Raw genomic sequence first — 115,343 nt, forward strand, 5'->3', positions numbered from 1 at the left:
ACTTCACCAGGGTCGTCCACCTCCCCATGTCCCAGGTGGCGTTCGGACTGTTCGCCGGGGCGATGGTCGGCCTGGTGGCCGGCATCCTCGGCGGCCGTATCGCCGACCGCTGGGGCGCCCGGGAGACCCAGATCGCGGTGATGCTCTCGGGCACGGTCTTCATGGGCTGCTTCCTGCTGGTCGACGCCTTCTGGTCGTTCGTCCTGATCTCGGTCCTCACGGGTGTGGTCTTCGCGGCCGACAAGTCCAGCCGCGCCCCCCTGGTACGAGCCTTCGGCGGGGACGACCCGGCCCGGTTCCGCGCCTACCTGCGGGCCGCCACCAACCTGGGCATCTCGCTCGGCGCGCTGGTCGCCGGCGTGGCCATCCAGCTCGACACGGCACCCGCCTATCTGAGCCTGGTCGGCGGCCGGGCCCTGGCCTTCGCGGGCTGCGCCCTGGCCCTGCTGTGGCTGCCCCGGCCGGTGCCGGTCCCCGTACCACCGCTCAGCGGCCGCTGGGACGCTCTGCGGGACCGGCCCTACCTCGCGGCCACCGTCCTCAACTGCCTGATGTCGCTGCACTTCGCGGTGCCGACGTTTCTCCTGCCGCTGTGGATCGTGGAGCACACCCAGGCGCCCCGCTGGCTCGTCTCCGGGGTACTGGTACTCAACACCGTGCTTGTCATCACCCTCCAGGTCGCGGTCAGCAAGAACGTCTCCGACCCCGACTCGGCAGGCAGCCGGATGCGCTGGGCGGGACTGGCGATCTGCGCCGGGCTGGTGCTGATGATGGCAGCCGGCAGCGTGCCCGCCTGGGCCGCCGCCGGGCTCCTCCTGGCGGCCACGGCCGTATACACGCTCGGCGAGCTGTGGCACGCGGCGTCCGCCATGGAGTACTCCTTCGGGCTCGCCGCACCGCACGCCCAGGGCCAGTACTCCGGGGTCTTCGGCCTCGGCGGCGGCCTCGCCGAGGCGCTTGCACCCGCCGTGCTGGGCACCCTCGCCTTCGGACTCGGGCGCCCCGGCTGGTTCCTGCTGGGCGGGCTATTCCTCCTCGTCGGCTTCGCGAGCCGCCCTCTCGTCTCCTGGGCCGTCCGTACGTCGCCGCAGGTCCGGGCGTACGAAGTCCCTTGCCCGTAACCGCTCTTCTCCCCGTAACCCCATCACGCACACCGTCCGGGCGACCGCCCGGAGAGAACGGAGATCACCATGGCCACGCCCACCCTCAGCACGATCGACACCGAGCTGGTCGAGATCGTCGCCGGGCTCCAGCTCGACCACGACAAGATCGTCGAGGCGTACCACCAGTACATCGAGCGCGTCCCCGCCGCGGCGTCCGGCAAGCCGGAGGACCGCCTGCGCCGCCTCGGCCTGACCCACCGCGCCGGTGCCGAGGACCAGTGGCGCGACGCCGGCAACGGCCAGTTCAACCAGGAGACCGGCGAGAAGAACTTCGAGGAGAACGAGTTCGCGTTCTTCAACGAGGCGCTCAAGGACACCTACTTCTACGAGCTCTACAAGCAACTGCCGTTCCGCCCCGGCCGCATGCGTCTCGTCACCCTGCACCCGGGCGAGATCTACCACATGCACACCGACCACTCCCGTGTCGCGCACGTGGCGATCCAGACCAACGAGGACAGCCGCCTGCTCTTCCGCAGCGGCCACACCTACCACGTGCCCACCGACGGCCGGGTCCACATCCTCAACACCCTCCGCCACCACTCCGCCTACAACGCCGGTGGCACGGACCGCATCCACCTCACCATGACCCTCACCGACTGAGGGGATGGGGGGTGTCCGGCGGATCAGGCTGGGCTCGCGACGCCCTGCGACTCCGTCTCCGGCGTTGTCGTCGGTCGCCGATGCTCCGCATCGACTCCCTCCTCCGCCTTGGATACGAAGCCGCATGGCGCCGCTCCCTGATCCAGCCTGATCCGCCGGACACCCCCTCCCCGCAGCACCGCGTCCCGACCGCCACCGAAGGAGTTCCGATGTCATCGCCGTCCGCCGCCCCCCTCGACCATCCCCGGGCCGAGGACAGGAGCGAGGCGTTCCAGCAGTGGGCCGACGAGGTCCGCGCTGCCACCACCGACCGCCCGCTGGGCGTCGGAGGCGCCCGTCCCGTCCCCGCCGGACGGACCGCAGTGGTGCGCCTGCCTCTCGACCCCGCTCTGCGGGCGGCGGTCGGACGCACGGCCCGCGAGCACGCGGTCACCCCACTGACCGTCGGCCTCGCCGCGCTGGCCGTGACCCTGACGCGGCGTACGGGTACGGACCGTGCGGTGGCGGGGGCGCTGCGGGTACCTGTCGTGCTCGCGGTACGGGACGACCTGACCCGCGCCGAGCTGCTGGCCGGTACGGACCTCGCGCTGGAGCGGTCCCTCTCGCTCTGGACCGACGGTACGGACGCGCAGATCCCGGACCATGCGGTGGAGTTCCGGCACGGTGCGGCCCCCACCACGCTGTCCGGCGCCCGCGAGATCGGCATCGCGCTGTGCGACGGCGACCCCGCCGAGGGCGTCGCCCACCTCGTGGCGCTGTACAACGCCGACCGGTACACCGAGGACAGCGTCTCGGCACTCCTCGGTCAACTGCGCACCGTCCTGCGTACGTTGACGGGCGAAGAGCCCGTGACCGCCGGCGCTCTGCCGCTGCTGGACGAGGCCGAGCAGCAGGCATTGCTGGGCCTCGGGACCGGCGACCCGCTGCCGGAGGACGGCCGCGAGCCGGTGCACGCACAGGTCGCCGCGCTCGCCGCCGCCGACCCCGGCCGCATCGCACTTGTCTGCGGGGACGAGCAGGTCACACGGGGCGAACTCGACGCGTGGGCCGGGCGGATCGCCGCCCGGCTGGCCTCGGCCGGTGTCGGACCCGGCGACCGCGTCGGCATCCTCGCCGACCGCTCCACGGCCATGGTCGCGGCGGTGCTCGGCGCCGTCCGCACCGGAGCCGCCTACGTACCCGTCGACCCGGCCAACCCCGACGAGCGGATCGCCGCGGTGCTCACCGACGCCCGGGTCTCCGCCGTCGTGGTGACCGGCGCGCTCGGGCAGCCGGTCGCCCCGCTCGGTGTGGGCGTCGTGACGGCGGACGAGTCCGCGGTGCGGGGGGAGAGCGAGGCCCTGTCGGCGGCGGGCTCGCGGGACGAGGCCAACATCGACGAGCCTGCGGTACGGCGGGACGGGAAGTTCCTGCCCGGTGCCCTAACCGGCCTGCGGGACGCCGCCGTCGTGCCCGCCGCGGGCGGCCGCGCGGTGGCGCCTGACGCCGGCGAGCCCGGGCAGCGCAGCACCCCGATCGGCCCGGGCGACGCCGCCTACCTCATCTACACCTCCGGCAGCACCGGCACCCCCAAGGGCGTGGTGGTCGAGCACGCCCAGCTGGCCGCCTCCACCCGGGCCCGCCGGGAGGTCTACCCCGGCGAGCCGGTCTTCCTGCTGCTCTCCCCGCTCGCATTCGACTCCTCGGTCGCCGGGCTCTGGGGCACTCTCACCGCCGGTGGCCGCCTGGTCGTCGCCGGGCCGGACGAGTTCCGCGACCCGGACGCCCTGCTGAAACTCGTCGAACGGCACGCGGTCACACACCTGTTGTGCGTCCCGTCCCTGTACGACACGCTGCTCGCCGCGGGCGAGCGGCTCGGCCTGTCCCGGCTCGCCTCCCTGACCACGGTGATCACAGCCGGCGAGGCGCTCCCGGAGGCCCTGCTGCGCCGGCACGCCGAGGCGCTCGGCAGCGCAGCCGTGCTCGTCAACGAGTACGGGCCGACCGAGGCCACCGTCTGGGCCAGCTACCGGCGCTTCGACACGGCCGGACCGGTCGACATCGGCGGCCCCGTACCGGGCACGCGGCTCTACGTCCTGGACGAGGCCGGCCGCCTGGTGCCGCCCGGCATCACCGGCGAGCTCCACATCGGCGGCGCCGGCGTCTCCCGGGGCTACTTCGGCCGCCCCGACGCCACGTCACGGGTGTTCACCGCCGACCCCTTCGCTGGAGAGGACGCTCGGATGTACCGCACCGGCGACCTGGTGCGCTGGTCCGGCGCCGGCACCCTTGAGTTCCTCGGGCGCCGCGACAACCAGGTGAAGATCCGCGGCCATCGCGTCGAACTCGGCGCCGTGGAATCCGCGTTGCGCGCCTGCCCCGGTATCCGCGAGGCCGTGGTCGTACCGGACTCCGCCGGCACCCGGCTCACTGCATTCGTGGTCACCGCCGCACCGGACGAGCTGCCCGCCGTACGGGAGAGGCTGGTGCGGACGCTGCCCGAGGCTGCGGTCCCGTCCACGCTGCATGCACTGGACGCCTTCCCGGTCACGGTCAACGGCAAGGCCGACCGTGCCGCGCTGGCCGCGCTGGTCGAGCAGGAGGCGCAGTCGGTGGCGCCGGCGATGCCCGCGCCGTCGAGCGGTGACCCCCTCGGCCAGGTCTCGGCCGCGTGGGCGGAAGTCCTGCAGGTCTCCTCCGTGCCGGGTGACGTCAACTTCTTCGATCTCGGCGGGCACTCGCTGCTGATCATCCGCCTCCAGGACGCCCTGGGACGCCATACCGGCGTACGGCCGTCCGTCGTCGACCTGTTCCGCTGCTCCACGGTGAACGCGCAGGCCGAGCTCGTCCGGGCCGGCGCCGCAGCGGGCCCCGGCACGGCAGCACCGGCGAACGACCGGGCCGAGCGGGCCCGCCGCGAACGCGTCGCCCGCGCCCGCCAGCGCCGCGTACAGCAGGGAGCGGCCCGATGACCGGCTTCCCACGGCGTACCGATGAGACCGCTGAGACCGCGCACGAGCGGTACTCCCAGGAAACCGCGCACGAGCGATACTCCGACGAAGCGGAGCGCGACCGCTCCCTGGACATCGCCGTCACCGGTATGGCCGGACGCTTCCCCGGAGCCGCCGACATCCCCTCCTGGTGGCAGGCACTGCTCCGCGGCGAGATCCTCACCACCCGCCTCGACCGCCGCACACTCCTGGACGCCGGCGAGTCCGCGAACGTACTGGACGACCCCGACTACGTGCCCGTACGAGGGCTGCTCGACGACGCCGACCGGTTCGACCACGAGCTGTTCGGCATCAGCCGGCGCGAGGCCGAACTCATGGACCCGCAGCACCGGTTGATGCTGGAGGCCGCCTGGACCGCGCTGGAGGACGCGGGCTGCGACCCCACCGCCGAGCCACGGGTCACCGGCGTCTACGCCTCCGCCAGCAGCAGCGCGTACCTGCGCGCCATGCTCACGTCGAACACCCTGGACGCGGCGGGCGTCGAGGAGGCCCTGCGGGCCAACGAGCCCGACTACATGGCGACCCGGATCGCCTACCGGCTCGGCTTGACCGGCCCTGCTCTCAGCGTGCTGACCGCCTGCTCCTCCTCACTGGTCGCGGTGCACCTCGCCGTACAGGCCCTGTTGAACGGGGAGTGCGAACAGGCCGTGGTCGTCGCCGCGGCAGTCGACTTCCCCCAGGCCGGACACGTCCACCTGCCGGGCGGCATCCTCTCCGCGTCCGGCGAGTGCCGGCCCTTCGACGCGGAAGCCGACGGCGCGCTTGCCGGATCCGGGGTCGTGGCCGTGGTCCTGCGCCCCTACGAGGACGCCGCCGCCGACGGCTGCGACCCGTACGGGGTGATCATCGGGACGGCCGTCAACAACGACGGCTCCGCGAAGGCCGGCTACCAGGCGCCCTCCGCCACCGGCCAGGAGGCGGTTATCCGCGCCGCCCTCGCGGCCGCGGACATCGAGGCCGACTCCCTCGGCTACCTGGAAGCGCATGCCACCGGTACCCGCGTCGGCGACCCGATCGAGTGGTCGGCCGCCTCGTCCGTCCTGCGCGAACTCGGCGCCCGCCCGGGCGGGATCGCCGTCGGCGCCGTCAAGGCCAACATCGGCCACCTCGACGCGGCCTCGGGTCTGGTCTCGCTCATCAAGACCCTGCTGGTGGTCCGGGAGGGCGAAGTGCCACCCGTGGCCGGGTTCCGCAGCCTCAACCCGCTGCTGGAGACGGATGGTTCGCCGCTGTACGTGCCCACCGGGCGCCTGGACTGGGACGGCGGACCGGGACCGCGCCGGGCGGGCGTCAGCTCCTTCGGTATCGGCGGTACGAACGCCCACGTCGTTGTCGAGCAGGCGCGGTTGCGGCCCACGACAGGCGAGCGCAACCCAGCTGACCGTCCCGCGACCGTCGGGCACGAGCAGGTACGGCCCGCGTCCGGTGAGGGAGCCATGACCGACGAGCGGCCACTGGAACGCCCCCCGACCGACCAGGTGTTGATGCTCTCGGCCGCCGACCCCGACGCCCTCGCGCGCGCGGCGCACCGGCTCGCGGACCGTCTCCCTGAGCTCCATTCAGTGGCGCTCGCCGACATCGCCCACACCCTGGCGACCGGCCGTGCCCGGCTGCCCCACCGCACCGCCGTCGCGGGCCGCACCCACCAAGAGCTGGCCGACCGGCTGCGCACTCTCGCCGCGTCGGTGAGGGGGAACGAGGCGGGGACCGCGACCGCGTCCAGGGCCGGATCCGTGTACAAGGCGGCCGCCACCTCCGCGCCCGTCGTCCTCCTGCTGCCCGGTCAGGGCAGCCAGCGTCCCGGCATGGCCCGGCCGTTCCAGCAGGCGCTGCCCGGGTTCGATGCCGCGCTGGAGGAGTGCCTCGGGCACTTCGGGCCCGCCCTGGCGGCACAGTTGCGCACCGCCCTGTTCGACCCGGAGTTCCCGGCCGGTGAGCTGGCCCGTACGGAACTGGCGCAGCCCGCGCTGTTCTGCGTCGAGTTCGCGGTGGCCACGGCGCTCACCGGCCTCGGGCTTCGCCCCGTCGCGCTCGCCGGGCACAGCCTCGGCGAGATCACCGCCGCCGCACTGTCCGGCGTACTCGGGCTCGCGGACGCCGCCGATCTGGTGACCGTACGCGGCGGGGCCATGCAGGCCTGCCCGCCGGGTGCGATGGTCTCCCTCGCCGTGGGCGAGGAGCGGGCCCTGGAGCTGGCGGAGCGGTTCTCGGCGACGAGCGGACACCGGCTGGAGCTGGCCGCGGTCAACACCACCGAGAGCGCTGTGCTGGCCGGGCCCGTGGAAGCCGTGGACGCCTTCCAGGCATGGATCGGCGACCGCGAGACCACACGCCGGCTGCGTACCAGCCACGCCTTCCACACCGGGATGCTCGACCCGGCCGTGGTCCGGCTGCGGGAGGCTGCGGCGGGGATCACCCTCGGCCGCCCCGCACTGCCGTACCTGGCCAACGCCACCGGGACGCTCGTTGCGGCCGGGAGCGCCGTCGAGGCCGGTTCCTTCGCCGAACAGGCCCGCAGCGCGGTGCGGTTCGCGACCGGTCTGGCCGCGATCGCGGAGGCGTTCCCGGGGGCCGTGGCCGTCGAAGCCGGACCCGGCAAGGCCCTGAGCGGGATGGCCGAGGCCGCGGGGCTGACCGCGGTGGCGCTCAGCCCCGGGCGCTCCGAACGCCCTGGCGAGGAGACGCTGCTGGCTCTGGCGGAGCTGTGGGCCATGGGCCTGCCCGTGGACCCGGCCGACCTGACCGGTCCCGGCCGCCCGGCGCACCTGCCCGGGTACGCCTTCGCGGGGCCGCGCCTGCTGGCACCGGCGGCGGCCGTCCGTACGGCCCTGATTGCGGCGCCCGTCGCGGTCCCGGCAGAGCAGGAGCCCGTACCGGCGGCGGAGAAGACTCCGGCCGAATCGGTCGCGGCCCTGTGGACGGACCTGCTGGGCAGCACCGGGCTGTCGCCCGACTCCGACTTCTTCGACCTCGGCGGGGACTCGCTGCTGGTCGTGAGGCTCGCCCGCCGGATCGGCGAGGACCTCGGTGTCCGCGTCCCGGTCCGCGACCTCATGACCGGCTCGACGCTGGCTCAGCAGACGGCGGTCGTGGAAACCCTTCTCGCGGCGGGAGACCTGCGATGACGAACTGGCTGAGATGCGCCACCCCGCGCTCCGAGGCGGCGTACCGGCTCGTGTGCTTTCCGCACGCGGGCGGTTCGGCCCCCTTCTTCCACAGCTGGGCGGAGGGGCTCCCGGAGTACGAGGTCCACGCGGTCTGCTACCCGGGGCGGGCGTCCCGGCTCGACGAGCCGTTGCCGACCAGTCTGCTGCCGCTGGCCGCGGACATCGCGGAGGCGGTACGACCGCTGCTCGACCGGCCCGTGGCCTTCCTCGGCCACAGCATGGGCGCGGTGGTCGCCTTCGAGACGGCCAGGCTGCTCCAGGCCGAGGGCCACCCGGTCGCCCACCTCTTCGCCTCAGGCGCCCGCGCCCCGCACCTGGCGCACCCCGAGGGCCCCGAGGCGGCCGGCATGGACGACGACGCCATCGCGGACGCCCTGGTGTCACTGGGCGGAACCGATGCCGAACTGCTGGCCGACCCGGACTTCCGCGAACTGGTACTCCCGTACGTCTGCGGCGACTTCAGGATGTTCGACGCCTACGTCCACCGGCTCGGCGCGCTGACCTGCGACGTCACCGCCATCGCGGGCGACGCGGACCCGCAGGTGGGAACCCAGCACGCGGCGGCGTGGGCAGAGGTGACCGAGGGACGGTTCACGCACCACACCATGCCGGGAGACCACTTCTACCTCACGTCGAACCCGCCCTTCCGGCTGATCGAAGCGGCCTTCTCGGCGGGGGTGCCGCAGAGTGTTCGCTAGCCTCCTCCCGGCATCGCGGAACGGCCGCGTCGTCGCATGCGGCGCGGCCGTGGACGCCATCGCGGTGGGCATGTTCCTCGCCGCCGCCACGCTCTACTTCGTAGGCATCGTCGGCATCCCGGCGGTCGCGGTCGGCGGCGCGCTCACCGCCGCCAATGTGCTGGGGCTGCTCAGCCCGGCGCCTTTCGGGGCGCTGGCGGGGCGGATCGGCGCGCTGCCCGTCTATGTGGGGCTGACGCTGGTGCGGGCGGCGGGCTTCGTCTCGTACGCGTTCGTCGAGGAGTACGTCGGCTACTTCGCCGTCACCTGCCTGATCACGGCTGCCACGCGGGCGGCGATGCCGCTGCTCCAGGTCATCGTGGGCGAGCTGGAGCAGGAGGACCAGCGGACCAGGACCATGGCTTCGCTGCGAGCGGTGAGCAACGTCGGAATGACCGCGGGCTTTCTGCTCGCGGCCGTCATCCAGGCGGCCGGCTCCAAGGCGGCGTTCGTCGCGCTCTTCGCCTTCAACGGGGCCGCGTTCGTGGCGGTGGCTCTGCTGATCGCGGGGGCCGGCCGGTCGGCGGGCCTGCACCCGTCACCCCGGAAGAACCCCAGCCCGTCACCCGGGAAGGGGACGACGGCGGCGGCCGGGACCGGCGGTCCGTCTCCCTATCGGGACCGCCGCTTCGTGACGGCCGCGCTGGCCAACTCCGTACTCCTGCTCAACGATTCGATCCTGTTCATCCTGGTGCCGCTGTGGATGACCCAGCAGGCCGGACTGCCCGGGGGCGCGAGTTCCGTCGTCCTCGCCGTCAACACCGTGCTGACGGTGGTCCTCCAGGTGTACGTCGCCCGCTTCGCGCAGGGCGTCGCCAAGGCGCTGCGGCTGCTGCGGCTGGCCTGTCTGCCGCTGGTCCTGTCCTGCGTGCTCTTCGCGGCGGCGGACGGACAGGGCGTCGTCGTCGCCCTGGTGGCCGTGGTCCTCGCGGTGGTGGCGCTCACCGTCGGCGAGAACCTGCATGCGGTGGCGGCCTGGGAGCTGTCCTACGAGATGGCCCACCCTCGGTCGCGGCCGCAGTACTTGTCCCTGTTCAGCATGGGCATGAGTGCGCAGCTGATCGTGGGCCCCTTCCTGATGACGGCCTTCGTCCTGCCCGCGGGCACGGCCGGCTGGCTGGTCGTCGCCCTGCTCTTCGTGGCCGCGACGGCCGCTTTCTCCATAGCCGCCCGCGCTTCTGGCGAGCGGGCAGCGCCGCCGGCACCCGTGGTCCCCACGACCGTCTCCTCACCTTCCTGACTCCCCTTGACTTCCTGACCTTCCTGAAGGGCTCTTGCCATGGCTGACCTCAACCCGGCCTCCACGCCGGACCATTTCCTGCTGTTCGCGATCGGCCCCCGCCTCGACTTCGCCGCACGTCTGCGGGCCCTGGACGAGTCGGCTCGTATCTCGGTGATCTGCCGTCCCGAACACCTGTCCCGGATCACCGAGTCGGGTAACTATCTGCGGGTCCTCGCCGTGCGCCAGGACGCCCCGATGGACGAGGTCGTCGCGCTGGCGCGCACCGTCCATGAGCTTGAGCCGGTCACCCGGATCACCACCTTCTGGGAGCACGACCAGGACCGTGCCGCCGCCGTGGGCGCGGCGCTCGGTGTCGCCACCCACAGCCCCGAAACGGTGCGCCTGGTGCAGGACAAGCACGCGATGCGTGAGCGGCTGCGTGAGGCGGGGGTGGAGGACACGGCCGCGGGCCGCGCGTACGGCGAGGCGGACCTGCTGGCGTTCGGCGAGAGCGCCGGATACCCCTTCATCGTGAAGCCGACAGCCGGCACGGCGAGCTTCGGCGTCACCCTCGTCCACTCCCCGGAGGAGGCCGCGGCGGCCTACCGTACGGCGACCGGCGACTTCCCGGGCATCGCCAGGCTCGGGGTCCTGGCGGAGCAGTACCACAGCGGCCCGCAGTACAGCGTGGAGGCGTTCTCGGAGGCGGCCGAGCATGTGGTGGTCGCCATCACGCGCAAGTACTCGGACCCCAAGAACATGGTGGAGCTGGGCCACGTCCTGCCGGCGCCGCTGGAGCCGGCCACCCAGGAAGCGATCGGCGACCACGTGGGGCGCGTCCTCGACGCCCTGGGCGTGGAGTTCGGGCCGACGCACACCGAGATCGTGCTCACGGCGGACGGCCCGCGCATCATCGAGACCCACCTGCGCGTGGGCGGCGACGAGATCTTCAACCTGACCAAGGACGCGGTCGGCGTCGACATGATCGACTTCCAGACCCGGCAGGCGTTCGGCGACAAGGTCCTCCCGGACATCCGCGCCATCCTGGAGTCCGACCGCGCCCCGCGCTGCGAGGCCATCTGGTACACGGCTCCCGAGGCTTCCGGCACGTTCATGGGCCTGGCGGACGGGGACGAGGCGAGCTCGAACCCCGACGTCACGGTGCTTCTGACTCCTGGCGAGCAGCTCACCGGCCACGGTTCGTTCGCCCGTATCGCCCGCGCCCGCGCGTCGGCCCCGAACGCCGAGGACGCACTCGCCCGTGCACGCTCGACGGTCAACGGCCTGTCGTTCGTCTTCCGCGTCGCATCGGCGGAACCCGGAACGGTCTGACTCCGGTCGCGACGGCTCGAACGCACCCGTGCAGCGACGGTCACCGGTCGCTGGGGCTGTTGGACAGCCGGTCCAGCCATTCGGTCATCAGGCCGGTCTCGGCGGCACTGAGGGGCGAGGTCGATGACCGGCGCAGCAGGGCGTTCAACCGGGCCGCGGTGGACGGCACTTGTGCTGCGTCGGTGTCCTTTCCGGAGCCTCCGGAGCTGCCCCGGCCGGCGGACACGTCCCGGGTGAAGATGGCGGCGTGCACCGCGTCCCGTACGCGCGTCGACGTGCTCATGTCCGTGAAGGCGGAAGGGCGGGCGACGAGCATCAGGGCCACGCCGACGTTGGCCGACATGACCATCTGCGCGGCCAGCTCGGGAGCGAGCCTCAGCTTGCCCTGCGCCGCGGCCCGTTCCAGGTCGCGGGTCAGGATCTGGTGAGACTCCAGCGCCGCGGCCGGCGGTGTGCGCATCGCAGGTGAATTCATCAGGCGGTACAGGTTCGGGTTCTCCAGTGCGAAGTCCACGTGAGTGTCCCAGCCGTTGCGCAGATCCTCGATCGGATCCGCGCCGCGACTGTACTGCCGCTTCGTCGCGAGGTACTTGTCGAAACCGTGGTCGACGACGGCCGACAGCAGACCCTCCTTGTCACCGAAGTGACGGTAGAGCGCCGGTGCGCCGACCTGCGCCGCCTCGCAGACGGCCCGGGTGGAGATGTCCCCGTCCGGAGACCGCGCGACCAGATCGGCCGCCACTTCCAGGATGCGCGCTCGCGTGCTCATGGGAGTGACGCTATCAAGCACGCTGTAGCGACGCTACGCAGGCTCGGGAGCGCGAACACGAGGGGTGTTTGTCATCTTCTGTTCCGGTTACCTCTCCCAGGAGCACTATGTGTGACTACGCAAGGAGAAGGCTGTGGTCCGCTCCCCGTCCCGATCGCAGAACACCTACACAGAACCGTCGCCCTTGCTCGGCATCTACCTCAACGACCACCTGGCGGGATCGGTCGCAGGCCTCGAACTGGCGCGTCGTATGGCGAAGGCCCACGCCGGCTCGGCGGTCGGCTCCGCGCTGCGGCCCATCGCGGCCGAGATCGCTCAGGACCGGGCGGCACTGCTGGAGATCATGAGCGAGTTCGGCATCCCGGCCCGCCGCTACAAGGTCTGCGCGGGCTGGCTGACCGAGAAGGTGACCCGGCTCAAGAGCAATGGCCGTCTCGTACGTCGTTCTCCGCTCAGCACCATGGTGGAGCTGGAGACGCTGCGGCTGGGCGTGGAGGGCAAGGCGGCGGCCTGGAAGGCGCTCCGCCTGCTGACCGACGGCGGGCCGCGGCTCGACCCCGAAGTGCTGGACTTGCTCCTGGAGCGTGCGGAGGGCCAGATTCAGGTTCTTGAGGAGCTGCGCCTCCAGCAGGCAGAAGCAGCCTTCCGGGGCGCATAGACGTGGAGGGCCGCATACCGACGGTGGGGGTGGAGGAGGAGTACTTTCTCGTCCACCCCGGCACGCGAGCCGTGGAAGCGGCAGCCGGCGCAGTGGTCGCGCGTGCGTCTGCGGTACTGGGCGATCTTGTCTCCGGCGAGTTCACCGCGTACCAGGTCGAGGGCAGGACACCGCCGTGCTCGGGATCCGAGGACCTTCGTAAGCGGCTGACCGGTGTGAGGGCGGCGGTCTCGGCGGCGGCCGGGGAGGAAGGCCTGCGCCTGTGCGCATCCGGTACGCCGGTCATCGGGGGCGACGGGCCGCCGGTCGTCGGCGACCACCCGCGCTACCGGGCGGGGGTGAAGCAGTACCGCGCGATGCTCGACGACTTCGCCATCTGCGCGTTCCACGCACACGTAAATCTGCCCGACCGGGAGGCGGCCGTACTGGTCGGCAATCACCTCAGGCCGTGGCTGCCGCTCCTCGTGGCGATGAGCGCCAACTCCCCTTTCCACCGCGGGCAGGACACGGGATACGCGAGCTGGCGCTCGGTGGTCCGAGGGCGCTTTCCGTGTCTGGGGCCGCCGCCGTACGCCGAATCGCTGGCGCACTACGAGCAGCTCGCCACCGCGATGGAGGAATCGGAGGCACTGCTGGAGGCGGGCATTCCGTTCTGGGACGTCCGACCGAACCCGCGTCTGCCGACGCTGGAGATCCGCTCCATGGACGTGCCGGCGAACGTCGATGACACGGTGGCCCTCGCGGTTCTGATCAGGGCGCTCGTCGTGACCGCGGCGGCACAGGTCGAACGGGGCGACCCGGGGCCTCGCGTCTGCGGTGAGCTGCTGCGCGCGGCCTACTGGCGCGCGGCGCGCGACGGCTGGTCCGGCACGGGCGTCGACGCACTGACCGGCCGGATTCTTCCTGCCACTGTGCAGGCGGGGCGGCTCGTCGACCACGTCCGCCCCGCTCTGGACATGCACGGCGAGACGGAGCAGGTCACAGCATTCCTGCGGCGGCTGGCGACACGCGGAACCGGCGCTCAATGCCAGCGCGCCTCGGCCGAATCGCACGGGGGCTTCGCCGGAGTCGTCGACGACCTGATCGACCGCACCCGACCCGGGCGGGGCGTCACGCCGGAGTGAACGTCACCACCAGGACATCGCGGTACGCGGGAGTGGCGGGGTCCACCGGACGGATCGGTGAAACGCCGTGCAGGGTGATCCGGTCGTCACCCAGGAGCAGAGTCCCCGGTTCGCGGAGCGTCGTCGCCAGCAGCTGCCGCCCTTCCAGGTCGAACACCGAGCTTTCGCCACCGGAGGCATTGCGCCGGCCGACCAGAAGCGACGAGACGAGCGTGACGCCGTCGCGGTGCAGTCCCTCCGGTGTCGGCTGCCCGTCGGCATCGGCGGAGGCGACGACACGGAAGGGGTGGACTTTCGCATTCCACATGGCCGCGTCATCAAGAGCCGCGGCCATCCCGCCCAGCACGGCCAGTACGGAGCGCAGCACGGGATCGGCGGCGAAGGCGTCGGTCAGGGGATCAAAGTGGCGATCCACATCGACGTAGAGCGGATTGGTGTTGTCCGGCTGTACGAAGGGGATGTGTGGCAGCAGGGCGGTTTCCCCCGTATCCGCCGCGAAAGAGAACTGCCCGTAGCGACGGAGCCGGCAGGTGCCGCGCGCCGACGCGTATCGGTCCGTCGTCAGCGCATCCCAGTGGGAGGCGAAGCTCGCCCACGCGTCTTCGTCCGTACCGACGCAGGACATCAGAGCCGACGGCGGCATCAGACAGAGCGCCTTCTCCTCCAGGGCATGCTTGGCGGCCACAACGGCGTCGTTGTCGTTGTCCACGGGTCCATGCTGCCGCCGCCCTCTGCCGGGCGCATGCCAAACAAGCCGGAGCCGATTCAGAGCGCGAGACTCAGTGCGAAGACCAGGAAGAATGCCGCACAGAGCACGGCAATGATCACAATGGCGATGAGCGGCCCCCTCGCCCAGCCGCGCGGTGGTTCGACGCGCGGACCGGATCCTGAGGCCGTGCTCGCCTCGCCGGGCGGGGTCTCACCGGGTGGCACCGAGCCTCCGGGTTCCAGTCCGGGAGTCTTACGGGGGTCGGGGTCTGGATTGTCGGCGTTCATGCCGTGAGGGTGCCCGTCACCGGGTTTCTAAACAGCGCGCGACGGCGCTGACCGGCGGAGACTCGGGGGTCGGCCGCGCGGCGTACCAGGACGGACATCCCGCGCATATCCCGCGCCTGAATTGGCGCGCGGCACAGCCGTGTCGCTGTTGGGCCGAACGGGTGAGGGGCGGGAGAATGGCCGGATGCAGACACACCACGTGGGCCGGGTGGTCCGGTGAGCAGGTACGACGTCACCGACGAGCAGTGGGACGGGCTCGCCCAGGTACTGCCACTGCGCAGCAGGAACGAGTGGCCCTCCAGAGTCGATCACCAGACGCTGCCGCAGGAGTACGCCGCCGAGCAGCGACGGATGGTCGTGCTGCGCGTGCAGGTCTTCGCGGACGCGCGTGAGGTCGCCGAGTACCTCGTCGCGCAGATACCCGTGCTTCTGGATCTGACCGCCGCCGACACCGATGTGGCCAAAAGGATCCTGGACTTCAGCAGCGGCGTGGTCTTCGGCCTCGGCAGCGGGATGCACCGCGTCGACCGGAACGTCTTCCTCCTGGCGCCGGTCGGCATGGAGGTCGAGGGGGCCGAGGCCGCCGCCGTCCCTCAATCGTAGAAACGTCTGCCGGGCGGAACGGTTCGCCAGCGCCGCAGCCGCATACCGTCCGGCCATGACCGTCCTTTCCCGGGCCACAGCCCCCGGGTCCTCCGCAGAACACCGTGCCCCCACCGTCACCGAACTGCGGCTCTCCGCCTACAAGTCGCACCGTGGAGCGGTGTTTCCGCTCGGCCCGGTCACGCTCTTCGCCGGGGCCAGCGGCAGCGGCAAATCGAGCGTCCTCCATGTGTACGAGGCGCTGGCCCGTCTCGGTGGTGGTGCCGCGCTGGGGGCGGTGTTCCCGGACCCGGCGGGATGCGTGCCCGAGCGGGCGGGGCCCGACCGCCAGGGGCGGCGGGGATTCCGGATCGGCTGCACCGTCGACGGGCCCGTGGGCCCCGTACGCCTGGATCTCGCCGTACAGGCCGAACCGGAACTGCGCATCGTCGGCGAGCGTTTGACCTGTGACGGGCAGACCCTGCTCACCACCGCGCTGGTCGACCCCGGGCGCAGCACCGTTCAGGCGGCCTGGCATACGGCGGGCACCGTGCCGGTGACGCGGGCGCCGCTGCCCGACGACCGGCTCGGGACCGCGCTGCTGCCCCTGCGCGTGGCCGGCACGACGGCGGGGCAGCTGAGGGTGCTTGCCGCCGCCGAGCAGGTGGTGGTCGCGCTGCGCTCGGTGTTCGCGTGCGATCCGCAGCCCTCGCGGATGCGGGAACCGGTGGCCGTGGGCGACGCCAGGCTGCGGCGCGGCTGTGACAACCTCGCGGAGGTTCTGCGGCGTACGCACACCCAGTGCGCCAAGCGGCATGCGCGGCTGGCGGCCATGGCGCGCTCCGGGTGCGTCGGGCCGGTGGAGGCGCTGACGGTGGAGGAGCTCGCGGACGGGACGGTACGGGCGCTGCTGGGCCGGGGCGGGCCACTGCGGGCCACGCCACTCGGCCGGCTCGGGGACGGCGAGTTGAGGTATCTGGCGCTCGCGCTGGTGCTGCTGACCGGGCCCGGAGTGCTCGCCATGGACGCCGTCGCGGAGGTGCCTTCGGCGATGCAGGCGCTCACCGTCCTCGCGGACGGCTTCGACCGGTCCCTGGACGGGACGCAGGCACGGGAACTGGCGGCACTGGCTTCTGCGATCTGCGCGGACGGGCACATCAGGCTGGTGGGGACGGTCGCGGACGGGGCGTATGCGCGCGGGGCGGACGGGGTGACGGTGGTAGACCTGGGGCCGTGACGAGCGAACAACACGAAGTAAAGGCACTGCAGCGCAGGCTGGCCGAATTCGCGGCGGCTCGGGGCTGGGAGCCGTACCACACGCCGAAGAACCTGGCGGTGGCGCTGAGCGTGGAGGCGTCCGAACTGGTGGAGATCTTCCAGTGGTTGACACCCGAGGAGTCGGCGCGGGTGATGGAGGATCCGACGTCCGCGCACAGGGTGACGGACGAGGTCGCGGACGTTCTGGCGTACTTGCTGCAGTTCAGTGAGGTGCTGGGGATTGATGTGCTGGCGGCCCTGGCCGCCAAGATTGACCGGAACGAGCTGCGGTTTCCGGTGCCGGAAACAAAGGATCGTCACTCTTCGGAGTGAGCAACTTATCCGAAACCCTCTTGGTGTCCACAGATTTCGCCATAGCTCTGGCGTTCTGGTACCCACACACTCACTCTGGGTAGTGGATAGGAGAACGGTACGCGAAAGACGCGGGCCATCGTACGGACGGGGGCGGCGCATGGACGCGGTAAGGCTCATCGGGCAGAGCCGGGCAGCGCTGGCGCAGAGCCGGGCAGCGCTGGACATCCTGGTGGAGGCGTGGCAGGCACAGGCACTGGCTCAGGCGATCGGCGGCCAACTGGCGGTGAGCGGACCGCCGGAGCTGAGAGGCGAGGCGCGCGGGCTCAGTGAGGTGGGAGGCCGGGGCTGCGGGGTGTTCGAAGGACCGGCGCTGCGGGCCGGGGGACTGGGCTTCACCGGGGGTCAGCCCCCGGACATCCGGCCGCGGGCCGCGCAATTATCCGAAGTGTCCGACACACGCGGGGCGTTGACGGGACTCGGCGGGCTGCTGGGCGAGGTGGGAATCGCGCTCGTCGGGGTCGCGTGTGCCACCGACGAGGAAGGGCTCTACTGGCAGTGCATCGAGGGGATCGACGCCGCCGACGAGTCGAGTGACCGGGTGCGCGGGATGTTGCGCCGGCTCACGGTGCGGGAGCAGGACAGAATGCGCAGCGCTGCTCGCGACTCGGCGACGGAGCCGTCATGAAGAGGCCCCCTTCAGGAGGAGCGGCCGCTGACCGGGCTGCCGGAGCCGGAGCCGGTGTTGTCGTGGGTGCTGCCGCCGGTGCTCTCACCGGTGCTGTCGTCTCCGGCGGTCGGCGGGCGGTCGCCGGAGGACTGCAGATCGGCGTCGAGCTGCGAGATGTCGGCGGTCAGTGCCGCCATCAGTTCCTCCATCTGCTGGAGCAGGCCCTTGGGCGCTCCCGGCTGCTGCTGGGGTACGGCCTGTTCTGGCACGGATTCCTGGGACATGGCGGCCTCCTCGGCCCTGGCCCTCCCCACGGGGGAGAGCGGTGTCGCGTGCGACGCGCCGACAGCGGCCGCCGGCGCGAGGGCCGGGCGGTCCGGCTCCGCCCGAGCCAACGATCACCCCGGGCGCCGGTCACTGGCGGGGTCGTGCGCGGGCCGCCGGGGCGACGGAAGTTCACCCGACCGAGCATGAGGGGGACGGGCGAGGAAGGCGGCGTTGACGACAGTTCGAAGGTGCAGGATGGAAGCATGGATCTTCGAATCTTCACGGAGCCCCAGCAAGGGGCGAGCTACGACACCCTGCTCAGCGTCGCCAAGGCCGCCGAGGACCTCGGATTTGATGCCTTCTACCGCTCTGACCACTATCTGCACATGGGTCCCGGCGACGGTCTGCCCGGACCGACCGACGCCTGGATCACACTGGCCGGGCTCGCCCGCGAGACCAGGCGCATCCGGCTGGGAACGCTGATGACGGCAGGTACGTTCCGCCTGCCGGGCGTGCTGGCGATCCAGGTGGCGCAGGTCGACCAGATGTCGGGCGGCCGGGTCGAACTGGGCCTGGGCGCAGGCTGGTTCGAGGAGGAGCACCGGGCGTACGGCATTCCGTTCCCGAAGGAGAAGTTCGGCAGGCTGGAGGAGCAGCTGGCCATCGTCACCGGGCTGTGGGCGACCGAGGTGGGCAGGACGTTCAGCTACGACGGGACGTACTACCAGCTGACCGACTCGCCCGCGCTGCCCAAGCCGGCCCAGTCCAAGGTGCCGGTGCTGATCGGCGGGCACGGTGCGACCCGCACGCCGAGGCTGGCCGCGCAGTACGCCGACGAGTTCAATATCCCCTTCGCCTCGCTGGAGGACAGCGAGCGGCAGTTCGGGCGGGTCAGGGCGGCCGCCGAGAAGGCCGGGCGGAAGCCGGACGACCTGGTGTACTCCAACGCGCTGGTGGTGTGTGTGGGCAAGGACGACATGGAGGTGGCGCGGCGGGCGGCGGCCATTGGGCGTGACGTGGAGGAGCTCAAGGCGAACGGGCTGGCAGGCTCGCCCGCCGAGGTCGTCGACAAGATCGGCCAGTACGGCGAGATCGGTGCGTCCCGTGTCTACCTCCAGATGCTCGACCTGGACGCTCTCGACCACCTTGAGCTGATCTCTTCGCAGGTCCAGTCGCAGCTGAGCTAGGAGCACCCGTGCAGCCCGTCCGTACTCTCGCCGCCGCCCTCGCCGACACCACCGTCGTCCTCGACGGCGGTCTGTCCAACCAGCTGGAGGCGCAGGGCTGCGACCTGTCCGACGAGCTCTGGTCGGCGCGGCTGCTCGCCGACGGTCCGGAGCAGATCGCGGCGGCGCACGCGGCGTATGTGCGGGCCGGCGCGCAGGTGTTGATCACCTCCAGCTATCAGGCGACGTTCGAGGGCTTCGCGCGGCGGGGCGTCGGGCGGAGCGAGGCCGCGGGGCTGCTGGCGCGCAGCGTCGAACTGGCCCGTGGGGCAGGGGAGTCCGGGGACCGGGAGGTGTGGGTGGCGGCCTCGGTCGGTCCCTACGGGGCGATGCTCGCCGACGGCAGCGAGTACCGCGGGCGGTACGGCCTGTCGGTGCTGGGGCTGGAGCGCTTCCACCGGCCGCGGATCGAAGCCCTCGTCGCTGCGGGGCCCGATGTGCTCGCGTTGGAGACGGTGCCCGACACCGATGAGGCGGAGGCGCTGCTGGCGGCCGCCGAGGGGTGCGGGGTGCCCGTCTGGCTCTCGTACAGCATCGCCGGCGAGCGTACCCGGGCCGGCCAGCGGCTGGACGCGGCCTTCGCGGTGGCCGAGGGCAACGACCAGGTGATCGCCGTGGGGGTCAACTGCTGCGAGCCGCGTGACGCGGACCGGGCGGTGGAGCTCGCGGCGTCGGTGACCGGGAAGCCGGTGGTCGTCTATCCGAACAGCGGCGAGCAGTGGGACGCGGAGCGGAGGAGATGGCGTGGCGGGGGGACGTACGACCCGGCGCGGGTAGGCGCGTGGCGGGCGTCCGGGGCCCGGCTGGTCGGTGGCTGCTGCCGGGTCGGGCCGGGGGAGATCGCCGAGCTCACCCGGCTCCTGTGAAATGAAGGAGGGGGGATAAACCCATGGTCAGGGCGGGTGAAGCGGGCAATACTCTGACGCGTGTTCCTGACGATCAGTACTACCGGCAATCAGGAGCGTCCCGCGACCGACCTCGGATTCCTGCTGCACAAGCACCCCGACAAAGCGCAGACGTTCTCCACTTCCCACGGCACGGCGCATGTCTTCTACCCCGAGGCATCCGTCGAGCGGTGCAAGGCCGCGCTGCTGCTGGAGGTGGATCCGGTGGCGCTGGTGCGGCGCGGCAAGGGCAAGGGCCGCGGCGGTTCGCCCGACTCCGCGCTCGCGCAGTACGTCAACGACCGGCCGTACGCCGCGTCGTCGCTGCTGGCCGTCGCGCTGAGCACCGTCTTCAAGACCGCTCTGCACGGCGTGTGCAACGCGCTTCCCGAGCGCGCCGAGGCCCCGCTGCCGCTGCGCATCGAGGTGCCTGCGCTGCCCGCACGGGGCGGCGCCGAGCTGGTGACGAAGCTGTTCGCGCCGCTGGGCTGGACCACGGTGGAGGCGCAGCCTGTCGCGCTGGACGAGCAGTTCCCGGAGTGGGGCGACTCGCGCTACGTACAGCTCGTACTGGAAGGGGAGCTGCGGCTCGCCGATGCCCTGCGGCAGCTCTATGTGCTGCTGCCGGTGCTGGACGACGCCAAGCACTACTGGGTCGCGCCCGACGAGGTCGACAAGCTGCTGCGGGCAGGTGAGGGCTGGCTGGCCGAGCACCCCGAGCAGAAGCTGATAACCAGCCGGTACCTGTCGCGCCGCTGGGGTCTGACCCGGCAGGCGATGGAGCGCCTCGAACTGGTCCGCCTCGCCGAGGCCGACGACCTGGAGGTCGAGGAGATCGACAACGCCGTCGACGAGACGACGGACACGGAGGACAAGCCCGTGCCGCTCGCCGTCCAGCGGCGCGACGCGATCCTTCAGGCGCTCCAAGAGGCCGGGGCGAGCAGGGTGCTCGACCTGGGATGCGGGCAGGGCCAGTTGGTGCAGGCACTGCTAAAGGACGTGAAGTTCAGCGAGATCGTGGGCGTGGATGTGTCCATGCGCGCGCTCACCGTCGCCTCGCGGCGGCTGAAGCTCGACAGGATGGGCGAGCGCCAGGCCGGTCGCGTCAAGCTGATGCAGGGCTCTCTCACGTACACGGACAAGCGGCTCAAGGGATACGACGCGGCCGTGCTCAGCGAGGTCGTCGAGCACCTCGACCTGCCGCGACTGCCCGCTCTGGAGTACGCGGTGTTCGGTTCGGCGCGGCCACGGACCGTGCTCGTGACCACGCCGAACGTCGAGTACAACGTGCGCTGGGACACCCTGCCCGCCGGGCACGCGCGGCACGGCGACCACCGCTTCGAATGGACGCGGGAGGAGTTCCGCGACTGGGCGCGCAAGGTGGCCGAACGGCACGGGTACGGCGTCGAGTTCGTACCCGTCGGACCGGACGACCCCGAAGTCGGGCCGCCCACCCAGATGGCTGTGTTCACAGTGACCGCCCAGGACAAGCAGAACGAGAAGGAGGTGAAGGCCGCATGACCACCACGACCCGCAAGCTCCCCGTCACCGACCTGTCCCTCGTGGTCCTGATCGGTGCCACCGGATCCGGCAAGTCCACTTTTGCGCGCCGGCACTTCAAGCCGACCGAGATCCTGTCCTCGGACTTCTGCCGCGGCCTCGTCGCCGACGACGAGAACGACCAGAGCGCGAGCGGCGACGCCTTCGACGTCCTGCACTACATCGCGGGCAAGCGGCTCGAAGCGGGCCGGCTGACCGTCGTCGACGCCACCAGCGTGCAGTCCGAGAGCCGCAAGCAGCTCGTTCAGCTGGCCAGGAAGTACGACGTACTGCCGATCGCCATCGTCCTCGACCTGCCGGAAGAGGTCTGCGCGGAGCGCAACGCCGCGCGTCCCGACCGGGCCGGGATGCCCCGCCACGTCATCCAGCGCCACCGGCGCGAGCTGCGCCGTTCGCTGCGGAGCCTGGAGCGTGAGGGCTTCCGCAAGGTGCACATCCTGCGCAGCGTGGAGGATGTCGAGGCGGCCGAGATCGTGCTGGAGCGGCGCTTCAACGACCTCACCCACCTCACCGGTCCCTTCGACATCATCGGCGACATCCACGGCTGCCGCTCCGAGCTGGAGACCCTGCTCACCAAGCTCGGTTACGTCGACGGGGCGCACCCCGGAGGCCGCACCGCCGTCTTCGTCGGCGACCTCGTCGACCGCGGCCCCGACAGCCCCGGCGTGCTGCGCCGGGTGATGGGCATGGTCGCCACCGGCAACGCGCTCTGCGTGCCCGGGAACCACGAGAACAAGCTCGGCCGTTACCTCAAGGGCAGAAACGTCCAGCACACGCACGGACTCGCCGAGACCATCGAGCAGTTGGAGAAGGAGGACGACACCTTCAAGGAGCAGGTGCGGGAGTTCATCGACGGCCTCGTCAGCCACTACGTCCTCGACGGCGGCAGCCTTGTCGTGTGCCACGCCGGTCTGCCCGAGAAGTACCACGGCCGCACCTCGGGCCGGGTCCGCTCGCACGCGCTGTACGGCGACACGACCGGCGAGACCGACGAGTTCGGCCTGCCCGTGCGCTACCCGTGGGCCGAGGACTACCGCGGCCGCGCGGCCGTCGTCTACGGCCACACGCCCGTGCCCAACACCTCTTGGATCAACAACACCATCTGCCTGGACACCGGCGCGGTCTTCGGCGGCAAAATGACCGCGCTGCGCTGGCCGGAACGCGAGCTCGTCGACGTACCTGCCGAGCAGGTCTGGTACGAGCCGGTCAAGCCGCTCACCACCGAGGCGCCGGGCGGACACGACGGCCGTCCGCTGGACCTCGCCGATGTGCACGGGCGCCGGATCGTCGAGACCCGGCACATGGGACGGCTCGCCGTACGCGAGGAGAACGCCGCCGCCGCGCTCGAAGTCATGAGCCGCTTCGCGGTCGACCCGCGCCTGCTCGCCTATCTGCCGCCGACGATGTCCCCGACCGGTACGTCGCACGTCGACGGCTACTTGGAGCACCCGGCCGAGGCCTTCGCGACGTACAAGGCGGACGGCGTCGAGCGGGTCGTGTGCGAGGAGAAGCACATGGGCTCGCGCGCGGTGGCTCTGGTCTGCCGGGACGCGGACGCGGCGCGCGAGCGGTTCGGAGCGGACGGCCCGACCGGCGTCATCCACACCCGCACCGGCCGCCCTTTCTTCGACGAAGAGACGGTCACCGAGCAGATCCTCGACCGGCTGCGTACCGCCGTGACCGAGGCAGGGCTCTGGGACGAGCTCCAGACCGACTGGCTGCTGCTCGACGCGGAGTTGATGCCCTGGTCCCTCAAGGCGTCCGGTCTCCTGCGCCACCAGTACGCCGCGGTGGGCGCCGCATCCCGCGCCGTCTTCCCGGGCGCCGTCGCGGCGCTCGAAGCGGCCGCCGCCCGTGGCGTCGAAGTGAAGGGGCTGCTGGCGACGCAGCGCGAACGTGCTGCCGACGCGGCCGCCTTCACCGATGCGTACCGGCGCTACTGCTGGGCGACCGAAGGGCTGGAGGGCGTACGGCTCGCACCGTTCCAGCTGCTCGCCGTCCAGGGGCGGTCGCTGGCCGCCGTACCGCACGACGAACAGCTGGCCTGGCTGGACCGGCTGGTGGAGCACGACCCGACCGCCCTCCTGCAGACCACCCGTCGGCTGATCGTCGACACCGGCGACCCGGAATCGGTGCAGTCCGGCATCGACTGGTGGCTGGAAATGACCAGCCGGGGCGGCGAGGGCATGGTCGTCAAGCCGCTCCAGGCCCTCGTACGGGACGGGAAGAACCGGCTCGTGCAGCCGGGCATCAAGGTGCGCGGCCGTGAGTACCTGCGGATCGTCTACGGCCCCGAGTACACGCGCCCGGAGCAGCTGGCCAAGCTGCGCAACCGGTTCCTCGGCCACAAGCGGTCGCTGGCGCTGCGTGAGTACGCGCTGGGGCTCGAAGCGCTGGACCGGCTGGCCGAAGGGGAGCCGCTGTGGCGGATCCACGAGGCGGTCTTCGCGGTGCTCGCACTGGAATCGGAGCCGGTCGACCCCCGGCTGTGACGCGCGGATGTCCCCGGCTGTGACCGCCGCTGTGACCGCGCCTCTCCCTGTGCGAAGCCTCTCCCTGTGCGAAGTGGAATCGCTTCGCACAGGGAGCGCCCACAGGGACGCACGTGGGGCCCGGCTCGGTCAGGATGGGGGGATGGGATTCCATGTCGATTCCGAGACCGGGCGGCTGCGCCGCGTCATCCTCCACAGACCGGATCTGGAGCTCAAGCGCCTCACCCCCACCAACAAGGACGCGCTGCTCTTCGACGACCTCTTGTGGGTGCGCCGCGCCCGTCAGGAGCATGACGGCTTCGCCGATGTGCTCCGCGACCGAGGGGTGGACGTGCACCTCTTCGGTGATCTGCTGCGCGAGTCGCTGGAGATTCCGGCGGCCAAGAACATGGTCCTCGACCGGGTCTTCGACGAGAAGGAGTACGGCCCGCTGGCCACCGGCGTCCTGCGGGATGCGTTCGACGGCCTTTCCCTGGCCGATCTGACCGAGGCACTGGTCGGCGGCATGACGAAGCGGGAGTACCTGGACCGGCACACCGAGCCGACCTCCGTCCGGTTCCACGTCATGGACCTGGACGACTTCCTGGTCAAGCCGCTGCCCAACCACATCTTCACCCGCGACACATCGGCCTGGATCTACGACGGCGTGTCCATCAACGCGATGCGCTGGCCGGCGCGGCAGCGCGAGACCGTCCACTTCGAGGCGATCTACAAGCACCATCCGCTCTTCAAGAGCCCCGAGGCGGGCGACTTCCACACCTGGTCGGAGGGGCAGCACGACTACCCTTCCACCATCGAGGGCGGAGACGTCCTGGTCATCGGCAACGGCGCGGTGCTGATCGGAATGAGCGAGCGCACCACCCCGCAGGCCGTGGAGATGCTGGCCCGCGGTCTCTTCGCGGCAGGTTCCGCGACGACCATCGTGGCGCTCGACATGCCCAAGCGGCGGGCGTTCATGCACCTCGACACGGTGATGACGATGGTCGACGTCGACACGTTCACCCAGTACGCCGGGCTCGGGATGCTCCGCTCGTACACCATCGAACCGGGCGTCGGCGAGCGCGCGTTGAAGGTGTCCGACCACCCGCCCGAGCACATGCACCGTGCCATCGCCGCCGCCCTGGGACTGCGCGAGATCCGGGTACTGACCGCCACGCAGGATGTTCATGCAGCGGAGCGAGAGCAGTGGGACGACGGCTGCAATGTGCTGGCGGTCGAGCCCGGCGTGGTGGTGGCGTACGAGCGCAACGTCACGACCAACACGCACCTGCGCAAGCAGGGCATCGAGGTCATCGAGATCCGTGGCAGCGAGCTGGGCAGAGGCCGGGGCGGGCCACGGTGCATGAGCTGCCCGGTCGAACGCGAAGCTGTATAGTGATGCGTTCATTCGTATACACTTCCACGGTCCCCGCATTCGCGACCCAGGAGCAGCCACCATGGCGATAGACCTCGCAGGCCGCCACCTCCTCAAGGAGCTGGACTTCACCGCCGAGGAGTTCCGCGGCTTGATCGATCTCGCCGCCGAGCTCAAGGCGGCCAAGAAGGCGGGCGCCGAGGTGCCGCGGCTGCGCGGCAGGAATGTCGCGTTGATCTTCGAGAAGACCTCCACCCGCACTCGCTGCGCGTTCGAGGTCGCCGCAGCCGACCAGGGTGCGTCGACGACGTACCTCGACCCCTCCGGCTCCCAGATCGGGCACAAGGAGTCGGTGAAGGACACCGCGCGCGTGCTGGGCCGGATGTTCGACGGCATCGAGTACCGCGGTGACAGCCAGGCCGCCGTCGAGGAGCTGGCGGCGTACGCCGGGGTCCCCGTCTTCAACGGGCTCACCGACGACTGGCACCCCACCCAGATGCTCGCGGACGTGCTCACCATGACCGAGCACACCGCCAAGCCCCTGGAGCAGATCGCATTCGCCTACCTGGGTGACGCCCGCTTCAACATGGGCAACTCCTACCTCGTCACCGGCGCGCTGCTCGGCATGGACGTACGCATCGTGGCGCCCAAGGCCTACTGGCCGGCCGAGGAGATCGTCGCGCAGGCCCGCAAGGCCGCCGAGTTCAGCGGCGCCCGCATCACGCTCACCGAGGACGTCGCCGACGGTGTCCTCGGCGCCGACTTCGTCGCCACCGATGTGTGGGTGTCGATGGGGGAGCCCAAGGAGGTCTGGGCCGAGCGCATCGAGGCCCTCACTCCGTACGCCGTGACCATGGATGTACTGCGCGCCACCGGGAACGCGGACGTGAAGTTCCTGCACTGTCTGCCCGCGTTCCACGACCTCGGCACCAAGGTCGGCCGCGACATCCACGAGCAGTACGGCCTCACCGAGCTGGAAGTCACCGACGAGGTGTTCGAGTCGCCGCACTCGGTCGTCTTCGACGAGGCCGAGAACCGGCTGCACACCATCAAGGCGGTACTGGTCGCCACCATGGCCGGCGCCGAATAGCCGCCGAACAGCCGTCCAGTAGTCGCCGAAGGGGGCGCCGAACAGCCGTACCGCCCGGTCAGCCGTACCGCCCGGTCAGCCCGGCGGTGCGGCGGGCGGCCCCGCGGCCGGTCCCGCAAGCGTGAACCAGACCGCCTTGCCCTGCTCGGTGACGCGGTGCCCGCAGTCCGTGCTGAGCGTGCGGATCAGCAGCAGCCCCCGCCCGTGCTCCTGCCACGGGTCGGGGCACAGGTCCTCGGGCGTACTGTCCAGCCTGCCCGGCGGGGCCCAGGCGGCGTCGTGCACCTCGACCTGGCACCCCGACGGCAGCAGCTCCACCACCAGCCTGATCGGCTCGTCGCCGGTCGTGTGCTCCACGGCGTTCGCGACCAGCTCGGCGGTGAGCAGCTCCGCCGTTTCGCTGTCCGCGGGACCCTCGGCGGCCGAGATGTCGGCGAGCGCCGCACGGATCAGGGCGCGCGCGATCGGCACCGCGGCCGTGGTGTGCGGCAGCGCGACGCGCCACGAATCCGGGCCTGCTGCCTCCAGCAAGGCGTAATACCCCCTTTCGGGCATCAAGAGGATCAAGAGGGATCAAGAGGTCGATCTTTCAACCATACGAAGTGCAATGCGGTATCACCCAACGGCCTCGTCAGAGGCTCGATATCGCGCACTCGTGACGGCGGTCACAGATCGGTGATAACTTTGAGCGGCAGGCACCAGCCCCGCCGGTCGAAGGAGCCTTGCCCCATGAGCCCCTTTCCCAGCTCAGCTCCTCGTACGCAGCAATGGCGCCATCTGCGCCTGACCACCGACGACGGCGTCGCCACCGTCACCCTCGCCCGGCCCGAGAAGCTCAACGCCCTGACCTTCGGCGCGTACGCCGACCTGCGCGACCTCCTTGCCGAGCTGGCCCGCGAACGCTCCGTGCGCGCCCTCGTGCTCAGTGGGGAAGGCCGCGGCTTCTGCTCGGGCGGAGACGTCGACGAGATCATCGGCGCGACGCTCTCCATGGACACCGCGCAGCTCCTCGACTTCAACCGGATGACCGGCCAGGTCGTACGGGCGCTGCGCGAATGCCCCTTCCCCGTGATCGCCGCCCTGCACGGCGTGGCCGCGGGAGCGGGCGCCGTGCTCGCCCTCGCCGCCGACTTCCGGATCGCCGACCCGTCCGCCCGGTTCGCCTTCCTCTTCACCAAGGTCGGCCTCTCCGGCGGCGACATGGGCGCGGCGTATCTGCTGCCCCGCGTCGTCGGGCTCGGGCACGCCACCCGGCTGCTGATGCTCGGCGACCCCGTACGCGCACCCGAGGCCGAACGGATCGGCCTGATCAGCGAAATGACGGACGAGGGGCAGGCGGACGCCCGAGCCGCCGAGCTCGCCCGACGGCTCGCGGACGGTCCGGCCCTCGCGTACGCGCAGACGAAGGCACTGCTCACCGCCGAGCTCGACATGCCGCTCGCGGCCGCCGTCGAGCTCGACGCTGCCACCCAGGCACTCCTGATGAACGGCGACGACTACGCCGAATTCCACGCCGCCTTCACCGAGAAGCGGCCGCCGAAGTGGCAGGGGCGGTAGGGATGCGCGTCGCGGTCATCGGTGGCGGGCCCGGCGGGCTCTACGCGGCGGCGCTGCTCAAGCGGCTCGACCCCGCGCGTGAGATCACCGTCTGGGAGCGCAACGCGCCCGACGACACCTTCGGTTTCGGCGTCGTCCTGTCCGACGAGACCCTCGGCGGCATCCAGCACGCCGACCCGGTCGTCTACCGGGCCCTCCAGGACGAGTTCGTACGCTGGGACGACATCGACGTCGTCCACCGGGGCCGCACGCTCACCTCCGGCGGCCACGGTTTCGCCGCCCTCGGGCGCCGCAGGCTGCTGGAGATCCTGCACGAACGCTGTCGCTCGCTCGGCGTCGATCTGCGCTTCCGTGAGGAGGCGCCGTACGCCGCCGAACTCTCCACGGCGTACGACCTGGTGATCGCCGCGGACGGCGTGCACAGCCTCACCCGTGAGGCGCACGCGGACGTCTTCGCGCCCCGCGTCACCACCCACCGCTGCCGCTACATCTGGCTCTCCGCCGACTTCGCCTTCGACGCCTTCCGCTTCGAGATCGCCGAGACCGAGCACGGCGTGATGCAGCTCCACGGATACCCCTACGCCCGCCCGTCGCCCGACCTTCCCCAAGCTCTCGGCTCCGCTCGAGCAGGGGAGACCCCATCCCCCTCAACGAGGCCCTCCGGGCCACAGAATCAATCCGGCGCCTCCACCGTCATCGTCGAGATGCGCGAGGAGGTCTGGCGGGCCGCCGGGCTCGACCGGTGCGACGAGGCCGAATCCACCGAGCGGTGCGCGAAGGTCTTCGCCGACGCGCTGGGCGGCCGCCCCCTGCGCGGCAACAGCTCTTCCTGGACCGCCTTCCGTACGGTCGTCAACGACCGCTGGTCGCACGGCAATACGGTCCTGATCGGCGACGCCGCGCACACCGCCCACTTCTCCATCGGCTCAGGAACCAAACTCGCCGTCGAGGACGCGCTCGCCCTGGCCGCGTGCATCGAGGAGCAGCCCGACCTGCCGGCCGCCCTCGCCGCGTACGAGACCGAGCGCCGGCCCGTCGTGGCGTCCACGCAGCGCGCGGCCGCGGCGAGCCTGCGCTGGTTCGAGGACCTCGGCACGTATCTCGACCAGGCACCACGGCAGTTCGCCTTCAACCTCCTCACGCGCAGCCGGCGCGTCACCCACGACAATCTGCGGCTGCGCGACCCCGGGTTCACCCAGGCCGTGGAGGAGGACTTCGGCTGCCCGCCGGACACGCCCCCGATGTTCACCCCCTTCCGGCTGCGCGGTCTGACCCTGCGCAACCGGGTCGTCGTATCGCCCATGGACATGTACTCGGCGGTGGACGGTGTCCCCGGTGACTTCCACCTCGTCCACCTCGGCTCGCGCGCGCTCGGGGGAGCGGGGCTGGTCATGACCGAGATGGTGTGCGTGAGCCCCGAAGGCCGCATCACCCCCGGCTGCACCGGCATGTACACCCCCCAACAGGCCACGGCCTGGCGCCGGATCACCGACTTCGTCCACCGCGAGTCCCCGCCCGGCACGGCCATCGGCGTCCAGCTCGGGCACTCCGGCCGCAAGGGCTCGACGCGGCTGATGTGGGACGGCATGGACCAGCCGCTGGACGACGGAAACTGGCGTGTCTCCGCCGCCTCCCCGCTTCCGTACCGTGCGGGCGTCAACCAGGTCCCGCACGCGCTCGGCCGCGCAGGACTCACCGACATCCGTGAACAGTTCGCCTCGGCCGCCTGGCGCGCGGCGCGCTGCGGCTTCGACCTGCTGGAGCTCCACTGTGCCCACGGCTACTTGCTCTCCGGCTTCCTCTCCCCTCTCACGAATCAACGGACGGACGCGTACGGCGGTTCCCTCGCCCGGCGGCTGCGCTTTCCGCTGGAGGTGTTCGACGCGGTACGCGGCATCTGGCCGGAGGAGCGGCCGATGACGGTCCGTATATCCGCCACGGACTGGGCGGACGGCGGCACGACGGCGGAGGAGGCGGTCGAGATCGCGCGCGCGTTTGTGGCACACGGGGCCGATGCGATCGATGTCTCGACCGGGCAGGTTGTGGCCGACGAGGCGCCTGAGTACGGCCGTTCGTACCAGACGCCGTACGCGGACCGGATTCGCAATGCGGTGGGAGTGCCGGTGATCGCGGTCGGGGCGATTTCGTCCTGGGACGACGTCAATTCGGTGTTGCTGGCGGGGCGGGCGGATCTGTGTGCGCTGGGGCGGCCGCATTTGTACGACCCGCACTGGACGTTGCACGCGGCGGCGGAGCAGGGGTATGCGGGGGGCGCGGCGCCGTGGCCCTTGCCGTACCGGGCGGGGAGTCGTACGCCGCCGACGGGGCGCACCGACGCCCCGAAGCCGCGGCTGAGCTTGACGTAGTTTCCCCCCAGACCCCCGGAGGAGCTGGATTACCAGCCCCCGCAGCCCCCCGCGCTCCAGCCGCTAGCCCGCCACCGTGATCTCCACCCGGTCGGCCACCGGCCTGTAACCGATGCGCTGGTACACGCCGTTCGACGTCGGGTTCGCGAGGTCCGTGAACAGGAGTACCTCCTCCGCGCCCGCCTCCAGTGCCGCCCCGCTCACCGCCGCTGTGACAGCCGCCGCGTACCCCCGCCCGCGCTGCTCAGGCGGCGTATAGACCGGTGCGACCCGCACCGTGCCCGCTGCCGGGCGCGAGACGCCCGCCATCGACACCGGGGTGCCTTCGTGCTCCCAGAGGGTCAGGCCGCCGTACGAAACCCGGTCGTCGACGGCCCGCCCGGCACCCGGCGCCGGCTGGCCGGTGTCCCGGCGGAAGGCGTTGACCCAGTCCACCAGCAGCTCCCGGTCGGCGGCGGTGGCAACCCGCGCACGCCCGGGCGGCGCAGGAACCGGCGGGGTCAATTCCGCCAGCCGGTACAGCCGTTGCTCCACCACCGTCGTCGCCGCAACCCCCGCCCGCCGCCACTCCGCCGCCAGCGCCTCCGCCGTCTCCCGCTCCGCACTGACCGCCGGGCTCCCGAATATCCCGCACGCCTCGGCCAGCGGCGCCACCGCCTCCGCGGGAACGGCCCCCACCATCACCGCATGCGGCGGCGTCCACACCAGCGCCCCGTCCACGCCGCCGTCCGCCCCGCGCCACCAGCCGAACCGCGGCGCACCCTCGCCGTACGCATCGCTGCCGCGCCGCCGGAGCGTCTCCGCGATCGTCAGCAGCAGCGTGTTCTCCGCGGGACGCGCGGCGACGGCGGCTCCAGCGGTGGCCAGGTACTCATCGAGGTCGTCGGTAAAGGTCCAGGTCAAGATCGAGGTCATGCCTCATGATGCCCGTACGAACTCCTCGCCCGCATCGCGCAGGAGCGCATGCAGTTCGGCGAAGACCTCCGCCGAGCGGGCGCCCGGCCAGCCCGCCGGGAGGAGTTCGGCGGGCAGACCCGGGTCCACGTACGGGAGGCGGCGCCAGGAGTCGAGGGCCAGGAGGTAGTCGTGGTAGGCCTGCTGGGGATCCGGCGACCGGCCGCCGGAGGTCCAGGAGCGCAGCACCGGCTCGTGCAGATCCAGGAACTCCGCGTGCTGCTTGGCGATCGCGGGCAGGTCCCACCAGCGCGCCACCGCCTCCTCCGTCAACGCGAAACCGAGGTGTTCGCCTCGGAAGAGGTCGACGTACGGGGCGAGTTGGAGGCGTTCCAGGGTGTGGCGCGTCTCCTCGTACAGCCGCGCGGGCGCGATCCACACCCCCGGGGCCGCCGCTCCGAAGCCGAGGTGGGAGAGGCGGGAGCGCAGCAGGTGACGCTTGTTGCGCTCGGCCTCCGGCACCGAGAAGACCGCGAGGACCCAGCCGTCCGACAGACGCGGCGCCGGGTGCTCGTAGATGCGCCTGTCTCCGTCGTCGAGGAGCTGATGGGCGTCGTCGGACAGTGCGTATCCGGCGGCGCCGTCCGACGTGCGCGCGGCGACGAGCAGTCCGCGCCGTTTGAGACGCGAGACCGACGAGCGTACGGACGGCGCGTCGACGCCGACCGCGGCCAGCAGCCGGATGAGCTCGGCCACGCGCATCGGCTCGGCGTCGCCGCCGTCGGGCGTGCGCCCGTACGCGCCGTAGAGAGAAACGATCAATGAACGGGGAGTGTGCTGCTCGGCCACGTGATCACTCTACGGCCCGCAGCCGGAAGCGCTGGAGCTTGCCAGTCGGTGTACGCGGAAGGGCATCCAGAAAGACGATGTCGCGCGGGCATTTGTACGGCGCCAGCTCGGCCTTCACGAAGTCGCGCAGCAGAGCCGTGGTCCCGTCGCCGCGCGGCACCCCGTCGCGCAGGACGGCGTACGCGACGACGATTTGGCCGCGCCGCTCGTCGGCCTGCCCCACCACCGCCGCCTCCAGCACGTCGGGATGGCGCAGCAGCGCTTCCTCGACCTCCGGGCCCGCGATGTTGTACCCGGCCGAAATGATCATGTCGTCGGCGCGGGCGACATAGCGGAAGTAACCGTCGGCCTCACGGACGTAGGTGTCGCCGGTCAGATTCCAGCCGCCCTGTACGTACTGGTGCTGCCGTTCGTCAGCGAGATAGCGGCAGCCCACGGGCCCACGGACCGCGAGCAGCCCCGGCTCGCCGTCGGCCACCGGCTGCCCGGACCGGTCCACCACACGCGCGTCCCAGCCGGGAACCGGCACCCCGGTCGTGCCTGGCCTGATCGCCTCGTCCGCCGCCGAAATGAAGATGTGCAGCAGCTCGGTCGCGCCGATGCCGTTGATGATGCGCAGCCCGGTGCGCTCGTACCAGGCCTGCCAGGTGGCGGCGGGCAGGTTCTCGCCGGCCGAGACGCAGCGGCGCAGGGCGCCCAGGTCGTACGCACCGAGGTCGTCCAGCATCGCCCGGTAGGCCGTCGGCGCCGTGAACAGGACGGAGACCCGGTGCCGGTCGAGCGCGGGCAGCAGCTGCTTGGGGCCGGCCTGTTCGAGCAGCAGTGCGGAGGCGCCCGCGCGCATCGGGAAAATCACCAGGCCGCCGAGCCCGAACGTGAAGCCGAGCGGCGGGCTGCCTGTGAAGACGTCGTCGGGCCGGGGCTTGAGCACATGGCGCGAGAAGGTGTCGGCGACAGCCAGCACATCGCGGTGGAAGTGCATACAGCCCTTGGGGCGCCCGGTCGTCCCCGAGGTGAAGGCGATCAGCGCGACATCGTCGGCGGACGTCGCCACGGCGGCGTATCGCGCCGGCTTGTCGGCCGCCAGACGCAGCAGGTCGTCGGGCGTGTCACCGCCGTACGCCGTGATGCGCAGCCCCGGCACCTCTGCCTTGGCCAGGTCGTCGACCGCCCGTACGTCGCAGAGGGCGTGGCTGACCCGCGCGATGGCGCACATCGTCGCGAGCTCGGTGGCCCGCTGCTGCGCGAGGACCGTCACCGCCACCGCGCCCGCCTTCATCACCGCGAGCCAGCAGGCGGCGAGCCAGGGGGTCGTGGGGCCGCGCAGCAGGACGCGGTTGCCGGGCAGGACGCCCAGGTCGGAGGTGAGGACGTGCGCGATCCGGTCTACGGTGCGGCGGAGCTCGTCGTAGGTCCAGATCTCACTTTTGGCGGTACGGAAGGCCGGCCGGTCCGCGCCGAAGCGCTCGATGGTGCGGTCCAGGAGCTCCGACCCGCAGTTGAGCAGGTCCGGATAGCGCAGCTCAGGACGGTCGAAGACCAGATCCGGCCACTGGTGGGCGGGCGGCAGCTGGTCGCGGGGAAAGGTATCGAGGTGCGCTGAGGTCTTCAGCTCCATGATGGGATCGCCCCCTTGTCGCACATTGAGCGTATCGTTTAGGTGACGACAGTCAACGGCCCGCGATAAGAGGGGTGCCGCAATATGCCGGGATTCGAGCTGGAAGCGGAACAGCACGAGTGGTGCGCCGAACTGCGCGCGCTGGCCGCGGACCGCCTGCGGCCCCTCGCGGAAAAGGGCGAACCGGGCACGGTGAACCGCGCGTTGGTCGTCTCGCTCGGTGAACTCGGACTGCTGGAGCGCCTGTTCAGTTCTGGAGCCCTGGACCTCTGCCTGATGCGCGAATCGCTCGCCCAGGTCTGTACCGAGGCCGAAACCGCGCTCGCCCTGCAAGGGCTAGGGGCCGGTCCGGTGGCCCGCGCAGGCACTGGGGAGCAGCGCGCCCGCTGGCTCCCGGAAGTGATCGCCGGCCGCGCCGTGGCCGCCTTCGCGCTGAGCGAGCCGGGCGCGGGATCGGACGCGGCAGCTCTCTCGCTCAAGACCGTACCGGAGGGTTCCGGATGGCGCCTGTCCGGCGAGAAGTGCTGGATTTCCAACGCACCGTACGCCGATTTCTACACCGTATTCGCCCGTACGGATGAGGGCGCCGGCGCCCGCGGCGTCACCGCGTTCCTTGTCCCCGCCGACCGTCCCGGCCTGACCGGGACCCCGCTCGACATGCTCTCGCCGCACCCCATCGGCGCCCTGGCCTTCGACGGTGTACCGGTCACCCCCGCCGACGTGATCGGTGAGGTGAACGGAGGCTTCCGAGTCGCCATGGACACCCTCAACCTCTTCCGCCCCAGCGTCGGCGCCTTCGCCGTCGGCATGGCACAGGCCGCCCTGGACGCGACCGTCGAGCACACCGCGCGCCGCACCGCTTTCGGCGGCCCCCTCAAGGACCTCCAGTCGGTCGCCCACCAGGTCGCCGAGATGGCGACCCGTACCGAGGCCGCGCGCCTGCTCGTGTACGCCGCCGCCTCGGCGTACGACGCGGGCGCATCCGGCGTGCCCCGCCGCGCCGCCATGGCCAAACTCTTCGCCACCGAGACCGCCCAGTACGTCGTCGACGCCGCGGTGCAGCTGCACGGTGCGCGCGCCCTCCAGCGCGGGCACCTCCTGGAACACCTCTACCGTGAGGTCAGGGCGCCCCGTATCTACGAAGGCGCCACCGAGGTCCAGCGGACGATCATCGCCAAGGAGCTGTACCGATGACCCTGCACCGCATCAACCCGGCCGAGCTGTCCCCGCCCACCGGCTTCTCCCACGCCGTCACGGCCACAGGCTCCCGCCTGGTCTTCCTGGCGGGCCAGACCTCCCTCGACACGGACGGCAAGGTCGTCGGCGATACGCTCCCGGCCCAGTTCGAGAAGGCCCTCACTAACCTCCTCACGGCCCTGCGCGCAGCAGGCGGCACCCCCGCCGACCTCGCCCGCGTCACCGTCTACGCCACCGATGTCGCCGACTACCGCGCCCAGGCACCCGAACTGGGCCGCATCTGGCGCCGACTGGCGGGCCGCGACTACCCCGCCATGGCGGTGATCGGCGCGGTCCGCCTCTGGGACGATCAGTGCCTGGTCGAGCTGGACGGGATGGCCGTACTGGCCTGACTGGCCTACTGGGACCAATCCTTGTACGGCTTCAGACCCTCCGCCGCCTCATTCACCGCCGGGTCCACGAACAAACCGTGTTCCCTCGTCCCGCCGCTGCCTTGAGCCGCTCTGCCGTTCTCCCGTAACGACGCCGCGGAGGGGGCGCCTTGTCACTGGCCGGGGTGGAGATAGCCTCGCTCTCAGCCGAGATGGAGGATCTGCCATGCCCCGGATTGAGCTCACCGCCGGAACCGTCGCGTACGAGGACACCGGCGGACCAGGACCCGTTGTGGTCCTCCTGCACGGCCTGGTCCACGACGCGACAGTCTGGCGCAAGGTCGTCGCCGCTCTGCGGGCGGACCACCGGGTCGTCGCTCCGACCCTGCCGTACGGATCACACCGCACGCCCATGCGCGCGGACGTACCGCTCACCCCGGACTCCGTCAATGAGCTCATCGCGGAGTTCCTCGACCGGCTCGACCTGCGCGACGTCACACTCGTCGAGAACGACTGCGGGCGGGCCCAGACCGTCGCCGCTCAGCACCCCGAACGGCTCGCCGGGCTCGTCCTCACCTCCTGCGAGGCCTTCGACAACTACCCGCCCGGCGTGCCCGGCAAGTTGATCTCCCTCGCCTGCAAGGTCCCGGGCGGCATCACGTTCCTCGCCCGTACGCTCGCCCTGCGCCCATTGCGGCGCTTGCCCGTGGGGATCGGCGCGCTCACGAAGCGGCCTGTACCGGACGAGATCGTCGACGGCTGGCTGGAGCCGCTCCTCACCGACCCGGCCATCCGCGCCGACTTCCGCCGCTACAACCGGGGTGTGCGCAGGACCGAGCTGCTCGAAGCGGTGGACGGGCTGCGGAAGTTCGACAAGCCCGCGCTGGTGGTGTGGGCGAAGGAGGACCGGATGATGCCGCGGGCGCACGGCCGGAGGCTGGCGGACATTCTGCCGCAGGGGCGCCTTCTTGAGGTCGAGGACAGCTGCACGCTGATCGCCGAGGACCAGCCGGAGGTGCTGTCGGCGGCGCTGCGGGAATTCATCGCCGCATCACGCTGAAACGCTCCCGGCCCACCGCACTTGACCTCTACGGATCCGGTGCGGCGGGCCGGGCAATCGTTCCTTCTTCTTCACTTCTTCCCGGTCGCGAGCTTCCCGAAGGTCAGCCCCGCACCCGCCAGATCGGCCCTGATCCCCTCACGCTCCACGCTGATCTCGCGCAGCCGCAGGTCACCGGGCGTCTTGGGCAGCCGGAAGGACAGCGAGAGCTGCTCGGAGAGTTCCGGCAGCCGCAGGCTCAGCAGGGCGGCGACCAGCTTGGGATCGATTCCGACCTTCTTCAGCAGCCAGGGGTGCTCGATGATCACGTCGACGAGATTGAGCTTCATCAGCTGCTGGACGAAGCGCGGCGAGCCGGTGAGCTTGTTCAGCTCCTCCTCGCTCTGCAGCGCCCGGTCCACCCACTTCCTCGGTACGCCGAGCCGGTCCACCACCGCGGGAACCGCCAGCAGTGCCTTGATGCGCGCGCTCTCGCGGCTGATCCGCTCGGCTGCCTCGGGGTGCAGCCGGAGGCCCGAGTGCGCCCGGTCCTTGCCCGGCCGGTAGGTGACGAGCCCGGGGATGTCGAGCCGCATGTGGTCGACGGTGGTGGACACGGCCTGGTCGCCGTCGCGGCGTACGTGCGCCCGGGCCCGTACGCGGACTTCGTTGCCGGCGACGGGGACGGAGCCCACCACCCGTACGTTGCTTGCGCCGTCTCTCGTGAACTTGGCCTGCGAGGCGCCCAGTTCACGGTTGAGGTCGTCGAAGGACAGCAGGACGTCGCCGTCCACGCTGCCGATGACGGCGCCCTTGATCGAGGAGGGCAGGCTGCCGACGATGCGTACGTCCTTGGCGGTGGCCCGTACTTCGGCGAGGGAGACGCGGTCGGCGGCGACGTCGGGGACGCTGACGTCGACCTCGTCGAGCCGCTGGTCGAGGACCTGGGTGAGGAACGGGAAGCCGTGAATGTCGACCTCGGGTGCGGCCGCGAGTCCCAGTGACTTCTGGAGGTTCTCCTCGGCCTTGTCCTGCGCGTACATCACGGCGTAGCGGTCGGCGATCAGCAGGAAGGAGAGGCAGACCAGGCCGGTGACGGCCAGTTTGAATACCACCGGGACTGCGGCGAGACGGCTTTTGCCACGGTGGTTGGGCGGGGCCCAGTCGTCGTCACCGTCATCGTCGTCGGGCGCGAGACCGAGACCGAGCGGGTCGTCGCGGTCGTAGTCCGGTTCCGGTGTCGCGAGTTGTGCCAGTTCGTCGTAGGGATTATGGGGATGTGAGGCTATGCGTGTGGGGGGTCGCATCGGCTCATCCCACCATGTGAACCGCCCTCGAACGCAAGCTCGACGACGGGAAGCTCCATATTTGGCCACGTTTATTGCGGGGAACGCGGCCGAGGTCTTTGCGTATTCTTTCCCGCCATGAACAGCGCATGGTTCGAACGACCCACCCTGACCGGCCAATACGTACGTCTTGAGCCACTGACCGCCGATCACTCCGAGGGTCTCTTCGAGGCCCTCAAGGACCCCGGCATCTGGACCTGGCTCTCGCACAAGCAGCCCGCGGACGCCGACGGGATGTGGGCGATCGTCGAGCGCCTGCTGGCCAAACAGGAGGAGGGTGACAGTGTCGCGCTCGCGCAGATCGACGTCGCGACCGGTGAAGTGGCCGGATCCACCTCGTACTACGAGATAGAGCCCGCCGACCGGGGCATCGCGATCGGCTCCACCTGGCTCGGCAGCCGCTTCCACAGCACCGGCATCAACACCGAGGCAAAACTTCTCCTGCTGCGCCGGGCCTTCGACGACCTCGGCGCGGTCCGGGTCACCTGGCACACCGACCACCGCAACGAACGGTCGCAGCGCGCCATCGAACGCCTCGGCGCACACCGCGAGGGCGTACTGCGCCGCCACCGGACCAGGCCGGACGGGACAATGCGCGACACCGTCGTCTATTCGATGCTCTCCGACGAGTGGCCGGCCGCGCACGAGGCGCTGACGGCACGCCTCCGGGAAGGCTCCCGGCCGTCTGCCTGACGGAGTGAGCGGCATGTTAGGGCGTGTCCGGCGGATCAGGCCTGGGCCGCGGGGCTTGGCACGCACATCTGCGGCGTTGTCGTCAGTCGGCGACGCTCCGCGTCGCCTCCCTCCTCCGCCTTGCAGCTGCACGCACCAGGCCCCGCTCACCAGCACCGAGAACGAGCCGCACCGCGAAGTCGGCCTGATCCGCCGGACACGCCCTAAAGCGGGCGCGGATTGATCGACTGGTGGCATGCATGCACCGGGCTTACGGTCAAATGGTGGGCAGAACCGCCCACTGCCTCTGTCGTGAGGGCCATGCGCCATGTCGACCTCCCAACCGACACCAGGACAAGCCACAACCGATACGGGCCCGGGCAGCAGGAACGGCCTGGCCCTGCTGGTCATCGCCTCGTGCCAGCTCATGGTGGTTCTCGACATCACCATCGTGAACATCGCCCTGCCGCACATCCAGAGGGCCCTCGACTTCTCCACCACGAGCCTCTCGTGGGTGGTCAACGCCTACACGCTCACCTTCGGCGGGCTGCTGCTCCTCGGCGGGCGTGCCGGTGACATCCTCGGCCGCCGCAGAGTTTTCATCTTCGGCGTTCTGCTGTTCGTCCTCGCCTCCCTGCTCGGTGGCCTCGCGCAGAACTCCGGCCAACTCCTCGCCGCCCGCGCCCTCCAGGGCGTCGGCGGTGCCATCGCGTCGCCGACGGCACTCGCGTTGATCGCCACCACCTTTACCGAAGGCCCGGCCCGCAACCGGGCATTCGGCGTCTTCGCCGCCGTATCCGCAGGTGGTGGTGCCATCGGACTGCTGGCCGGCGGTGTGCTCGTCGAATGGCTCGACTGGCGCTGGGTGCTGTTCGTCAACGTACCGATCGGGCTGCTCATCGCCGTCGCCATACCCCGCGTCATCAAGGAGTCCGAGCGCCATCCCGGCCATTTCGACTTCACCGGTGCCCTGACCTCCACCCTCGGCATGGTGTGCCTGGTCTACGGCTTCATCCGGGCCGCACAGGACGGCTGGAGCGACGCTCTCACTCTGGTCTCGTTCGCCGCCGCGGTGGTACTCCTCTCCCTCTTCATCCTGGTGGAACGGCGATCCAGGCAGCCGATCACTCCGTTGCACATGTTCGCCGACCGTAACCGGGCGGGCACGTACGGAATCATGCTGAGCCTCGCCGCCGCGATCTTCGGCATGTTCTTCTTCCTCACGCTGTTCGTCCAGAACGTCCTGGACTTCAGCCCGCTCGCGACCGGACTGGCCTTCCTGCCGGTCAGCGCGGTCATCGCGGTGGGCGCCGGAATCGCCTCCCAGCTCCTGCCGAAGTACGGCCCGAAGCCCTTCATGGTGACCGGCTCGATCCTGGCAGCGGTAGGCCTGTCCTGGCTGACCCTGACGGACATCGACTCGACCTACCTGGGCAGCATCCTGGGACCGATTCTCATCTTCAGCCTCGGCATGGGCTTCAACTTCGTGTCGCTGACGCTGATGGCCGTCTCCAACGTGCCCACGCACGAGTCGGGCGCGGCGTCGGGCATGCTCAACGTCACCCAGCAGGTGGGCGGCTCGCTCGGCCTGTCCATCCTGGTCACGATGTACGGCACGGCCAGCCGCAACGAGGCCGACACCCAGATCCCGCGGTTCCTGTCCGGGGCGAGCCCCGCGGAACGCGCGAAATTCGAGCAGACGGGCCAGCTCCCACCACCATGGGCCGACGAGGTCCTCACCTCCGGAGTTTCCGCGGCGTTCATCGTCGCCGCGGTGTTCACGGTGGTGGCCGCGATCGTCGCAGTAATCGCCATCCAGGTACGCCCGTCCGACCTGGAACGCCTCCAGGGGGGCGGAATGGGCCCCGGGCCCTGAACCGTCCGGGGCACCTGCCTGCTGTGGCGCCGGAGAGGGGCAGACGTCAAGGGTCACTTCGGGCTGTTCGAAGGCCCGGCCAGAGCGCTCATCACTCACACGGCGACCCATACCGTCCGCCATAGCTGAGGCCGCAGGCTACCGCCTGGCGTCTGAGCTTGGGAATCGCCGGCCATCGAGGCTGCGTAGCTTTCTGACCAGCTACAACGACGGGGCGAATGCTTCGATGTCTGGCCGGTGTACCCCGCTCTTCGCTGTTGTTCCCTGCCCCCTCTGGTGCGTGTCTGGTGCGCTCTACAGCAAGAGGATGTAGAAGCCGAGAGCCCTAGACCAGGCACCGTGTTCACCTCACCTTGGGGTGAGCTGAGCAGCGCATCACCCTGCGCCATGAGCAAGAGATAGCGCCTTTTACGCATGACACAGACCTCTGAGCGCTACTATCAAGGCGTGACGATTCAATACATTGTTGTGGAAAAGCTGTTCGGCGAACTTGATCATCACATCCCGATTCATACAGATGCGGGATTGACCTTGTTGCACGGGCCCAACGGAGTTGGAAAGACGTCAATTCTTCGTGCCGTTGACTCCCTTTTTAACCAGCGTTTCTCTCGGCTGCGCTCGATGCCTCTCCAGGGCCTTGAGGTCGGGTTCGCCGACGGCGATATCATTCAAATTTCCTGGCGTGCCGAGCCGCCCGGCAAGAGTGTCGAGATCAGGCCTCACAGGACGGCTCTTGAGTTCCGGCTCACGCCGCGTGGCGGTCGCCTAAAGAGGTGGACTTACAAGGGTGTGTCGCCTCGCGAGCTAGAGCTCCCTCTGGCCGCTATTGAGGATTTTGTGCCCAGTATCACCCGGATTGGCCGCACAGAGTGGTTCGACTCGCACCTTAATCGCGCCCTGGACTTGGACGACGTTCTTCATGCCTATTCTAAGTTTCTGCCCGGACCTTCTGCCAGAAACGCAGCGCCCGACTGGTTGACCGAGAAGCTCTCCCTGAACCCCGTTTATCTGATTGAAGCTCAACGCCTCGTGGTGGCTGAGGATTCGCCCAGTCGCAGCAGGAAGCCCAAGAGTGATGCGGTGCAGGTCGCCACCGTCTCCTTGTATAAGAATGACCTGGCTGGAAAAATCCGTAATACTTTGGCGGATTATGCAGACTACTCTCAATCCCTGGACAGCACTTTTCCAAATAGGCTGCTTTCGGGGTCGCATGGTTCACCTGCGCCGACCGACGAAGAGGTGCGAAATAGGTACACTGAGCAGGCTAATCGGAGGAGGAAATATGTCGAGATCGGACTGCTAGACGCGGGAGATGTGCTCCTGCTGCCGGAGAACCTCGATGACCGCGCGCTGGGAGTGTTGGGAACTTACCTGGATGATATCGATAAGAAGCTCGATAAGCTTGACGATCTAGCTGACCGGCTAGAGTTGTTTCTCGATATCGTCAACCAGAAGCTCAGGAGGGTATGTATCGAAGTGGACCGCGAGAGCGGCCTGCTGGCTAAAACTCGAAAGGAGGGCTCAGAGATTGGTCTAGAGTCGCTCAGCTCGGGTGAACAGCAGGAGATAGTAATTGCCTACGGCCTCCTGTTTCGCGAGCAGGCCGGCACGCTCGTGCTCGTTGACGAGCCGGAGCTTTCGCTGCACGTTAGTTGGCAGCTGGATTTCATTCCAGATTTGCTCAAGATTGCACAAGTGGCAAAGCTTGATTTCGTTGCTGCTACACACAGCCCACAGATTATCAATGATAGATGGGATTTGACCGTTGGCCTGTCTGATGGGATCTGACCGATGCTAGATCTCCTCACGCCGGACACGATCGCGAACCAAGTTTCCATGCTGCGCCTATCCATGCGCGGGCCAATTGTGCTAGTCGAGGGGAAGACCGACACACGAGTCTATAAACGCTTCTTCCTGCCGACCCCTCATGTGCGGTTGATATATTGCAATGGAAAACCGGTACTCCGGGAGGCTATGGCTAAGCTGCGCGCTCGTCGTGACGATACCGGGGTATTGGGAATTTGCGACGCTGATTACGATCGCATCCTTCAGCGCCGCGCTGGGGAGAATGTATTTTATGCGGACCTGCACGACGCTGAAACCATGATCTGCTATTCGGATGCATTCGGGCGGGTGCATGAAGAGCTGTTCGACCAAGAGTCCTCAAGCGCTGAATTTCAGCGAGTTAGAGATGCTCTGTTTACTATCGCGGCAAAGATTGGCGCTATTCGTCTCTGGAATGAAGAGAATAAGGCGTCTCTAAAATTTACTGGCCTTGATGCTGGGAACTACCTGACGGACCGGCAGCAGTTTGACATAGCGGGTTACGTGGCGGCTCTCCTGGAAAACAGTCTATCTGCAAGAGTCGCGTCTAATCTGCTGCTAGATATTGCCGAAAGGTGTAACTCGTTGGCAGTCGCAGAGGTCGCATCGGGGCACGACTTTTGCGCCCTTTTGGCCGCAGAGGTTTCAATTACTCGCGCGAGTGATAAATTCACGATTCTGCCACAGGCCGTGGAAGCAATGTTGCGGTTGAGCTTTGACGATGCAAGTTTCTCGAAGACCGAGTTGGCGCTCAATCTGTCGCAATGGGAGCAATCAGCTGACCTGGATCTCATGACGGATACGGCGTGTCCGACCGTAGGATGAATGGTGATTCGGGCTAGTACTAGCCGACTGTTCGCGAGCTGAGGTCGGTGGAGTCTCAAGGGCCCCGTCAAACCCACCAGCGATCTTGAAAACCGTCGTGGCGCGAGTCACCGTGGGTTCAAATCCCACACCCAACCGCTAGGCGAAATGGCACCGGGCAGCACAACGGTCAGGGGCCGTTGTGCTGCCCGGTGCCCGCTGGTGTCCGCCGTTGCTCGAGGGTCCCCGCCTGATCGGGCACGGCTGCGGCACGACCGCCCTCTGATCCGCGACATCTGCTTTGTAAGCGCGGACGTGATCCGCAGCGAGAGCGCCCAGGTCACTCCGGTTGTAGCGGCAGCCACGGTCAACGACACATCTCGACTGCGGCGAGCGGTCGTTACTGACCGCACGATGTGGCATCCGGTGCCGCCTAGGACACATTAGGCACCTGCGACGCTTCCGGTAGGTACGCTCAGCACATGACTCCGGAGGGGATTGCCAACGCAGTTGTTTCGGTACTTGCTGCCGCTGGAACACTCGCAGGCGTAACTAGCCGCACGAGGCGGCGACGCAATGAGATCAAAGAGAACTTGAGTTTGGCAGAAGAGCTCCAGAAAAACACAATCTTGCGTGATCACACCCCTGTCGTGGCCTGGCTGCACGGCAAAATTGCCCTGGATGTGGCCAGACTGTCAGGCCAGCCTATTGGAGCCCTAAAGAAACCGATTCCCAAAGGCGCTGTCGTTTTCGCCGGTATTCTCCTTGTGGCGTTCGGGGGCTGGACTTACTGGCTCAACAGGGACGGTTTCGTCTGGTACTCGCTTGTGACCGGCGCTCTAGCCGCTTCTATGCTTATCTCAATTCTGGGTATGACGACCAATAGGGAGATTCCGTCAGGCACGGAAGGCGCCTTGCCGGACGGGGCGATCCCCGTTGACGCTGGCTCTGCTTCGGACCAAGTGGTCGCGTCAGTCGCCATGGCGGCGATGGGCTCGGATGGGAGATATGATGATGACGGGCAGATCGGTGTGGCCTTTCGCTTCTGTCGCCACGTGATCGCAGGAGAAATCGACGAGGCTTTGCGGTTGGCCGACTCGAACTGGGTACTCTGCCGAATTCAGGCTTGGCTATGGAATGCTCGAAGCTTCCTCGGTGATGACGTAGCCCAACTGCGAACGATCGCAGACGCCATGATGAGCTCTCGCAGTGACCACGAACTATGGGAGAATTTCGCGTCTTCCGAAGTCCAGAATTTCCAGGATGCTTGGGGCGAACTTGACCCGGATCAACTAGGTGGGGCAAGCAGGCGTCGGAGGGTTGGCCGCGATTATGACCTAGTAGTCCTAGCGCCGGTTGGTGAAAGTGGCGGGTACTTTGTTAACTCTCCCACCCCAGTACCGGGAGGTTTGACATACCTCATGCACAACGTTGAGGGGAACTGGTTCCTAGCCAATCATCTGGGAGGGGCACCGCCGCAGCCAGGATTTCCTCCAACTTGGTGGGTGGTTGGGGATCCGAGCGTGCAAGAGCTTCCGGATTAAGTCGGTGGAGTCTCAAGGGCTGAGTCAAGCCCGGCGGCCTCTGCGAGTGGTTGAGGGCGCACTGGCCGGCCGCAGGCCTTGAACCTGTGAGCTCATCCTTATCAGGTCGATCAAAACGGCGCGCTCCCGATTCACCTGCCTCACAAGTACGCCCCGAACCGCCGTTGCTCGCCCCTGTTGGTGTCAGCCGCTGATGTCACGGCGTAGCGCAACCTTGCGAAGATGACCCGACCCCGACATCGGGCACGCCGGGGGTACACCCACATACGAGACGGTCCGGCGTTCCCGGTCGACAGGCTCCATGAGGTGATCATGGAAGACAAGACCGAAACGGTGTGCCGGATCTGCGGATACGACGACGGAGACGTGCTGTACGACGAGTACGGCTGCGCCACTTTCGTCATTTGTCCGTGCTGCCACAGTGAGTCCGGTATCGAGGATTGCAAGCTGTCAGGGGTCCGCGAGTCGCGCGGGCTGTGGAGCCAAGTGGGACTCGCCCAAGTACGGGCCGGCCGATTGGGATCTTCTGAAGCAGCTCTTGAATATCCCACCTGCGTGGCAGTGACCCGACAGGTCGTGGAGTCTCAATGGCCGCGTCAAGCCCACCAGCGGTCTTGAAAACCGTCGTGGCAGCGATGTCACCGTGGGTTCAAATCCCACACCCACCGCAGATGAACGGCCCCTGACCAGGTGAATCGGTCGGGGACCGTTCTCATGTGCGCTGTCCGTCAACCACCGTGGTTCTCCGTCAGTCCCCGGTCGACCGGGCACGGCAGGGGCACGGTCACCTTCTGATCTGTAGGCCAAGGTTGCTGGGCTCAACCCGACTCTGCGGCAAAGTGGGCGTTCCACCAAGCGAAGATCCACCCTGACGCAGCGGCCGCCGTCCGGCCCTTACACCCCACCCAAAGCTTCATGGCGATCACCTTGCCCTTCTTGAGCCACTCAGAGAGATCGAATGACGTACAGATGGTGGTGGCGATGATCACGCACATTGCGATGGACACTACGGGCTCGGGAGTCGAGTTCAACCCAGCAACCCTGTGATTATCTCATGCGGCCAACCGACTACCGGCGCGTTCGTCATTCGCCCCTACCCACCACTCACCCGAGCTCCCATCCCGTCCGCCTTTGACCCACACACCGTGGAGCGGGCGTGGTTCAGGGTGTCAAGGTGGAGCGCGCCACTGTACGAACGACCTTGACGCCCTGGGCCGCGACTGCTCGGCTCTGCCTGGAGCGAAGGTGGTCGGGATGGGAGCCCACGACGCTCGCCACGATGCGGCCGGCACTCGCCAACGGCGCCCCGTCCATCCCGGAGTCTGAGCGCCCCCGCCGGAGGCATGTCTTGAAGCCTCGGGCTTGGTTCTCGTCTCATGCCCTCCGGGCCTGTCCAGTGTGGGCGCGCGTCGGCGGCGGCAGCGCCGAACGGGCCGAAGGCAGGAGCGCGGGCGCAGCCAGAGTTGGGAAGCGCGCCCGGCGAAGCGGAGCGCAGCCGGGTGCCTTGAACCCGTAAAGAAAGTTGTTACTCAAACTTCGGCTGGGATGTGCCACAGCGGAGCTTGGTACTGCTCCGGGCGGCTGCTGAGCAGAAGAGACCTGAGGTCCTGGCGTTGAGTGCCGTTTAGGCCAAGAGCCTCAGTGATCCTGCGGAACGTCGTGTGCGTGATGCCTCGGTCGCGGGCCTCGGCCTCGAAGCGGTCGAGTTGGTGGAGTGTGCTCTCCGGGGAGAGCACCTGTTCCGGCTGGGAGCCGAGCCAAGTGGCCTTGTTGCGCTCGTAGTCGATCTCTGAGAATCCGCAGATCTCGCGGCTGTGCTGCTCGGCCTCTTCGAGGCTTTCGGTAGCCAGGATGGCTCGGGCGAGTTGGTTGCGGTTGAGCGCGTCGTCCAGCTCGGCTTCGTGGATCGTGGGGCCCTCGTCGGTGAGTGGGACTGGTAGGCCGGCGTCCCTGACTTCGCACAGGCCGCGGACGCCCCGGGCTGTAGCCGCGAGCATCGCCGTTGCTTCGGAGGGGTGCCATTCCAGCACCTGGCTGACCGGCTCGACGTGCTCGGCCGTGAGCGTGAGGGCGGGCGGTCCCATTCGCTCGCGTAGGTCTTCGGCGGGTAGTTCGCCGTCCAGGCCGGGGCCTGCGATGAGCAGTCGTACGCGGGCGTTGACCTGGCAGCAGGCCGCGAGTGTGAGGGCATCGGCCAGTGGACTGCGAAGAGTTGGCTCGTCGCCTCGGGCGAGGATGTCGCCGCCGACGTCCAGGAGGTCGATGGATTCAGGGGCCAGGTGCTCGGTAAGTTCTTCGAGCTGGCGTGTGATGCCCTCGGCGCCGTGATGCGGGTCGATGAGGGCGAAAGTGTGGGGCAACTCGGCGGCCAGCCTGGGAAGGGTGGCCCCTGCCGGAGCTACCGGCTTCGCGTCGGCCGGCACGGCTTGGACGCTTCTGGTGATCGGGCGGAGCCCAGTGAAGTTGGCCGGTCCCCGTGGACCCGGCAAGGGGTCGATCAAGAGGCGGTCCCACGCGTAAGTGAGGATCATCGCTGGGCTCTGTCCGCCGTACAGGGCGGCGTCGAGCATTGCGGCGGCGACAGCGTCGCCCCCTCCTCCTGCTGCCACGATCAAGCGCGTCACCCGGCTCAGCGTACGGGTTACGGGATGGCCACTCACTCTATAGTGGCCACTGGTCATAGCCACTTAAGGAAGGGGCTCCGATGCCGAAGATTGAAGAGGCCCAGCCCAAGTACCTCCAGATCGCGCACCACATCCGCGATCAGATCTTGCGGGGCGACTTGCGGCCTGGTGATGAGGTTCCTTCCGAGCGGCAACTCGCTGCGGGCTGGGGCGTTTCGCGGCCGACGGCCGCGCGCTCACTGGAGGCGCTGAGCCATCAAGGTCTGGTCGAGAAGCGGCAGGGTTCGGGCACGTATGTGCGTGGTCTTGCGGTGAACCGTCGGGCTCGTGAGCTGTACGGCCGGGCCAAGCAGACGGGCAAGATCTACACCCCCGGCGAGTACGCCGTGATCACGTCGGCCGGATGGCTGGAAGCGCCCGACTACGTTGCCGAGGCCCTGAATCTGGCAGCGGGTGCCCGCGCTGTTCACCGTCGCCGAGTGACCAAGGATCAGTCGGGGCCGATCAACTTGTCGACCTCATGGTTCGGCCCGGACGTGGGTGAACGCGCGCCGAAGCTCCGTGATCCGGACCGGATCCAGGAGGGCACGTTGATGTACGTCGAGACCATGACCGGGCGCCAAGGCAGCTATGCCGAGGATCGGATGTGCTCTCGGTTGGCCACCCAAGACGAGGCTTCCGACCTGGAGTTGGAGCCTGGTTCGGCTGTGCTGATCGTCCATCATGTCGTCTTCGACCTGCAGGACCGTCCGTTGGAGTTCGCGGAGGCGTCGTACCCGCCGAACCGTTGGGCGTTCGAGCAGGGCTACCCGATCAGTTAGAAGTCGCGCCTCTCTTGGCGAATTGCTTGCAGACCTGAAGTGGCCAATGCCACTATCCACTAAGTGGCTAAGGCCACTTAGTGGAAGGGGCGTGAGCGTGAGCCAGCAGCACGCGGAAGGGCGGCACGCCGAGCGGGAAGCGGCGTGCCGTGGGTGTCGAGGTCAGGGCTTCAATCGGGTCGGCTCACGTTCCGGCTTAGCGCTGCCTGCCGTCGACGTTCGCGCTCGTGCAATGTCCAAGCGGCGCTGTCTGGACTGCGACGGCACCGGTAGGGAGTAGGAAGCGCATGAACGATGCCCATGGCAGTCCTGTCGGTCCTCCGGCTGTGCCGGTGTCCATCGGCGGGATGACCCTGTATCCGGTTCCTGAGTCCGTCGCGCGGGCGCGGCGCTGGTTCCGAAAGCTCATTGATCCGGAAGAGCTGACGTGCTCACTGGACGACTGCGTATTGATGATCTCCGAACTGGTCACGAACGCAGTTCTCTACGGGGAAGCGGAGGATCCTTGGCGCGTACGGGTGGAGTGGTGGCGCATCGGCCAGTCGCTGCGCGTGGACGTGCACAACCCAGGCTTCCCGGCCAAGGTGCGGATGCGTCAGCCCCCCGCCAATGACGCACACGGACGAGGACTGTGCCTGGTCAACGCGCTGGCTGACTCGTGGTGCGCCGGTCCCAGTCCCTTCGGCGGTACGCGGGTGTCCTTCTCGATCAACGATGCATGGAAGCCCTGACTCGTCGCGGGGTCCTTCTATTGGCCGGCTCGGGGCGGCCTACTCGCGCAACTGGAGGCGCGGAAGGAGACCCGCGACTCCGCTCGGTAGGCAGAAATCCGTGGATCCTGGCCGATGTCAGATCTAGGCTGACCCGCATGTTCGGTCATGCGAGAACTTCATACGTGTGCCTGCCCTGCCAGGCTTCGTACAAGCAGGCATATCCGACGCCATTCAACGATCAAGAGCGTCGCTGTCCTCGCTGCGCTGATCCACTGATCCATGTGGGCTCTGCCTTTGCCCCGCCTCCGAAGCGGGACAGCGAGGGATGGCGCGTCCTCTCCGTGCTCTTGAACGCCGACATCCGCTTCCACAAGAGCTGCTGCGGTGGCCCCGGCTACCGGCCGCGCACGCTGCGAGAAGTCAAGGAACGATTGGCGTACGCGGAAGCCACCGGCGAGCCGATCGCCACAGCGCTCGTGCGCCGCGAACTGCCCTAGTTCGCCACGAGCGGCGTCGGCCTTCTGATCCCTGCATCAGACAGCATCGCTGTTCAGGAAGTCGGGAAAGCAGACGCCTCAAGCGTCAACTGTGGCGTTCTCCCGAGCTTCCACCGCGATACCCGGTGCTGGAACCCTGTTGGTGTTGCTGCCCTCCTCGGCCACTCGGGCGCATTGCGGGAAGGGCGGGAAGCCGTCCTGTGTGGCTGGGCAGTGCTGCGGCGGCTGGGCTGGTAGTAGATCGGCTCGCTGCCCGAACGCGGGTCGGGCAGCGAGCGGCGGAGTACGCCTTGGCCGCCAGGACCGTGTCCGGCCGGGTGCGCGGACGGGCCTCGTAGCCGAGGCGCGCGCAGGGCGGCCGTCACAGAATCGAGCGCCCCGGGCGCGCTCACCTGTGCGTTGCGTGGCCTCCCGCGGACCCCATGACGGCGCCCGCCGACCGCTGTTGGGTGGCGGCGACTCGGCGCTGCTGCATCGACGTCACCTGCTGCACGACCACGACGGCCAGCACCGCCGACGCCAGAGTCAGGGCGCCTTCGAAGAAGCTCAGCAGGGCGAGCAGGCGGGCCTCGTCGAGGTCCTTGGCCTCGTCCCAGGTCTGCCAGGCCTTGGAGACGTACAGCAGACCGATACTCCCGGCGAACGACAGCCACCATGCGTGCAGCGCGGCGCGTGAGGGCGTTGGCCGCTCGGGCCGGGTGGCGTAGGGCGCGGGGGCGGGCGGCGATGCGCTGGCGGTCCAGACGTCGTTGATGACCTGCTTGGGCACCCACAGGTGAGCCACGGGCACGAACCAGGCGGCCAGCGCCCATCCGCGCCCGAGCCTGTGCGCCTGCGCGTCGAACAGTTCGGCGTTGATCCGTACGCGCCGGAACCAGATGAGCCACAGCACGACGGTCGCGAGCATGATGACGGACCAGATCCCCAGGAACGCCTCCGGCGTGCCCTTCCACGTCAATTGGAGCGCATGGAGCAGGTCGGAAGGGTTCGATCCGGTCAGGTCCGCCGAACTTCGGACGTCGTTCAGTTCACCGACGAGCTTCGCCTCGTAGTTGAGGTCGATGACGGACACGAGCATTCCGGAGCCCAGAAGGATGACCAGCGCATTGGACAGGCCCTTGGGCGATTTCAGCACCGGCCCGCCGGCCGCCGGGCGCGGCAGCGGTGTCGCGGGACCGAACCCCGGCGTCGGCACAGGTCCGTGCATGCCGGGAGCCGGGTGGGACGGGAACGGGAACGCGGGCCCGAACTGGCCTGTCGGGGCGGCCGGTACGTGACCGCCGGGCACCACCATTGGCGGTTGCTCCGTCATGTCGGCATCCAGCAGCCGTGCCGCGTCCCGCCCCAGGTGCGCGGTCAGTCCGGCAGGCAGCCACGCGCCCGCGTCCTGTTCCTGCACGTACGGCTCGGTGAGCTCCCGCAGTTGCGCGACCGTCGGCCGGTCCTCGGCGTTCTTGGCGAGACAGGCGGTGATCAGACGGAGGACGGGGCCCTCGGGAATCGCCGAGAGGTCCGGCTCCTCGTGGGCTATGCGGAAGAGCAGCGCGTGGATGCCGCTCTCGACCCCGCCGAACGGCACTCGCCCGGTCATGGCGTACGCGAGGACCGAGCCGAGGCAGAACACATCGCTCGCCGTGCCGACCCGCTCGCCCCGCACCTGCTCGGGTGACATGAAGCCGGGAGAGCCGATCACCGCACCGGTACGGGTGGCGGGGGCCTCCGCGACCGGTTCCAGGGCGCGGGCGATTCCGAAGTCGATGACGCGCGGACCGTCGAGGGTGATCAGCACATTGGAGGGCTTGAGGTCACGATGGACGAGTCCCGCGCGGTGGATGTCCGCGAGAGCTCCGAGCAGTCCGTTGGCCAGAACGAGCGCGGACCGTTCGGACAGCGGCCCGAAGGTGTCGTCGGACACGACGTCCTGGAGCGACGGCCCGGCGATGTAGCCGGTCGCCACCCATGGCGTGGCGGCGTTCGTGTCGGCGTCGAGCACGGGGGCGGTCCACTGGCCACCCACGCGCCGGGCGGCCTCCACTTCCTGCTGGAACCGCCGCCGGAACTCCGCCTGGCCGGCGAGCTCTCTGTGCACCAGTTTCACCGCGACGGTACGGCCGCCGGCGGACCTGGCCAGATAGACCTGTCCCATGCCTCCGGCACCGAGTCTGCGCAGCAGCCGGTACGCACCGATCGCCCGTGGATCGCCCGGATTCAGGTACTCCATGTGCGGTTGGTCCTCCCCCTGCTGCGATTCGCTCGCGACGCCAGCCAGAAGGATAAGTGCGTTCGCGGACCGGGATGCCCACGGGTGCTTCGCGCGCGGGGCCGTCGACCGAGTCCTCCGCCGGGGCGGTGACACGGCCGACGGCCCCAGGGCGAGGGAAAGGCATCCTGACCTGTGGATACGGTCGGACACGGTCGGAGTGATCATGCATCGCTGGTCTGCTGGGGCCCCGCCGCCGGTGAGTACGTGAAACCGACCACCGAGCCGCTCGTGGGCGTGGACTGGACGGTGTCGCTGCCGGCCACGACCGGGTGACCCGTCACCGCCACGTGCCCGGTGCGCGGAATGCCGAACGTGGCCAGGGCGATCGAGCTGGCCCGGCCCCAGCCCGTGCGGCGGCGGGAGTGTGCGGGGCGCGTACGCGGGCGAGCAGGACGGCGGTGAGCGCGGCAAGTTCGGTGGCATCCGGGGCGCCGCGTTCCACGGTGAACAGCGGTTTGTCCTTCAACTCTCCTCCAGGCGGGCTAGGGCGTGTCCGGCGGAACAGGCCGGCTTCAGGGTGCGGCGTGTTCTCGGTGCAGATGTGCATGCCAAGCCCCGCGGCCCAGGCATGATCCGCCGGACACGCCCTAGACGGGCGGGTTGCCGTGCTTGCGCTCCGGCAGGGGCGCGTGCTTCGCACGCAGCATGGCGAGTGAGCTGATGAGGATCCGGCGGGTGTCGACCGGGTCGATGACGTCGTCCACGAGCCCGCGCTCCGCCGCGTAGTAGGGGTGCATCAGCTCGGAGCGGTACTCCTCGATGAGCCGGGTGCGCGTGGCCTCGGGGTCCGGTGATGCGGCGATCTCGCGGCGGAAGACGACGTTTGCGGCGCCTTCCGCGCCCATCACCGCGATCTCGTTCGATGGCCAGGCGAAGGAGAGATCGGAGCCGATCGAGCGCGAGTCCAGGACGATGTACGCACCGCCATAGGCCTTGCGCAGGATCACCTGGATGCGTGGCACCGTCGCGTTGCAGTACGCGTACAGCAGCTTCGCACCGTGCCGGATGATGCCGCCGTGCTCCTGGTCTCTGCCCGGGAGGAAGCCCGGCACGTCGACCAGCGTGACGATCGGGATGGAGAACGCGTCGCAGGTCTGCACGAAGCGCGCGGCCTTCTCGCTCGCGGAGATGTCGAGCACCCCGGCGTAGGACGACGGCTGGTTGGCCACGATGCCGACGACCTGCCCGTCCAACCGGGCCAGCGCGCACACCACATTGGCGGCCCAGTGTGCGTGCACCTCGGTGTAGTCGCCGTCGTCGGTGATCTCGGTGATCACGTCCTTGACGTCGTAGGACCGGGCGGGGTCGGCCGGTACCAGGTCGAGGAGGGCCTCGGTGCGGCGGTCTGCGGGATCGTCGGTGGGCTCGTGGGGTGGGAGTTCGCGGTTGTTGGAAGGCAGCAGCGACAGCAGGTGGCGTACCTCCTCCAGGCATGACTCCTCGTCATCGTGGACAAATGCTGCCACTCCTGTAGCAGTGGCGTGGATGTCGGCGCCGCCGAGACCGTTGTGGTCGATCTTTTCGCCGGTGACGGCCTGCACCACATCAGGTCCTGTGATGAACATCTGCGAGGTGCCCCGCACCATGAAGACGAAGTCGGTGAGCGCGGGAGAGTAGGCCGCCCCTCCGGCGCAGGGGCCGAGCATCACGCTGATCTGCGGAATCACCCCGGAACAGCGGGCGTTGCGGCGGAAGATACCGCCGTATCCGGCGAGCGCGGTGACGCCTTCCTGGATCCGGGCCCCGGCCCCGTCGCAGAGCGCCACCAAGGGTGCGCCGGCCGACTCGGCCAGATCCATCACCTTGTGGATCTTCTCCGCGTGCGCCTCGCCGAGGGCTCCGCCGAAGATGCGGAAGTCATGGGCATAGACGAAGACCGTACGGCCGTGCACCGTGCCCCAGCCGGTGACGACGCCGTCGGTGTACGGGCGTTTGAACTCCAGGCCGAAGCCGGTGGCCCGGTGCCGCCGCAACGGCTCCACCTCGGTGAATGATCCCGCGTCGAAGAGGAGCGCGATCCGCTCGTGGGCGGTCAGCTTGCCGCGGGCATGCTGGCGCTGGGTGGCTTTCTCGTCCGGGCCGCGCCGTGCCTCCTCGTGGCAGCTGCGTGATTCGGCGGTGCGCGTGGCAAGGTCCGGCCTTTCGGCGAGCTGGGGCAGCGGCGGACCGATGGACGGCTCTGCGGCGAGGGTCATGCCGGGTGCTCCTCGGAAGTGTTAAGGGTGCACATCAGCAACCAGGGAACAGGCCCTCACCTTTACTTCTTCTACAAATGGCGTTCGCGCCGGTCCCTAAGCGGAACGAGCAGAATCGAATGAACCGGTGTCAGGCTACTGCCAACGCAGCACCCTGACACACATTTCCCCTGGTGGGAGGTGTGGGAGCCCGACAAGAATCTCATTCATCGGGAGGCGCCCACCGCAGGGCGCCGACTCAGTGATCGAATTCGGATGAATCTGCAGAAGCTAAATGGGGGTGCTTCTTCATGAAGATCAGGAATATGCACATGAGAATTGCGGCCGTGGCCGCCGCCGCGGTCGTGCTCGGCGGGACGGCCGCCACGACGGTTGCTCAAGCCGCACCGGGGGGCATTGTGGCGACGGTGACGACGAGCGCGGACGATCCGAGCTGGGACAGCCACCTGCTGCTGCCGGAGGACCCCAGCTGGGACTGAATCCACGATTTCGGTAAGCCGGTTTTCACCAGCAAGCCCGCCCTCCTTGAGGGGCGGGCTTGCTGCTGTCTATCCTCACCGCATGCCTCCTACCTCATGTTACCCATGGGTCGTTGGCGGAGACTTAACTCAATGCAGTTGTCTGCGAGGTACCGTTGACGGATTCTTGCACTCGGTCTGCCGGGGGGCGGCCGCGGGACGTACTGGGGGGTAACTCATGCTGGAACTGCTGGGATTGGGGACATACCCGGCAGCGCTCTACCGCACCGTACTGGCCCACCCCGGAGCCTCGGTCGAGGACCTGGTCGAGTACCTGCACTGGCCCATCGAGCGAGTCCGTTCCGCTCTCGACGAATGCGTACGACTGTCGCTGATCAGACCCACCTGGGAGGCTCCGGGAAGTCTGAGACCGGTCCATCCGGATATCGGATTGCAGGCGCTGCTGTTGCGTCAGGAAGCCGAGATTCTGGAGCGGCAGAAACAGTTGGCAGAGGCACGTATCGACGTCGCCCGGCTCGTGGATGAATATTCAGGGAAGCAGCGGGAGTTACGGCACAGCGAGATCGAACGCCTCGACGGCATCGACGAAATCCGGGACCGCATCGAAGAACTCACTCATTCCTGCAAGTCCGCGCTGATGGCGTTTCACCCCGGAGGTGGCCAGTCCGCCTCGAGCCGGGCCGCCGGCCGGCCGCTGAGCGAGGTGCTCGGTGACCGCGGTGTCGTGATGCACACCGTCTATCTGGACAGCATCTACAACGACCCGGAATCCGTGGACTACGCGCGCTGGTTGGTGCGTTCCGGCAACCATGTGCGGACCGCGGCCTCGCTGCCCTGCCGACTGATCATTTTCGACCGGGAGTACGCCATCGTCCCGGTCGACCCGGACGCCTCTGCGTCCGGCGCCCTGGTGTTCCACAGCGCGGGAATCCTCGCCAGCCTCTGTGAACTCTTCGATCACGTGTGGGAGAAGGCCGTCCCGCTCACCGGCGGCAAGCGGGTGCGCCAGCCCGTGGACGAGGAGGAGCTCACCAGCCAGGAGAGTGCCGTTCTGCGGCTGCTCGGTGAGGGGTTCACCGACGAAGTCGTCGCCCGCAAGCTGGGGGTCTCGGTCCGTACGGGACGACGCATCACCGCGGATCTGATGGGGCGACTCGGCGCGAAGAGCCGGTTCCAGGCCGGTATGCGCGCCGTCGAGTCCGGCTGGCTCGGCGAGGAACAGGACGCGGGACAGGACGCGGGACAGGACCGGGAACAGAACGAGGAGCCGGACGGGTCGCCGGAGGGGACAAACGTTCCGGCAGCCACGTAGACGGCCCCGACCTGCTGGAACCGTCCGTATAGAGATGGCATAGCCCCCCGCTTCAACATCGACTCACCGAACGGATGGCCGGAGTCGCACGACTCCGGATCACCACCGATCTCTCAGGGAGTCGACATGACCAAAGTGACCGCAGGCCTGGATGCCGCTCGTAAGCAGGAGATCAAGGAGATCGTCTGCGACATCCTCGAGATCGACGAGGACGAGGTCAGCGAGACCAGCCTGTTCAAGGAGGATCACGACGCGGACTCTCTCCGCGCCATCGAGATCCTCGCTGCCCTGGAGCGCACCCAGCACGTCACGATCGACCAGGCCGAGCTGAGCCGCATGGTCAACCTCACCGGCGTGTACACCGTGGTCGACGAGGCCTCCCGCAACTGACCGGTGCCCCGATGAGTCAGCCAGAGGGTGAGCTTCGATGAACACAGATTTGCCAGCCACGGACGCCGCACCCCGCAGGGTGGTCGTCACCGGTCTCGGCGTCATCACCAGCATCGGCATCGGTATCGAGGCGTTCACCGCCGGACTCCGCGAAGGGCGCGGCGGAGTCAAGCCGATCACCGCGTTCGACACCACCGGATTCGACTACGCCAACGGGTGCGAGGTCACCGACTTCGACCCGGCGCGCTGGATCCACCGGGTGGACCCCGACGAGCTCGGCCGGGCCAGCCAGTTCTCCGTCGCCGCCACACGCATGGCCATCGAGGACGCGGGTCTGACCGTGGACGAGGTGCGGGCCCGCCGTTCCCTGGTGTCCGTGGGCACCACGGACGGCGAGTCCCGCGACCTCGACCAGTTGGTCGAGACCGGCCTGGAGACCGGCCCCGAAGGGTACGACCCGGTGATCGCCGGCCGCGTGCCGGCCGGTCGGCTCTCTTCCGGCATCGTCCGCGAGTTCGCCCTCGAAGACGTCGAGGCCGTGACCATCCCGACCGCCTGCGCGGCGGGCAACTACGCCGTCGGATACGGATACGACGCCCTGCGCAGCGGGGATGTGGACCTCGCCCTGGTCGGCGGCGCGGACGCGCTGTGCCGGAAGACCTTCACCGGCTTCTACCGGCTGGGCACCATTGCCCCGGAGGTCTGCCAGCCCTTCGACAAGGACCGCAAGGGCATCCTCACCGGCGAAGGCGCGGGCATCCTCCTCCTGGAGAGCCTGGACTCCGCGCTCGCCCGCGGCGCCCGGATCTACGCCGAAGTACTGGGCTACGGGCTCGCCTGCGACGCCCTGCACCCGGTCGCCCCCGACCGGGACAGCATCGCCCGTACGATCGAGATCGCCCACCGCAACGCGGGGGTGACTCCCGACCAGATCGACTTCGTCTCCGCGCACGGCACCGGAACCAAGGCCAACGACATCACCGAGGCCGGGGCCATCCGCCAGATTTTCGGCGCCGACACCATGCCGCGGACCGTCTCCATCAAGTCGATGATCGGCCACAGCATGGGGGCCGCCAGCGCGGTCGCCGCCGCGGCCTGCGCCGTTGCCCTCACCGAGGGCCTCATCCCGCCGACCGTCAACCACCACGAGACGGACCCCGAGTGCGGCGTGGACTGCGTCCCGAACGAGGCCCGCACCGCTGAGCTCGACATCGTCCAGAACAACGCCCTGGCCTTCGGCGGCAACAACGCCGTGGTCGTCCTGGGCAGGTACCGTCCGGAGCGCCGCCGGGCCGAGCGGGACCGGAGCGTGGCATGAGCTGGATCGTGACCGGGATGGGTGCGATCGCCAGTATTGGCGCAAGCACCACCGAGATATACGAATCACTGGTCGCCGGCCGCAGCGGTCTGGCCCAGCTCCGCGGCTACGACCGCGCCAAGTTCCGCGCCCAGGTCGCCTACGAGATCGACGACCGGCCGGCGCCGGGCGTCGACGAGCCGCTGCGCGCCACCCGCTGGCTGGAGCAGGCCGTCGCCGCCGCGGCGGCGGACGCCGGGCTCGGCGACGACCTGTCCCGTACTCCGGTACTGGTCGGCACGACCCTGCGCGAACTGCGCTCCGTCGAGCTGTCCTGGCGTGACTCCGTCCCGGTCGAGGTCTCCGATCTGCACTTCGGAACGATGCTGAAGACGCGCTTCGGGGCCGCCGACACGCACACCGTCGCCAATGCCTGTTCGGCCTCGCTCTACACGCTCGCGCTCGCCGCCGACATGCTCGACCTCGGCCACGCGGACACGGTCGTGGTCGCCGGCGTCGACACCATCTCGGAGAGCACGTACGGACTGCTCGACCGCTGCTACCCCGAAGCCCCCGACCGGGTACGGCCCTTCGACCGGGCCCGGCGCGGAATGCTGCAGGGCGAGGGCGCCGTCGCCATCGTGCTGCGCAGGGAGGCGGACGGTCCGGGACCCGGGACCACCGTGCACGCCAGAGTGCGGAGCGTGGCCGTCAACTGCGATGCCCACCACCCCTCCGCGCCCGAGCCGAAGAGCATCACCGCGGTGGTGCGCGAGGCGCACCAGCGGGCCGGGGTCCGCTCCGGCGACATCGACCTGGTGATGCTGCACGGCACCGGCACACCGCTCAACGACGAGGCCGAGTCGGAAGCGCTGGGCGCGGTCTTCGCGGGCGTCGAGCCGTCCCCGTACATGACCGCGATCAAGTCGATGACCGGACACACCGCAGGGGCGTCCGGGCTGCACAGCCTGGTCGCCGCCGTTGATGTGATGCGGCGCGGCAGTGTGCCGCCGGTCGTCGGACTCGACGACCCGGTGGAGTCGGTGGCCGGATTCCGGCTGGTACGCGGTGAGGCCGCGCGACCCGATGAGCCGATGCGGCTCGCGCAGATCGACTCCTTCGGCTTCGGCGGGCTCAACGCCGTCGCGGTCGTCGAGCGGTACGAGACAGCAGGGGAGGGACAGTGAACACCGTACGCATCGTGGTCACCGGACTCGGTGCGGCGGTCCGCGGCCTCGACACCCCCGACGAGCTGCTGAACCCGCCGGCGGCCGGCGGCCCGGGAACGGATCCGGTCGGGCGGCTCACCGGACGCGGGCTGCGCTACCGCGACCGTGCCACCAAGCTGGCCATGGTCGCCGGGCGCGATGCGCTCGCCTCGGCCGGCCTGACCGGCGCGGACGGCGAGCTGACCGTGCCCAGTCAGTCCGTCGGTACCGTGGTCAGCACCAACTTCGGCAACGTCGACACCGTCTGCGAGACGGTCGAGACCATCGCCCGCGACACCTATCTGGGCACCAGCCCCATGCTGCTGCCCGCCACCTCCAGCAATGTGGTCGCCTCCTGGCTCGCCATCACGCACTCACTGCGCGGGGCCAATCTGACGCTGTGCAACGGCCGTACCTCTGGGCTCGATGCGGTCAACTGGGCCCGGCTGCTGGTGGGTTCCGGCCGGGTCGAGCGGGTGCTGGTGGCCGGAGTGGAGCCCGACAACCCCGCGGTGCGCCATCTCGCCCCGGAACAGACCGAGTTCTTCGACGGTGCGGCTGCCCTGGTCGTGGAGTCCGTAGAGTCCGCGGCCTCGCGCGGGGTGCGGCCGCTTGCCGAACTCGGACCCTATGCGCGGCGGGCCGGGCATGCGGGCGCCGTCGCGGACGTACGGGAACAAGATCCCCGCACCATCGGGCTGTGGTGCGTGCCCGAGCACCCCGAAGGCATCGGGGCCCCGGCCCCCACGCTGGGCGCCGGCGCGGCTACGGCCGAGGTGCACGATCTGTCGCAGCTGTTCGGACCCAGCTCGGGCGCGCTCGGCGTGCTGCAGTGCGTGGCCGCCACCGCCTGGCTGGATTCCGCGGACAGCTCCGGGCGGGACGCCGGCTCCGTGGTGCTCGCCACCGCCGGAACCGGCAACGCGGGCCAGGACGACGCCGCGGCCGCACTGATCCTCGCACCGGCGGGGAGCGCGTGATGGACGGTATCCCGGCGGAGCGTGTGACGGACGCCGTTCCGGCGGAGCACGGGACGGGCGGTGTCCCGGTACGGCTGCGCAGGGCCGCGCGCGCCACGGACCGCCGTCCCGTGCGGGTTCTGATGCTCCACGGACTGGCCGGATCCACTGCCGTCTGGCGGCGCTTCACCGAACTGGCCGCCGACGAACTGGAACTGTGGGAGGCCGAACTCCCGTGGGCCGCGGACGGCGACACCCGCTGGAGCCACGAACCGGACCCCGTGGCCCTGGTGGCGCAGGCGCTGGCCGGAGTGCCGGACGGCGTCGATCTGCTGATCGCGCACTCCTTCGCCGCCAACGCCGCCCTTGAGCTGCTCGCCGGCCGTCCGGCCCCGCGGCCGGGCGCCGCGGTGCTGGTGTCTCCGTTCCACCGCAGGTCGCCCGAGCACTTCGACTGGGACACCGCCACTTATTACCTGGGCGGCTTCCAGCGCATTATCGACGAAGGACTGCGGATCGGATCCGACGGCAGGCTTCCCACCGAACTGCGCGCGGCGATGGCCCTGCGGGTACGGGACCGGATCGGCCCGTACGGCTGGATGCGGTTCTTCGACGCTTATCTGCGCAGCCCCTTCCTGGACACCGCCGCCATCGGCCTGCCCGCGCTGGTCGTGACCGGTGAACACGATTTCGCGGCACCGCCCGACGACGCTCGCGCGCTGGCCGGGGCGCTGCCGGACGCCCGGCTGCGGGTGTTCGAGGAGTCCGGGCACTTCCCGATGGCCGAGCAGCCCGAGTTGTTCGCCGAGATCGTGAGCTCTTTCCTTCCCGCCCTCCATTCCTCCTACGTACCGGAGTCGACGTGAGCACGAACAATCCCGCCCTCAGCCTCCAGGAGCCGAGCACCCTGGAGATACGCCCCCGCTACGAGGGCTCCAACATCTGCACCTGGATCGGCTTCAAGCACGTCAACTACCTCGTCGAGGAAGCCGTGCTGAACCATCTGAGACAAGGCGGCCTGCTGCCGGGCACCGTCTATGAGACCTACGGACTGTGCACCGACATCGTCGACATCGACACCCGCATCCTGCACGCCTTCCACATCGACGACGTCGCCGTCGCCGAGGTCCGGCCGCACCGCAGGGCCAAGGACGGCGAGCTGCTGCTCTCCGTGGTGCTGCACGTCCAGCGCGAGACCCTGCTCAAGGCGGTCACCTCCACCGTCCGCGTACAGCTGCGTCTGGACCCGCGCGGTGGTGGCGCCGAGCCGGTGCCCGCGCAGCTGGCACCGTACGCCGTCGCGCAGCTGGCCGCCGTCCCCGGCTGGGAGCCGGAGCTGCCCGCGGTCAACGCGGACTCCGCGGACCTGGTGAAAGAGCTGACGGCGGGGCGCAACGCCTACGCCTGGAGGTTCCGGATCCCGTACTGGTACTGCCACTTCACCGAGCGCATGCAGATGTCCGGCTATCTGCGGCTTATGGAGGAGGCCAAGGACCGGCTCGTCGCCGACCGCGGCGTCTCCATCAAGACACTGCTCGACGAGCAGAACTGGATCCCCGTCGTCCCGCATTCGCGCATCACTGTCCTCGACGAGGCACGGATGGAGGAGGACCTGTACATCGTCTTCACCGTCGAGGACGTTTTCAAGGGCTTCACCTACACCTCGCGGATGGACACCTATGTCGTGCGCGACGGAGCGCTGCTGCAGACCTCGACCGGGCGGATCACCCACGGCTACGCGGTGATCGAGAACCGCCGTGACTGGAGTCTGGTCTCCTTCGACGACCGCATGAACGCGGCACTTGAGGGCCAGTCGGCATGACCAGGGAGGTCGTGGTCACCGGGGTCGGTGCCGTCACCTGCCACGGTGCCGGTGCGGACACGCTGTGGCAGGCCATGAAGGCGGCCGGGGTCCGTCGGCCGGACCGGCCTGCGGACCCACTCGCCCGGATGGAGCTGCCGCTCATCAACCTGGTGCCCGACCCGGATCTGTCGGCGGCGCGCGCCACCCGGTTCGCCGTGGCGGCTGCCAGGGAGGCGCTGACCGACGCGGGCCTCACGGCTTCGCGGGCCGCCGTCGTGATCGGCAGTTGCATGGGCGAGGCGGGACTCAACGAGCGCGGCCGGGGTGGCGAGGAGTGGGTGGCGCCGTTCCGGCTGGCCTCCGAAGTCGCCACGGAACTCGGCCTCGTGGGCGCCGCCCACGATGTCGGCAACGCCTGCTCGGCCGGAGGCTACGCCCTCGGAATGGCGCTGGACATGGTCCGCGCGGGAGAGACCGACGTGGTGCTGGCCGGCGGCTCCGACGCGTACTCCCGGGTTGCGCTCGGCTGTTTCAACCGGCTGGGCGCGGTCGACTCGGCGGGCTGCCGGCCCTTCGAGGCCGACCGGGCCGGCACGGTGTTCGCCGAGGGCGCGGGGATGCTGGTCGTCGAGTCGGCCGAGCACGCACGGGCGCGGGGCGTGGCCCGGCCGCTGACTCTGGCCGGCTCCGGCTGGAGCTGCGACGCGGGCCATGTGACGGCCCCGAATACGGACGGCGAGCAGATTGTACGGGCCATGCGCGAGGCCGTCGGCGGTGATGAGGGTGCCGGACGCATCGGGTGCGTGGTCCCGCACGGGACCGGGACGCGGCTGGGCGACAAGGTGGAGAGCCAGGCCCTGCACAGCGTGTTCGGCGCGCGGACCAGGCGTGTACCGCTCTACAGCCTCAAGGCGCTGCTGGGCCACGCGGGCGGGGCGTCGGCCGCGCTCGGTGCGGTCGCCGCCGCGCTGATCCTGCGGCACGGGCACGTGCCGCGGAACATTCGCCTGGAGCGGCAGGACCCCGGCTGCGCCGTTTGGTTGCCACAGGACGGAGCGGTGCCGCTGCGGGTGGACCGGCGGCGGGTGCTGGTGAACGCGTACGGCTTCGGCGGGAGCAACTCCTCGGTCGTACTGGAAGGAGTGGCGGCATGAACGGGGCGGCGCTTGCCGTGACGGGCGCCGGGGCGGTCCTGCCGCCGCCGGACGCCGGGGACGAGGAGTGGTTCGACCACCGCGAACGGCTCGGGCCGCGTGGCTACAAGTACCTTCCGGCAGCGGCCCAGTACCTGCTGGCCGCCGCGCGCGAGGCGGTCGAGGACGGTGGCCGGCTCGATGGGGTGGCCTGCGACCGCAGGGGCACGGCGCTGGCGCTCAACGGCGGTTTCGCGGAGCTCTTCCACACCATGGACCGGCAGGTCGCGGTGGAGAACGGCGCGGCCGCGCTGTCCCCGGCGACCGCACCGTACTTCGCGGTGAGTCTGCTCGGCTCCCGCCCGGCGGCCGAACTCGGCCTCAAGGGCTTCGCGCTGACCCTGGCGACACCGCGGGTCGCGGCGCTGGAGGCGCTGGAGGCGGGCAGCCGGGCGGTTGCCGCGGGGCGGTGCGATGTGTTGCTGATCGGCGCGGCGGAGCACCGCGTGCCGGGGCCCTTGACGGGGGGCTCCGCCCCCGGCCCCCCGGACGGTCAATCGCCGGACGGGCTTGAAGTGGAACAGGGCTCCGTTGCTTTTGTCCTGGAGCCGCAGGCTGCCGCCGACGCGCGCGGCGCCCGCGTGCACGGGACCGTCCGGGCGCGGTCGCTCTTCGTGCCACCCGGGCGCCCGTTGCCCAGGGACCTCATTGCCGAGGCCCTGGAGCGACTCGGCGCGCCGCCGGCCCTGGACGTCCACTGTGTCCTGGACGACTCCGAGTTCTCCGACCGCATCGCAGATGCGGTGGCAGAAGCGACGGGCACCGGCTCCATCACGACCACGCCCGCCGGGGCCGGAAGCCTCGCGCCCGCCGTCCGGCTGGTGCGGCTGCTCACCGGACCGCCCGGAGCACGGCTGCTCGTCGCCGCCACCCGCGAAGGGCATGCCGCGCTGGCCCTCGTACGCACCGGCTCCGACACGCCCCTTCCGCCCCAGAAACGGGAGATCCACTCATGCTGAAGTCCCTTGAAGGCAGCTGGTGCCTCGTACTCGGCGCCTCCAGCGGAATCGGCCGGGCCATTTGCCTCGGCCTGGCGCGCGAGGGGGTCAATGTCATCGGCGTGCACTTCGACACCGCTGCCCGTACCGATGAGGTCGCGGCGCTCGTCGAAGAGATCCGCGGATACGGCGTCCAGGCGTCGTTCCACAACACGAACGCCGCGGCCCGCCGGTCCCGCGAGCAGATCCTCCCCGAGATCGCCGAACTGACCGGCGCCACCGGCGGGGTACGGATCTTCGTCCACTCCCTTGCCTTCGGCTCCCTCGTACCCTTCCTGCCCCGCGAGGGCTGGGAGAAGCCGATCGCGTCCCGGCAGCTGGAGATGACCCTCGATGTGATGGCGCACAGCCTCGTCTACTGGACCCAGGACCTGACCGAGGCGGGCCTCCTGCGCGGCGGATCCAAGATCTACGCGATGACCAGTGCGGGCGTGGTCCAGTCGCTGCCCAGCTACGGCGCAGTGTCCGCTGCCAAGAGCGCACTGGAGGCACATGTCCGCCAGCTCGCCTGCGAGCTGGCGCCCCGGGGCATCGCCGTCAACGCCATCCGGGCCGGGGTCACGCTGACCCCCGCCCTGCAGGCCATCCCCGAGCACGCCGGCTACGTCGCGCGCATCGCGGAGAACAACCCGCACGGCCGACTGACCCGGCCCGACGACGTGGCCGAGGCGATCGCACTGCTCTCGCGCACCGATTCGTCGTGGATCAGCGGCAACACCATCGGCGTGGACGGCGCCGAACTCCATGCCGCCGCAGGGGCCTGGGGTCCCGACGGCGCCGACCAGAGGGGCGAAAGGCAGTGACCACAGTGACCGGAGACAGTCTCGTCGTGTCGGGGTGGTCCGCCGGATCGCCCTACGGACTCGGCGCCGAGGCCTTCGCCGACGGGGTTCGCGAGAACCGGGACGCGACCAGTGCATCGGGCCAGGGGCCGTACGAACGGGCCGGTACGATCCCGGACTTCGACATCCGGGGGATACTCGGCCGCAAGGGCACCCGCTCCATGGACCGGGCCACCGCCATCGCCGTGGCCACCGCCGGCATGCTGCTTCAGACGGCCGGACCCGGGCTTGCCCAGGACCGTCCGGAGGACATCGGCATGGTGCTGGGCACCGGGCACGGCAGCGTACAGAGCATCATGGACTTCACCCGCGACGCGCTCACCGGGGAGAAGCCCTTCCACGTCGACCCGGCGCTGTTCCCCAACACCGTGATGAACCGGGCGGCCGGGCAGAGCGCCATCTGGCACACCCTGCGCGGTCCCAACACGACCGTCGCGGGCGGCGCGCTCACCGGGCTGCTCGCCCTCAACTACGCTTCCCGGCTGCTGCGGCAGGGCCACTGCGAGGCCGTGCTGTGCGGAGCGGTGGAGGAGTACTCGGCCGAGCGTGCCTGGCTGGAGTACCACGGCAGGCGCGACGAGACACGGCGCTCGGCGGGCCCGCTCGGCGAGGGCTGCGCGCTGTTTCTGCTGGAGCCGCGCCGCCGCGCCGAGTCGTACGGCAGGACACCCGTCGCCACCCTCCTGGGCAGCCGTTTCATCGGCTTCCCGGAGCCGGAGCAGGCCCAGCACGCGGTCGTCAGGGCCGTGACCGAGGCGCTCAAGGAGGCCGACGCCCGGCCGGAGGACGTGGCGCTGATCGTGCCCAGCGACAACGGCGGCAACCTCGGCGGACGCGAAGAGGTCGCGCTGACCGAGGTGTTCGGCCCGTACCGGCCGCCCCGGCTCCGGCTGCGTCGGCTCATCGGCGACGCCTCCGCCGCGGCCGCCGCCTTCCAGGTGGCCGCCGCGCTCTCGGTGGCCGCCCCCGGCGAGCTGGCGCTGGTCACCTCCGTCGCCCCGGACGGGCAGGCGGGCTGCACCCTGCTCCGGCTCGGGCGGACGTGAGCGGCAGTGATCCGCGCCGCCCGCTGCCGTACATACCGCACGCGCCGACTGCTCGTACAGGCCCTGTACGCCAACCACCTCGATCAGGAACGGAAGACCGACATGTCCGAGACCACCGTCACCACCGGCAGCCAGACCCTCGACAAGGAAGAACTGCGCCTCCTCGTGGCCGAGATCCTCGACCTCGACCCCGCCGAGGTCACCGACGAGGCCCACTTCGTCGACGACCTCGATGTGGACTCGCTGATGGCCCTGGAGATAGCCGTGCGCCTGGAGCGCGAGTACGAGGTGAAGCTGGCCGAATCCGAACTCACCTCCGTCACCTCCCTCCAGAGCACCCACGCGCTGCTTCAGGACAAGCTGCAGGAGAAGGCGTGAGCCCGCAGGGTTCCGGCGCAGGCGCGAGTGCGCTGGGGGCCGACGGGCTGAAGCTGCTGCACAGCGATTCCGCCGGCGCCGTCTGCGAGTTCACCGCCGAGTCCGACGACCCAGTGCTCATCGGGCACTATCCGGGCTTCCCGGTGCAGCCCGGCGTCTACGTGATCGAGGCCGCCGACCGAACCGCCCGGCTGTGGGCGGCGGGCGCGGGAATCACCGACGTCCTGGAGCTCGTCTCCATGGACCGTTGCCGCTTCCACCGGCCGGTCTTCCCCGGGGAGACGGTCTCCACCGAGGTGGCGGTCGTGGCGGCCGAGGACGGGGACCGGCTGACCGCCAAGGCCGCGGCCGTCACCTCGGGCGGACGCGTCGCCGACATCAGGCTGCGCTACCGGCGCAGGACTTCGCGAGGAGAGACCCAGTGAACGTGTCCGCAGCCGAGCCGGATCACGGGCTCCACCGGATCAAGAACACCATCCCGCACCGCACCCCGATCCTGCTCGTCGACCAGGTCGTCGAGGCCGTGCCGGGGGAGCGGATGAGCACCCGCAAGGCCGTGTCCGGCAACGAGCCCTGCTACGCGGCGCTCGCCCGGGACGCGCCACCCGCCGCCTACGCCTATCCGATCGCCTTCGTCATCGAGTCCTGGGCGCAGTCCGCGGTGCTCCTGTCCACCTGGGAGAACCCCAACCCGGACGTACTCGCCGGAAAGGTCGAACTGGCCGGCTCCATCAATGATGTGGCCTTCGACGGCCACGCCTACCCGGGCGACGTCCTGGAGCACACCGTGCGCATGGTGAAGCAGGCCGGGGACACCGCGATCCTCGCGGGCGAGACCCATGTCGGCGGCCGCAGGCTGCTGAGCGTCGGCTCCTTCGTCGTCGCGCTCAAGGACGTCACCGAACTGCTGCCCGCGCCCGCGGCGCTGAGCGTGTGAAAGGACGACCCCACCATGACGGATGCCGAAGCAAATGAAACGAAGGTCGCGCTGGTCACCGGAGGTTCGCGCGGCATAGGCCGCGCGATCGTCGACCGCCTCGCGCGGGACGGCTACGACATAGCCTTCTGCTACCGCTCCGACGAGGAGTCCGCCGCCCTGGTGGCCAAGGAGGTCATGGCCACCGGCCGCCGGGTGCTGGCTCGCCGGGTCGATGTCGCCGACAGAGCTCAGGTCAAGGACTTCGTGACCGCGGTGGAGGACGAACTGGGGCCGGTCACGGCCGCGGTGACCTGCGCCGGGATCACCCGGGACAATCCGCTGGTGCTCATGGCGGACGACGACTGGGACGCGGTGATACGGACCAACCTGGACGGCACGTACCACGTCTGCCGCTCGGTGATCTTCCCGATGATCAAGCGGCGCGGTGGCTCGGTCGTGACTCTTTCGTCCATCGCCGGGGTCACCGGCAATTTCGCACAGACCAACTACTCCGCCTCCAAGGCCGGGATCATCGGCTTCACCCGCTCCCTCGCCAAGGAGGGCGGCCGGTTCGGTATCCGCGCCAACACCGTCGCGCCCGGCATGATCGAGACGGACATGACTTCCGTTCTTCCCGAGAAGCTGACCAAGGAGCTGCTCGGACGGATTCCGCTGGCGCGCTTCGGGAAGCCCGAGGACGTCGCGGCGCTGGTGTCCTTTCTGGTCTCCGACCAGGCGTCGTACGTCACCGGGCAGGTGTTCCAGGTGGACGGCGGGATCGCACTGTGAGCGGCGGTCGGGCGAGGAAGCAGGTGACACCGCGTTTCTACTTCTCGCTGCGCAGCCCGTACTCCTGGCTCGCTTACCGTGAACTGCTCGAGAGTCACCAGGAGCTGGCGGAGCGGATCGAATGGATTCCGTTCTGCGAGCCGGACGAGCTGAGCCGGAAGATGCTCGCGGCGGCAGGCGGAGAGTTCCCGTACGTTCCCATGTCCGCGGCCAAGCACCGCTACATCCTCCAGGACGTGCGGCGGCTGGCGGCGCGACGAGGGCTGAGGTTCGGCTGGCCCGTGGACCGGGACCCGGTGTGGGAGGTGCCGCACCTGGCCTATCTCGCCGCCGTACGGCACGGCAAAGGGCCCGAGTTCATCGCCTTGGCGGCGCGCGCCCGCTGGGAGGAGGGCCGGGACATCTGTGATCCGGGGACCATCGGCTCCTTCGGACCGGAACTCGGCATCCCCGGCGAGGAGCTGGCAGGGGCGGCCGACGACCCCGAGCTGCGTGAGGAGGGTCTGCAGGCACTGCTCGCGGTCCACCGCGACGGCGTCTTCGGGGTGCCTTTCTTCACCGTCCACTACGACAAGTTCTGGGGCCTGGACAGGCTGCCGGATTTCGTCGCGGCGGTTGCTGCGCGCGAGACCGATGGCGCCGGGTCCCGGCACAAGGCAGCCCCGGGCCACCCCCCGGACCTGGGGCTCCCGCACGGCCTGTCGGCGGACGACGGCCATGCGGGCGGCTGCGGCTGACGCGGCCCGACCGGCCGCCGCACGGGAACCCCCCTTGTCGTGCGGCGGCCCTACGCCATGGGGCGTGGAGGGGGGAAACCCTCAGCCCTCGATCGCCGGGCGGGCTGACATTCAGCCCGCCCGGCGATCGAGCACCCATCCAGCCAAGGACGGACCGTCATGACCGCGATCAGCACTCGTGCCGTCGCCAATGCCACCGACCTCGAAGTCATCCGCCTGGGCGCGGACAGCGCCGCCGTCGCCTTCTCCGTCGCCGCGGCATCGGCGGACCCGGCCGTCGCCGGCCACTACCCCGGCTTTCCGGTCCTCCCCGGCCTCTTTCTCGTCGAGGCCGTCGACCACGCCGTCCGGCACTGGGCCCCGCCCGGTCAGGTCCCGGAGCTCGTGGGCATGGACCGCTGCCGATTCCACCAGCCCGTCCACCCGGGCGACCGGGTCTTTGCGGAGGCAGCGGTGTCCCGGGACGGCGACGGACTCGTGGTGCGCGGCTCCGTCGCCTCCAACCGCGGTCGCGCCGCCGATCTCCGGCTGCGCTACCGGCTCGTGGACGGGCCGCCCGCAGCGACACATATAGGGGCGGAATAGCCGTGCGAGCGAGGGTCGGGCCATCAGTCGGCGACGGACGAAGGGAGTGTGCCGCGTGATCAGCTTCGACGGGTATGTGAGCGGGTTCCGGCGCCGGGTCGCGGAACATCCGCACCGGGTCGCCGTACGGTTCTGCCCTGCGGGCTCCACGGCCGACGAGGAGGCGCTGAGCTACGCCGAACTGGACCGCGCCGCACGCTCGGTCGCCCAGTGGCTGCGGGCGCGCACTGCCCCCGGCCAGCGGGCCCTGCTGTCGTTCCACCCCGGCACCGGGTTCATCCGGGCCTTTCTCGGGTGCCTGTACGCGGGGGTGATCCCCGTGCCCGTACCGGCGCAGGGCGGACACAGCAGGCAGGAGTCCCGCGCCCACGGCATCGAGGCCGACAGCGGGGCCGGCCTCACCCTCGACGACGCGCTGCTCGAAGAGGCCGCGGCCGCCGATCTGCTGGGCTGGACGCCGCCTGCCGTCGTGCCGAGGATGCCGGCCTTCCTCCAGTACACCTCCGGGTCGACCAGCGACCCCAAGGGTGTGATCGTGTCCCACGCCGCGCTGGTCCACAACATCGGGCTGATGGGCCGCAGCCATGGCTGGCAGGCCGGCCAGACCTGGTGCAGCTGGCTCCCCGCGTACCACGACATGGGCCTCATCGCGATGATGCTCACGCCCCTCTACCTCGGTGGTACGGCGGTGCTTATGCCGCCCACCGACTTCCTCAAACGGCCCCTGTCCTGGCTGCGGCTGATCGACCGGACCGGCGCCGCCATCAGCTGCGCCCCCAACTTCGCGTACGAGCTGTGCGCGCGGCAGGCCACCGACGAGCAGATCGCCGAACTCGACCTGTCGCGCTGGACCCACGCCTGCAACGGAGCCGAGCCCGTCGACGCGGCCACACTGGAGCGGTTCGCGGAGCGCTTCGCCCCGGCGGGATTCCGGCCCGAGGCGCTGCTGCCGGGATACGGGCTCGCCGAGTCGACGCTGTTCGTGACCGGGACCCGGATGGAGACACCTCCGGTGGTCACCGCGGTGGACGCCGCCGCGCTCGCCGCCGGCCGCATCGAACGGGCCGGGCCGGGGGAATCGGGACAGCCGCTGGTGAGCAGCGGCATCGTCCGTGAGCTGGAGGTGCGGATCGTTGACCCGGAGACCACCCGGGTGCTTCCGGACCGCGAGATCGGCGAGATCTGGATCCGCGGCGACAGCCTCGCCGAGGGCTACTGGGGGCGGCCGGAAGAGACTGCCCGCACTTTCGGTGCAACAGCCCAGGGTCACGGCGGGGGCTTTCTGCGCACCGGGGACCTCGGCGCACTGAGCGACGGCGAACTCTATGTCACCGGCCGCATCAAGGAAATGATCATTGTGCACGGGCGAAACCTCTACCCGCATGACATTGAACGCGAACTCACTGCCCTGGAAGAGGAGTTCGGCACTCTGCCGTCCGCCGCTTTCGCCGTGCCGGACGGCCCGCACGAGGAGATCGTGGTCGTGCAGGAACTGCGCGCCCGCCGCCGGGAAGGAAGCGAACTGTCCCGCCTCGCCACCGGCGCCAGGACCCGGCTCGCCCAGCGGCTGGGGGTCAGGGTCGGCGCGGTGCAGTTCGTCCGGGTCGGCGAGGTCCGGCGTACCACCAGCGGAAAGATCCAGCGCACCCTCATGCGCGAGCTGTACCTCAAGGGCGCGCTGGCACAGGCCGGTTCGCCGCGTCCCGGGAAGGCGGACGCCCAGTGACGACCACACCGGCACGGTCCACCTACGGACTCACCGAGGAACTGGAGGGCCGGCTCGGCGATCCCCGTGATGCGGCCCGCAGCCTCTCCTTCGCACGCCTCGCCGAGCTGGACCGGGCCGAGGCATTCCCGGCCGCGGTGTGCCGCGAACTGGACGCCCTGGGGCTGCCGAAGTGGTTCGTGCCGGAGCGGCTCGGCGGTGCGCTGCGCTCCGGCGAGGAACTGTCGCAGATCATCCGTACGCTGGGCCGGCGGGACTTCACCGTCGCCCTGGCCCACACCAAGACCTATCTGGGCGCGGTCTGCACATGGGTGGCGGGCACCCCCGAGCAGGCACGGCACCTCGCCGGCCGTGTACTCGACGGTGCGGTCGTCTCGCTCGCGCTCACCGAACAGGCCCACGGCAGCGATCTGCTGGCCGGTGAGCTGACCGCCGTGCCCACCGCACGGGGCAGCTACCGGCTCGACGGCGAAAAGTGGCTGATCAACAACGCCACCCGGGCCGACCTGGTGACCGTACTCGCCCGCACCGACCCGAAGGGCGGCGCCCGCGCCTTCAGCCTCTTCCTCGTCGACAAGTCCCGGCTGCCGAAGACCGGTTGGCACCCGGTCCCCGCACTCCCCACCCATGGTGTGCGCGGCGCGGACATCAGCGGCATCTCCTTCACCGGGGCGGAGATACCCGCCGACGCCCTCATCGGCGCCGAGGGCGAGGGCCTGGAGATCATCCTCAAGGGCTTCCAGATCACACGCACCCTCTGCTCCGCGATGACCCTCGGCATGGCCGACCAGGCACTGCGCATCGGGGTCGGCTTCGCCGAGGACCACCGGCTGTACGGGCGCCTGCTCGTCGAACTCCCGCAGGCCGGCCGCACCCTCACCGAGGCGTACGCAGATCTGCTCGCCGTCGAGGCCGTCAGCCTGGTCGCCACGCGTGGCATCCAGACCCTCACCGCTGAGCAGAGCGTGGTGTCGGCGATCGTGAAATACCTGGTGCCCACCATCGGGGACGAGGCGATCGCCGCCGTACGGCAGGTGCTCGGGGCGCGGGCGATGCTGGTCGCGGACCACGCCGACGGGACCTTCCAGAAGATCGAACGCGACCACCGCATCGTCGGCATCTTCGACGGCAGCACGGTCGTCAACCTCAACTACCTCATCAACCAGTTTCCGGTACTGGTGCGCGGCTGGCGCGACTCCCACTGCGACAGCGCGGGCGTCGAGGCCGCTGCCCGGCTCGACGCACCGGCGCCGGAGCTCGACCCGGCGCTGCTCACCCTGTATGCCAGAACCGGCTGCAGCATCGTGCAGTCGCTGCCCTCCGTCGTCCCGAAGGTGTGCGAACGGGCGCCGGGCACCGCCGTCGCCGCACAGGCCGAGCAACTCCTCGCACTCGCCGGGGAACTGCACTGCGAACTCGCCGCGTGCCGCCCGTCCGCGCGCAAGGTCCCCGAGCGGGCCTTCGCGCTCGCCCGCGACTACACACTGCTGTACGCGGCTGCCGCCGCACTCCAACTCTGGCTGCACAATCCCGCTGGACGCTTCTGCGACAGCGGCTGGCTGGAGGCCGTACTGACCCGGCTGATACGGCGGTTGACCGGCGAACCGGACCTCGACGACGCGGACGGACCGGCACTCGACCGGCTGCTGCCGACGCTGCGCCGCCAGCACGCCGAAGGGCTGCTGTTCTCGCTGCTGCCCTGCGAACTGGCCGAAGCAGCCGACCGCACGAGAACACAGGAGCCGGCATGACGCACCCGACGGTCCACGCGCCCGCCCCCGGCTCCCCGCCCACCGCACAGCCGGGGCCCCAAGAACGCGCCGCGCAACTGGAACGCCTCCTCGGCCCCGCCGCCGACCCGGACAATCCGCTGGGCACGGCGGCCGTGCTCGCCGCCGACGAGCGCGGTGAGCTGCTGCCCGAAGGCGAGCAGATGCTCGCCGGGTACGGGCTGAACGCCGAGTTCGTTCCCCGGTCGCTCGGCGGCCGGTTCGAGCAGGCCGACGCCTTCGCGCACCTCATGCGCTCCGTGTTCCGGCGCGACTGCTCGCTCGGCATCGGTCACGGCGTCACCAGCTTCATCGCGGGCCTTCCGGTCTGGGCCTCGGGCTCCCCCGAGCAGCAGCGGCGGGCCGCCTCCATCCTGCTCTCCGGCGGCCGGATCGTCGCCGCATACACCGAACTCGCCCACGGCAGCGACTTCTCCCGCACCGGCCTCGCCGCCACCCCCGGCCCGGACGGCTCCGGCTCTCTGCGGCTCCACGGCGGAAAGCAGCTCATCAACAACATCTCGCGAGCCGAGGCCGCCGTCCTCTTCGCCCGCACCGACACCAGGACCGGCAGCCGCAGCCACTCCCACCTCCTGGTCGACCTCACCGGGCTGCCGCCGGACGCCGTGCGGCGGGACTTCCGCTACCCCACCTCGGGCGTACGCGGCTGTCTGCTCGGCGGCATCGAGTTCCGGGACTGCCCCGTTCCCGGCGACGCGGTGCTCGGCGAGCCCGGCGACGCCATGGAGACGGTGCTGCGCGCCTTCCAGGTCACCCGCAGTGTGCTGCCCGGCATGGTCGTCGGCGTCGGTGACACCCAGCTGCGCGCCGTGCTGGGCTTCGCCCTCGAACGGCAGCTGTACGGCGGGCCGGTCACCGAACTCCCCTACCCCCGCGCCACCTTGACCGGAGCTTTCGCGGACCTGCTGGTGTGCGACGCGCTGGCGACGGTCGGCGCGCGGTCGCTGCATCTGCTGCCGGGAGAGACGAGTGTGCAGTCCGCCGCCGTGAAATACCTGGTGCCCAAGCTGCTGCAGGACTCTTCCTACCGGCTGTCGGTGCTGCTCGGAGCCCGCAGCTACCTCAGGACCGGCCCGTACGCCGTCTTCCAGAAGGCCGCCCGCGACCTCCCGGTCGTGGCGCTGGCCCACGCGGGCAGCGCCGTCTGCCTGGCGACGATCGTGCCTCAGTTGCCCCGCCTCGCCGCCAACGGCTGGCTGCGGCAGGCCACCGACACGGCTGGGCCGGCCGGTGAGCTCTTCCGGCCAGGTGGGCCGCTGCCGCCGCTGGACTTCTCGCGGCTGGAGCTCAACTCCCGTGGCCGGGACACGCTCAGTCAGGCGGTGACCGCCACGGCGTACGGCCATCCGCACGTCGCAGCGCTGGCCCGGCTGTTCGCCGAGGAGCTGCACCGGCTGGCGCCGCGCGTCGCCGCACTGCCGCCGCGCGACCGCACGGTCATCGCGTCCCGGCGCGGCTTCCTGCTCGCCGACCGGTACGCGCATGTGCTCGCCGCCGCGGCCTGCCTCGGCGTCTGGCAGCACGGCGACGGCTTCACCGGCGACCCCGCCTGGGTGATCTGCGCCCTGCACCGGCTCGCCGAGCGGCTCCGGCTGCGGCCGGGCCCGCTGCCCGAGGAGGCCGCCGACGCGCTGTTCGCCGAGCTGCTGCGCCGCCACGAAGAGAACCTGACCCTGGATCTCATCCGTACCCCGCTCGTCTGAACGGGCCTTCCGAAGCAAGGAGTTCACCATGTCCACCGCCCGCGCGGTCGTCGACACCACCGTGATACGCGACTGGCTCGTCGAGCGCATTGCCTTCTATCTGGAAACCGGTCCGGAAGACATAGGCACGCAGACGGAGCTGGTCGACCTCGGCCTCGACTCGGTCTATGCGCTCACCCTCTGCGGCGATGTCGAGGACCGCTTCGGTCTCGCCCTGGAGCCGACCATGGCCTGGGACCACCCGACCGTCGACGCGCTCACCGCCCATCTCGCGCAGGAGCTGAGCCGGCAATGACCGGCAGTGGCCTTCCGGTGTCCGCGGGCCAGGAGTCCATGTGGTTCCTCCACCGGCTCGCACCCGAAAGCGCCGCGTACAACGTGGTGCTGGGCGTACGGGTGCACAGCCCACTCGACCCGGACAGACTGAGCTCCGCCACGGCGGCGCTCGCCCGCCGCCACGAACTGCTGCACTCCCTCCACCTGGAGGAGGACGGCGTCCCGCTGCGTCGCCTCGCGTCCTCACTCGCCGTGCCTTTCGAGGTGCGCGAAGTCCCCGGCGTCACCGATGAGGAACTGACCGCGCTCGCCCGCGAGGCCGGCGCTCGGCCCTTCCGGCTGCGCGAGGAGTGGCCGTTCCGAGTGGTGCTGCTCAGTCGCGGGCCCGCCGACGCCGCCCTCGTCGTGGCCGCGCACCACATCGCAAGCGACGCCACCAGCCAGTGGCTGATGCTGCGCGATCTGCTGGACGCGTACGCCGGCAGATACGGCGGTACGGAACTGCCCGCGGCCCCCGTCCTGTACAGCGAGCACGTCGCCGAGGAGCGGCGGCTCGCGGCCACCCCCGCGCGGGGGCGCGCCGAACGCTACTGGGCCGGACTCGGTGAGGGGACCACCGCTGCGACGCTCGTGGCAGACCGGCCCAGAAGCGGGGCGGCGGCGCTGCGCGGAGCGACTTATGAACACCGCGTTGCCCCGGAGCTGGCCGCGCGGCTGCCGGGCGCTGCCGCCCGCGCGAAGGTGACCCCCTTCGGGCTGCTGCTCGGCGCTTTCCAGGCTGCGGTGCACCGCTCCACCGGACTGGACGACTTCATCATCGGCTGTCCGGCCTCCGTCCGGATCGGCAGAGGCAGAGCCGACATGGTCGGCTATCTCGTCCAATCGCTCGCCCTCAGGGCGCGGTTCGCCCCCGACACCACCATCGGCGACACCGTCGGGGCGGCCCACCGCGGACTGCTGCAGGGCATGAGCCATCTGCGGCATCCCGTGCCCGTACCGCCGTTCGCCATGGCCGTGACCCTGCTCGCCGTCGACAGGCTGCCGGTTCCGGGTCTGGTCGGGACCGAGCAGGTCAGCCAGTACGCGGGACTGCGGCTCACCCTTCTCGATCTGCCGCACATGGAGGGCCAGTTCGACTTCAACGTAGAGCTGCGCTCAAGCCCGGACAGTCTCACGGTCGTGCTGCGTTACGCCGACGATCTGTTCGACCTCCAGACCGTACGGCGGTTCGCCGAGGTCCATGTGCGCATGATCGAGGCTGCGCTGGACGAGCCCGGCGCGGCCGTCTCCCGCATCCCCCTGGTCTCCACCGACGAGCTGGCGCAACTGCTGAGCTTCGGTGCCGGCCACGACGACTGGTAGACGACGACTGGTAGTTGTCCCCCCGGCGCACGCCACCGACTTATGCACAGATACAGGCTGATATAGACCGCCTATGAGATGGCGCTGCCAGCGTGTGTCCACCACCCCAACCGACGAGGTCATCACATGAATCAGGTAGCCGGGGCCGGGCGACGGCCGTTGGTCGAACGCATCACACGATGGAGCGTCCATAACCGGAAGCGGGCAGCCTTCGGCTGGCTGGGTCTGGTTGTCCTCATCATCGCGCTGGGTGCGGGCCTCGGCTCCACCAGCCTGGACGAGCACGCGCCGGGCGAGACCGGCCGCGCCCAGAAGATGCTCGACGACGCCGCAGTCTTCTCCCCGCCCCAGGAGAACGTGCTCATCGAGGCGAAGTCCGGTGACCCGGCCTACGCCCAGAACCCACAAATGCAGGCCGCCGCCAAGGATGTCGCCGAGGCGCTGCGCGGACTCGGCAAGGACGAGACGGGCGCCGCCTGGGCGTCCGACATCGTCTCGCCGACCGACAGCGCGGAAGCGGCCAAGAACCTGGTGTCGAAGGACGGGCGTTCGCTGCTCGTCCGTTTCTCCGTGACCGGATACTCGATGGAGCCGATGGAGAAGGCCGTCACCGAACAGGCCACGTCCCACCCCGAGGTGGCCATCGCCCAGACCGGCAAGGTCAGCGTGAGCCAGGCCATCGACAAGATCCAGGACGACGACTTCCTGCGCGCCGAGATTCTGTCGATCCCCCTCACCGTCATCATCCTGGCGGTCGTCTTCGGCTCGCTGATCTCGGCCGGCCTTCCGGTGCTGATCTCGCTGGTGTCCGTCGTCGCGGCGATGGGCTTCCTGACGTTCTTCGGCAAATGGATCGCGATCGGCGACTCCACCCCCTCGGTGGTGCTGCTGATCGGTATGGCTGTCGGTGTCGACTACTCGCTGTTCTATCTGCGCCGGGCCCGTGAGGAGCGCGCCGCAGGACACGACAACGACACCGCACTGATCATCGCGGGCCGTACTTCGGGCAAGGCCGTCGTGGTCTCCGGTCTCACCGTCATGGTCGCGCTGGCCGGGCTCTTCTTCACAGGCATCGAGACCTTCACGGGCATGACCGTCGGCACCATCTCGGTCGTCGGCATCGCCATGATCGGCGCGGTCACGGCACTGCCCGCCACGCTGGCCTGGCTCGGTGAGCGCGTCGACCGCTGGAAGGTGCCGTGGCTGGGCGTCCGCCGCACCGCGGTCAAGGACTCGCGGGTGTGGGGCGCCGTGGTCCGCCAGGTCGTCAAGGCCCCCATTGTCTGGGCCGCGGTCGGTGCGCTGGCGCTCGCCCTGCTCGCCGTTCCGGCCGCCGGGATGAAGCTGTCGGACCCGGACCTCAAGCACCGGATGCCCACCGACGTACCGGCGCTGCAGGCATTGGAGCGGGTGGAGAAGGCGTTCCCGGTGGACACCCAGCCGGCCGAGATCGTGGTACGTGGCTCAGATCTGAACGGCGCCGAGGTCAAGGCCGGTATCGCGGAGCTCAAGCAGCAGGTCGCCGACAGCGGCGGCAAGCTGAAAGAGCCCGTCGAGGCCAGTCTGATCCCCGGCGGCAAACTGATGGTGGTCCGGGTCCCGCTGGCCGGCGACGGCAAGAACGCCGCATCCACAGCCGCACTGAAGGAGCTGCGCGAGACGGCACTGCCCGCATCGCTCGGCAAGGTCGACGGACTGGAGTTCGCCGTCGCCGGTGACACCGCAAAGCAGGAGGACTTCAACTCGGCCCTGGACAACAGCGCCCCGTGGGTTTTCGGCTTCGTGATCATCCTGGCCTTCGTACTGCTGGCGGCGGCGTTCCGGTCGCTGCTCATCCCGGTGGTGTCGATCATCCTCAACCTGCTGTCGATCGGCGCGGCGTACGGCGTACTGACCCTGGTCTTCCAGGACGGACACCTCGCCTCCATCCTCGACTTCCGCCCCTACGGCGCGGTGGTCAGCTGGCTGCCGCTGTTCATGTTCGTCACGCTCTTCGGGCTGAGCATGGACTACCACGTGTTCATCCTCAGCCGGGTGCGCGAGTACCGCGGCCGCGGACTGTCCACCAAGCAGGCCGTGGTGGAGGGCATCACCAAGAGCGCGGGTGTCGTCACCAGCGCCGCCGCCGTGATGATCGCCGTCTTCTCGGTCTTCGGCACGCTCTCCGCCATCGACTTCAAAATGGTCGGTGTCGGGCTCGCGACCGCCGTGCTCATCGACGCCACGATCGTCCGCGGTGTCCTGCTGCCGGCCACGCTGACCATGTTCGGTGACGCCACCTGGAAGATGCCGCGCTGGCTGCAGTGGCTGCCCGGCATCAGCCTGGAGGGTGCCGACGAGCCGGTGGCGGGCCGGGACGAGCAGGACGGGCTGATTCCGGCGCCGCAGTCGGCGGCCGTCGGGCACGGTCATGCGGACCCGGTCGAGGTACGCCGCTGATCCTTCCCCTCCCTCCCCCGGGGGGAAGAAGAGAAAGAAGAAGGCCGTGGGGCGCCGCAACGGGCGCACCACGGCCTTCTGCTGTTCCGGGACGGCCTGCTCCCCAAGGACCGTATAGGGGGGGTATAGCAAGGTCGCGCAGGATTCAAACGTCAGGTCAAGGGTTTCCAAACAGTGCCTGCCATGAAGGGACAACTGTGCCCGATAAACCGTACTCAGGAATTCTGGAGACCATAGGGAACACCCCTCTGGTTCGACTGGAAAACCTGCTGCCCGGCTTCGGGTCCAAGGTCTTCGCCAAGGTGGAGCGATTCAACCCGGGCGGCAGCATCAAGGACCGGTCGGCGCTTCGCATGCTCATCGGCGCCGTGCGCAGCGGAGAGCTGCAGCCGGGCAAGTCAGTCGTTGTCGAGTCCAGTTCGGGCAATCTCGCCGTCGGACTCGCCCAGATCTGCCGCTACTTCGGACTGCGCTTCGTCTGCGTGGTCGACGGCAAGACCACCGGCCAGAACCTCGCCATCCTGCACGCCTTCGGCGCCGAGGTCGAGGTCGTCACCGAACGGGACACGGCCACCGGCGAGTATCTGCCGGCCCGGCTGCGCCGGGTGCGCGAGCTGGTCGCCCGTACCGCCCACGCGTACTGGCCCAACCAGTACGCCAACCCCCTCAATCCGCGCGCCCATGAGATCACCATGCGGGAGATCGCCGAGTCCCTGAACGGCCGGGTCGACTATCTCTTCGCCTCCGTGAGCACCTTCGGCACCCTGAAGGGCTGCTCAGACCACATCCGCGCCGAGGGCCTCGGTACCACCGTCGTCGCCGTGGACGCCCTGGGCAGCGCCATCTTCGGACAGGAGTCCCGTGCGCGGCTCATTCCCGGCCACGGTGCCTCGGTGGTGCCGCCGCTGATGGACCCGGACGCCGCCGACGACGTCGTTCACATCTCCGAACTCGAATGTGTCGCAGCGTGCCGCAGGCTCGTGGACCGCGAGGCGATTCTGGCCGGGGGATCGTCCGGTGCCACGGTCGCCGCACTGCGGAAATATGCGGAGCGTATTCCGGCCGGATCGCGGTGCGTCCTGATCTTCCCGGACGGCGGAGACCGCTATCTCGACACCATCTATTCCGACGAATGGGTGCGCCGCAATTTCGGGGACGTCTCCCATCTCTGGAAGGACTGAAAACCCATGATTGTCATCCGGCATGCCGATGTCGAGGAAATCCTCGAAGGCCGCGAGGCGGACAATATCCGTACCGTGGCCGAGGCCTACCGGCTGCACGCCTGCGGACAGACCACGGTCCCGCACTCCGTCTTCCTCCGTTTCCCCGGACGGGACCGGGACCGCATCATCGGCCTGCCGGCCTACCGCGGCGGCGATCGCCCCGTGGCCGGCATGAAATGGATCTCCTCCTTCCCGGCGAACATCGACTCCGGGCTGCAGCGCGCCAGTGCGGCGATCCTCCTCAACTCCCTGGCCACCGGCCACCCCGAGGCCCTGGTCGAGGGCTCGGTGATCTCGGCCCGGCGCACCGCGGCGAGCGCCGCGCTCGCCGCCGAGCTGCTGACCCGCGAGGCCCGCCCGGACGGTGTCGCGCTGATCGGCTGCGGGGTCATCAACGCCGAGATCCTGCGCCATCTGCGGGCCGCACTGCCCCGACTCGCCGAGGTCACGCTGTACGACCAGTCTCCTTCCCGCGCCGATGAGTTCGCGACGCGCGTTCTCTCGTACGCGCCCGGCCTGCGGATTTCCCGCGCCGGCACTCTGGACGAGGCGCTCGGCGCCCACCGGCTGGTCTCCTTCGCGACGACGGCGGGGGTGCCGCACACCGGCCTCGACGCCGTCCGGCCCGGCACCGTCGTGCTGCACGTTTCGCTGCGCGACCTGCGTCCCGAGGCACTGCTCGGCGCCCACAACATCGTGGACGACGCCGACCATGTGTGCCGGGAGCGCACCTCACCGCACCTTGCCGAGCAGCTCACCGGCGGACGCGGCTTCATCGACGCGTCCATCGGTCAACTGCTCACTGGTGAACGGGAGTTCAACCCACAGCCCGAGCGCACGGTGATCTTCTCCCCGTTCGGGCTCGGCGTACTGGACCTGGCCCTTGCCGACTTCGTGCACGACGTGGCGGTGCGCAAGGGCCTGGGTGTGGCGGTCGACGGCTTCCTGCCGGGACCCGGCGCCTGACCACCGCACCGCTTCTCAACAACCCATGGACTCAAGGAGCAGATATGGCCACCGAGCAGACCGACGACCGGACCTACCGCGTCGTCCGCAACGACGAGGAGCAGTACTCGATCTGGTGGGCCGAGCGTGAGCTGCCCGCCGGGTGGACCGCCGAGGGCACCGAGGGCACGCGCGAGCAGTGCCTGGCCAAGATCGCCGAGGTCTGGACCGACATGCGTCCGCGCAGCCTGCGTGAGCGCATGGACTCCACTGCGGCCTGACGTCCTTTCCGCCCTTTCTCTGTGCATTTCTTTCTTGACCGGAACAGGAGACCTCGTGAACGCCGAACAGCGGTCGGGTGACGTCCCCGACATCCGTCCCCGGCCGTCGGCGGCCGGAGGCACCCCGCTTCTGCACGAAAGCTTTGCTGAGCAGGCCCTTCGTACCCCGCGTGCCATCGCCGTCGTCGACGGCGGACGCACCATGACGTACGAGGAGCTGGACCGGGCGGCCAACCGCATGGGGCACTTCCTCCGGGGCCTGGGCGCCGGTCCGGAATCGGTGGTCGGGGTGAGCCTCGAACGCGGTGCCGATCTGGTCGTGGCGCTGCTCGGGGTGTGGAAGGCCGGGGCGGGCTATCTGCCCCTGGACCCCGGTCAGCCGCCCGCGCGGCTGACCGGTCTGGTCCGTGAGTCGGGGGCCCGGACGGTTCTCGCGGGCCCGGCCCTCGAAGGGGCCGTACGGGACGCCGGAGCACGCCGGGTCGGTCCCGACGAGGTGCCCGCCGGTCTGCCGGCGACCGCGCCCGAGCACGGGACCGGTCCGGACAACACGGCGTACACCGTGTTCACTTCTGGCTCGACCGGCACCCCCAAGGCCGTCGTCGTCACCCACGCCGGTATCGCCAACCGGGTCCTGTGGACGGTACGCAAGCACGGCCTCGGCCCCGCCGACCGGATCCTGCAGAAGACCTCCATCGGCTTCGACGCGGCCGGCTGGGAGATCTTCGCCGCCCTGGTCAGCGGCGGCAGTGTGGTGCTCGCCCCGCCCGGCGCCGAACGCGACCCCGCGTCGCTGCTGCGTTCTGTCGCCGACAGCCGCATCACGGTGCTGCAGGTCGTGCCCTCGGTGCTGCGCATCCTCGTGGAGGAGGGCGACTGGAGCGGCTGTGCATCGCTGCGGCTGCTCTTCTCGGCGGGCGAGGCGCTGCACGGCGAACTCGTCGCCCGGCTGCGCGAGCGTGCGGGGGGCAGTCTCGAGGTCTGGAACACCTACGGTCCGACCGAGTGCTCCATCGACATCACCGCCCAGCGCGTGGACCCGGCCCTGAACAGCGGGCCGATACCGATCGGCCGCCCCATCCCGGGCCTGCGGGTCCTGGTGCTCGACCCGAACGGCGACCCCGTGCCGATCGGCACAACCGGTGAACTGTACGCAGGCGGCGTCGGCGTGGCCCGCGGCTATCTGGGCCGCCCCGACCTGACCGCCGACCGGTTCGTCCCCGACCCATACGCCACCGAGCCGGGCGCGCGCCTCTACCGCACCGGTGACCTGGTCCGCTGGCGGGCCGACCGCACCCTCGACTACATCGGCCGCATCGACCACCAGGTCAAGGTGAATGGTGTACGGATCGAGCCCGGCGAGATCGAGACCGTGCTCGCCGCGCACCCCTCGGTCACCGGTGCCGTCGTGCTGCCCTACGAGGCCGACGGTGGCAGCAAGCGGCTCGCCGCCCATCTTGCGACCACGGCCGAACTCAGCGCCGACGAGCTGCGCGGCTTCCTGCGTGAAAGGCTCCCGGAGAGCCACATTCCGTCGTTCTTCCACACCGTCGATGCCTTCCCGCTCACCCCGAACGGCAAGGTCAACCGGGCCATGCTGCCCACGCCCGGCGAGATCGCCGCCGCCGACCAGCCTGCCTTCGTCGCCCCGCGCACCCCCGCGGAACAGCTCGTCGCGGACGCCTGGGCCGGCCTCCTCGACCTGGACCGGGTCGGCGCCCACGACGACTTCTTCGCCCTCGGCGGCACCTCGCTGCAGCTGACCCGGCTCGCCGCCCGGCTGCGCGCCGCCTCCGGCGAGCAGATCTCGCTGCGTGGACTGCTCGCGGCGACGACCGTCGAGGCACAGGCCGCGCTGATCGGCGAACCCTGGGCGGACGATCCGCCGATCCGCCCCGTGCCGCGCGACGGCGAACTGCCGCTCTCCTCCGGGCAGCGCCGGCTCTGGTTCCTGGACCGGATGCACCCCGGCAGCCCCGAGTGGGTCGCACCGCTGTTCCTGCGGCTCCCCGCCACGACCGGCGCAGAGACCGTCCGGCGTGCGCTGGACACCCTCGCCGCCCGCCACGAGGCGCTGCGTACCCGCTACCCGGACCGGGGCGGCGAGCCGTACCAGGTGATTGGGGAGGCCGGGGCGGACAGCATCGAGCTGCGGGTGGTGGACACGGCCCGCGACCGGCTCGAGAGCCTCTTCCGCGAGCAGTTCGAGCGCGGCTTCGATCTCGCCCGCGGGCCGCTGTGGCGGGCGCTGCTCGCCCGGACCGACGGCGAGGACCACGTCCTGCTGCTGACGCTGCATCACATCACCGTCGACGGCTGGTCCACTGTGATCCTGGAGCGCGAACTGCGCGAGCTGTGCGCCGCCTACGACACGGAGCGGGGGCCCCGACTGGCCGCCCCCGTCGTGCAGTACGCCGACTACGGAGCATGGCAGCACGCCCGCCACACCGATGAGTTCATCGAACGCGAACTCGGCCACTGGCGCACGGCCCTGGCCGGCATCGAGACCCTCGACCTGCCCACCGACCGGCCGCGCCCCGCAGAGCGCGATCCGCGCGGCGCCGTCGTCCCCTTCCAGGTCGGACCGGAGCTGGCCGCGCGCCTCACCGAGCTCGGCCGGGCGCACGGCGCGACGCCCTTCATGACCCTCCTCACGGCGTACGCCACGCTGGTCGCCCGCTACAGCGGCCAGTGGGACGTTCCGGTGGGCACCCCGGTCGCGGGCCGGGGCCGGCCCGAGATCGAGGGGACCGTCGGCTTCTTCCTCAACTCCCTCGTGGTGCGGTGCGGGCTCGGCGCCGGCCTGACGTTCGCCGACGCCCTCGACCGGGTACGCGACACCGCGCGGGCCGCGTTCGCCCACCAGGAACTCCCCTTCGAGCGGCTCGTCGACGAGCTCCAGCCCGAGCGCGACCTCTCCCGCACCCCGCTCTACCAGGTCGCCTTCGACCTGCACAGCGAAGGAGTGACCAGCGTCGCCACCGAGGACACGGACATGGCGGCCTTCACCGCGTCCTGGCAGGTCGCCAAGACCGATCTGTCCCTCTTCATGCGCCGTACGGAGAACGGGGCATTCGACGGCGTCCTGGAGTACGCGACCTCCCTCTTCGACCACGCCACCGTTCAGCGGATGGCCGGGCACTTCGTCACCCTGCTGCACGAGATCACCACCCAGCCCGAACTCGCGCTGGGAGCAGTCGAGTTGCTGGCTGCCGACGAGCGGCGGCAGTTGCTCGCAGGGTGGAACGACACCGAGGTCCCCCTGGAGTCGGAGACCGTCCCGGCGCTCATCGAGGCCCGGTCCGCCGCCGACCCCGACGTCACGGCACTCGCGTACGGCTCCCTGACCGTCCCGTACGCCGAACTGGACGCCCGTGCCAACCGGCTCGCGCACGAGCTGCGGGCACAGGGCGTCGGGGCGGAGTCCCGGGTCGCGGTACTTCTCGACCGGGGACCCGATCTCGTTGTCGCACTGCTCGCGGTATGGAAGGCGGGCGGCGCGTATGTGCCGGTCGACCCGACCTCCCCGCCCGGCCGGATCGCGGCGATGCGGCAGAGCGCGGGCGCGCGGACCGTGGTGACCAGCGCCGGCCATGCCGAGCGCGCCGGAGACGGCGCGGTCCTGGTGGACACGGACGCGGCCCGGATCGCCGCCCGGCCCGCGACTCCGCCCGAGCGCACCGACGACCTCGACCGGCTGGCGTACGTCATCTTCACCTCCGGCTCGACCGGAACGCCCAAGGGCGTCGAAGTCACCCACCGGGGCCTGGTCAACCATGTGTCCTGGGCGGCGCGGGAGCTGGCGCCGCAGGACCACGGCGGCGCTCCGCTCTTCTCGTCGGTCGCCTTCGACCTCGTGGTCCCGAACCTGTGGGTGCCGCTCGTCACCGGCCAGCGCCTGTTCCTGCTGCCTCAGGACACGGACCTCGCGGAGCTCGGCAAGCACCTCGCGGACGCCGAGCCGTTCAGCTTCGTCAAGCTGACGCCGGGCCACCTGGATGTGCTGTCGCTCCAGCTGACACCGGCCGAGGCGGGGGCCCTGGCCCCGGTCCTGGTGGTGGCGGGCGAGGCGTTCTCGCGGGCGACGCTGGAGCGGTGGCGTGCTCTTGCTCCGGAGACGCGGCTGGTCAATGAGTACGGTCCGACCGAGGCGTCCGTCGGCACCTGCGTCTTCGAGGTGCCGGCCGATACCGCTGGGGAGGTTCTGCCGATCGGCAGGCCGTTGCCCAATATGACGATGTACGTCCTGGACGCACTGCTGCGGCCTGTTCCGGTGGGCGTGGCGGGTGAGCTGTATGTCGGTGGCACGGGTGTGGCCCGCGGCTATGCGAACCGCCCCGACCTGACGGCCGAACGGTTCCTGCCCGACCCGTACGCCGCCGAGCCCGGCGCCCGTCTCTACCGCACCGGTGACCTGGTGCGTCGGCTGCCCGACGGCAATGTCGAGTTCCTTGGGCGGATCGACGACCAGGTCAAGATCCGCGGCTTCCGTATCGAACTGGGCGAGATCCAGGCGGTACTGGCCGAACACCCCGCCGTACGCGAGGCCTTCGTCACCGCCCACGAAACGGCCAATGGCGAGAGGCAACTCCTCGCCTACTACGTGCCCGACGGGCCCGCCGACGACCTTGTCGAGCACTGCGGCCGCCGGTTGCCCGACTACATGGTCCCCGCCGCGTACCTCGCACTGGAGACGATGCCGCTCAACGCCAACGGCAAGGTCGACCGGCGGGCTCTGCCCGCCCCCGGCGGCGAGCAGGACACCGAAGGCCACGTCCCGCCGAGCGGCCCCGTCGAGGAGCGCATCTCCGAGATCTGGACCGAACTGCTGGGCGCCCAGGTCGGCGCGCACGACAACTTCTTCCACATCGGCGGCAATTCGATCCTCGCGATCCGGCTCATCTCCCGCATCCAGGAGGAGTTCGAGATCGATTTCGCGGTGCGGACGGTATTCGAGGGACCCACGGTCGCCCGGCTGGCGGCCACCGTCGAGGAGCGCATCAGGGCGGAGATCGCCGCGCTCTCCGACTCGGAGCTTGTGAATGACGAACTGCTGGTGAAGGAGCACGAAGATGACCTCCGGTGAGACAGACCAGACGGTTCCGGGCGACGGCACGGGCGCGAACGCCGGCACGAGCGCCGAGAGCCTCCGGCAGGAGCTGCTCCGCCGCCGCCTGGCCGGGCGCCGCGGAGCCGGCCGCCGTACCGCCATTCCGCGCGCCGACCGCGGCGCCCCGCTGCCACTGTCGTACGGGCAGCAGCAGATGTGGTTCCTCAACCGGCTGGAGCCCGACAGCATCGAATACCTTGTGCCGCTGGTCCTCAGGCTGCGTGGCCCGCTGGACGCCGACGCGCTCGGCCGGGCCTGGCAGGCCCTGCTGGACCGCCATGAGATCCTCCGCACCCGCTACGCCCTGGACGGCGAGGAGCCGGCCCAGGTCATCGACGCCCCGCGCCCCGTGCCGCTGCCGGTCACCGAGGTGGGCGACGAACGGAGCATCCGGGAAGCCGTCGAGAGCGACATGGCCCACCCCTTCGACCTGGGGGCCGAGTGGCCGGTACGGGCCAGGCTGTTCCGCCACGCGGACGACGACCACGTGCTCGCCGTCGTCTTCCACCACATCGCCTGCGACGCCTGGTCCACCGGCGTCTTCGGGCAGGAACTGTCCGCCCTGTACGGGGCGTTCACCAGCGGCGCCGACGATCAGCCGCTCGCCCCGCTACCCGTGCAGTACGCCGACTATGCGGCCTGGCAGCGCGCCGAGCTGAGCGGCGGCACCCTCAAGCGCCAGCTCGACTACTGGAAGGACCGGCTGGCGGGGCTGGAGGCGCTGGAGCTGCCGACCGACCGGCCGCGCCCGGTCGTGCGCGACGCGTCCGGCGACTCGGTGGCCTTCGCCCTGCCGGCCCCACTCGCCGAGCGAATACGCGAGCTGGCCGTACGCCATGACGCCACCCCGTTCATGGTGGTGCTCGCCGCGTTCCAGAGCCTGCTCGCCCGATACAGCGGTCGCACGGACGTCCCGGTCGGCACCGTCGGCTCCGGCCGTAGCCACCCCGACCTCCAGGGGCTTATCGGCTACGGCATCAACAGCCTCGTCCTGCGCGGTCGCCTCGACGGCGACCCGGCCTTCGACGAGCTGCTTTCCGCCACCCGCGCCACCGTGCTCGACGCCTTCGACCACCAGGCTGTGCCGTTCGCGCAGCTCGTGGACGAGCTGCAGCCGGATCGCGACCTGTCCCGGACGCCGCTGTTCCAGGTGGCGTTCACCATGCACGGCGACCGCACGACCGCCTTCGAACTGGCCGGCATGCGCGCGGAGCCGTACCTCGGTACCAACCGCAGCGCCAAGTTCGACCTCGACCTGCAGCTGCACGAGGCGGCCGACGGCTCACTCGGCGGCCGACTGGACTACGCCACTGCCCTGTTCGACCGCTCGACGGTGGAGCGCATGGCCGGGCATCTGCTGCGGCTTCTCGACGCCGTCACCGCAGCCCCGGCCGTCCGGCTGTCGCGCCTGGAGATCCTCGGGCCGGACGAGCGGGCGCTGCTGGCCGACGGTCCGGAGATCGAGCGGCCGGTCACGCGCCGGGTGCATGAGCTGTTCGAGGAGCAGGTGGGGCGTACGCCGGATGCTGGGGCGGTGACGTTCGGTGGGGAGACGTTGTCGTACGGGGAGTTGAATGCCCGGGCGAACCGTGTTGCCCATCTGTTGCGTGCCAGGGGTGTGGGCCCGGAGGACTTGGTCGGTCTGTGCTTGGAGCGGGGCATCGAGCTGTTGCCTGCGTTGCTCGGTGTGCTGAAGGCCGGTGCGGCCTATCTGCCGCTGGATCCGGCGAATCCGGCGGACCGTCTGGCGTACATCGTGCAGGATGCCGGGGCTCGGGTGGTGCTGTCCACGTCGGCGGTGGCGGGTGTTCTGGAGGGGCGGTACGAGGGTGAGCTGGTCCTTCTGGACCGGGATGCGGATGTGATCGCTGCTCAGCCGGACAGTGATCCGGCGGTGGAGGGCAGCCCGCAGAACCTGATCTACACGATCTACACCTCCGGCTCGACGGGGAAGCCCAAGGGCGTCGCCCTCACCCACGAGAACGTCGCGCGGCTGATGGAACGCGGGCGGGAGCACTACGCCTTCGGCGAGAGCGACGTCTGGCCGCTGTTCCACTCGTACGCCTTCGACGTCTCTGTCTGGGAGATGTGGGGTGCGCTGCTGCACGGCGGACGGCTGGTCGTCGTGCCGTTCACCGTCACCCGCTCCCCCGACGAATTCCTGGACCTGCTCGTCGAGCAGGGCGTCACCGTCCTCAACCAGACGCCGTCCGCGTTCCGTTCGTTGGTCGGCGCGGCGCGCGAGGGTGATCCCCGAGTGGACCGGCTCGCTCTGCGTGCCGTGGTGTTCGCGGGCGAGAAGCTGGAGGTCCCGGAGCTGAAGCCGTGGACCGACCGCCTGGGCCTGGACCGAGTTGCCCTGGTCAACATGTACGGGATCACCGAGACCACCGTCCACACCACCTACCGGCGCCTGGCCGATGCGGACCTCGACCCGCAGGCGGGCAACCCGGTTGGCCGCCCACTGGGCGACCTGACCGTCCATCTGCTGGATGGTCATGGCGGTTTGGTGCCGATCGGGGTGCCGGGGGAGATCCATGTCGGTGGCCCGGGTGTGGCGCGTGGCTATCTGAACCGTCCGGAGCTGACCGCCGAGCGTTTCGTGCCGAACCCCTTCGGTCCTGCGGGCTCGCGGCTGTACAAGAGCGGTGACCTGGCGCGGCGGCTCCCGGACGGGCAGCTGGAGTTCCTCGGACGGATCGACGACCAGGTCAAGATCCGCGGCTTCCGCATCGAGCTCGGCGAGATCGAGAACGTCCTCGCCGGGCATCCGGCCCTGCGGGACGCCGTCGTCGTCGTACGCGAGGACGAGCCCGGCGACGTACGCCTGGTCGCGTACGTCACGACGGACGGCGAGACACAGGCCCCGGCCCCCGGCGAGCTGCGCACCCTGCTCGTCGCGGCCCTGCCCGAGTACATGGTTCCCTCGGCCTTCGTCGTCTTGGAGCGGCTCCCGCTGACCACCAACGGCAAGCTCGACAAGCGTGCCCTGCCAGCTCCTGGTCAGGACGCTCTGGGCAGCGACCGGGCGTACGTCGCCCCGCGGACCGTCGTCGAGGAGCGCATCGCCGAGGTCTGGCAGGACGTGCTCGGCCTGGACCGGGTGAGCGTCGAAGACGGCTTCTTCGAGGTCGGCGGGCACTCCATCCGCGCGGTCACCCTGGTCGGGCGGCTGCGTGCCGCCGGATACGACCTGGCTGTACGGGACGTTTTCGAGTACCGGACAGTCGCCCGACTCGCCGAACTCGTCACGGGGCGCCCGGCGCCGGCCGCCGTGCACAGCGCCGTGGAGCCGTTCGAGCTGGTCGCGGACGAGGACCGGGCGAAGCTGCCGCAGGGGCTCGCGGACGCCTACCCGCTGTCGCAGGTGCAGCTCGGCATGGTCGTCGAGATGCTGACGGACGACGGACGGCACCCGTACCACAACGTGACCTCGTTCCGTATCCGCGACGAACAGGCCTTCTCCGCTTCGGCGCTGCGGGCAGCCGCGGCGCTGGTCGCCGCGCGGCACGACGTACTGCGTACCTCGGTGGACCTGGCCGCGTACTCCGTACCCATGCAGCTGGTGCACGCGACGGCGGAGCTGCCGGTCGGGGTGCGTGACCTGACGGGCCTGGGGGAGGACGAACTCCTCGCGTCCCTGCGTGAGTTCACGGCCACCGAACGGGCCGACCTCTTCGACCTGGCGAGGGCACCGCTGCTGCGGTTGCACGCGCACATCGCGGGCGACGGCAGCTGGTGGCTCACCAACACCGAGTGCCACGCCATCCTGGACGGCTGGAGCCACCACTCCTTCCTGATGGAGGTGCTGGAGGAGTACCGGCGCATCCGTGACGGCGAGCCGGTCGACGGGACGGTCGAGGGGACGGTCGAGGGGACGGATGCCGAGACGGGGACCACTGCCGCCAGGTTCGCGGACTTCGTCGCCGCCGAGCTGGACACGCTCGCCTCGGACGAGTCCCGCGAGTACTGGCGGAACATCGTCGACAACCACGCCCGCCTGGTCGTGCCGACGGCCTGGGCCGGCGATCGGGAGGACGACGGTCAGCCCTACCGCGTGCCCGTGCCCTTCCACGACCTGGAGGACCGGCTGTGCGCCCTGGCCACGAAGGCCGGTGCCTCGCTCAAGAGCGTGCTGCACGCGGCCCACCTCAAGACGCTCAGCCTGATCACGGAGGAGGACCGCTTCTTCTCCGGGCTGGTGTGCAACGCCAGGCCGGAGGTGCTGGGCGCTGACCGTGTGTACGGCATGCACCTCAACACGCTGCCCTTCGCCCACGACCGGACCGCCCGCACCTGGCGCGAACTGGTCACGCAGGTCTTCGCCCGCGAGATCGAACTGTGGCCGCACCGCGCTTACCCGATGCCGGTCATCCAGCGCGAACTGAGCGACGGCGAGCGGCTGATCGACATGCGGTTCAGCTACCACGACTTCGACCAGGTGGACCGCGACCGCGTGGACTACCTGGCCAGTATCGACGACAGCCCGACCGAGTTCCCGCTGGGCGTCTCCGCCCGCATCGGGCACTTGGTGCTGACGGCGAGCCCACGCGCGCTGAGCCGGGCCGGTACGGACCGGCTGGCCGCGATGCTGCGCTCGGTCCTGGAGGCGATGGCGGGGGACCCGGAGGGGTCCGCGCTCCGGTCGCACCTGTCGGAGGAGGAACTGCGCCGGGAGCTTGCGGAGTGGAACGACTCCGCGCACGAGGCCGAGTCGGTGTCGGTGCCGGAGCTGTTCGAGGCACAGGCCGCGCGGACGCCGGACGCGGTGGCGGTGCGTGCTGCTTCCGGGAGCGTGACGTACGCGGAGCTGGATGGCCGTGCGAACCGGGTGGCGCGCTGCCTGCGGGAGCGGGGCGTGGGCGCGGAGTCGCGGGTGGCGGTGGTCCTGGACCGTGGTCCGGATCTGATGGCGGCTCTGCTGGGTGTGTGGAAGGCGGGCGGCGCGTACGTGCCGGTGGATCCGTCGTATCCGGCGGAACGGGTCGCGGCGATCGTGGAGACCTCGGGCGCCCGGGTGGTGCTGGAGGGTGCGCTACCCGATCTGGACGGGTACGCGGACTCGGCGCCGGAGCGGGTCGAGGACCTGGACCGGCTGGCGTACGTCATCTTCACCTCGGGTTCGACGGGCACGCCGAAGGGCGTGGAGGTCACCCACCGCGGCCTGGTGAACCATGTGGCGTGGGCTGCACGGGAGTTGGCCTCGCGGGGTACGGGTGGTGCGCCGCTGTTCTCCTCGGTCGCCTTCGACTTGGTGGTGCCGAATCTGTGGGCTCCGCTGGTCGTCGGCCAGTCGGTGCACACCGTCTCGGCGGAGGTGGACCTGGCCGACCTCGGCCGGCACCTGGCCGCCGAAGGCCCGTACAGCTTCATCAAGCTCACCCCCGGCCACCTGGAGATGCTGGGTCACCAGCTCGACGACGCCACCGCCGCCTCGCTGGCCGGCGTCATCGTGGTCGCCGGCGAGGCGCTGCCGGGCGGGCTCGCCAACCGGTGGCTGGACCTGCTGGGCCCGGGCGGGCTGATCAACGAGTACGGCCCGACCGAGGCGTCCGTAGGCAGCTGCGTCTTCCCCGTGGAGGAGGGGCAGCCCTCCGAGGTCGTCCCCATCGGCCTTCCCTTGCCCAACATGACGATGTACGTCCTCGACCGCCAGCTGCGGCCGGTCCCGGTCGGTGTCCCCGGTGAGCTGTACGTCGGCGGGACCGGGGTGGCGCGCGGTTACGCGGGGCGTGCGGATGGGACGGCGGAGCGGTTCCTGCCGGATCCGTTCGCAGCGGTGCCGGGTGCCCGCTTCTACCGCACGGGTGACCTGGTCCGCCGGCGCACGGACGGGAACGTGGAGTTCCTGGGCCGGATAGACGACCAGGTCAAGATCCGCGGCTACCGGGTGGAACTGGGCGAGGTCCAGGCCGTCCTGGCCGAGCACCCGGCCGTCCGCGAGGTGTTCGTGAGCGTTCACGAGCCCTCCGACGGCGAGAAGTGGCTCGTCGCCCACTACGTCCCCGCGGACACCGTCGTCACGGACGCCGAGCTGGCCGAGCACGCCGCCCGACGGCTGCCGGACTACATGGTCCCCACCGCCTACGCGGCCCTGGACGCCATGCCGCTCAACGCCAACGGCAAGGTCGACCGCCGCGCCCTGCCCGCCCCCGGACCCGACGCCGGCCAGGACTCCCACACCGCGCCCCGTACCGACACCGAGGAGCAGATCGCCGCAGTCTGGCGCAAGGTCCTGGAGCGCGAACGCGTCTCCGTCCACGACGACTTCTTCGACATCGGCGGCCACTCCATCCGTGCCGTCGCCCTTGTCGGCGGACTGCGCGCGGCCGGTTTCGACATCGGCGTCCGCGACGTCTTCGAGTACCGCACCGTCGCCCGTCTCTGCGAGTTGCTGACCGGCCGTCCCGCCCCCGACACCACCGCTTTCACCGGCGTCGAGCCGTTCGCGCTCATCTCCGGGGAGGACAGGGCGGCCCTGCCCGCCGACGTCCAGGACGCGTACCCGCTGTCCCTGGTGCAGACCGGCATGGTCGTCGAGATGCTCGCCGAGGACGGCGGCAACAAGTACCACAACGTCAGCCTCTTCCGGATCCAGGATCCGGACGGCTCCCCGTTCGACGTGGCGGCGCTGCGTGCCGCCGCCCGTACGGTTACCGTCCGCCACGACATCCTGCGCACCTCGGTGCACCTGGCCACGTACTCCGTGCCCATGCAGCTCGTGCACACCACCGCCGAGGTTCCGGTCGCCGTCCACGATCTGCGCACCATGACCAAGGACGAACAGGCCCGGTCACTGAGCGAGTTCCGTAACGACGAAGGCTCCCGGCTCTTCGAACTGACCGAGGCCCCGCTGCTGCGCATCGCCGCGCTGATCGACGGCGACGACTCCTGGTACCTGGGCCTGACCCAGCCGCATGTCGTCACCGAGGGCTGGAGCCACCACTCCCTCCTCATGGAAATCCTCGACTGCTACCGGCAGCTGCGCGACACCGGCACGGCAGCCGAGCCCGAGCCGGTCGCCGTCCGGTACGCCGACTTCATCGCCGGGGAGCTGGAGTCCCTGGACTCGGCGGAGGACCGCGCGTACTGGCAGCAGACCCTCGACAGCCACGTCCCGTTCGCTCTGCCCGCCTCCTGGGCGGACGGCCCCGACACCCCTCGCCGACCCTCCCGCGCCCGGGTGGATCTGCGCCCGCTCGAGCGTGGGCTGCGGGCGTTCGCGGCCGCTGCCCGGGTCTCGTACAAGAGCGTTCTGCATGCCGCGCACCTGAAGGTGATGAGCATGCTGACGGACGAGCCGGCGTTCTTCACCGGCATCGTCTCGCACGGCCGCCCCGAGGCGCTGGGAGCCGAGCGGGTGTACGGCATGCACCTCAACACGCTGCCGCACGCGTACGACCGGCGTTCCGTCCGCACCTGGCGCGAGCTGGCCCAGCAGGTCTTCGACCGCGAGGCCGGGACCTGGCCGCACCGCCGCTATCCGCTGCCCGCGATCCAGCGTCTCGCCGGTGCCAACCGCCTCATCGACGTGGTCTTCAACTACCTCGACTTCCACCAGGTCGACTCCGACCGGGTGGACATGGCGGGCGCGGTGCACGACGCCGCCACCGAGTTCGCACTGCACGTCTCCGTGCTCGGCGGCTACCTCGGGCTGAGCACCCACACCCACGCCCTCAGTCAGCACAGTGCCGACCGCCTCGCCGCCCTCTACCAGGCGGTGCTCGAAGCGATGGCCGCCGACATCGACGGCGACACGCGCGCCGTCGTGCTCCCCGCCGGGGAGCTGGAGCTGCTGGCACCGCTGGCCGGGCCCACGCCCGAAGCCCTGGACACCGTGCCCGGACAGTTCGCCGCGCACGTCGCCCGGACCCCGGACGCCGCCGCGGTCGTGTACGAGGACACCACCCTCACCTACGCCGAACTGGACGCCCGCGCCAACCAGTTGGCGCACCACCTCACCGACCTCGGGGTCGGCCCGGAGACCCTGGTCGGCATCAGCGCCGAGCGCGGCCCCGGCCTGGTCGTCGGGCTGCTCGGCATCATGAAGGCCGGGGGCGCGTATGTCCCGCTGGACCCGGCCTACCCGGCCGACCGGCTCGCGTACATGCTCGCCGACTCCGCCGTGCCCGTGCTCGTCACCCAGGAGCATCTGCTGGAGCGGCTGCCCGCGCACCAGGCCGTCGCCGTCTGCCTGGACCGGGACGCCGAGGTCCTCGCCACCCGGCCCACCACCGCACCGGCACCCGGACTGACCGCCGACAACGCCGCGTACGTCATCTACACCTCGGGCTCGACGGGCCGCCCCAAGGGCGTCGTCGTGACCCACCGCGGCACCGGGAACCTGGCGGCGGCGCAGGCCGGCGCCTTCGGCATCGGCGTGGGCGACCGCGTCCTGCAGTTCGCGTCGGCCAGCTTCGACGCGGCCTTCGCCGATCTCGCCCAGTCGGTCCTCTCCGGAGCGACCCTGGTCCTCGCCCCCGCCGAGCGGCTGCTGCCGGGCCCCGAGCTGACCCGGCTCACCTTCGAGCAGCGGATCACCCAGGTCACCCTGCCGCCGACCGCGCTGTCCGTGCTGCTGCCGGACGGCGGACTGCCGGCCGGCGCGACCTTGGTGGTCGCAGGCGAGGCATGCACCCCCGATCTGGTGGCCGCCTGGTCCCCGGGACGCCGCATGATCAACGCCTACGGGCCGACCGAGACGACCGTCTGCGCCTCGATGAGCGACCCACTGACCGGCACCGCCCGGCCGCCCATCGGCCGGCCCATGCCGGGCTTCGACCTGCGGGTGCTCGACGCGGACCTGCGGCCCGTGCCCGCCGGTGCGCCCGGTGAGCTGTACATCGCCGGAGTGGGCCTCGCCCGGGGCTACCGGGGCCGCCCCGACCTGACCGCCGAGCGCTTCCTGCCCGACCCGTACGGCGACGAGCCCGGCGCCCGCCTCTACCGGACCGGCGACTTGGTCCGGCTCCTGCCCGACGGGCAGCTCGACTTCGTCGGCCGTGTCGACAACCAGGTCAAGCTGCGCGGCTTCCGCATCGAACTCGGCGAGATCGAAGGCGCGCTGGCGCGTCTCGACACGGTCCGGGACGCGGTCGCTGTCGTACGTGAGGACAGCCCGGGCGACAAGCAGCTCGTTGCGTACGTCTCCCCGGCCGACGGACACGAACCGTCGCCCGTCGCGCTGCGCGACGCGCTCGCCGCCGGACTCCCCGGCTACATGGTCCCGGCCGCCTTCGTCGTCCTGGACAGCATTCCGCTCACCGCCAACGGCAAGGCCGACAGGCGTGCCCTGCCCGCCCCCGAGCGCTCGGCGCTCGCCGCGGCCGCGGCCCATGTCGCGCCGCGCACCCGCGCCGAGGAGCGGATCGCCGAGATCTGGCAGGACGTGCTCGGTGTCGACCGGATCGGTGTGCACGACGGCTTCTTCGACCTGGGCGGTGACTCGATCCGCGCGGTGTCGCTGATCGGTGCGCTGCGCGAGGCCGGATTCGACATCGGCATTCGCGAAATCTTCGAAGGCCGCACGGTTGCCGCCGTCGCCGAAATCGCCACCGGCCGGCCCGCGCCCGCCGAGCCGCAGCCCGGGGTCGCGCCGTTCGCGCTGATCACGGACGAGGACCGGGGGCTGCTGCCCGCAGGCACTGACGACGCGTACCCGCTCTCCCAGGTGCAGATCGGCATGGCCGTCGAGATGCTCGCCGACGAGACGGGCGCCAAGTACCACAACGTCAGCGTCAACCGGATCCGCGACGGCGTGCCCTTCGACGGCGAAGCGCTGCGCGAGGCGGTACGGCTGGTGGCGGACCGGCACGATGTGCTCCGTACGTCCTTCCGGCTCACCGGTTTCTCCGTGCCGATGCAGCTCGTGCACACCACCGTGGAAACCCCCGTCACCGTGCGCGACCTGCGCGGTCTGGACGCCGACGCGCAGAACGAGGTGGTGCGGGCCTTCGTCGCCGCGGAGAAGGCAGCCCTCTTCGACCTGGCCACCGCCCCGCTGCTGCGCGTCGCCGCCCTCGTCGAGAGCGACCAGGCCTGGCATCTCGCGCTCACCGAGTCCCACGCCATCACCGAGGGCTGGAGCTATCACGCGCTGATGATGGAACTGCTCCGCACCTATGAGCAGATCAGGGACGGGCAGGCCGCACCCGTCACCCCGGCCGCCCCGCCGGTCCGGTTCGCCGACTTCATCGCCGCCGAGCTGACGTCACTCGAGTCCGCGGAAGACCGTGACTACTGGCAGTGCATCACCGAGGAGTACGAGAAGTTCGAACTCCCCGAGGGCTGGGGCGAGAACGGTGAGCGGCCCGAGCCCTACCGGACAAGGGTCCCGCTGGTCGACCTGGAGCCGCGGCTGCGCGCACTCGCGACCACGGCACAGGTCTCCCTCAAGGCGGTGCTCCACGCAGCCCATCTGAAGGTGATGAGCCAGCTCACCGCCGAGGAGTCCTTCTTCACCGGCCTGGTCTCCGACACCCGGCCGGAGGCGGCGGGCGCCGACCGCGTCTACGGCATGTACGTCAACACCGTGCCGTTCGCCTTCGACCGCTCGGCCCGCACCTGGCGCGCGCTGGTCCAGCAGGTCTTCGCCCAGGAAGTCGCGCTCTGGCCGCATCGCCAGTACCCGCTGCCCGCCATGCAGCGGCAGGCCGGCGGCCGCCGCCTCGTGGACGTCGTCTTCAACTACCAGGACTTCCGGATGGTCGACACCGACCTGGTGGACGTCCAATCGGGCATCGGCTCCGGCGGCATCGAGTTCGGTCTCGCGGTCACCACGCTCGCCGGACACCTCAACCTGAAGACGAACACCGCCACCCTCTCCCGGGCCAACGCCGACCGGCTTGCCGCCATGTACCGGGCCGTGCTGGAGTCGATGGCCGCCGGCGCCGACGGCGACGCGCAGGCCGCGTACCTCCCGCCGGGGGAGCGCGAGCTGCTGCTCGCCGACTGGGCTGCGCGCACGGCCGCCACGACGGGCGATCCCCGCACTGTCCACGGCGTCTTCGAGGAGCAGGTCCGCCGCACGCCCGACGCGGTGGCCGTCAGCCATCAAGGCACCCGCCTCACCTACGCCGAGCTGAATGCCCGGGCGAACCGGGTGGCGCATCTGCTGCGCGCCAGGGGCATCGGCCCTGAGACCCTGGTCGGCGTCTGCATGGAGCGCGGCGTCGAGTTGGTGCCCGCACTCCTCGGAGTACTGAAGGCCGGCGGCGCGTACGTCCCGCTCGACCCGTCCTATCCGGCCGACCGGCTGGCGTACATCGCGGCGGACGCCGCCGCACCCGTCGTCGTCACCGAACACGTGGCGGCCGGCGTCCTCGACGGCCGGTACGAGGGCGAGCTGATCGTCCTCGACGACCCCCGCTTCGCCGAGGAGCTGGCCGCGCAGCCGGACTCGGACCCCGAGCCGCTCGGCAGCGCGGATGATTTGATCTACGTCATCCACACCTCCGGCTCCACCGGAAAGCCCAAGGGCGTCTGCCTCAGCCACGCCAGTGTGCTGCGTCTGTTCACCGTGACGGAGGACCAGTTCCACTTCGGCCCGGCCGACGTGTGGACGCTGTTCCACTCGTACGCCTTCGACTTCTCGGTCTGGGAGCTGTGGGGAGCCCTGCTGTACGGCGGCCGACTGGTCGTCGTCCCGCAGAGCGTCACCCGCTCGCCCGAGGACTTCATCGGCCTGCTCGCTGACGAGGGCGTCACCGTCCTCAACCAGACGCCGTCCGCGTTCCGTTCACTGGTCGGCGCCGCCCGCGACGGCGACCCGCGCATTGAACGCCTGGCTCTGCGAACCGTCGTCTTCGGCGGCGAGAAGCTGGAGGTCGGCGAACTCGCCCCGTGGGCGGACCGGTTGGGCCTCGACGCCCCTGAGCTGGTCAACATGTACGGCATCACCGAGACAACCGTCCATGTCACACACCACCGCCTGGACGCGGCCGACCTCGCCGCGCCGCTGCGCAGCCCGGTCGGCGGCCCGCTCGGGGACCTGCGCACCGTCCTGCTCGACCGCAACGGCCGACTGGTCCCGCTCGGAGTGCCCGGCGAGATCCACGTCGGCGGACCGGGCGTCGCCCGCGGCTACCTCGGGCGTCCCGGGCTGACTGCCGAGCGGTTCGTCCCCGACCCGTACGGCGACGAGCCCGGCGCGCGGCTGTACCGGGCCGGTGACCTGGCCCGCAGGCTCCCCGACGGCAGCCTCGACTTCCTCGGCCGGATCGACGACCAGGTGAAGATCCGCGGCTTCCGTATCGAACTGGGCGAGATCTCGGCCGCGCTCGGCTCGCACCCCCAGGTGCGGGACGCCGTGGTCGTGGTCCGCGAGGATCTCCCCGGCGAGAAGCAGCTCGTGGGCTACTTCGTACCGGCGGACGGCCCCGCCCCCTCACTGAGCGAGCTGCGCGAGCACCTCGCCGCCTCGCTGCCCGAGTACATGGTCCCGGCAGCCTATGTGCCCATCGAGCGCATCCCGCTGAACGCCAACGGCAAGCTCAACCGCCGGGTCCTGCCTGCCCCTGCGGAGGCCGCGCTCGCCTCGGACACCGCGTACGTCGCCCCGCGCGACGAAACCGAACGGCGGATCGCCGAGATCTGGCAGGAGGTCCTCGGCGTCGAGCGGATCGGCGTCCACGACGGCTTCTTCGACCTCGGCGGTGACTCGATCCGGGCCGTGCCGCTGGTCGGCGCACTGCGCGCCGCCGGATTCGACATCGGTGTACGCGAGGTCTTCGAGTACCGGACTGTCGCGCGCACGGCCGAGCTCACCACCAGGCAGGACACGACCCGGGAGGAGGCGGCAGTGCTGCCGTTCGCACTGATCACGGAGGAGGACCGGGCAAAGCTGCCCCCGGGCGTCGACGACGCCTACCCGCTTTCCCAGATCCAGGCCGGCATGGTCGTCGAGCTGCTGAACGACGGTGGCCGCAGCAACTACCACAATGTGACCTCGTTCCGCATCAAGGACGAAGAACCCTTCGACGGCGGGGCACTGGCCGCGGCCGTACGTCTGGTGGTCTCCCGGCACGACGTACTGCGCACCTCCGTACACGCCACCGGCTACTCCGTGCCCATGCAGCTCGTGCACACCGCCGTGGACATCCCCGTCCCGACGCACGACGTGACCGGCCTCGACCGGTCCGGCCTGGAGAGCGCCCTGCGTACATACGTCGCCGGGCAGCGCGAGGACCTGTTCGACCTCTCCACCGCGCCGCTGCTGCGTGTCGCCGCCCACATCGAGGGCCCGGGGGCCTGGTGGCTCAGCCTCACAGAGTCACATGTGATCCTCGAAGGCTGGAGCCATGCCTCGCTGGTCATGGAGATCCTGGAGACCTACCGGGCGATCCGTGACGGGGAGCAGCCCGCCCACGAGCAGCTCCCCGTCAGGTATGCCGACTTCATCGCCGGGGAGCTGGCGGCCCTGGCCTCCGACGAGGACCGCGCCTACTGGTCCGGTATCGTCGCCGAACACACCAAGTTCGAACTCCCGGCGGGCTGGGCCGAGTCCGTCGGCAAGCCGTCCGGATCGCACCGCGTCAGGGTCGACTTCGGCGACCTCGCCGCCGAGCTGCGCGCCCTGGCCACCGCCACGGGAACGTCCTTCAAGAGCGTGCTGCACGCCGCCCATCTGAAGGTGCTGAGCCAGCTCACCGGCGAGGCGGCCTTCTTCACCGGACTGGTGTGCCACGCCAGGCCCGAGGTCGCGGGCGCCGAGCGGGTCTACGGCATGCACCTCAACTCACTGCCGTTCGCCCACGACCGCCGCGCACGCACCTGGACCGAGCTGGTGCGCCAGATCTTCGAACGGGAGCTGGAGGTCTGGGACCACCGGCGCTACCCGATGCCCGCCATCCAGCGCGAGGCACGTGCGGGCCGGCTCATCGACGTCCTGTTCAACTTCGTCGACTTCCATCAGGTGGACGGCGAGCTGATCGACTCGGACGTACGGATCAGCGAGACACCCACCGAGTTCGGCCTCTCGGCCCATGCCACCGCTGACAACATCGTGCTGTCGACCACCACTCAGGTGCTCGGCAAGGCCCACGCCGAACGGCTCGCCGGGATGTACCGGGCGGTCCTGGAGTCGATGGCCGCCGACGCCGAGGGCGACGCCCGCGCGATGTATCTTCCCGCCGGTGAGCGCGAACGCCTCCTTGGCGAGCAGAGCACCGAGGCCGCGGAACCCGTTACACGCCGGGTGCACGAGCTGTTCGAGGAGCAGGTGGGGCGTACGCCGGATGCCGGGGCGGTGACGTTCGGTGGGGAGACGTTGTCGTACGCCGAGTTGAATGCCCGCGCCAACCGTGTTGCCCATCTGTTGCGTGCCAAGGGCGTCGGTCCGGAGGACTTGGTCGGTCTGTGCCTGGAGCGGGACGCGGAGCTGTTGCCCGCGCTGCTCGGTGTGCTGAAGGCCGGCGCAGCCTATGTCCCGCTGGATCCGGCGAATCCGGCAGACCGCCTGGCGTACATCGTGGGCGACACGGCGGCTCCGGTGGTGCTGTCCACGTCGGCGGTGGCGGGTGTTCTGGAGGGGCGGTACGAGGGTGAGCTGGTCCTTCTGGACCGGGATGCGGATGTGATCGCTGCTCAGCCGGACAGTGATCCGGCGGTGGAGGGAAGCCCGCAGAACCTGATCTACACGATCTACACCTCTGGTTCGACCGGGAAGCCCAAGGGCGTTGCCCTCACCCACGCCAATGTGGTGCGGCTGCTCAGCACCGCCCAGGAGCACTACGCCTTCGACGAGACCGATGTGTGGTCGCTGTTCCACTCGTACGCCTTCGATGTGTCGGTCTTCGAGATGTGGGGTGCGCTGCTGCACGGCGGACGTCTGGTCGTGGTGCCGTTCACGGTCACCCGCTCGCCGGAGGAGTTCCTGGACCTGCTGGTGGAGGAGGAGGTGACGGTCCTCAGCCAGACGCCGTCCGCCTTCCGCGGTCTGGTCGCGGCAGCGGCCGACGGGGACCGGCGGGTCAAGCAGCTTTCGGTACGTGCCGTGGTGTTCGCGGGCGAGAAGCTGGAGGTCTCCGAGCTGAAGCCGTGGACCGACCGGCTCGGCCTGGCCAGGACGGCCCTGGTGAACATGTACGGCATCACCGAGACCACCGTCCACACCACCTACCACCGGCTCACCAAGCGCGACCTCGAACCGGGAGCCGGCAACCCCATCGGCCGTCCGCTGAGCGACCTCAGGGTCCATCTGCTCGACGCCAACGGGGACTTGGTGCCGATCGGGGTGCCGGGGGAGATTCATGTCGGTGGCCCGGGTGTGGCCCGTGGCTATCTGAACCGCCCCGAGCTGACCGCAGAGCGTTTCGTTCCCGACGCCTACGGTTCCGCAGGAGCGCGGCTGTACAAGAGCGGTGACCTGGCGCGGCGGCTCCCGGACGGGAGTCTGGAGTTCCTCGGACGGATCGACGACCAGGTAAAGATCCGCGGCTTCCGCATCGAGCTCGGCGAGATCGAAAGCGCGCTGGCCGGGCATCCGGCGGTGCGGGACGCGGTCGTCGTCGTACGTGAGGAACGGCTGGTGGCGTACGTCGTACCGGTGGATCACGCTCCGAGTCTTGGCGAGCTGCGGGCGCATCTGGCCGCGTCGTTGCCCGAGTACATGATCCCGGCCGCGTTCGTGCCTTTGGATGCGCTGCCGCTGACCACCAACGGCAAGCTCGACAAGCGAGCCCTGCCCGCCCCCGAAGGCAGTGCGCTCGGCAGTGACCGGGCGTACATCGCCCCGCGCACCGCCGTCGAGCAGCAGATCGCCGCCATCTGGCAGGAGGCGCTGGGCGTCGACCGGGTCGGCGTCGAGGACGGCTTCTTCGACCTCGGCGGCGACTCCATCCGGGCCTTGGTAGTGGTGGGCGCCCTGCGCGCCGCGGGCCACGATCTTGCGGTACGCGACGTCCTGGCCGCCCGCACGGTCGCGGCACTCGCCGAACTGGCCACCGGCCGCCCGGCGCCGGCCGCCGTCGGGACCACCCTGGCCGAGGCGTTCGGACTGGTCGCGGACGAGGACCGGGCGAAGCTGCCGGAGGGGCTCGCGGACGCCTACCCGCTGTCGCAGGTGCAGCTCGGCATGGTCGTCGAGATGCAGAGCGGCGATGCCCGGCACAAGTACCACAACGTCGTCTCCGTCCGGATCCGTGACGAGGAGCCGTTCTCGGCGGAAGCGCTGCGCACCGCTGCGGCGCTGATCGTCGAGCGGCACGAGGTCCTGCGCACCTCCCTCGACCTCACCTCGTACTCCGTACCGATGCAACTGGTGCACGCACAAGCCGGACTGCCCGTCGCGGTCCGCGATCTGCGCGGGCTGAACGAGAGTGAACTGGCCGACTCCATGCGGCAGTTCACGGCCGACGAGCGGGCGGAACTCTTCGACCTGGCGGCCGCCCCGCTGCTGCGGATCGGCGCCCATGTGGAGAGCGACCGCGCCTGGTGGCTGTCGGTGACCCAGTGCCACGTCATCCTGGACGGCTGGTCTCACAGCAACCTCCTGATGGAGGTGCTGGGCGAGTACCGGCGCGCCCGGAGCGGTCAGGAGCCGGACGAAAGCGCGAGGGGCGAGAGCGCGAGGGGCGAGGTGAGGTTCGCGGACTTCATCGCCGCCGAGTTGAACTCGCTCGCCTCGGACGAGGACCGTACGTACTGGAAGGGAATCGTCGAGGGCTACGACCGGTTCGCCCTGCCGGCGGTCTGGGCCGACCCGGCGGACACCGCGCCGGTGGCCTGCCGGAGCAGGATTGCGTACGCCGACCTGGAGGAACCGCTCCGTGCCCTGGCGAGTGCGGCGGGCGCCTCGCTCAAGAGCGTGCTGCACGCCGCCCACCTGAAGACCCTGAGCCTGCTCACCGAGCAGCAGTCCTTCTTCTCCGGGCTGGTGTGCAACGCCAGGCCGGAGGTGCTGGGCGCTGACCGTGTGTACGGCATGCACCTCAACACGCTGCCCTTCGCCCACGACCGGACCGCCCGCACCTGGCGCGAACTGGTGGCGCAGGTCTACGGCCGGGAGACCGAGCTGTGGGCGCACCGGGCCTACCCGATGCCCGTCATCCAGCACGAACTGGCCGACGGAGACCGGCTCATCGAAGCCCCGTTCACCTACCAGGACTTCCGGCAGATCGACCACGACCTGATCGACACGCAGGCCACGGTCGGTGAGGGAGCGCTCGAATTCGGGCTGCGGGTGTCCGCGCTGGGCGGCTCGATCAACCTCCACGCCAACAACCACGTGGTGAACCAGCGGCAACTGGAACGCATCGCCGACCTGTTCCGCTCGGTCCTTGAGGCGATGGCAGCGGATGCTGAGGGGTCGGCGCAGGAGTCGCATCTGCCGGAGCAGGAACGCCGGCGTCAGTTGGTGGAGTGGAACGACACGGCGTTCGAGGCGGAGCCGGCGTCGGTGCTGAAGTTGTTCGAGGCGCAGGCGGCGAAGGCTCCGGAGGAGGTGGCGGTACGCAGCGGGGACGTGACGGTCTCGTACGGGGAGTTGGATGCCGAGGCGAATCGGATTGCGCACTGTCTGCGGGCGCGGGGGGTGGTTGCGGAGTCGCGGGTGGCGGTGAAGCTGGACCGTGGTCCGAAGTTGATCGCGTCGCTGCTTGGTGTGTGGAAGGCGGGGGCTGCGTATGTGCCGGTCGACCCGTCGTATCCGGCCGAGCGGGTGGCCGCGATCGTCAAGACCTCCGGTGCGAAGGTGCTGCTCGACGAGGACCGTCCGTCCGTGGAGGGTTTCCCTGCTACGGCGCCGTCACGGGTCGATGATCTGGACCGGCTGGCGTATGTGATCTTCACGTCCGGCTCCACCGGTACGCCGAAGGGCGTGGAGATTCCCCACCGGGGCCTGGTCAACCATGTCGCCCAAGCGGCACGGGAGTTCACCAAACGGGGCACCGGCGGAACGGCGCTGTTCTCGTCCGTCGCCTTCGACCTGGTCGTCCCCAATATCTGGGTACCGCTCATCATGGGCCGGTCGGTGCACACCGTCTCCCAGGATGTCAGCCTCGGAGAGCTGGGCGCACAGTTGGCCGCCGGTGCTCCGTACAGCTTCCTCAAGCTGACACCGGGACACCTGGAGCTACTGGCCCATCAGCTGGACGCCGAGGCGCTCGCGGCGCTGACCGGGACGGTCGTGGCCGGGGGTGAGGCGTTCCCCGGTGAGGTCGCCAACCGGTGGCTGGAACTGCTCGGCCCGGGCGGACTGATCAATGAGTACGGCCCGACCGAGGCATCTGTGGCGACCTGCGTCTACGCCGTCATGGAAGCGCAGCCCTCCGAGGTCGTCCCGATCGGCAGGCCGTTGCCGAATATGACGATGTACGTGCTGGACGGGTGGCTGCAGCCGGTTCCGGCCGGGGTCGCGGGTGAGTTGTATGTCGGTGGTACGGGTGTGGCGCGTGGTTATGCGAACCGCCCTGATCTGACGGCCGAGCGGTTCTTGCCCGACCCGTACGCCGCCGAGCCTGGTGCCCGTTTCTATCGGACCGGTGATCTGGTGCGGCAGCGCGAGGACGGGAATGTGGAGTTCCTGGGCCGGACCGACGACCAGGTCAAGGTCCGTGGCTTCCGTATCGAACTGGGCGAGGTCCAGGCCGTGCTGGCTGAACACCCTGCCGTACGCGAGGCCTTCGTCACGGCTCATCAGCCGCAGAGCGGCGACAAGCAGCTCGCCGCCTACTACGTGTCCGACGAGCAGGACGTGCACGACCTCGCCGAATACTGCGCGCTGAGGCTGCCCGACTACATGATCCCCGCCACCTTCACCGCCCTGGAGGCCATGCCCCTCAACGCCAACGGCAAAATCGACCGCCACGCCCTCCCCACCCCCGACCGCAGTGTCCGATACGGCGAGGAGGAACGGGAGTACACCGCCCCCGAGACGGAGACCGAGAAGGCGCTGGCCCGTCTCTGGGAGCTGACGCTCGGGCGCGACCGGATCGGCGCGAACGACAACTTCTTCGCCCTCGGCGGCCATTCGATGCAGGTCATCAAGGTGATGGCGGCCGCCAGGAAGCTGAAGCTGCCCGTCTCGCTGCAGATGCTCTACCAGACGCAGACACTGGCCGAACTGGCCGCGGAGATCGACGCCGAGGTGGCCCGTCCCAACGTGCCCCCCACGGTCGAGCGGAAGCCCGAGACGGGGTCGCAGCCCGCGGCGCAACCGCCCATGGACCGGCTGCCCGCCATGACGGAGCACCACATCCCTGGCGTGAGCCTCGCGGTACTCCGTGGCGGCGAGGTCTCCGAGTTGCGCGGCTACGGCGCTCTGGAGGCGGGTGGCACCGACCCGGTCACCCCTGCGACCCTCTTCCCGGCCGGGTCCATCAGCAAGCACATCACAGCCCTGGGCGTGCTTCGCCTGGTGGACGCGGGCCGGCTCGACCTCGACACGGACGTCAACGCCTACCTCACCGGCGGCCGACACGTCGCCGACCGGGACGGCACACCGGTCGCCGTCACCCTCAGGCAGTTGCTGTCGCACTGGTCGGGTCTTGTCTCCGTGCCGTACGCCGGTGTCGCACCAGGCACCGAACTGCCGCCGCTCTCGGACCTGCTCGCGCAGACGCACAGCGAGGTCGAACCGGGCACCAGGTTCCTGGTCTCCAACACCAACTACTGGGTGATCCAGCAGGTGCTGGAGGACGTGACCGGGACCCCGTTCGCCGAGCTGATGCGGACCACGGTCTTCGAACCGCTGCGCATGGCGTCCAGCAGCTTCGAGCCGGCCTTCCCGGAGATCTCCGGCAAGCCGGTGGCCGTGGGCCACGATCCGGTCGGCCGCCCGCTGGAGGGCGGCTGGCGTGTCGGGCCGCATCTGGCCTCGTCGGGCCTCTGGTCCACCGCCGCCGACCTCGCCAAGGTCGCCGTGGAACTGCGCCGGGCCTACCTGGGCGAGCCCTTCGCCGTACTGTCCCGGCCGCTGGCCGAGCAGCTGCTCACTCCCGTCGGCGAGGGCACGTTCTACGGCCTCGGCACGGTGGTGGACGGGGAGGCCCCCGACCTGGAGGCCGGCCACGGCGGGGAGCCGCACGGCTACCGCAACATGCTGATCGTCCGGATCTCGGACGGCACGGGCTTCGTGGTCCTCACCAACGCCGAGTCGGGCCGCGCGGCGATCAAGGCCGTCTCCGCGCAGCTGCGGGAGCAGTCCCGCTTCGGCGGCGGCGAACTCGCCGGCCAGTGGGCCCAGGACCAGTGATGACGAACACCGACCAACTCATGGAAGGACGTCTGCCGTGCGCCATCTGATATCCGTCGACGACCTCAGCGACGAGGACCTGTGGTCCGTCGTCGCCCGCGGCGCCCAGTTCTCGGCCGACGGCCGGGGCGGGGCCCGCCCGCTGGAGGGTGATGTCGTCGGCATCTACTTCAGCAAGACCTCGACCCGTACCCGTACCGCCTTCTCCGCCGGCGCGCTGCGCCTCGGTGCGCAGATCGTTTCGTACGGCCCCGGGGATCTGCAGCTCAACACCGGTGAGAGCAGCGAGGACACCGGCCGGGTCATGTCCGGGATGCTCGATGTCCTGGTCGCCCGGACCGCGGACGACCCGGCCGAGATGCGGGCCTGGGCCGCCCAGAACCGGATGTCCGTGGTGAACGCGATGAGCGCCGACGAACACCCCACACAGGCGCTCACCGATCTGACCACGCTGCTGCAGCAGTTCGGCCGGATCGAGGGGCTGCGCGTCCTCTACATCGGCGAGGGCAACAACACCGCGTCCGCCCTGGCGCTGGCCCTGACCCGGTTCCCGGGCGCGGAGCTGGAGCTGCGTACGCCGCCCGGCTACGGGCTCGAGGACCGGTTCCGTAAGCGCGCCGAGGAACAGGCCGCCCACTACGGCAGCCGGTTCCGCGAGCGCCACGACATGGCAGGCCTGCCCGCCGGCCAGGACGCGATCTACACCACGCGCTGGCAGACCACCGGCAGCACCAAGCCCGACCCGGACTGGCGGCGGATCTTCGCACCCTTCCAGGTGACCCGGGCGCTGTGGGAGGACAGCCCCAAGGCGGTCTTCCTCCACGACCTGCCCGCCCACCGCGGCGACGAGGTCACCGCCGACGTCCTGGACGGGCCGGCGAGCCTTGCCTTCGGCCAGGCCGAGAACAAGATGCACAGCGCAATGGCCGTGCTCGAATGGTGCCGCCGCGGACCGGTGGGCCCGGGCGGGGCGGACGGGCGGCAGCCGTGACCCTCGCCCCGCAGGCTGCGGCCGAAGCCAGGCCGTCGCCGCCCCCGCTGCGCAGGAACCGGGACTTCGTGCTCCTGTGGTCCGGCGCGGGGATGTCCTTCCTCGGCTCCAGGGTCACCGCGGTCGCCTATCCGCTGCTGGTGCTCTGGCACACCGGGTCGCCGATGTCCATGTCCCTGGTGACCTTCGCCGCGCTGCTGCCGGCGCTGCTCGTGCAACTGCCCGCCGGAGCGCTGGTGGACCGCTGGGACCGGCGGCGGCTGATGGTGGTCTGCGAGGCGGGGCGGACGCTGGCGCTGGGGTCGGTCGCGGCGGCGGTGTTCACCGGCAGGGTCTCGGTGGCGCACATCGCCGCCGTGGCCTTCGTGGAGTCCTGTTTCACCGTCTTCTACCGGCTGGCGGAGCGGGCGGCGGTACGCAATGTGGTGCCCGAGGAGCAGCTGCCGCAGGCGCTCGCGCAGAACGAGGCGCGGGGCCGCGCGGCCGGCATGCTCGGCCAGCCCGGCGGGATCCTGCTCTACACCGCGGTGCGCTGGGTGCCCTTCGTCTTCGGCGCGGTCGCCTATCTCGTCTCGCTGCTGACCCTGCTGTTCATCAGAAAGGACTTCCAGGGGGAGCGGACGGGCGAGCGGCAGCGGCTGCACCGGGAAGTCGCCGAGGGCATGCGCTGGTTGTGGCGGCAGCGGTTCCTCCGTACGGCACTGGGTTTCGTGGCCGGCACCAATGCCCTCTTCCAGGTGCTCAGCCTCGCCGTGATCCTGATGATCAAGGACGAGGGCCGTTCGGAGGCCGTCCTCGCCGTCGTCGTGACGGGCGGCGGCATCGGCGGCATGCTCGGCGCGCTCACCGGCGGCTGGTGGCTGCGCCGGTGCAGCCAGCGCGCCATCCTCATCGGCGGCCTGGCCGCTTGGGCGGCGCTGATGACGGGCATCGCCTTCACCAACGCCGAGCCCCTGCTGCTCGGACTGCTGTTCGCCGGTACGAGCCTGGTCGGCGCGGTCTTCAATGTCGCCGCCGCCGTCTACCAGGTCCGCACCACGCCCGACGAGTTCCAGGGCCGCGTCGCCAGTACGGCGAATCTGATCTCTTCCGGCACCAACTCACTGGGCGCGCTGCTCGCAGGACTCGCCCTCGAACTCTGGGGAGCCGCCGACTCGGTGCTGCTGACCGGTGGCGCGATGGCTGCCCTCGCGCTCGCGGCCGCGGTGAGCCCGGCGCTCCGTACCGAGGACGCCGCCGCGCCCGCGAAATACAACGGCCGGGGCCTCGAAAACGACGATCGGGACCTCGGAGAACATGACAACGACGGGGGGAAGGCCCATGACTGACACTGCAGCCGTGTGGTTCCGCATCCATCGAAGGGCCGTCGAGCCACGGCTGAGGCTGGTGTGCTTCCCGCACGCCGGCGGCACCGCACAGCTCTACCACGGCTGGCCGGCCCGGCTGCCCATGGACATCGAGCTGCTCGCGGTCCGCTACCCCGGCCGGCAGGACCGGCTCTCCGAGCCGTGCGTCGAGGACATGGCGGTCCTCGCCGACCGGGTCACCGACGCCCTCGTTCCGTATCTGGACCGGCCGGTGGCGCTGTTCGGTCACAGCATGGGCTCTGCTGTCGCCTATGAGGTGGCGCTCCGCCTGGAGGCCCGCCACGGCACCACCACCGCCCGGCTGATGGTCTCCGGCCGGGCCGCGCCGCACCGGGCCAGGACCAGCGGGCTGCACGAAGGGGACGACGAGGCGCTGGTCGCAGGGGTGCGCAGCCTGGGCGACCTGGGTTCGGAGGTCTTCGACATCCCGGAGCTGCGGGAGCTGCTGCTCCCCGCCCTGCGCGCCGACTACCGGCTCATCGAGTCCTACCGCCCCGAACACCCCACGCCCCTCCGCGCGCCCGTCACGGCGTACATCGGCGATGACGACCCCGGCTCCGGCCGGATGCGCGAGGACGTGATGGCCTGGGCGGAGCTGACCACCGCGGGCGACTTCGCGCTGCGGGCCTTCCCCGGCGACCACTTCTATCTCGCCCCGTGCGAGGCGGAGTTGACCACCGACATCACTCAACGCCTGGAAGGCGTGGGGCGAAATAGAAAATTCATAGCTTCCCCCTAGACAGTCATTGAATAGTGAAGGGATCGGCCCATGACCGAAGAGCAGATCTGGACGCCGCTGGAGATCGAGGCGGAGCTCGCCGGCGGCACGGAGGAGCTCACCGACCGGCTCAAAGACCTCGGTGACGAACTCGGGAGCCTGCTGGCGCAGGAGAAGGCCCTGGTCTTCCGGGGGTTCGGGGTCACACCTGGCAAACTCGACGCAGTCCTGGACCTGCTGTTGCCGAACCGGCTCGCCTATGTGCACGGCAACTCACCGCGCACCAAGGTCGGCAGCAACGTCTACACCTCGACCGAGTACCCGCAGGAATTCACCATCTCGATGCACAACGAGATGAGCTACGCCCATGCCTGGCCCGCCCGGCTGGCCTTCTACTGCCAGATCCAGCCCGGCGGCGGTGGTGCCACGCCCGTCGTCGACTCGGAACTGTGGCTCAGCTCCCTCGACGCCGAGATCCGGGACGCCTTCGCGGGCGGAGTCCGCTACGTCCAGAACCTCCACGACGGCTACGGCCTCGGCAAGAGCTGGCAGGACACCTTCGAGACCGACAAGCGCCAGGACGTGGAGTCCTTCCTCGACGGCACCGGAGCCACCTGGGAGTGGAAGGCCGACGGCAGCATCCGGGTCGAGTCCGTGCGCCCGTCCACCACCAAGCACCCGCTCACCGGCACCGAGGGCTGGTTCAACCAGGCCGACCAGTGGCACCCGGCCGGCCTCGGTGACGACACCGCGGCCGCCCTCTCCCAGATCCTCCCCGAGGACGAACTGCCGCAGAACGTCACCTTCGCCGACGGAAGCCCGATCCCCGCGGAGTACGTCGTCCAGATCCGCGACCGGGGCCTGGACAACGCGGTCGACGTGGACTGGCGCACCGGCGACCTGCTCCTCATCGACAACGTGCTGCTTGCCCACGGCCGCCGGCCCTTCACCGGTGACCGCCGCGTGCTGGTGGCGATGTCGGACTGATGACGCCATGACTGCCGAATACGAGCGTCTGCGGACGCAGGACGGCGTCCACATCTGGCAGGGCCGGGCGCCGGACCTGCTGGACCCCGGGGACGCCGCCCTGCTCTCCGCCGCCGAACTGGAGATCGTGCGACGCAGGTCGGAGCGGGCCGCGGTCCGGTACGCGGGAGCGCACGCCGCTCTCCGCCGGATCCTGGCGGGGTATCTCAGCGTGCCGCCCGAGCGGATCAGGCTCGGGCGGCAGCCCTGCCCCCGCTGCGCCCACCCGGAGCACGGCCGGCCACGCGTCGACTGGCCGCACACCGCACTGGACTTCAACCTCTCCCGGTCCGGCTCGCACTGGCTGGTCGCCGTCGCCGTCGGCAGCCAGGTCGGGGCCGACATCGAGGACGGCCGGGCCGTGGACGTCGAGGGCTCGTCCACGCTGGTGCTGGCCGACGGTGAACTCGCACATATGCGGGCCCAGAAGGACGAGAAGCGGCGGCTGGACGTCTTCTTCCGCTGCTGGACGAGGAAGGAGGCCGTGGTCAAGGCGAGCGGCGTGGGCATCGCCGCCGATCTGAGTTCGATCGATGTACGGCCGGCCGCGGAGGGACCCGTCCGCGTCATCCACACCGAACCGAACGGCCCGGACAACTGGCTGGTCCAGAACCTGCCGACCGCGCCCGGACTCTTCGCCGCGCTCGCCCGGGAGGCCACGAGCACCGGCCCCGTACGGCTGCGCGACTACCTCCAAGAGATCCACGACCACGACAGCCACCACAACGAGAAGGAAGGAGCCCACGCCGCATGACCGCCACCGAATTCACCGGATCGCCGGGCACCCCCATCCACGCGTACCTCACCGAGAACCGCGACAAGCTGCGCACTGTCCTCGCCGAGCAGGGCGCGATCCTGCTGCGCGGCTTCGAGGTCGGCGGCGTGGACGGATTCGACCGGGTGGTCCGCGTCCTCTCCGGCTCAGCGCCCCTCACCTACGCGGAACGCTCGTCACCCCGCTCCACCATCAAGGGGCAGGTCTACACGTCGACCGACTACCCGCAGGGCGAGGAGATCTTCCTCCACAACGAGAACTCCTACCAGGCCGTCTGGCCGCGCACCCTGTACTTCTTCTGCATCGAGCCGGCGCACACGCTGGGCGCCACCCCGCTCGCCGACATCCGCGAGGTCTACCGGCACATCGACCCCGGGGTGCGGGAGGAGTTCGAACGCAGAGGCTGGCGGGTCGTCCGCAACTTCCACGCCGAGTTCGGTGTGCAGTGGCAGGACGCATTCGGCACCGACGAACGGGACGCCGTCGAGGAGTACTGCCGCGGCAAGGGCATCGAACCGCACTGGCGGCCGGACGGCGGACTGCGCACCACCGCCGTACGCCGGGCCGTGCACACCCACCCCGAGACCGGCAGCCGCGTCTGGTTCAACCACGCCACCTTCTTCCACGTCAGCTCGCTCGCCCCGGAGGTCCAGGAGGGCCTGCGGGAGATCTTCGCCGAGGAGGACCTGCCCACCAATACGTACTACGGCGACGGCGGGCGCATCCCCGACGAGGTGATGGACCATCTACGGGCCGCCTACCGGGCCGCGTCCACCCGCTTCGACTGGCAGCGCGACGACGTGCTCGTCGTCGACAACATGCTTGCCGCGCACGGCCGCGAACCGTTCACCGGACCCCGCAAGATAGCCGTCGCCATGGCCGAACCGTGGGACGGCTGACAGCCGGTGCGCGCGAGGCGACAGCGGACGGGCCGGCCCCTCTGCGGCGGAACCGCGACTTCCTGCTGCTGTGGTCCGGCGCCGCTGTGTCCCTCCTGGGCACCAGGGTCACGGGGGTCTCGTATCCGCTGATCGTGCTCTGGCACACCGACTCGCCCCTGGTGATGTCGGCGGTGTCGTTCGCCGCCCTGCTGCCGCTGCTGCTGGTGCAGCTCCCCGCCGGAGTCCTCGTCGACCGCTGGGACCGGCGGCGGCTGATGATGATCTGCGAGAGCGGCCGGGCCCTGGCGCTCGGCAGCGTCGCGGTCACGCTGGCCACCGGCCGGTTCTCCGCGGTCCAGCTGGCCGCCGCTGCGTTCCTGGAGACCAGCCTCGCGATCCTGTACCGCCTCGCCGAGCGCGGAGCCGTACGCAATGTCGTCCACGCCGGCCAACTGGCGGCCGCCCTCTCGCAGAACGAGGCGCGCGGGCGCGCTGCCGTGCTGCTCGGCCAGCCCGGCGGCGTACTGCTGCAGAGCGCGGCCCGCTGGGCGCCCTTTCTCTTCTCGGCGGCGGCCGGACTTGCTTCGCTCGGCAGTCTGCTGCTGATCCGCAAGGACTTCCAACAGCAGCGGAAGGCACCGCCGAAGTCCCTGCGCACCGAACTCGCGGAGGGACTGCGCTGGCTGTGGCGGCAGCGTTTCCTGCGCGCGGCGCTCGCCTTTGTCGCTGGCAGCAACCTGCTCCTCCAGGTGCTGCCGCTTGCACTCTTCGTGCTCGTCAAGGAGGCGGGCCGGCCCCAGACCGCCGTCGCCCTCATCGTGGCCGCGGGCGGCATCGGCGGCATCGCCGGGGCGCTGAGCGGAAGCTGGTGGCAGCGCAGGATCAGCCTCCGCACCGTCCTTGTCGCCGGACTGTTCGGCTGGGCGGCCCTGATCACCACCATGGCCCTCGCCCGCCAGCCGCTCGTACTCGGTGTCCTGTTCGCCGGGACGGGATACATCACCGGCGTCTTCAATGTCGCCGCCGCCGTCCATCAGGTCCGCACCACCCCCGACGCCCTCCAGGGCCGGGTCGCGGGCACTTCGCACCTCGTCGCCACCGGAGCCAATGTGCTGGGCGTCCTGCTCGGGGGTCTGACCCTCTCCTCCTGGGGCGCGGCCCCCGTCTTCCTGTTGCTCGGCGGCGCCATGTTGGCACTGGCCACGACCGCGACGACGACACCGGCGCTGCGGGGCGAACACGCCGCCACGACCGACAAGTCCACCGAGACAAGGGAGACCGAGCATGGGCACGAGCGCGCACGGTGACCGGGACGATCTCCGGGCCGAACTGCTCAGGCGGCGACTCGCCGGAAAGCGCCGCGGCCACAAGCGAAGGGACCCGGCCCGCGCCGACCGGAACGGCCCGCTGCGCCTCTCCCACGGCCAGCAGCAGATGTGGTTCCTGAACCGGCTGGAACCCGACAGCCCCGAATATCTGGTCCCGTTGGCCCTGCGGCTGCGGGGCCCTCTCGACGTCCCGGCCCTTGCCCGGGCCTGGGACCGCTTCCTGGCGCGGCACGAGATCCTGCGCACCCGGTACGTATGGGAGGGCACGGAGCCTGTCCAGGTCATCGACCCCGTGCGCCCGGTGGAACTCCCTGTCGAAGACCTCTCACGGCTCGCCGACACGGAACGGGAGGCAGCGGTACGGGAGCGTATCGCGCGGGCCTCCAAGCGCCCCGTGGACCTGGAGCGGGAATGGCCGGTCCGCGGACATCTGCTCCGCTGCGCGGCCGACGAACACGTACTGATCGTGGTCGTGCACCACATCGCCTGCGACGCCTGGTCGGCGCACCTCTTCGCGGAAGACATCAGCGCGTTGTACGCGGCAGGCCCGGCGGATGGCCCGGAGCCGCTCACTTTCCAGTACGCGGACTACGCGGCATGGGAGGGCGAGCAGCTCGCGGGCGAGGGCGGACAGCGCCGTCTCGAGTACTGGCGGCAGCAACTGGCGGGTCTCACCCAGCTCGCCCTGCCGACGGACCGGCCCCGACCCGCCGTACGCGACCACCGGGGCGACTCGGTGGTCCGCGACCTGCCGGCCGAACTCGCCGACGCCGTACGCGACCTGGCCAAGCGGCACGAAACGACACCCTTCACCGTGCTGCTCACCGCCTTTCAGGCACTTCTGGCCCGGTACACCAGCGCCGACGACATCGCCGTCGGCACCCTGCTGTCGACACGGAACCGCCCGGAATGGCAGCGCCTCTTCGGCTACGGCATCAACAGCCTCGTCCTGCGCGGTCGCCTCGACGGCGACCCGGCCTTCGACGAGTTGCTTTCCGCCACCCGCGTCACCGTGCTCGACGCCTTCGAGCACCAGGATGTTCCGTTCCCCCAGTTGGTCACGGAACTCGAACCCGAGCGCGACAGGTCGCGCACCCCGCTCTTCCAAGTGCTGTTCACCCTGCGCGAGGACACGGTCGACGACTACCGACTGCCGGGCGTCTCCATGACGGGCATCCCGCCTGCCGAGCCCCCGGCACGGTTCGACCTCTCCCTGGTGATGAACGAGGGGCGGGACGGGGCGTTGTCCGCGCGGCTGGAGTTCGCGACGGCGCTGTTCGACCGTGCGACGGCCGAGCGGATGGTGAGCCATTTCGTACGTCTCCTCGGTGCCGCCGTCACCCGGCCGGAGACCCGGCTGTCCCGGCTCGAGATCCTCGGCGAGGAGGAACGGACGGCGCTGCTGAAGGCCGCCGGACCGCGGGGCGGGAGTTCCGCCAGGCGCCGGGTGCATGAGCTGTTCGAGGAGCAGGTGGGGCGTACGCCGGATGCCGGGGCGGTGACGTTCGGTGGGGAGACGTTGTCGTACGGGGAGTTGAATGCCCGGGCGAACCGTGTTGCCCATCTGTTGCGTGCCAGGGGTGTGGGCCCGGAGGACTTGGTCGGTCTGTGCTTGGAGCGGGGCATCGAGCTGTTGCCTGCGTTGCTCGGTGTGCTGAAGGCCGGTGCGGCCTATCTGCCGCTGGATCCGGCGAATCCGGCGGACCGTCTGGCGTACATCGTGCAGGATGCCGGGGCTCGGGTGGTGCTGTCCACGTCGGCGGTGGCGGGTGTTCTGGAGGGCCGGTACGAGGGTGAGCTGGTCCTTCTGGACCGGGATGCGGAGCTGATCGCTGCTCAGCCGGACAGTGATCCGGCGGTGGAGGGCAGCCCGCAGAACCTGATCTACACGATCTACACCTCCGGCTCGACGGGGAAGCCCAAGGGCGTTGCCCTCACCCACGCCAATGTGGTGCGGCTGCTCAGCACCGCGCAGGAGCACTACGCCTTCGACGAGACCGATGTGTGGTCGCTGTTCCACTCGTACGCCTTCGATGTGTCGGTCTTCGAGATGTGGGGTGCGCTGCTGCACGGCGGACGTCTGGTCGTGGTGCCGTTCACGGTCACCCGCTCGCCGGAGGAGTTCCTGGACCTGCTGGTGGAGGAGGAGGTGACGGTCCTCAGCCAGACGCCGTCCGCCTTCCGCGGTCTGGTCGCGGCAGCGGGGGAGCATCAACTCGGTTTACGAGCAGTGGTGTTCGCGGGCGAGAAGCTGGAGGCCTCCGAGCTGAAGCCGTGGACCGACCGGCTCGGCCTGGCCAGGACGGCCCTGGTCAACATGTACGGCATCACCGAGACCACCGTCCACACCACCTACCACCGGCTGAATGAGCAGGACCTGCTGGTCGGAGCAGGCAATGCCATAGGCCGCCCACTGGGCGACCTGACCGTCCATCTGCTGGATGGTCATGGTGGTTTGGTGCCGATCGGGGTGCCGGGGGAGATTCATGTCGGTGGCCCGGGTGTGGCGCGTGGCTATCTGAACCGTCCGGAGCTGACCGCCGAGCGTTTCGTGCCGAACCCCTTCGGTCCTGCGGGCTCGCGGCTGTACAAGAGCGGTGACCTGGCGCGGCGGCTCCCGGACGGGAGTCTGGAGTTCCTCGGACGGATCGACGACCAGGTCAAGATCCGCGGCTTCCGCATCGAGCTGGGTGAGATCGAAAGCGTGCTGGCCGGGCATCCGGCGGTGCGGGACGCGGTCGTCGTCGTACGTG

The 115,343-nt window shown here is 70.0% G+C and carries 83 protein-coding genes and 1 tRNA gene (2 of these 84 running past the window's edge); 70 read left to right on the top strand and 14 right to left on the bottom strand.

Going from position 1 to position 115,343, the window contains the following annotated elements:
- The 7 genes from PXH83_RS24460 to PXH83_RS24490 all read left to right on the top strand — a co-directional run.
- Nucleotides 1-1,121, top strand: the 3' portion of a protein-coding gene (locus PXH83_RS24460; protein WP_274563190.1) for an MFS transporter. It extends 151 nt beyond the left edge of the window; 1,121 of the gene's 1,272 nt are visible here — the last part of the coding sequence; the start codon falls outside the window, past its left edge; it ends in the stop codon at nt 1,119-1,121.
- 69 nt (nt 1,122-1,190) lie between these two features.
- Nucleotides 1,191-1,763 carry an aspartyl/asparaginyl beta-hydroxylase domain-containing protein gene (locus tag PXH83_RS24465; RefSeq protein WP_214923542.1) on the top strand — a complete coding sequence of 191 codons (573 nt, stop codon included), beginning with the start codon at nt 1,191-1,193 and terminating at the stop codon, nt 1,761-1,763.
- A 209-nt stretch (nt 1,764-1,972) separates the two neighbouring features.
- Nucleotides 1,973-4,714 carry a non-ribosomal peptide synthetase gene (locus tag PXH83_RS24470; RefSeq protein WP_274563192.1) on the top strand — a complete coding sequence of 914 codons (2,742 nt, stop codon included), beginning with the start codon at nt 1,973-1,975 and terminating at the stop codon, nt 4,712-4,714.
- Nucleotides 4,711-7,878, top strand: coding sequence for a type I polyketide synthase (locus tag PXH83_RS24475; protein WP_274563193.1), 3,168 nt, complete (start codon nt 4,711-4,713; stop codon nt 7,876-7,878). The genes PXH83_RS24470 and PXH83_RS24475 overlap by 4 nt, the downstream gene beginning before the upstream one ends.
- A complete protein-coding gene (locus PXH83_RS24480; protein WP_274563194.1) occupies nt 7,875-8,618 on the top strand; it encodes a thioesterase II family protein in 744 nt (247 codons plus the stop codon). Before PXH83_RS24475 ends, PXH83_RS24480 begins: the two co-directional genes overlap by 4 nt.
- Nucleotides 8,608-9,897 (top strand): MFS transporter, encoded by a 1,290-nt coding sequence (locus PXH83_RS24485; RefSeq protein WP_274563195.1) that lies wholly within the window; start codon nt 8,608-8,610, stop codon nt 9,895-9,897. The genes PXH83_RS24480 and PXH83_RS24485 overlap by 11 nt, the downstream gene beginning before the upstream one ends.
- Before the next feature lie 39 nt (nt 9,898-9,936).
- Nucleotides 9,937-11,211 (top strand): ATP-grasp domain-containing protein, encoded by a 1,275-nt coding sequence (locus PXH83_RS24490; RefSeq protein WP_274563196.1) that lies wholly within the window; start codon nt 9,937-9,939, stop codon nt 11,209-11,211.
- A 40-nt stretch (nt 11,212-11,251) separates the two neighbouring features.
- Here the strand turns inward: PXH83_RS24490 and PXH83_RS24495 are convergent, their stop codons facing one another.
- Nucleotides 11,252-11,980, bottom strand: a complete 729-nt coding sequence (locus tag PXH83_RS24495) for a TetR/AcrR family transcriptional regulator (protein WP_274563197.1) — start codon at nt 11,978-11,980, stop codon at nt 11,252-11,254.
- Nucleotides 11,981-12,113: 133 nt separating this feature from the next.
- On the opposite strand from PXH83_RS24495, the gene PXH83_RS24500 reads away from it, so the two are divergent.
- Both PXH83_RS24500 and PXH83_RS24505 read left to right on the top strand, forming a co-directional pair.
- Nucleotides 12,114-12,638, top strand: a complete 525-nt coding sequence (locus tag PXH83_RS24500) for a hypothetical protein (protein ID WP_274563198.1) — start codon at nt 12,114-12,116, stop codon at nt 12,636-12,638.
- Nucleotides 12,639-12,640: 2 nt separating this feature from the next.
- Nucleotides 12,641-13,762, top strand: coding sequence for a carboxylate-amine ligase (locus tag PXH83_RS24505; protein WP_274563199.1), 1,122 nt, complete (start codon nt 12,641-12,643; stop codon nt 13,760-13,762).
- On the opposite strand, the gene PXH83_RS24510 is transcribed toward PXH83_RS24505, so the two are convergent.
- Both PXH83_RS24510 and PXH83_RS24515 read right to left on the bottom strand, forming a co-directional pair.
- Entirely contained in the window at nt 13,749-14,471 is a 723-nt protein-coding gene (locus PXH83_RS24510) for a 2OG-Fe dioxygenase family protein (RefSeq protein ID WP_274563200.1), read from the bottom strand. The genes PXH83_RS24505 and PXH83_RS24510 overlap by 14 nt on opposite strands.
- A gap of 56 nt (nt 14,472-14,527) precedes the next feature.
- On the bottom strand, nt 14,528-14,758 hold the full coding sequence (locus tag PXH83_RS24515) for a DUF6480 family protein (protein ID WP_274563201.1): 231 nt from the start codon (nt 14,756-14,758) through the stop codon (nt 14,528-14,530).
- 216 nt (nt 14,759-14,974) lie between these two features.
- Between PXH83_RS24515 and PXH83_RS24520 the strand changes: the two genes are divergently transcribed.
- The 4 genes from PXH83_RS24520 to PXH83_RS24535 all read left to right on the top strand — a co-directional run bounded on the left by PXH83_RS24520 (nt 14,975) and on the right by PXH83_RS24535 (nt 17,597).
- Nucleotides 14,975-15,361, top strand: coding sequence for a cell division protein SepF (locus PXH83_RS24520; RefSeq protein ID WP_274563202.1), 387 nt, complete (start codon nt 14,975-14,977; stop codon nt 15,359-15,361).
- Between the two features lie 55 nt (nt 15,362-15,416).
- Nucleotides 15,417-16,577, top strand: a complete 1,161-nt coding sequence (locus PXH83_RS24525; protein ID WP_274563203.1) for an AAA family ATPase — start codon at nt 15,417-15,419, stop codon at nt 16,575-16,577.
- Nucleotides 16,574-16,930: a nucleotide pyrophosphohydrolase gene (locus PXH83_RS24530; protein WP_274563206.1), complete on the top strand. Its 357-nt coding sequence runs from the start codon at nt 16,574-16,576 to the stop codon at nt 16,928-16,930. Before PXH83_RS24525 ends, PXH83_RS24530 begins: the two co-directional genes overlap by 4 nt.
- Nucleotides 16,931-17,069: 139 nt before the next feature.
- The gene (locus PXH83_RS24535) at nt 17,070-17,597 is read left to right on the top strand and encodes a DUF6099 family protein (protein WP_274563208.1); all 528 of its coding nucleotides are present in this window, start codon (nt 17,070-17,072) and stop codon (nt 17,595-17,597) included.
- A gap of 11 nt (nt 17,598-17,608) precedes the next feature.
- Here PXH83_RS24535 and PXH83_RS24540 read toward each other — a convergent pair whose 3' ends face one another.
- Nucleotides 17,609-17,863 (bottom strand): hypothetical protein, encoded by a 255-nt coding sequence (locus PXH83_RS24540; RefSeq protein WP_274563209.1) that lies wholly within the window; start codon nt 17,861-17,863, stop codon nt 17,609-17,611.
- 246 nt (nt 17,864-18,109) lie between these two features.
- Between PXH83_RS24540 and PXH83_RS24545 the strand changes: the two genes are divergently transcribed.
- The 6 genes from PXH83_RS24545 to argF all read left to right on the top strand — a co-directional run bounded on the left by PXH83_RS24545 (nt 18,110) and on the right by argF (nt 26,452).
- Entirely contained in the window at nt 18,110-19,033 is a 924-nt protein-coding gene (locus PXH83_RS24545) for an LLM class F420-dependent oxidoreductase (protein ID WP_274563210.1), read from the top strand.
- A gap of 8 nt (nt 19,034-19,041) precedes the next feature.
- Nucleotides 19,042-19,938: a homocysteine S-methyltransferase gene (mmuM, locus tag PXH83_RS24550; RefSeq protein WP_274563211.1), complete on the top strand. Its 897-nt coding sequence runs from the start codon at nt 19,042-19,044 to the stop codon at nt 19,936-19,938.
- 60 nt (nt 19,939-19,998) lie between these two features.
- Nucleotides 19,999-21,477 carry a 3' terminal RNA ribose 2'-O-methyltransferase Hen1 gene (locus PXH83_RS24555; RefSeq protein WP_274563212.1) on the top strand — a complete coding sequence of 493 codons (1,479 nt, stop codon included), beginning with the start codon at nt 19,999-20,001 and terminating at the stop codon, nt 21,475-21,477.
- Nucleotides 21,474-24,008: a polynucleotide kinase-phosphatase gene (locus tag PXH83_RS24560; RefSeq protein WP_274563215.1), complete on the top strand. Its 2,535-nt coding sequence runs from the start codon at nt 21,474-21,476 to the stop codon at nt 24,006-24,008. The genes PXH83_RS24555 and PXH83_RS24560 overlap by 4 nt, the downstream gene beginning before the upstream one ends.
- A gap of 142 nt (nt 24,009-24,150) precedes the next feature.
- Nucleotides 24,151-25,383 (top strand): arginine deiminase, encoded by a 1,233-nt coding sequence (locus tag PXH83_RS24565; RefSeq protein ID WP_274563217.1) that lies wholly within the window; start codon nt 24,151-24,153, stop codon nt 25,381-25,383.
- 61 nt (nt 25,384-25,444) lie between these two features.
- Nucleotides 25,445-26,452, top strand: coding sequence for an ornithine carbamoyltransferase (gene argF, locus PXH83_RS24570; RefSeq protein WP_274563219.1), 1,008 nt, complete (start codon nt 25,445-25,447; stop codon nt 26,450-26,452).
- A 75-nt stretch (nt 26,453-26,527) separates the two neighbouring features.
- Here the strand turns inward: argF and PXH83_RS24575 are convergent, their stop codons facing one another.
- Nucleotides 26,528-27,007 carry an ATP-binding protein gene (locus PXH83_RS24575; protein WP_420803243.1) on the bottom strand — a complete coding sequence of 160 codons (480 nt, stop codon included), beginning with the start codon at nt 27,005-27,007 and terminating at the stop codon, nt 26,528-26,530.
- Between the two features lie 174 nt (nt 27,008-27,181).
- On the opposite strand from PXH83_RS24575, the gene PXH83_RS24580 reads away from it, so the two are divergent.
- Both PXH83_RS24580 and PXH83_RS24585 read left to right on the top strand, forming a co-directional pair.
- On the top strand, nt 27,182-28,009 hold the full coding sequence (locus PXH83_RS24580; RefSeq protein WP_274563222.1) for an enoyl-CoA hydratase family protein: 828 nt from the start codon (nt 27,182-27,184) through the stop codon (nt 28,007-28,009).
- Nucleotides 28,010-28,011: 2 nt separating this feature from the next.
- Entirely contained in the window at nt 28,012-30,375 is a 2,364-nt protein-coding gene (locus PXH83_RS24585) for an oxidoreductase (protein WP_274565152.1), read from the top strand.
- A gap of 63 nt (nt 30,376-30,438) precedes the next feature.
- Here PXH83_RS24585 and PXH83_RS24590 read toward each other — a convergent pair whose 3' ends face one another.
- The 3 genes from PXH83_RS24590 to PXH83_RS24600 are packed head-to-tail and all read right to left on the bottom strand — an operon-like array spanning nt 30,439 to nt 33,736.
- The gene (locus tag PXH83_RS24590; protein ID WP_274565153.1) at nt 30,439-31,278 is read right to left on the bottom strand and encodes a GNAT family N-acetyltransferase; all 840 of its coding nucleotides are present in this window, start codon (nt 31,276-31,278) and stop codon (nt 30,439-30,441) included.
- A 15-nt stretch (nt 31,279-31,293) separates the two neighbouring features.
- Nucleotides 31,294-32,118 (bottom strand): PaaX family transcriptional regulator, encoded by an 825-nt coding sequence (locus PXH83_RS24595; protein WP_274563223.1) that lies wholly within the window; start codon nt 32,116-32,118, stop codon nt 31,294-31,296.
- 4 nt (nt 32,119-32,122) lie between these two features.
- Entirely contained in the window at nt 32,123-33,736 is a 1,614-nt protein-coding gene (locus PXH83_RS24600) for an AMP-binding protein (RefSeq protein WP_274563224.1), read from the bottom strand.
- A gap of 84 nt (nt 33,737-33,820) precedes the next feature.
- Here PXH83_RS24600 and PXH83_RS24605 point away from each other — a divergent pair, with 84 nt between their 5' ends.
- The 3 genes from PXH83_RS24605 (at nt 33,821) to PXH83_RS24615 (ending at nt 36,364) form a co-directional block, all read left to right on the top strand.
- Entirely contained in the window at nt 33,821-34,930 is a 1,110-nt protein-coding gene (locus PXH83_RS24605; RefSeq protein ID WP_274563225.1) for an acyl-CoA dehydrogenase family protein, read from the top strand.
- Nucleotides 34,927-35,325: a RidA family protein gene (locus PXH83_RS24610; protein ID WP_274563227.1), complete on the top strand. Its 399-nt coding sequence runs from the start codon at nt 34,927-34,929 to the stop codon at nt 35,323-35,325. The genes PXH83_RS24605 and PXH83_RS24610 overlap by 4 nt, the downstream gene beginning before the upstream one ends.
- 205 nt (nt 35,326-35,530) lie before the next feature.
- Nucleotides 35,531-36,364, top strand: a complete 834-nt coding sequence (locus tag PXH83_RS24615) for an alpha/beta fold hydrolase (protein ID WP_274563228.1) — start codon at nt 35,531-35,533, stop codon at nt 36,362-36,364.
- Nucleotides 36,365-36,435: 71 nt separating this feature from the next.
- Here PXH83_RS24615 and PXH83_RS24620 read toward each other — a convergent pair whose 3' ends face one another.
- Nucleotides 36,436-37,650, bottom strand: a complete 1,215-nt coding sequence (locus tag PXH83_RS24620; RefSeq protein WP_274563229.1) for an LmeA family phospholipid-binding protein — start codon at nt 37,648-37,650, stop codon at nt 36,436-36,438.
- 117 nt (nt 37,651-37,767) lie between these two features.
- Here PXH83_RS24620 and PXH83_RS24625 point away from each other — a divergent pair, with 117 nt between their 5' ends.
- The 6 genes from PXH83_RS24625 to PXH83_RS24655 all read left to right on the top strand — a co-directional run bounded on the left by PXH83_RS24625 (nt 37,768) and on the right by PXH83_RS24655 (nt 45,074).
- Entirely contained in the window at nt 37,768-38,382 is a 615-nt protein-coding gene (locus PXH83_RS24625) for a GNAT family N-acetyltransferase (RefSeq protein ID WP_274563230.1), read from the top strand.
- A 307-nt stretch (nt 38,383-38,689) separates the two neighbouring features.
- Entirely contained in the window at nt 38,690-40,237 is a 1,548-nt protein-coding gene (locus PXH83_RS24630) for an MFS transporter (RefSeq protein ID WP_420803244.1), read from the top strand.
- Nucleotides 40,238-40,684: 447 nt separating this feature from the next.
- Entirely contained in the window at nt 40,685-42,025 is a 1,341-nt protein-coding gene (locus tag PXH83_RS24635; RefSeq protein WP_274563231.1) for an AAA family ATPase, read from the top strand.
- A 3-nt stretch (nt 42,026-42,028) separates the two neighbouring features.
- Entirely contained in the window at nt 42,029-42,886 is an 858-nt protein-coding gene (locus tag PXH83_RS24640) for a DUF4435 domain-containing protein (RefSeq protein WP_274563233.1), read from the top strand.
- A gap of 461 nt (nt 42,887-43,347) precedes the next feature.
- Nucleotides 43,348-44,409, top strand: a complete 1,062-nt coding sequence (locus PXH83_RS24645) for a hypothetical protein (protein WP_274563234.1) — start codon at nt 43,348-43,350, stop codon at nt 44,407-44,409.
- A gap of 571 nt (nt 44,410-44,980) precedes the next feature.
- A tRNA-Ser gene (locus tag PXH83_RS24655) sits at nt 44,981-45,074 on the top strand.
- 153 nt (nt 45,075-45,227) lie between these two features.
- Here the strand turns inward: PXH83_RS24655 and PXH83_RS24660 are convergent.
- Both PXH83_RS24660 and PXH83_RS24665 read right to left on the bottom strand, forming a co-directional pair.
- On the bottom strand, nt 45,228-45,398 hold the full coding sequence (locus PXH83_RS24660; protein WP_274563235.1) for a hypothetical protein: 171 nt from the start codon (nt 45,396-45,398) through the stop codon (nt 45,228-45,230).
- Between the two features lie 540 nt (nt 45,399-45,938).
- The gene (locus PXH83_RS24665; protein ID WP_420803283.1) at nt 45,939-46,979 is read right to left on the bottom strand and encodes a DUF1152 domain-containing protein; all 1,041 of its coding nucleotides are present in this window, start codon (nt 46,977-46,979) and stop codon (nt 45,939-45,941) included.
- Between the two features lie 134 nt (nt 46,980-47,113).
- Here PXH83_RS24665 and PXH83_RS24670 point away from each other — a divergent pair, with 134 nt between their 5' ends.
- The 3 genes from PXH83_RS24670 to PXH83_RS24680 all read left to right on the top strand — a co-directional run bounded on the left by PXH83_RS24670 (nt 47,114) and on the right by PXH83_RS24680 (nt 49,064).
- Complete coding sequence (locus tag PXH83_RS24670) at nt 47,114-47,854, top strand: GntR family transcriptional regulator (RefSeq protein ID WP_274563236.1); 741 nt, start codon at nt 47,114-47,116, stop codon at nt 47,852-47,854.
- A gap of 287 nt (nt 47,855-48,141) precedes the next feature.
- Nucleotides 48,142-48,585: an ATP-binding protein gene (locus PXH83_RS24675; protein WP_274563237.1), complete on the top strand. Its 444-nt coding sequence runs from the start codon at nt 48,142-48,144 to the stop codon at nt 48,583-48,585.
- Between the two features lie 137 nt (nt 48,586-48,722).
- Entirely contained in the window at nt 48,723-49,064 is a 342-nt protein-coding gene (locus PXH83_RS24680) for a deoxyxylulose-5-phosphate synthase (protein ID WP_274563239.1), read from the top strand.
- A gap of 388 nt (nt 49,065-49,452) precedes the next feature.
- Here the strand turns inward: PXH83_RS24680 and PXH83_RS24685 are convergent, their stop codons facing one another.
- The 3 genes from PXH83_RS24685 to PXH83_RS24695 all read right to left on the bottom strand — a co-directional run bounded on the left by PXH83_RS24685 (nt 49,453) and on the right by PXH83_RS24695 (nt 53,522).
- Entirely contained in the window at nt 49,453-51,285 is a 1,833-nt protein-coding gene (locus PXH83_RS24685) for a protein kinase domain-containing protein (RefSeq protein ID WP_274563241.1), read from the bottom strand.
- 319 nt (nt 51,286-51,604) lie between these two features.
- Nucleotides 51,605-51,874, bottom strand: coding sequence for an acyl-CoA carboxylase epsilon subunit (locus PXH83_RS24690; protein ID WP_274563243.1), 270 nt, complete (start codon nt 51,872-51,874; stop codon nt 51,605-51,607).
- A 40-nt stretch (nt 51,875-51,914) separates the two neighbouring features.
- On the bottom strand, nt 51,915-53,522 hold the full coding sequence (locus PXH83_RS24695) for an acyl-CoA carboxylase subunit beta (RefSeq protein WP_274563245.1): 1,608 nt from the start codon (nt 53,520-53,522) through the stop codon (nt 51,915-51,917).
- Between the two features lie 311 nt (nt 53,523-53,833).
- Between PXH83_RS24695 and PXH83_RS24700 the strand changes: the two genes are divergently transcribed.
- The 37 genes from PXH83_RS24700 to PXH83_RS24880 all read left to right on the top strand — a co-directional run.
- Nucleotides 53,834-54,001, top strand: coding sequence for a hypothetical protein (locus PXH83_RS24700; protein WP_274563246.1), 168 nt, complete (start codon nt 53,834-53,836; stop codon nt 53,999-54,001).
- Nucleotides 54,002-54,218: 217 nt separating this feature from the next.
- Nucleotides 54,219-55,313, top strand: a complete 1,095-nt coding sequence (locus PXH83_RS24705; RefSeq protein WP_274563247.1) for a LuxR C-terminal-related transcriptional regulator — start codon at nt 54,219-54,221, stop codon at nt 55,311-55,313.
- 126 nt (nt 55,314-55,439) lie between these two features.
- Entirely contained in the window at nt 55,440-55,703 is a 264-nt protein-coding gene (locus tag PXH83_RS24710) for an acyl carrier protein (RefSeq protein ID WP_215134347.1), read from the top strand.
- Between the two features lie 37 nt (nt 55,704-55,740).
- Complete coding sequence (locus PXH83_RS24715; RefSeq protein ID WP_274563249.1) at nt 55,741-57,021, top strand: beta-ketoacyl-[acyl-carrier-protein] synthase family protein; 1,281 nt, start codon at nt 55,741-55,743, stop codon at nt 57,019-57,021.
- Complete coding sequence (locus PXH83_RS24720) at nt 57,018-58,187, top strand: beta-ketoacyl synthase N-terminal-like domain-containing protein (protein ID WP_274563250.1); 1,170 nt, start codon at nt 57,018-57,020, stop codon at nt 58,185-58,187. Before PXH83_RS24715 ends, PXH83_RS24720 begins: the two co-directional genes overlap by 4 nt.
- Nucleotides 58,184-59,188, top strand: coding sequence for a beta-ketoacyl synthase N-terminal-like domain-containing protein (locus tag PXH83_RS24725; RefSeq protein WP_274563252.1), 1,005 nt, complete (start codon nt 58,184-58,186; stop codon nt 59,186-59,188). Before PXH83_RS24720 ends, PXH83_RS24725 begins: the two co-directional genes overlap by 4 nt.
- Nucleotides 59,188-60,033, top strand: coding sequence for an alpha/beta fold hydrolase (locus PXH83_RS24730; protein WP_274563253.1), 846 nt, complete (start codon nt 59,188-59,190; stop codon nt 60,031-60,033). The genes PXH83_RS24725 and PXH83_RS24730 overlap by 1 nt, the downstream gene beginning before the upstream one ends.
- Nucleotides 60,030-60,989, top strand: coding sequence for an acyl-CoA thioesterase family protein (locus tag PXH83_RS24735; protein WP_274563254.1), 960 nt, complete (start codon nt 60,030-60,032; stop codon nt 60,987-60,989). The genes PXH83_RS24730 and PXH83_RS24735 overlap by 4 nt, the downstream gene beginning before the upstream one ends.
- On the top strand, nt 60,986-62,125 hold the full coding sequence (locus tag PXH83_RS24740; protein WP_274563255.1) for a beta-ketoacyl-[acyl-carrier-protein] synthase family protein: 1,140 nt from the start codon (nt 60,986-60,988) through the stop codon (nt 62,123-62,125). The genes PXH83_RS24735 and PXH83_RS24740 overlap by 4 nt, the downstream gene beginning before the upstream one ends.
- Nucleotides 62,122-63,123, top strand: a complete 1,002-nt coding sequence (locus PXH83_RS24745) for a beta-ketoacyl synthase N-terminal-like domain-containing protein (protein ID WP_274563256.1) — start codon at nt 62,122-62,124, stop codon at nt 63,121-63,123. The genes PXH83_RS24740 and PXH83_RS24745 overlap by 4 nt, the downstream gene beginning before the upstream one ends.
- The gene (locus tag PXH83_RS24750) at nt 63,117-63,965 is read left to right on the top strand and encodes an SDR family NAD(P)-dependent oxidoreductase (RefSeq protein WP_274563258.1); all 849 of its coding nucleotides are present in this window, start codon (nt 63,117-63,119) and stop codon (nt 63,963-63,965) included. Before PXH83_RS24745 ends, PXH83_RS24750 begins: the two co-directional genes overlap by 7 nt.
- A complete protein-coding gene (locus PXH83_RS24755; RefSeq protein WP_274563260.1) occupies nt 63,962-65,050 on the top strand; it encodes a beta-ketoacyl synthase N-terminal-like domain-containing protein in 1,089 nt (362 codons plus the stop codon). Before PXH83_RS24750 ends, PXH83_RS24755 begins: the two co-directional genes overlap by 4 nt.
- 6 nt (nt 65,051-65,056) lie before the next feature.
- Nucleotides 65,057-65,428, top strand: coding sequence for an acyl carrier protein (locus PXH83_RS24760; protein ID WP_338054754.1), 372 nt, complete (start codon nt 65,057-65,059; stop codon nt 65,426-65,428).
- Complete coding sequence (locus PXH83_RS24765; protein WP_274563262.1) at nt 65,425-65,853, top strand: 3-hydroxyacyl-ACP dehydratase FabZ family protein; 429 nt, start codon at nt 65,425-65,427, stop codon at nt 65,851-65,853. Before PXH83_RS24760 ends, PXH83_RS24765 begins: the two co-directional genes overlap by 4 nt.
- The gene (locus PXH83_RS24770) at nt 65,850-66,365 is read left to right on the top strand and encodes a 3-hydroxyacyl-ACP dehydratase FabZ family protein (protein WP_274563264.1); all 516 of its coding nucleotides are present in this window, start codon (nt 65,850-65,852) and stop codon (nt 66,363-66,365) included. The genes PXH83_RS24765 and PXH83_RS24770 overlap by 4 nt, the downstream gene beginning before the upstream one ends.
- A gap of 15 nt (nt 66,366-66,380) precedes the next feature.
- The gene (gene fabG, locus PXH83_RS24775; protein WP_274563266.1) at nt 66,381-67,136 is read left to right on the top strand and encodes a 3-oxoacyl-[acyl-carrier-protein] reductase; all 756 of its coding nucleotides are present in this window, start codon (nt 66,381-66,383) and stop codon (nt 67,134-67,136) included.
- A gap of 23 nt (nt 67,137-67,159) precedes the next feature.
- The gene (locus PXH83_RS24780) at nt 67,160-67,873 is read left to right on the top strand and encodes a 2-hydroxychromene-2-carboxylate isomerase (RefSeq protein WP_274563268.1); all 714 of its coding nucleotides are present in this window, start codon (nt 67,160-67,162) and stop codon (nt 67,871-67,873) included.
- 159 nt (nt 67,874-68,032) lie between these two features.
- On the top strand, nt 68,033-68,458 hold the full coding sequence (locus PXH83_RS24785) for an ApeI family dehydratase (RefSeq protein WP_274563271.1): 426 nt from the start codon (nt 68,033-68,035) through the stop codon (nt 68,456-68,458).
- A 55-nt stretch (nt 68,459-68,513) separates the two neighbouring features.
- On the top strand, nt 68,514-70,184 hold the full coding sequence (locus PXH83_RS24790) for a fatty acyl-AMP ligase (RefSeq protein WP_274563273.1): 1,671 nt from the start codon (nt 68,514-68,516) through the stop codon (nt 70,182-70,184).
- The gene (locus tag PXH83_RS24795; protein WP_274563275.1) at nt 70,181-71,935 is read left to right on the top strand and encodes an acyl-CoA dehydrogenase family protein; all 1,755 of its coding nucleotides are present in this window, start codon (nt 70,181-70,183) and stop codon (nt 71,933-71,935) included. The genes PXH83_RS24790 and PXH83_RS24795 overlap by 4 nt, the downstream gene beginning before the upstream one ends.
- Complete coding sequence (locus tag PXH83_RS24800; protein ID WP_274563277.1) at nt 71,932-73,677, top strand: acyl-CoA dehydrogenase family protein; 1,746 nt, start codon at nt 71,932-71,934, stop codon at nt 73,675-73,677. The genes PXH83_RS24795 and PXH83_RS24800 overlap by 4 nt, the downstream gene beginning before the upstream one ends.
- Before the next feature lie 28 nt (nt 73,678-73,705).
- Nucleotides 73,706-73,972, top strand: coding sequence for an acyl carrier protein (locus PXH83_RS24805; RefSeq protein WP_274563279.1), 267 nt, complete (start codon nt 73,706-73,708; stop codon nt 73,970-73,972).
- Nucleotides 73,969-75,315, top strand: a complete 1,347-nt coding sequence (locus PXH83_RS24810; protein ID WP_274563281.1) for a condensation domain-containing protein — start codon at nt 73,969-73,971, stop codon at nt 75,313-75,315. The genes PXH83_RS24805 and PXH83_RS24810 overlap by 4 nt, the downstream gene beginning before the upstream one ends.
- Nucleotides 75,316-75,441: 126 nt before the next feature.
- On the top strand, nt 75,442-77,754 hold the full coding sequence (locus PXH83_RS24815) for an MMPL family transporter (RefSeq protein WP_274563284.1): 2,313 nt from the start codon (nt 75,442-75,444) through the stop codon (nt 77,752-77,754).
- Between the two features lie 197 nt (nt 77,755-77,951).
- Nucleotides 77,952-78,935: a 2,3-diaminopropionate biosynthesis protein SbnA gene (gene sbnA / locus PXH83_RS24820; protein WP_274563286.1), complete on the top strand. Its 984-nt coding sequence runs from the start codon at nt 77,952-77,954 to the stop codon at nt 78,933-78,935.
- Nucleotides 78,936-78,941: 6 nt separating this feature from the next.
- The gene (gene sbnB / locus PXH83_RS24825) at nt 78,942-79,943 is read left to right on the top strand and encodes a 2,3-diaminopropionate biosynthesis protein SbnB (protein ID WP_274563288.1); all 1,002 of its coding nucleotides are present in this window, start codon (nt 78,942-78,944) and stop codon (nt 79,941-79,943) included.
- A gap of 44 nt (nt 79,944-79,987) precedes the next feature.
- Nucleotides 79,988-80,203: an MbtH family protein gene (locus PXH83_RS24830; RefSeq protein WP_274563290.1), complete on the top strand. Its 216-nt coding sequence runs from the start codon at nt 79,988-79,990 to the stop codon at nt 80,201-80,203.
- Between the two features lie 55 nt (nt 80,204-80,258).
- Entirely contained in the window at nt 80,259-85,289 is a 5,031-nt protein-coding gene (locus PXH83_RS24835) for a non-ribosomal peptide synthetase (protein ID WP_274563292.1), read from the top strand.
- Nucleotides 85,276-105,504 carry a non-ribosomal peptide synthetase gene (locus tag PXH83_RS24840; protein WP_274563294.1) on the top strand — a complete coding sequence of 6,743 codons (20,229 nt, stop codon included), beginning with the start codon at nt 85,276-85,278 and terminating at the stop codon, nt 105,502-105,504. The genes PXH83_RS24835 and PXH83_RS24840 overlap by 14 nt, the downstream gene beginning before the upstream one ends.
- Nucleotides 105,505-105,541: 37 nt before the next feature.
- Nucleotides 105,542-106,495, top strand: a complete 954-nt coding sequence (locus PXH83_RS24845; protein ID WP_274563296.1) for an ornithine carbamoyltransferase — start codon at nt 105,542-105,544, stop codon at nt 106,493-106,495.
- Nucleotides 106,492-107,823, top strand: coding sequence for an MFS transporter (locus PXH83_RS24850; protein WP_274563298.1), 1,332 nt, complete (start codon nt 106,492-106,494; stop codon nt 107,821-107,823). Before PXH83_RS24845 ends, PXH83_RS24850 begins: the two co-directional genes overlap by 4 nt.
- Nucleotides 107,816-108,601 (top strand): thioesterase II family protein, encoded by a 786-nt coding sequence (locus PXH83_RS24855; protein WP_274563300.1) that lies wholly within the window; start codon nt 107,816-107,818, stop codon nt 108,599-108,601. Before PXH83_RS24850 ends, PXH83_RS24855 begins: the two co-directional genes overlap by 8 nt.
- Nucleotides 108,602-108,631: 30 nt before the next feature.
- Nucleotides 108,632-109,567, top strand: a complete 936-nt coding sequence (locus PXH83_RS24860) for a TauD/TfdA family dioxygenase (protein WP_274563301.1) — start codon at nt 108,632-108,634, stop codon at nt 109,565-109,567.
- Between the two features lie 7 nt (nt 109,568-109,574).
- The gene (locus PXH83_RS24865; protein ID WP_274563303.1) at nt 109,575-110,360 is read left to right on the top strand and encodes a 4'-phosphopantetheinyl transferase family protein; all 786 of its coding nucleotides are present in this window, start codon (nt 109,575-109,577) and stop codon (nt 110,358-110,360) included.
- A complete protein-coding gene (locus tag PXH83_RS24870; RefSeq protein ID WP_274563305.1) occupies nt 110,357-111,280 on the top strand; it encodes a TauD/TfdA family dioxygenase in 924 nt (307 codons plus the stop codon). The genes PXH83_RS24865 and PXH83_RS24870 overlap by 4 nt, the downstream gene beginning before the upstream one ends.
- On the top strand, nt 111,268-112,569 hold the full coding sequence (locus PXH83_RS24875) for an MFS transporter (protein ID WP_274563306.1): 1,302 nt from the start codon (nt 111,268-111,270) through the stop codon (nt 112,567-112,569). The genes PXH83_RS24870 and PXH83_RS24875 overlap by 13 nt, the downstream gene beginning before the upstream one ends.
- A protein-coding gene (locus tag PXH83_RS24880) for a non-ribosomal peptide synthetase (protein ID WP_274563308.1) crosses the window boundary here: on the top strand, nt 112,547-115,343 show its start. It continues 7,832 nt past the right edge of the window; only the first 2,797 of its 10,629 coding nucleotides appear in the window; its start codon is at nt 112,547-112,549; the stop codon falls past the right edge of the window. Before PXH83_RS24875 ends, PXH83_RS24880 begins: the two co-directional genes overlap by 23 nt.

The sequence above is a fragment of the Streptomyces spiramyceticus genome (genome assembly GCF_028807635.1).
Classification (GTDB): domain Bacteria; phylum Actinomycetota; class Actinomycetes; order Streptomycetales; family Streptomycetaceae; genus Streptomyces; species Streptomyces spiramyceticus.

Coding starts and splice junctions, on each gene's coding strand:
- PXH83_RS24465 (WP_214923542.1), top strand. CDS start 1,191: ATGGCCACGCCCACCCTCAGCACGATCGACACCGAGCTGGTCGAGATC.
- PXH83_RS24470 (WP_274563192.1), top strand. CDS start 1,973: ATGTCATCGCCGTCCGCCGCCCCCCTCGACCATCCCCGGGCCGAGGAC.
- PXH83_RS24475 (WP_274563193.1), top strand. CDS start 4,711: ATGACCGGCTTCCCACGGCGTACCGATGAGACCGCTGAGACCGCGCAC.
- PXH83_RS24480 (WP_274563194.1), top strand. CDS start 7,875: ATGACGAACTGGCTGAGATGCGCCACCCCGCGCTCCGAGGCGGCGTAC.
- PXH83_RS24490 (WP_274563196.1), top strand. CDS start 9,937: ATGGCTGACCTCAACCCGGCCTCCACGCCGGACCATTTCCTGCTGTTC.
- PXH83_RS24495 (WP_274563197.1), bottom strand. CDS start 11,980: ATGAGCACGCGAGCGCGCATCCTGGAAGTGGCGGCCGATCTGGTCGCG.
- PXH83_RS24515 (WP_274563201.1), bottom strand. CDS start 14,758: ATGAACGCCGACAATCCAGACCCCGACCCCCGTAAGACTCCCGGACTG.
- PXH83_RS24525 (WP_274563203.1), top strand. CDS start 15,417: ATGACCGTCCTTTCCCGGGCCACAGCCCCCGGGTCCTCCGCAGAACAC.
- PXH83_RS24535 (WP_274563208.1), top strand. CDS start 17,070: ATGGACGCGGTAAGGCTCATCGGGCAGAGCCGGGCAGCGCTGGCGCAG.
- PXH83_RS24540 (WP_274563209.1), bottom strand. CDS start 17,863: ATGTCCCAGGAATCCGTGCCAGAACAGGCCGTACCCCAGCAGCAGCCG.
- PXH83_RS24545 (WP_274563210.1), top strand. CDS start 18,110: ATGGATCTTCGAATCTTCACGGAGCCCCAGCAAGGGGCGAGCTACGAC.
- PXH83_RS24560 (WP_274563215.1), top strand. CDS start 21,474: ATGACCACCACGACCCGCAAGCTCCCCGTCACCGACCTGTCCCTCGTG.
- PXH83_RS24565 (WP_274563217.1), top strand. CDS start 24,151: ATGGGATTCCATGTCGATTCCGAGACCGGGCGGCTGCGCCGCGTCATC.
- argF (WP_274563219.1), top strand. CDS start 25,445: ATGGCGATAGACCTCGCAGGCCGCCACCTCCTCAAGGAGCTGGACTTC.
- PXH83_RS24575 (WP_420803243.1), bottom strand. CDS start 27,007: ATGCCCGAAAGGGGGTATTACGCCTTGCTGGAGGCAGCAGGCCCGGAT.
- PXH83_RS24580 (WP_274563222.1), top strand. CDS start 27,182: ATGAGCCCCTTTCCCAGCTCAGCTCCTCGTACGCAGCAATGGCGCCAT.
- PXH83_RS24585 (WP_274565152.1), top strand. CDS start 28,012: ATGCGCGTCGCGGTCATCGGTGGCGGGCCCGGCGGGCTCTACGCGGCG.
- PXH83_RS24600 (WP_274563224.1), bottom strand. CDS start 33,736: ATGGAGCTGAAGACCTCAGCGCACCTCGATACCTTTCCCCGCGACCAG.
- PXH83_RS24605 (WP_274563225.1), top strand. CDS start 33,821: ATGCCGGGATTCGAGCTGGAAGCGGAACAGCACGAGTGGTGCGCCGAA.
- PXH83_RS24610 (WP_274563227.1), top strand. CDS start 34,927: ATGACCCTGCACCGCATCAACCCGGCCGAGCTGTCCCCGCCCACCGGC.
- PXH83_RS24615 (WP_274563228.1), top strand. CDS start 35,531: ATGCCCCGGATTGAGCTCACCGCCGGAACCGTCGCGTACGAGGACACC.
- PXH83_RS24620 (WP_274563229.1), bottom strand. CDS start 37,650: ATGCGACCCCCCACACGCATAGCCTCACATCCCCATAATCCCTACGAC.
- PXH83_RS24625 (WP_274563230.1), top strand. CDS start 37,768: ATGAACAGCGCATGGTTCGAACGACCCACCCTGACCGGCCAATACGTA.
- PXH83_RS24630 (WP_420803244.1), top strand. CDS start 38,690: ATGTCGACCTCCCAACCGACACCAGGACAAGCCACAACCGATACGGGC.
- PXH83_RS24640 (WP_274563233.1), top strand. CDS start 42,029: ATGCTAGATCTCCTCACGCCGGACACGATCGCGAACCAAGTTTCCATG.
- PXH83_RS24645 (WP_274563234.1), top strand. CDS start 43,348: ATGACTCCGGAGGGGATTGCCAACGCAGTTGTTTCGGTACTTGCTGCC.
- PXH83_RS24665 (WP_420803283.1), bottom strand. CDS start 46,979: ATGCTCGACGCCGCCCTGTACGGCGGACAGAGCCCAGCGATGATCCTC.
- PXH83_RS24670 (WP_274563236.1), top strand. CDS start 47,114: ATGCCGAAGATTGAAGAGGCCCAGCCCAAGTACCTCCAGATCGCGCAC.
- PXH83_RS24675 (WP_274563237.1), top strand. CDS start 48,142: ATGAACGATGCCCATGGCAGTCCTGTCGGTCCTCCGGCTGTGCCGGTG.
- PXH83_RS24680 (WP_274563239.1), top strand. CDS start 48,723: ATGTTCGGTCATGCGAGAACTTCATACGTGTGCCTGCCCTGCCAGGCT.
- PXH83_RS24685 (WP_274563241.1), bottom strand. CDS start 51,285: ATGGAGTACCTGAATCCGGGCGATCCACGGGCGATCGGTGCGTACCGG.
- PXH83_RS24690 (WP_274563243.1), bottom strand. CDS start 51,874: ATGCACATCTGCACCGAGAACACGCCGCACCCTGAAGCCGGCCTGTTC.
- PXH83_RS24695 (WP_274563245.1), bottom strand. CDS start 53,522: ATGACCCTCGCCGCAGAGCCGTCCATCGGTCCGCCGCTGCCCCAGCTC.
- PXH83_RS24700 (WP_274563246.1), top strand. CDS start 53,834: ATGAGAATTGCGGCCGTGGCCGCCGCCGCGGTCGTGCTCGGCGGGACG.
- PXH83_RS24705 (WP_274563247.1), top strand. CDS start 54,219: ATGCTGGAACTGCTGGGATTGGGGACATACCCGGCAGCGCTCTACCGC.
- PXH83_RS24710 (WP_215134347.1), top strand. CDS start 55,440: ATGACCAAAGTGACCGCAGGCCTGGATGCCGCTCGTAAGCAGGAGATC.
- PXH83_RS24715 (WP_274563249.1), top strand. CDS start 55,741: ATGAACACAGATTTGCCAGCCACGGACGCCGCACCCCGCAGGGTGGTC.
- PXH83_RS24720 (WP_274563250.1), top strand. CDS start 57,018: ATGAGCTGGATCGTGACCGGGATGGGTGCGATCGCCAGTATTGGCGCA.
- PXH83_RS24730 (WP_274563253.1), top strand. CDS start 59,188: ATGGACGGTATCCCGGCGGAGCGTGTGACGGACGCCGTTCCGGCGGAG.
- PXH83_RS24740 (WP_274563255.1), top strand. CDS start 60,986: ATGACCAGGGAGGTCGTGGTCACCGGGGTCGGTGCCGTCACCTGCCAC.
- PXH83_RS24745 (WP_274563256.1), top strand. CDS start 62,122: ATGAACGGGGCGGCGCTTGCCGTGACGGGCGCCGGGGCGGTCCTGCCG.
- PXH83_RS24750 (WP_274563258.1), top strand. CDS start 63,117: ATGCTGAAGTCCCTTGAAGGCAGCTGGTGCCTCGTACTCGGCGCCTCC.
- fabG (WP_274563266.1), top strand. CDS start 66,381: ATGACGGATGCCGAAGCAAATGAAACGAAGGTCGCGCTGGTCACCGGA.
- PXH83_RS24785 (WP_274563271.1), top strand. CDS start 68,033: ATGACCGCGATCAGCACTCGTGCCGTCGCCAATGCCACCGACCTCGAA.
- PXH83_RS24800 (WP_274563277.1), top strand. CDS start 71,932: ATGACGCACCCGACGGTCCACGCGCCCGCCCCCGGCTCCCCGCCCACC.
- PXH83_RS24805 (WP_274563279.1), top strand. CDS start 73,706: ATGTCCACCGCCCGCGCGGTCGTCGACACCACCGTGATACGCGACTGG.
- PXH83_RS24810 (WP_274563281.1), top strand. CDS start 73,969: ATGACCGGCAGTGGCCTTCCGGTGTCCGCGGGCCAGGAGTCCATGTGG.
- PXH83_RS24815 (WP_274563284.1), top strand. CDS start 75,442: ATGAATCAGGTAGCCGGGGCCGGGCGACGGCCGTTGGTCGAACGCATC.
- sbnB (WP_274563288.1), top strand. CDS start 78,942: ATGATTGTCATCCGGCATGCCGATGTCGAGGAAATCCTCGAAGGCCGC.
- PXH83_RS24830 (WP_274563290.1), top strand. CDS start 79,988: ATGGCCACCGAGCAGACCGACGACCGGACCTACCGCGTCGTCCGCAAC.
- PXH83_RS24840 (WP_274563294.1), top strand. CDS start 85,276: ATGACCTCCGGTGAGACAGACCAGACGGTTCCGGGCGACGGCACGGGC.
- PXH83_RS24855 (WP_274563300.1), top strand. CDS start 107,816: ATGACTGACACTGCAGCCGTGTGGTTCCGCATCCATCGAAGGGCCGTC.
- PXH83_RS24860 (WP_274563301.1), top strand. CDS start 108,632: ATGACCGAAGAGCAGATCTGGACGCCGCTGGAGATCGAGGCGGAGCTC.
- PXH83_RS24865 (WP_274563303.1), top strand. CDS start 109,575: ATGACTGCCGAATACGAGCGTCTGCGGACGCAGGACGGCGTCCACATC.
- PXH83_RS24870 (WP_274563305.1), top strand. CDS start 110,357: ATGACCGCCACCGAATTCACCGGATCGCCGGGCACCCCCATCCACGCG.